This window comes from Rhodoferax sp. RT5P35 (assembly GCF_056521385.1).
Genome location: NZ_JBWMAX010000003.1, coordinates 1 through 114,000, shown reverse-complemented (window position 1 = coordinate 114,000; position 114,000 = coordinate 1). Strand labels below are relative to the sequence as shown.

Sequence of the window (114,000 nt, the reverse complement as noted above, 5' to 3'; positions counted from 1 at the left end):
CGCAAGCAAGCCACAGCGTCACGCTGTGGGCGCGCGATGCCGGGCAGGCCGCTGCCATGCAGGCCCAGCGCTGCAACCAGCGCTACCTGCCCGGCATTCCTTTTCCCGAAGCCTTAACCGTTTGCTCAATGGCACCCGAGGCCTTGGCCGCGCTGGTGGCAGGGCACGATCTGGTCATCATCGGCACCCCCATGTCGGGCTTGCGGCGCATGCTGCAAGACATTGCGGGCTGTGCTGCCCCGGTGGCGTGGCTGTGCAAGGGATTTGAATCTCCTGGTTCCAAGCCTTTTGGCCTGCTTGCGCACGAGGTATATGCACAAGTAGCTACTGAATCCATAGCAAATGAGGCCGCACGATACGGCGTGCTCAGCGGCCCCAGCTTTGCCCAGGAAGTCGCCCGTGGCCAGCCCACGGCCTTGGTGGCTGCCAGCAGCCGTGCCGAGGTGCGTGATGCCCTGGTCGAGGCCTTCCACAGCCCGGCGCTGCGGGTGTACGCCAGCGACGACGTGGTCGGCGTGGAAGTGGGCGGCGCGGTCAAGAACGTGCTGGCCATTGCCACCGGCCTGTGCGACGGCCTGGGCCTTGGCCTGAATGCGCGGGCGGCACTGGTCACCCGGGGCCTGGCGGAGATGACGCGCCTCGGGCTGGCCCTGGGGGCCAAGGCCGAGACCTTCATGGGCCTGTCGGGCCTGGGTGATCTGGTACTGACCTGCACCGGCGATTTGAGCCGCAACCGGCAGGTGGGTTTGTTGCTGGCCCAGGGCCAGACTTTGGAGCAGGCGGTGGCCTCGCTAGGCCATGTGGCCGAGGGCGTGTACAGCGCCCGCACCGTGGCACAGCGTGCGCACAGCCTGGGTGTGGACATGCCCATTACCCACAGCGTGGTGGCTTTGCTGGACGGGCGCATCCGCCCGGCTGACGCGGTAGCGTCTCTGATGGGGCGGGCCCCGGTGCCCGAGCTAGCGTAAGGTTTTGTGTCTGTTGTGTAAGGGAACTTCTTACACGGCCCGGTAAAAAACGGACCTGCGGTATGGGTGCCTCCCGACTTAATTTTTGATTGGTGGGTATTCACAATCCATTTCAACGGATCGGGAAAAAGCACATTGCGATAAGCGCGATGCAGCCTGAACCGGGCAGACCAAAGGACACACCATGAACACCGAACAGATCATTGCCGAAATCCGCGAGGCCAATCTGACGTACCTCATGCTGGCGCAAAGCCTGATCCGCCAGGACAAGGCCGAAGCCCTGTTCCGCCTGGGTATCAACGAAGAAGCCGCCGATATTCTGGGTGCCCTGTCGGCCGCACAAATTCTGAAATTGGCCTCGGGCAACATGCTGCTGTGCCACTTCCGCGTGGAAGACAGCCTGGTCTGGAGCCTGCTGACCAACCACGACATCAAAAAGGTGGGTAACCCCGCCACCAACACCTTGCATGCCAATATCCTGATGGCAGGCCGCGTGGCCGAAGTCTTGTAAGGAGCCGAGCATGACCACCGCTACCGCAGAAGTTACCAAAGCCCCGGCCAAGGCACCAGTGAAGGCCCCGAAGAGCGTCTTGCAAGACTCGCAGCAGATCGAGCGCGCCGCAGCCCTCATCCGTATGGGTGCCCGCATGCAGGTGCTGGAATCGGAAACCGATTTGTCCTACGAGCGCCTGCTGCGTCTGTACAAAGAGGTATCAGGCAAGTCCCCCAGCAAGGGCCAACTGCCGTTTTCGACCGACTGGTTCTTGTCGTGGCAAGAGAACATCCACTCGTCGCTGTTCCTGAACATCTACGAATACCTGTCCAAGAGCATGGACATGGACTCCATTGACATCCTGACCAAGGCCTACCGCCTGTATAGCGAGCAGATCGTGGCTGCCGAGGTGGACCCGCTGCTGTCGTTTACCCGCGCCTGGCGGCTGGTCAAGTTTGTCGATGCCAACATGCTGAACATGACGCAGTGCAGCAGTTGTGGCGGCAAATTTGTCACCGAGCTGTACGAAAACCCCCGCCAATATGTCTGCGGCCTGTGCAGCCCACCGGCCCGCGCCGGCAAATGCAAGGGCGAGCGGACCTTGATGCTGCACTGAGCCGAGTGTCAGACCGGTAGCTGGCGCAGGCTGGTTACCGTCTTCAAACAGGCTTGGGCCACTTCAGCGCCCTTGTGCACAAAGTGCTGGCTGAAGAACTGCTGGTGCTCGTCGTTTCCATGGAAGTGGTGCGGAGTCAGCACGGCAGAGAACACCGGCACACCGGTATCCAGCTGCACCGCCATCAGCCCCTGGACCACCGCATTGGCAACGAACTCGTGGCGGTAAATGCCGCCGTCCACCACCAGCGCGCAGGCCACGATGGCATCAAACTGGCCAGTCTGGGCCAGCTTCTTGGCGTGCAGCGGAATCTCGAAGGCACCGGGCAGCGAAAACAAGCTGATCGCGTCGCTGGGCACGCCGTGGCGGGCCATCTCGGCCAGAAAGCCGTCGCGGGCCTGGTTGACAATGTCGGCATGCCAGGTGGCCTGGATGAAGGCGATGCGGATGGGCGACGAAGGGGCGGTAAGGGTCGTGGTCATAAAGGGTGTTGGCAAAAAATGTTCCAACCCAGGACGCACGCGCGCAGACACTGGCCGCCCATGGCGGATGTGTACATCGCGCGTTCTCTTACATCCGGACTGTGACCGTCGGCTTCGGAATCGCACCGAAATCTGCTGACCCTGAGTATGGCGAACCATGCAAAGGCGCTCGCGGGCTTGTGCATCGCTGCCATGACCGCCGGTGGGGAGTTCCACCCCGCCCTGAGAACGCTGTTCTGCGCGGTCAAGCGCAGAGGCCCCAAGTGTAAGTGCACGCAAAAATCCTGTTTTATGAAGAAAATAGGCCTTTAGCCCATGTTCTATCTACGCTATTAGCTATAAAAATTATAGTAAAAAAATTAGTACTGTGACTGCACCGGTGCGCAACTCACCCGGTTGCGGCCCGCATTTTTAGACAGGTACAGCCCGGCATCGGCACGGGCCAGCAGGCTGTCCAGCGTGTCGTCGAGCACCAGGGTGCTGATGCCGAAGCTGGCGGTAGTGGTCAGTGTGGCGTTGCGGGGCGTGACCAGGGCCAGTGCGGCAATGGCGCTGCGCAGGCGTTCGGCCAGAGCAAAGGCGTTTTCGCTGTCGGTATCGGGCATCAGGATGCCGAATTCTTCGCCCCCCAGGCGCCCCACGAGGTCTTGCTGTCGCACCAGTGACCGGCAGGTGCGGGTCAGTACGCGCAGTACGCTGTCGCCCATGGCGTGGCCGTGGCGGTCGTTGATCTGCTTGAAGTGGTCTACGTCCAGCATCACCATCGACAGTGGGCGGCCATGGCGGCGCGCGCGGGCCAGCTCGGCCTCGGCATGGTCCATGAAGTGGCTGCGGCTGGCCATGCCTGTCAGGCTGTCGGTGGTGGCGATCTGGCGCAGCGCGTTTTCCATGGCCTTGCGTTCGGTGATGTCGATGATGGTGGACAGGGCGCAGGGTTGGCCGTCGTAGATGATGGGCACCATCGAGATCAGCGCCCAGATCTCCCGCCCCTGGGCAACTACCAAGCACATCTCGCAGTCGCGCAGCACGCCTTCGCGGCGGTACTGCTCCAGCATCTCGTCGCGGTCGGCGGGGCTGCGGTACATGCTGCGCGGCTCGCGGCCCAGCAGGGCAGCGGCGGGCATGCCGGCCAGCTCGGCGGCCCGCTCGTTGGCGTAGACGAAAACGTTGTCGGCCGTGCGTGTGACCGTCATCGGTAGCGGGGCGTTTTGCAGAATTGCCAGGGTGCGGCCCTCGCTCTCGCGCAGCTCGCGGGTGCGGTCGGCTACGCGCTGCTCCAGCGTGTCGGCCAGGCTGCGCAGCTCGCTCACCAGGCGGGCGTTGTCGATGGCATTGACCACGTTGCCCGACAACAGCTCCAAAAACACAATCCGCTCGGGCGAGAACGCCCCGCTGACGGCCTCGTTCTCCAGGTACAGCGCGCCCAGCACCCGGCCCTGGCGCACCAGCGGCATGCACAGCACCGAGCGGGTGCTGCGTTCGCGAAAGTAGGGTAGCCGCCGCCAGGCCGGGTCGTGGGCCGCGTCGTGCACCAGCACCGGGCTGGCGGTGCTGAGCACGGTGCGCAGCATCTCGCGCGGCAGGCGGGCAGCGGCTTCTTCCAGCGGCAGGCCTTCCATGACCTGGATGACGGCGGCCGGGCCGTCAATGCCGCTGTCGGCCTGCACCACCCACTGGCCTTGGTCGCGCAGCACGATGCTGGCGCGGCTGGCCCCGGCGCTCTCGCGCAGCACATGCACCAGGCGGACCAGCAGGGTGTCGAGGGTGGTCTCGCCGGTCACGGCCTGTACGCTTTTCATCAGGGTGGACAGGTCCAGCGCGCTGCCGGGCACGGCCACCACCGTATCCGCGTCGGCGTGCAGAACTGCCAGGGGCACGCGAGGGACGACGGGCGGGGTGGTGTGCTCCTCTAGGGCCATCGCGTCCACCAGCGCCCGGCTGCCCCAGCGTAGAAACAGGGCCCGGGCCTCGGCCCGCTCGGCGTTGGCCGCAGCGGCGTGCGGCGGCCCGGCCAGCACCAGTGCCTGGCTGCGGTAGCGGTGCACCAGGCCCTGCACCAGCAGGTTGTCGATGGCCTGCGCAGCCTGCTGCGCGGCATCGAACTCGGCCAGCATGGGCGCGGCACCCGCCGTATGCGGCAGCACACCGGCCAGCAGCATGCGGGCGCGCAGCAGGTGGTGCAAGGGCCGCACATCGGCACAGGTTTGCGCCCACAGCGCCAGCCGGTCAAGGGCGGTGGTGCAGCGCGTATGCAGGTCGGCATCGGCTGGGCTGCCTGCGGTCTGGTGGCAGTCCAGAGCGGCCATGGCGGTAAAAAACAGGCAAAACGGCACCATCACCATGCCGCGCCCGGCCGCGAACAGCAACTGCGCCGCATCGCCCGCGGCCACGGCGGCGTCGGGCTGGCCCGCCAGTGTGTGCAGCATGCAGCGCCAGGCCTGCAGGAACAGGGTGCCGGTCTGGTCGGCACGGGCGGCGTAGGTCTGCTCTAGTTGCTGGGCAGAAAACGCCTCGGTTTCCAGGGGTACGTCGGCAAAACGCGGCTGGCGCAGCCCGTGGATAGCGGCGCGCAGCGCACCCTGGTAGTCCTGCGCTACCGGCTGGCGGATGCGGCGCAGCGTGGCGGCGTGCAGGGCCAGCATGGCATCCAGCTCGGCCAGCGGGGTGCCGCTTAAAAAGGCGTGGTAGTCGTGCACGTACAGAGCCAGCCCGGCGTGGCGCAGGCTGCCATTTTCCAGGCCCTGCTGGTGCACCTCGCGCAGCGCGGGCAGGCCGCTGGCGAGGCCCTCGGTCCAGTGCCGCAAAAAGGCGTTGAACGAAAAGCCCGCATGCGCTTGCACGTGCCCCCAGCCGTGGCGCTCGATCAGCGCCATCGACATGCGGCCCAGCCGGGTGCCAAAGCGGTAGTCGCGCAGGAATTCGGCCACCATCAGCCCCATCACCGAATAGGCCGACAGCGCTGCCGGGGCGTGGCCGTGCACCACCATCAGCCGCACCTGCATCACCGTCAGCAGCGGCAGCAGTGCCGGGCGGGCAATGTAGGCGGCGGCGGTCATTTTGGCGATCACGCTGAGCTGCTGCAGGCACAGCGGGTCGGTCATGGCGGGCCGGGCGGCCAGGGTGTCCATGCCCAGGGTGTCGATTTCGGCGCGGACGGCGGCCACCAGCTGCACCGCCGCAGCGGGCGTGGCGGCCACCGGCGGCGCGGTACCCAGTAGGCGCAGTACGGACAGGCCCAGTTCCAGGGTTTCGTCCAGCCGCCCGGAAGCGTAGAAGGACTCGATGCGCACGTCCAGCAGGCGGGCGTGGGCGCTGGAGTCGGCCACACGGGGCAGCGCCGTGTCGATCAGCGCATCCATGGCCGCTGCGTCGCCCTTCAGCGCGGCCATGCGGGCAGCGTGCACCTGCAGGTCCAGCGCGGTGGCCGGGTCGTCTTGCCAATGCGTGGCTCCCCGCAGAGCGATGGCCTGGGCCGCATAGTCGGCGGCCAGGTCGAAGGAGGCGGCGGCGCAGGCCCACTGGCTGGCCTGGGCATTGAAGTCGGCCAGTTGGCGGCGTTCGGCGGCACCGTCCATCAGGGCCTGGCCCTGGTTCAGGTGGTTGACCACGGCAAAGTCGGGCGGCTGGCCGGGTGCGCCGTCGCGCAGCAGGCGGCCGATGCGCAGGTGCAGGGCCGGGCGCTCGGCCGGTGCGGCCAGCAGGTAGGCGGCTTCTTGCACCCGATCGTGCACAAAGGCCAGCTCCACCCGCAGGCCCTGGCTTTCATGCGCCTCCAGCATGGCCATCCATTGGTAGTGCGTGTCTTGGGGCGCCAGCAGCCCGGCGGCCAGTGCTGGGGCCAGGGCCCGCAGCACGCTGTGGTCAGGCCGCTGGCAGGCCGTGCTCAGCGTATCGAGGGTGAAGCGGCTGCCCAGGCAGGCGGCGGTGGTCAGCAGGCTGCCGGTATCGGGTGGCAGGCGGCGCAGTTGCTCCAGCATCAGGGCGACCACGTTGTCGGCAATGTGCTCGCTGCGGATGCGCGGCTCCGACCAGCACCAACGGGGCTGGCTGCGGTCTAGCCAGATGAGTTGGCGGCGGTGCAGGTCTTCCAGAAACTGGCCCAGAAAGAAGGGGTTGCCGCCGGTTTTTTCCAGGCACAGCTGGGCCAGTGTCTGCACCTGGGGCAGGGGTTGCTGCAGGGTGTCGGCCAGCAACCGGGCTACATCGTCGGCCTGCAGCGCGCCGACGTGCAGCGCCAGGCTACGCCCGCCGTTGCTGGCCAGCGCGGCCAGGTCCTGGTGCAGCGGGTGTTCGGGGGGAACTTCTTCGGCGCGGTAGGCGGCGATCAGCAAAATATGCTGCAAGCCATCGTCCAGCGCCAGTTCGCGCAGCAGGCGGCGCGAGACCCGGTCGGCCCACTGCAGGTCGTCGATAAACACCACCAACGGTGCATCGGCGCGGGCCAGTGCGGCAAAGCACTGCTGCATGCTGCGCAGAAAGCGGTTTTCGGCTTCGGTCGGGCTGAGTTCTACCACCGGTGGCAGGCTGTTGCCCAGCAGCATGCCCAGCTCGGGCAGGGCGGTGTGGGCCATGGCGGCATTCGGGCCGAGCAGACTGAGCAGCGCTTCGCGCCATACCGCCTGTTCGCCGGGCGGCAGCGCCAGCACCTGGCGGGCGCGCTGCTCCAATGCCTGTACAAAAGCCGCGCAGGGTGTGTGCTGGCCAAACTGGTTGAACTTGCCGCTGACCATGTGGCCACGGTGGCCCAACAGGCTGCGCTGCACCTCGCCTACCAGGGCGGTTTTGCCGATGCCCGACACCCCGGCGATGGTCACCGTCTGCGCCGTGCCGGTGGCGGCCGCCTCGAACACTTCCAGCATGCGGCGCACGCCATCGGCCCGGCCATACAGGCGGCCCGACACCTGGAAGCGCTCGGACAAATCCCCCTGCGCCAGCACCAGCGCGGCCAGCGCCTGCGGATCGTGCAGGTACTGCAAGATGTGCTGCAGGTCGCGGCGCAGCACCCGGTGGTTCTGGTAGCGGGCCTCGGGGTCTTTGGCCAGCAGCCGCGCCACCAGGCCCGATAGCACCTGCGGCACCTCCGGGCGCAGGCTGTGCGCGGGCTGCGGGGTGCGTGCCAAGTGGGCGTGTACGGCCTGCACCGGGTCGTGGGCGGGGCCAAACGGTGGGCTGCCGGTGAACAATTCAAACAGCGTGGCCCCCAGGGCGTAGAAGTCGGCCCGGTAGTCCAGGTCGCGGTGCATGCGGCCGGTTTGCTCAGGGGCCATGTAGGCCAGTGTGCCCTCCAGGTTGCGCAAACTGGTGGCGGGGGGCCGTTCGACCAACATGTCGGCGGCAATGCCGAAGTCGATCAGTTTGACGGTGCCGCAGGGCAGATCGGCAATGATGTTGCTGGGGGCAATGTCCTTGTGCAGGATGTTGTTCCCGTGGATGGCCTCCAGCGCATCCACTACCGCGATGGCAACGCGCAGGGCATCTGCCAGCGGAAACGGCCCGTCTTGCAGTTGGCTGCGCAGCGATACCGCGCCGTCGTCCGGCATGGCCAGAAACAGCACACCACCAAAACTGTCCAGTGTGTCGGCGCTGACCACGTGGGCGTGGCGCACCCGGCGCGACAGCTCGTATTCCCGCCGAAACCGGGCCACGTCGCCCGGCCCCAGCTGGGCCCGGCGCAAGAATTTGACCACCACCGGCAACCCGTCTTGCAGGCAGCGCACCACCACCGAACGCCGTCCCTCGTACAGCAGTTCCTGCACGGTGTAGGCACCAAAACGGCTGCCCGGCACCGCAAAAGCGGGTGGCGGCCCCACATCCTCTGGCCCGCCTGCTGTGGTGGCACCGGTGAGCGAATGGGAGGGCAAGCGCAGCGCAGTCATGGGCTTGCATGATAGTGGTTTGTATTTGTAGGGTAGGTCTGCCGGGGTATTTATTTTTTAAAAGAAAAAAGCCGCCAGCGCATGTTCCACCTGCGCTAGTAGCTATTAAAAGAATAGTGACCTACGCGTTGACCACCAGGCAACTCTCCAACCACCCCGCTTGGTACGCCAGCAGTCCGTCCGGGCGGTAGGCCGGTGCGGCCAGCAGGTGCTGGGAGGCTGTGGGCTGGCTCCAGCGGCCCAGCATCCAGGCACCGCGGGCTGTGCCCTCCATCGCGTCGATGCTGGCGTAGCAGGTGTGGCCCGGCAGCAGGGCTTGCAGCAGGCCCAAGAAAAGGCGGTTGTGGGCCAGTGGGCCTTCCACGACGATGGTGGATGCGGTAGAGCCCGGGCGCAGCTGCTGCACCAGCCAGGCGGTGACCTGGGCGCAGTACAGCGCGGCCAGGGCCGAGCGTTCGGCGGGGGCCAAGTCTTGCAACGCCATTGCCTGGCCTGCACGCCGCACTTCACCGCTGCGGTGCATGAACGGGCCACCTTGCGGGGCGAAGCTGGGTTCGGCGGTGGTGCTGCTGTGCAGCAGGGCTTGGGCATCCTCCAGCGTACCCAGGTCGGCAGGGGCGCCATCCAGCAGTGCGGCGAATTCACGGCCGCCCATGAAGCGGGCGGTGGGCGTGGCCTGGCCGCGCACATTGACGTTGCACAGCATGTCGCGTTGCGCATCCAGCGTGCTTGTGGGCGCATCGGGGGCCATTAGTACCGTCCAGGTGCCGGACGATACGACCGTCAGCTCGGCAGTGCTGGACAGGTAGCGGGCCAGGCAGGCGTTGCTGTCGTGCACGCCCACCAACACTTCGCAGTTGCGCGGCAGGCCCAGGGCATCGGCCAGTGCCGGGCGCACGCGGCCCAGCACCTGCCATGCCGGGGCCAGGGGGGCGAACTTTTCGGCCCAGCCCTGGGCTTTGGCCAGGGGCGAGAAATCTTGGCTGTCCGGTGCCCAGAGCTGGGTGTGGCAGCCCAGGGACGACACCTCGCTGGCGGCCACTCCGCTGAGCCACCAGGCCCAGTACTGCGGGTAGGGCAAAAGGGTTTGGGTGCGTGCCCAGGCTTCCGGGTGGGTGTGTTGTAGCCAGTAGAGCTGGCGGGCGGCGTTCAGGCCCACCGGCAGATCGGGCGAGTAGGTGGTCTCAAAACCATCGCGCTGGCGCTGGTAGGCGTGGTGCAGGGCGCTGGTTTGGTCGGCAAAGGTATCGCATTCATAATCCAGCGGCGGCCAAGCCAGGCCGTCGGCGGTGATGCCCACAAAGGCCGCGCCGTGGGTGCTGGTGACCACGCGGGCACAGCGGGGTGTGAGGGCGGATGCCGCCAGCGTGCTGCAGATCCAGTCGGTCAGCCCGGCGATGTCCAGCGCGCTGTAGCCCAGCGGGGCTTGAATGGGCGCGTTCTTGCGGCCATGCTGCTCCAGAACAAGGCCAAAGTCGTCTACCAGCAGCAGTTTGGCGTGGCTCTTGCCGATGTCGATGACCAGTGTGAGATCGCGCATCCGCGTCAGTCCAGATGGAACAGGCAGGGCAGCGGCTCGGCCACCGGGCTGCCGTCGGGGTGGGTGCGCATGAGGTCGCCCATGTGTGCCCACCAGCGCTGCATCACCGGGTGCTGCGGCAGGTCGTGCATTGTGTGGCCGGGTGGGCGGCGCAGCACCGCGAATAAAACATGGTGCTCTTCGTCCAGATAGATGCTGTAGTCGTTGACTCCGGCCGTCTTCAGCAGCTCCACCAGCTCGGGCCAGATTTCGTCGTGGCGCTTTTTGTATTCCGCCACGCAGCCTGGGTTCAGGAACATGCGAAAGGCGAATTTCTCATATGCGGATGCAGCCATGCTCAGCAAACCTGCACGCAGCGGATGTTCAGCAAAGCCGCCAGCTTGTGCAGCCGGTCGGCGATGTGGCCGACGCCGACGGCGCAGTGGTGCGCCGGGCCGTGGCTGTTCCATTGCTCGATGAAGCCGCGCGCACCGATGCTGAAGCGGTAGCGGCTGTTGGTGTTGCCGATTTCCAGGATCGGGCCGTCCACCGATTCGGCCTGGGCGCACAGCAGCATCAACGTGCCGCCCGCCTGCTCGACCACCGACAGCAGGGTCACCGGGCCTTGGCGCACCGACATTTCCACGCTCAGGCCCGAGCCCACTTTGCCATGGAATACCTGCAGCGGCCGCACCTTGGTTTTGCCCTGGGCAATGCGGCTGTGGCCGGGGCCGTCGTGGCCCATCAGCACCACGTCGTCGGCGAAGTCGGCGGCATAGTATTCGGTGAACGAACCGCCGGCGCCAAAGCTGTCCATGATCTTCATCGCCTGGGCGTTCTTGATCTCGTATTCGCCCGCAATCGGCGTGCCGCTGGCGGTGAGCAGCGAGGAGCCGAGGATGATGGAGCTGATGATGTCCTCATGCACATGGCCGGGCACGGATTCGTAGTAGTAGGCCATTGAGCCCAGCTGGTGCTTGTCCACCAGGCGGTCCAGCGCCACCGAGGTGCGGGCGGCCAGCGCTAGGTGGTGCGTGTCGCAGTCGGCCTGCACGTCAAATTCTTGGGCAAAGCGGTTCAGCCGCTGGTCGATGTCGGCGGGGGTGACGGCCTGGCTCAGCGCGGCCAGCTCGTCCATTTCCAGCACCTCAATGTGGCCGCCGAAAGTGGTGCATTGCAGGGTCATGTCGGTATAGATGTCGAGCATGCCGTTGTAGTAGCGGCCCATCACGCCCAGGCGGTTGTGCGCCATGCGGTAGGCGACGCGGGCCGCGTCCACCCAGCCGTCGACTTCGCGCCACACATGCGGGTCGCCGTGCAGTACGCCGGTGATCTGGTGGAAGGGGATATTGGCGCGCTTGAAGACGTTGGCGATCTCGGGTACCGGGCAGGCGGCACAGTAGGCCAGCCATTCACCCGTCATGCAGGTGCGGTCGCCCATGGCGTTCAGGGCTTTGTAGTCGATGGCGGCTTCGGGCTGCAGGTTCAGCACAATCACCGGCACTTTGGCGCGGGCCACCACCGGCAGCACCGTGCTGGACAGCGCATAGGTGGTGGCGTAGAGGAACACCAGGTCCACATCGGCGCAGCGCAGCGCGTGGCCGGCGTCGAAAGCCTTGTCTGCGGTGTCCACCATGCCGAGGTTCACTACCTCTACATCGGGCCGCGCCAGCTTGTCGGCGACCACAGTGATATAGCCTTCCAGGCGCTGCTGCAAGCCCGCAAACTGGGGCCAATAGGTGTCCAGGCCGATGCCGAACAAACCGATTTTGAGATGACTGGGGCGCATGGTGGTCTTCTTGTGTAAAAAAGGGCGCAATGGCCTACGCCACGCGCCCAAAAACTTCAATTTCAGTAGTTAAATTTGTCGATGTTGTCTTTGTCGAAGGTGGTGGGTGCGCCGAGGATGACCTCGCCTTTTTCACCGATGGTGTACTTGCCCAGCTTGCCCGCGGTGAAGGTTTCACCCTGTTTGCCGGTGATGTTGCCCGATGCCAACTGGCCTGCAGCGTAAGCCGCCAGATAGCCCAGGTCGGCCGGGTTCCACAGCTGGAAGGCCACCACGGTGCCGTTCTTGATGAACTCGCGCATCTGGTTCGGCGTGCCCAGGCCGGTGATCATGACCTTGCCCTTCATTGGCGAGGTGGACAGGTAGCGCGCTGCCGAAGAAATACCCACGGTGGTCGGCGAGATGATGCCCTTCAGGTCGGGGTAGGCCTGCAGCAGGCCCTGGGTTTCGACGAAAGACTTCTGGTCGTCGTCGTTGCCGTAGGCCACTTTTACCAGCTTCATGTCTTTGTATTCGGGCTTCTTCAGCTCGTCTTCCATCCACTTGATCCAGGTGTTCTGGTTGGTGGCATTGGGCGTGGCCGACAGGATGGCGAATTCGCCCTTGCCGCCGATCAGTTTGGACATCAGCTGCACCTGGGCGCGGCCAATGCCTTCGCTGTTGGCCTGGTTGATGAACATCGCGCGGCCTTCTTCACCCACGTCGGAATCCACGGCAACGATCTTGGTGCCTGCGGCAGCGGCTTTTTTCAGGTAGGGCAGCAGTGCGTTCGGGTCGTTGGCCGAGACGATGATGGCGTTCTGCTTTTGCGTGATCAGGGTGTTGATGTACGACACCTGCGAGGACGCACCCGCGTCCGACGGGCCGACCATCTTGCTGGTACCGCCGAGCGCCTTGACAGCCTCGTCGACACCGCCGCCGGTGATCACGTTGTAGGGGTTGTTGATCTGCTTGGGCAGGAAGGCTATGGTCAGGCCCTTCTTGATGTCTTGCGCGTGCACGGCAGCGGCGCTGATGGCCATCAAGGTAGCGATGCCCAGGGTGGACACGATGCGGTTGAAGTTGATTTTCATAGTTGTTGTCTCCGGATGGTTGAAAAATGGACCTGTCAGGTTGGACCTGCTTCTTGGTTTTTTAGGGAACTCTTTGCAGCGATGGCTGCATCGCCATCGCCGTTGCCATGACCGCGCGGCGCAGCTTGCGCACCCGCCAGCGCTCGGCCAGATTCGGCACCAGCACGGACGACAGCAGTAGCAGGCCGGTGACGATGGTCAAGATTTCGTTGGACACGTCAAACAGGGTCAGCGCGTTGTTGAATACGCCCATGACCAGCACGGCCAGCAGCACACCCACCAGGGTGCCGCGCCCGCCGAAGATGCTGACCCCACCAAACAGCACCGCCGCCACCACATTCAGCTCGAAGCCGGTGCCGTTGTCGGCCCGGGCGCTGGAAAACCGCAGTGTGTAGACAATGCCGGCCAGCGCGCTCATCAGGCCCGACACCACAAACAGCCAGACCTTGATGCGCGCCGCATCCACGCCCGAGAAGCGCACCGCCGTCTCATTCGCGCCCATGGCATAAATCAACCGCCCGATGCCGCTGAACTGCAGCAGCAGGATGAACACTAACGCCAGCGGGATCAGCAGGAACACATAGGTCAGCGGCAAAAATGTGCTGCCCAGCATGTCGAAGCCAAAGGCCGTGTAATGGGCCGGAAAACTGGCCACCGCCTCGTCGCCCAGCAGGATGTAGGTGATGCCGCGAAACAGCGCCATCGTGCCAATCGTCACAGCCAGCGAGGGCAGGCGCAGCTTGGTTACCAGCAGGCCGTTGAAGGCACCAGCCGCAGCGCCCATCGCCAGCACCAGCGTGATGGCCATCGGCATCGGCACACCGGCCTTGAACAGCACGCCCAGCAGGCCGCTGGCCATGCCCAGAATGGCGGCGATGGACAGGTCGATCTCGGCCGCCACCACCACCAGGGTCAGGCCCAGCGCCATCAGACCGATCTCGACCACGCTGGCCAGCAGGTTGCCAACGTTGTCGGTACCCAGGAAGTCCTGCGAGAAAGCCCGGCCGACGCACAGGCTGACCACCAGCAAGGCCACCAGCATCGCGTCCCAGGACCAGAAGGATTTGGACTTAGCCATGGTGTTCACGCTTCTTCAAAGACTGGGCGGCAATCGCCCTGGACAGCAAGGTGTCGGCCGCAATCGCCACCAAGATCAGGCAGCCCTGGATCGCCAGTTGCCAGAATGACGAGACGCGCAGAATCACCAGCGCACTGGCCATCACGCCCAGCAGCAGTGCGCCCAAGGTGGCCCCCAGCACGCTGCCCGCGCCACCGGCAATCGACACGCTGCCGACCACCGCCGCAGCCACCACCTGCAACTCGATGCCGCTGGCACTAGACGCGTTGACCGTGCCAAACCGCGCCAGCCACAGCACACCGGCCAGGCCGGCAATCGCACCGCACACCAAAAAGCCAGTGAACTCGCGCCGCACCACATCCACCCCGGCCAGGCGTGCGCCCTCGGGGTTCGAGCCGATGGCGTAGAACTCGCGGCCCCCGCGAAAGTTCTTCAGGTAATAGGACACTGCCACCAGCAGCACCCCGGCAATCACCGCCATATACGGCACGCCCATGAAGTCACCCGAGCCGAGGATGGTCATTTCGGGTGGCAGGGCGGTGGCGTTGATCTGTCGGCCGTGCACCCAGGCGTAGTCGATGCCGCGAAAGATGTACAGCGTGCTCAGCGTGGCCACCAGTGAGGGGACGCGGCCCCAGGTGACCAAAATTCCGTTCACCGCCCCTGCCAGCAGGCCGATCAGCAATCCGACCGCCACCGCCACAAGGATCGGCGTCTGCGGAAAGCGGGTGAACACATCGCCGACCAGAAACGCGCTGAGCCCGACCACCGAACTGATCGATAGGTCGATGTGGCGCATCAGCATCACCACCGTCAGCCCCACGGTCAGCAGCGCGATGATGGACACATTGAGCACCATGTCGCGCACGCTCTGGGCGCTGAGAAAGCGCGGATTCGCCAAGGCGGTGCACAGCACGGTGATGGCCAGTACCACGACCAGGCTGGTCTCGCGGTGGCCGGCAAACCACTGGCTCCAGTGTTTGCGCTCAGGCGCAGGGGATGGGCTGGTCATAAGCGGTAATACGGTGGTGTTCATGCCGCGACTCCTGTGCGCAGCGTGGGTTGCGTGCGCTGCTGGCCCAGCGCGGCGGCCATGATGTTTTCTTCGTTCATTTCACCGCGCAGCAGCTCGGCCGTCACGCGGCCTTCGTGGATCACCAGCACGCGGTCGGCCATGCCCAGCACCTCGGGCAGTTCGCTGGAGACCATCAGCACGGCCAGGCCATCTTCGACCAGTTGGGCCATGGTGCGGTAGACCTCGGCCTTGGCACCCACGTCGATGCCGCGGGTGGGCTCGTCGATGAACAGCACGCTGGGATTGGTCGCCAGCCATTTGCCGAGCACCACCTTTTGCTGGTTGCCGCCGGACAGCGTGGACACCGGGTTGTGCAGATCTCCCGCCTTGAGCTTGAGCTTTTGGCCCCAGTCGTCGGCCACCTGGGTTTCGGCCTGGCGTGGCATGAAGCCGAAACGGGTCAGCCGGTCGATGATGGTCAGCGTGGCGTTGCGGGCAATCGATGCCTCCATCACCAGGCCCTGGGCGCGCCGGTCTTCGGGCACCATGGCCAGGCCGGAGGCCACAGCCAGGGCCGGATTGCCCAGCGCCAGCGGCTTGCCATTGATGCGCACCTCGCCCGAGTCCACAGGGTCGATGCCGAAGATCGCGCGGATGACTTCGGAGCGGCCCGCGCCCACCAGTCCGGCCAGGGCCACGATCTCGCCGCGGCGTACTTGCAGATTGATCTTGTGGAACACGCCGGTGCGGCACAGGTCTTTGACCTCCAGCGCCACCGCCCCCAACACCGCATTCGGTCGTGGATAGTAGTCGCCCAGATCGCGGCCAACCATGTGGCGCACGATGGTCTCGGGCGTCATCTCGCTGGTGGGGCCAGAGAACACATGGGCACCGTCGCGCATGATGGTCACCTGCTGGGTCAGCGCAAACACTTCCTCCAGCCGGTGGGTGATGAACAGCACGGCCACGCCCTCGTCGCGCAGGCGGCGCACGATGGCGAACATCTGCTCCACTTCCAACTTGGACAGCGCGGCGGTCGGCTCGTCCATCACCAGCACCTTGGCGTTTTGCGACAGGGCTTTGGCGATCTCCACAATCTGCTGGTCGGCAATCGACAGGCCGCGCACCAGGCGCGCGGCGTCAAGTGCCACGCCCAGGCGCTGCAGCAGCGCGCTGACGGCATCCTGCATCTGCTTGTGCTGCAGGCGACCCCAGCGGTCCACCGGCTGGCGGCCCATGTAGATGTTTTCGGTGATGCTTAGGTCGCCGAACAGTGTGGGTTCCTGGTAGATCACGGCGATACCGGCTTTGCGTGCGTCGGACGGACGTAGGAACTGCACGGCCTGGTCGTTGACGCGGAACTCACCTCCGTCGGGTGCATGCACCCCGGCCAGGATTTTCACCAGCGTGGATTTGCCCGCGCCGTTTTCGCCCAGCAAGGCATGGACCTCGCCCGCGCGCAGGCTAAGCATGCCGTTGCGCAGGGCGGCCACGGGGCCGAAGGATTTACGTGACCCGACCAGCTCAACACAGGGGGGCGCGTGGGAAGGCGACTGCTGCACAGCTGCCGCCTTAAACGATGCCGCTGCTGGGGCCGCTGGCGGGGCGAATCGCCGCCATATCGGCACGGTAGCCTGAGGCGCGGTAGGTGGCGACCGGATCGACCGCGCCGCCCGCTTCCAGGCGAATCTTTTGCAGCAGCGGGGTCACGTCGGTGTGGAAAGCTGCCTTCAGGGTCTGCGCGGCCATCAGCACGTCATTGCTGTCTTGGTAGCCGGTGAGGGCCACGCGGTCCACCAGCAGGGCCTGGGCGTAGCAGCGCTGCACGGTGATGGCGCTGGTCATCAGGCTCTCGATGGGGTCGGTCACGTTGTGCGACTGGTCCAGCATGTAGGCCGGGTCGAACCCGGGGGCTTTGCTCTGCGCTGCGTCCACCAGTTCGTTAAACACCAGGAACAGCTGAAAGGGGTTGATGCTGCCGCTATCCAAGTCGTCGTCGCCGTATTTGCTGTCGTTGAAGTGGAAACCGGCCAGCTTTTGCGCATGCACCAGGCGCGCCACGATCATCTCGATATTGGTGTTGGGCGCGTGGTGGCCCAGGTCCACCAGGCAGCGGGCTTTTTCGCCCAGGGTCTGCGCGGCCAGCAGGCTGGAGCCCCAGTCCTGGATCACGGTGGCATAGAAGGCGGGTTCGAACATCTTGTGTTCCAAAAACATCTGCCAGCCGTCGGGCAGCGCGGCGTAGATCTGGCGGTTGCTGTCCAGGTAGCGGTCGAACTGGCGGCGGAAGTGGCTTTGGCCGGGGAAGTTGGCACCGTCGCCAATCCACACCGTCAGCGCCTTGCTGCCGATCTGTTTGCCGATCGCTATGCACTCTATGTTGTGCGCCACGGCCTGGGCGCGCACGCCGGCATCGGCATGGGTCAGGCTGCCGAACTTGTAAGACAGCGGCTGGTTCTTCTGGTCGGAGAATGTGTTGGAGTTCACCGCGTCAAATCCCAGGCCGAAGGACTCGGCGTGCTGGCGCAGTTCTTTGTAGTCGCTGACCTTGTCCCAGGGGAAGTGCGGCGACACGGTGGGCGTGCAGCGCACTAGCTGGTGGATCACGCCGCAGTCTTGCAGCTTGTCGAACACATTGCGCGGCTCGCCCTTGCCGGGGAAGCGGGCAAAGCGGGTGCCGCCGGTGCCCACGCCCCAGCTGGGCACGGCTACGGCGAACTTGGCCACCTCGGCCTTCAGCGTGTCGATATTCACGCCGCGGCGGGCCAGCTGCTCGCCCAGATGTTTGTAGTCAGAATCGACTCTGGCGCTGGCACTATGTGCGTGGTCAGCTATCAATTCAGGAGCAATCTTAGTCGTGGTCATGGTTGTCTCTTTTATTTGTTGAACCGTCGAATTAACGCGCCATCATCGCGCATTCATCGGGGAAAGGCTGCAAGATTTCCTGCATCTACGTTGATGATGTTGCCGGTCGATTTGGCGGCCAGGTCGCTGGCCAGGAAGTAGGTGGCTTCGGCAATGTCCTCGGGGAACACGCTGCGTTTCAGCATGGAGCGGTCGCGGTAGAAGGCTTCCAGTTCTTCCTCGCTGATCTTGTTGGCGGCGGCGCGCTCCTGGCTCCAGGCACCCGTCCAGATCTTGCTGCCGCGGATCACCGCGTCGGGGTTGACCACGTTGGAGCGGATGCCCAATGGTGCGCCTTCCAAGGCAAAGCTGCGCGATAGCTGGATCTCGGCTGCCTTGGCGGCGCAGTAGGCGCTGGCCTGGGCGCTGGCCACCATGCCGTTCTTGCTGGCGATGTAAACCATGGCACCGCCGATGGCCTGGGCCTTCATCAGGCGGAAGGCTTCGCGGCCCACCAGGAAGTAGCCGGTGGCCAGGATGTTTTGGTTGCGCATCCATAGCGCCAGGCTGGTGTCTTCGATGGGTGCGGCAGACGCGATGCCGGCGTTGGACACCAGAATGTCCACCCCGCCAAACTCCAGCGTGGCTTGCACGTAAGCGGCAATCACCGAGTCTTCAGAGGTGACATCGCAGACCATGCTGCGCACCACGTCCTTGCCGTAGCGCTTGGCCAGCTCGGCGCGGGTGCTCTCCAGCGCTTCCACGTCGATGTCCAGCAGTGCTACGCAGGCACCCTCGTTCAAGAAGCGTTCGACGATGGCCCGGCCAATGCCGCCTGCACCGCCGGTCACCAGGGCCACCTTGCCCACCAGGGGTTTGGCCTTGGGCATGCGTTGCAGCTTGGCTTCTTCGAGCAGCCAGTATTCGATGTCGAACGCCTCTTGCTCGGGCAGGCCCACATAGGTGTCGATGGCGTTGGCATCGCGCATCACGTTGATGGCGTTGACATAGAACTCACCGGCAATGCGCGCCGTGGCCTTGTCCTTAGCAATCGACACCATGCCGATGCCGGGCAGCAGGATGATCACCGGATTGGCATCGCGCAGGGCCGGGCTGTCGGGACGTTTGCAGCGGTGGTAGTAGGCGGCGTAGTCGGCGCGGTAGGCAACCAGTTTTTCTTCCAGCGCGGCGGCCAGGGCGGCACCTTCGAGCTGGTACACCGATGCTTGCAGGATCAGCGGGCGGATCTTGGTGCGCAGAAAGTGGTCGGGGCAGGAGGTGCCCATGGCCGCCAGCGGGGCCAGTTGCACGCTGTTCACAAATTCCATCACTGCGGGCTGGCGGTCTACGTGCAGCAGCTTGTGGCCGCTCTTCGATGCCAGGCCGCGCAGAACGGGAAGCACACGTGCCAGCGTCGCATCTTGGTCGGCGGTGGCCAGCGGCTCTTGCGCTACGCCACCAAAGGCCACGGCCTTGCGGGCCAGGCTTTCGCGGCCCAGCCAGTTTTGCGCATGGGCGATCACACCCACGGTGTTTTCATAGCAGCTCTTGGCAGTGTCGCCCCAGGTGAACAGGCCGTGGCCCGCCAGCACCAAACCGCGCTGGGTAGGGTGGGCGGCCTGGTAGCGCTGCAGCATCAGGCCCAGTTCGAAGCCGGGCTTGCGCCAGGGCAGCCAGCCCACGGTGCCTTCAAAAATCTTGGCGGTAAGCGCCTCGCTGTTGGCCATGGCGGCAATCGCAATCACCGCGTCGGGGTGCATGTGGTCCACATGGGCGAACGGCAGGTAGGCGTGCAGGGGCGTGTCGATGCTGGCGGCGCGCGGGTTCAGGTTGAAGGTGCAGTGCGGCAGGTAGGCCACCATCTCGTCTTCAAATTCGGGGCCGCGGTAGAGCTTTTGCAGCGCGTTCAGTTTGTCCATGTACAGCGTGCTGAAGCCGTCCAGCTTCATCGATCCCACGTCGCCGCCCGAGCCCTTGACCCACAGCACGGTGGCATCCTGGCCGGTCAGCAGGTCTTTTTGCACCAGCTTGGCCGAGGTGTTGCCGCCGCCGTAGTTGGTGATGCGCAGGTCGGAACCCAGCAGGTTCGAGCGGTACAGCAGCAGGCCGGACGCATCCAGCGTGGCCGCGTGGGCATCGTTCCAGGTAGGGAAGGGGGCGGTGGTGGTGTGGGGCATGGGGGTAGGCAAGTGGAGCGGCGGGTTGACTTGGTCGCAAGTCTAGAGAGGGGCGTACATATCCACAACCCATGCTTATTGATGGTTTGGCAAAGTTTTATTTATACTTGGGAGTTACCACGGCAAGGGTGTGCGCCTAGCGCCTCCGGGGCCAGAAATGCTGCGTTGCAGCTTAGGGAAACTCCCTGCAAACCCATTGCCACCCAGTCGATTTCACCCTCCGCCCAAAGCCCGCATTTCCGGTGTAACCCTGTACCACCCTGCCATGAAAAACACCACCCTGCGCCAGCTCCGTATCTTTGAAGCCGTGGCCACCACCCTGAGCTACTCGCGCGCCGCGGAACAACTGCACCTGACGCAACCGGCGGTGTCCATGCAGATCAGCCAGTTGCAGGAAGACGCTGGCCAGCCGCTGTTCAGCAAAACCGGCAAACGCCTGCTTCTGACCCCACCCGGCGAAGCCCTGCTGCGCCACACCCGCCGCATCCTCGACCAGGTGCGCATCGCAGACGAGGCCATGGCCGCCAGCCGCAGCGGCGAGGGCGGGCTGCTGCACCTGGGCGTGGTGCCCACGGCGCACTACTTTGCGCCCGCGCTGCTCATGGCCTTCAAGGCGCGCCACCCCGGCATCCGCTTCAAGCTCACGGTGGAGCGGCGCGACAAAATTTTGGCCATGCTGCAAGACCACCAGCTCGACGTGGCCATCGGCGGCTACCCGCCCAGCGAGGCCGATGTGGAGGCCGAAACCTTCGCCCGCAACCCCCACTGCATCGTCGCCCCGCCCAACCACCCGCTTGCCGCCAAGCGCAAGCTCAGCTGGGCGGACTTGCGCACCGAGGATTTCATCTTCCGCGAGCCCGGCTCCGCCACCCGCCAGTTTCTGGAGCACCTGCTGCAATCCCAGTCGCTGCAGGTGAACGTGTCGATGGAGTTATCGGGCAACGAGACCATCAAACAGGCCGTGATGGTCGGAATGGGCATCAGCTTCTTATCCGCCCACGTGTTCCAGGTTGAGCTGGCCGCAGGGATGCTGGCGGTGCTGGATTTGCAGGATATGCCGAAGATGCTGGACTGGTGTTTGCTGCACCGCCGCGATGCGGTTCCGTCGGATCTGGGGGCAGCGTTTCGGGACTTTGTGCTGGGGGACGGGGCGGGGTTTGCGGAGTGTCGGCTGAGCGCTAGGGGGTGAGGGTTGTGGATCAAAACAGCCCTCAGCGCTTATTCAATGGGCGGGAGAAGCTATGGATTTTGCAGTGATGACTGTGTGGCAGATAGTGAGCCTATCCCACCTTGTATGTTTGAAGGTAAACGTGGTTTTCCAAAGCATCGCCAAACGTGCGCATCAATCCAATGGTGTCGTTTGTGATTTCATCGAGGTTGTCGCGTGCCACGAAAGTATCTTCGCCATGCGCAATGGCATTTCGACGTTTTAGAAGCATTACGTCGATGAAGGTAGATTTGTCCGCGAAGTGCTGAACGGATACGCCGCACACCAGGCAGATATCGGTAAAAACCTCGAAGTTTAAATTTGCCTTTGTATTGATCAAGTCATCGTTTGCTCGTTTAAATCGAAGGTCGGACGAGTTCAGAATCTCGTTTACGAGGGCACAACGCTCAGCGACGCTAGTCTTTGACGTGGAAAGTGATGCAAGCCGCGGCAGAAAGTAGTTCTGAAAAAATTGACCGTCAAGCTCAGCATATTTGAACTGCCGCAGTGCGATGTGCTCCATGTATTTCTTTGCAGAAAACCTTACATAGCCTTCCCAGTGCGCGTAGCAAATTGCAACCAGTGCTCGTAGCAGGACCTTTTGCAGGCTTGTATCGCCTCGTCTCACCGCTATCTTGAGATCGGAAATTTCCTTAATGCGCCAGTTGCGGTCCTCAGTGATTTGTGAGGAAAAGTCAGCTTCCGTGTAGGGCTTACTCACGGTTGGAACCAAACTGCGCCGAAAGGTACGGTGCGCTGAATACGACTTGTGCCCCGCAGTCCAGGAGATGTGAAGTTGACACTTTGCGGCTGTGACCAGAAGCTCTCCATTTTCACCTTAACGAAACTTTTAGCCTCGACCGGTCCAAGGGCCAATATTGCATCGAGGTTCTTGGCTACTCCTACAGCAATACCCTCTAAGCCAACGAGCCCAGTCTTACCAACATGCTCACCATTTAGGAATCGTCGGAGAGCATTCTGTCCTGCGATTTCGTTCAATAGCTGGAATGTTTGGTTGATTTGATACACCGCGCGGACGTGATCCCCAGTCTGAGCCAGTTTGACGATGCCTTCATCTATGTACTCTTCAACATCAAGAAGGCCGTCGTACGGCTCGTTCGCATGTACTAAGAATCGCACTGCCATCTCTAGGTGCCTCTGTCGCTCGGCCTGATCGTCGGTTACCGATGTCACGGTTTTGAAAGACACCTGTTCCGCGGCAAGCTTAATGGCACGAAAGTATTCACCATTCACCATCAACATGACACAGTTCCGGAGTTCTTGGGCATTTGCCTGAGTACCTCCAGCGTTAAGTCGTTGAAACAGGTCGTACTTGGTTAAGTTGTCGCTGGGGCGCTTCAGAATCTCGACACCAAGCCGTCCGCGCCTGATGGCAAGCTGCTGTACCTTGTCGATTTGCTTCTGTTCAACTGTAGGAACATCGGGAATGAGGTCTGACACCTCCCAGACTGCGTTGTGTAGCGAGGGAAGGTATTTGGTCGCCTCTAGCACGGATGGTGGCTGTAGGCTGCCGTCTGAGCCGCGCAATAGACCCATAAATTCGAGGACTGTAGAGATACGCTGTAGGCCATCAATGAGTTCCCAGTTCCCGTCTTCTTTTTCGAACACAAAAATAGACGGCAAAGGAATGCCAAGAAGTAAGGATTCGATCAACTTTGATCTTTGGCCAATATTCCAACGGAAAAGCCGTTGGAATTCAGGATCGATGATGAATTCACGCTTGTCATACATGCTCACGATCTCGCCCAGCGACATTTGATAAGCGTCCGTTCGGACGAGGCGTTGGGCATTTGCAATTTCATCAGCAAGCATTTTTACTATTCCCTAGTGAGTTTTTAACCTGCGCAATGACATCTGGGTCCTGTCTTCCATGATGTGTAAAAGCGCGTTTCTTAAGGTTAACAGTGACGAGATAGCTGCGTGTAAGAGTTTTAGAGTCGGATGCTACGAGACGAAGTCCGATTTGGTTCAGAGTGGAGCATTTGCGATTGATCTATTTAGTGACAGCAAGAAGTAGTTAGCTCATGCATCTTCAAATGCAATCTGGGGTAGTCCATTTTTATGTTGGAAGCCCTTCGTTGTCTTCCGTCAAACGCCGCACCGTCAACCCACACCGCTGCTCCACCAATCCCACGATCTCCCCCAGCACTGCGTGCCCATTGCCTTGCAGCTCCATCCCCGCCAACGTGATCCGCGCTATGGCCGGCAATCTTTCGGCCATCTCCAGAATCCGCTTCCTGGCTTGGGCGGGGGATAGCCCGGAGCTTTCAGCAAACTGCATCCAGTGCCGGGCCAGCACTTCGCTGAACTTGTATTTGCTGCCGATCTTCATGGCCATCTTGTCGGTCAGGCGCGGGTAGACCGCCGTGCACAGCAGGTCGTACAGCGGGGCCAGCACCGTACCCTGCACGGTGTGCAGCAGCGAGAAGTTCTTGGCGTGCGCGTCGTGGTTGCCGACCAGGGCGTTGAACACCACGGCATCCAGCAGCTTTAGCACCTGCACGGCACTGGGGCGGGTGGTGGTGCGCCGCAGGGCAAAGGCATCGGGCAAGCCGGGGCCGCCTTCGTTTTGGTACTTGGTCTCGGGCGGTATGCCGAGCGCCTGGCAGAAGTCTTCCTGGTGCAAGCGCGTTGGCGTGCCGTCGGCACCGGTCGCCGATATGCGGTCATAGCGCGTGACCAGCAGGTAGGGGCGGACTGCGATGTGGCGCACGCTGGTGGGGGCTACGTCCAAACCCATGGCGCGGGCCAGCGCCATGCAAAAACCTTCGTTTTGCACGCTGCCGTCGATCCCGGGAATGGCGGGTTTGATGATGTGGGTGCTGGGCGTGCCCAGCAGCGGCAGGCCGATGCGCTTGCCGTCTGCAACCACCGGCAGTTTGTCTTGCGCACCTGCCAGCGACAGGCGCAGTCCGCCCACGCCCGCCAGCATGGGGCGCTGGGGCATTTCATCCAGCAGGCGCAGCAGTTGGGCACCGTCCAGCCATCGCACGGCGGGCGGGGTGTGGATTGCTGGCAAGACCTGTCCGGCCTCCAACAAGGTAACGGCCCCTGCGCATTCGCCGCCGATGCCGTCGAGCAAACCAAAGTCGTTCTGGCGGGACACCTGCAGCGCCTGGGCGATGAGTTTGCGTTTGTCGCCTTCGGGCAGCAGCCCGGCGAAGAAAGGGCGGGTGGCGCGGTCGTCGAACGGCGCGGTTTGCAGCGGCAGTGAGTGGGACAGCGCACGGGCACGGCTGTGGGCCAGCCAGTCGGGCGCGTAGCTGAAGTTGAGCCGTCCGTTCACTTGCGCCAGGTGGCCCACAAGGTGCTCGAACAGGTAGACGTCGAGTTGGCTTGGCATGCTATGCACCCTCCGAAGCGGATGGCAAACCTTCCACCGTTAGGCTACCTCCCAGCGCATGCAGCACCCGCAAAATATGCTCCAGCCGCAGCGTAGGTTTACCGGCCTCCATCTCCACCACAAAACGCACGCCTACACCGGACGCCAAGGCCAGTTGCGGCTGGGTCAGGCCGAGCTGTTTGCGGGCGGCACGGGTGGCGATACCGAGGGCGGCGGGGGAGGGGATGGCGGTCATGGCAATTTCCTGTTCGGGAAATTATGGGGTTAAAGCTGGTGAATTACAAGAAAATGTCCCGATGGGGAAATAGGAAGACAAAAGGCCAGCTTGCTTGCGGAAATGTCTTGTACGGGAAATTTAGACGCTCTTGTAATTCGTCTGAAGTCAGCAAAGCGCCTGGAATGTCTGGCAAGGTAGCCGCAATGCGGGTGCCATGTTGGTGGATAGGTCCGCACAACGCAATTGACGAGACTGGCATGCGCGTTCACCATTCCGGTGCGTGCAAGGAGGTTTCATGGCAGAGAGTGACAAGGTATTCGCGGGTCCCATCCCGAAGTTCTACGACACGCTGATGGTCCCGCTGATCTTTGGGGCGTTCGCTGCGGACCTGGCGCAGTTGGTTGCGGCCTTTTCGCCCGGCGCGGTGCTGGAGACGGCGGCCGGCAGCGGCGTGGTGACGCGGGCGCTGGCGCCCCGGCTGCGTGCCGACGCACGCTATGTAGTGACCGACCTGAACCAGCCCATGCTTGACTATGCCGCCGCCCGGCAGGGGGCCGACAGCCGTATTGCGTGGCGGCAGGCGGATGCACTGGCTCTGCCGTTCGAGGATGCGGCGTTCGATGTGGTGTGCTGCCAGTTCGGCGCGATGTTTTTCCCGAACCGGGTTGCGGGCTATGCCGAGGCGCGCCGTGTGCTGAGGCCCGGCGGGCGCTTTGTTTTCAACGTCTGGGACCGCATCGAAGAGAACGCCTTTGCCGACGACGTCACCAGGGCCGTCGCCATGGTGTTTCCCCAGGACCCGCCGCGCTTTCTTGCCCGCACGCCGCACGGCTACCACGATGTCGCGGTGATCCGCGAGGACTTGCGCCGTGCCGGGTTCACCGACATCGGGATCGAAACGCATGCGAAGCTGGGTTGCGCGGAATCGGCGCGCGATGCCGCCACCGCCTACTGCCTGGGCACACCGCTGCGCAATGAAATCGAGGCGCGCGACGCCAGCTTGCTGCAGCTGGCAACGGATCACGCAACGGAGGCCATCGCCAGTCGCCATGGCACAGGCCCGGTGGCAGGGAAAATCCAGGCGCATGTGATCGTTGCGGCGGGATAGCGGGTATCGGCTCAGGGGCTTAGGGGCTTAGGAGTAGGCCGATGTGCATAAGGTGGCTATCAAAATGGCAGTTCGTGCCGCTGAGCCAGTGCGCGGCAATCGCGTTTTTGCGTGGGGTCGCTAAATTGCCCAGCAGCCTTTCATCCAAAACCCTCCATGCCACGGGGCATCCCACTGCGGCTACCCTTCCATCCATTCAGTTTTTGACCTACACCCCACCAAGGAAACCATTGCATGACCGACACCACCGTCTACACGCCCCCCAAAGTCTGGACCTGGGACCAGGAAAACGGCGGCCAGTTTGCCAGCATCAACCGCCCCATTTCCGGCCCAACGCATGACAAGGTGCTGCCGGTAGGTAAGCATCCGCTGCAGCTGTATTCGCTGGCCACGCCCAATGGCGTGAAGGTGACGATCCTGCTGGAGGAGCTGCTGGCGCTGGGCCACACTGGCGCGGAATACGATGCCTGGCTGATCCGCATCAATACCGGCGACCAGTTCGGCAGCGGCTTTGTGGCGGTCAACCCCAATTCCAAGATTCCGGCGCTGCTGGACCGCAGCGGCGCCGAGCCGGTGCGGGTGTTCGAGTCGGGTGCGATCCTGCAGCACCTGGCGGAGAAGTTTGGCGCGTTTCTGCCCGCCAGCGGTGCGGCGCGGGCCGAGTGCCTGTCGTGGCTGTTCTGGCAGATGGGCAGTGCGCCGTTTCTGGGCGGTGGTTTTGGCCATTTTTATGCTTACGCACCGGCCAAGTTCGAGTACCCGATCAACCGCTACGCGATGGAGGTCAAGCGCCAGCTGGACGTGCTGGACTACCACCTGGCCGACCACACTTACCTGGCGGGCGATGACTACACCATCGCAGACATGGCGGTGTGGCCCTGGTACGGCGGCCTGGTGCTGGGCCAGCTGTACGGGGCGGCTGAGTTTCTGAGCGTGCAGGAATACACCCATGTCGTGCGCTGGGCCCAGCAGATCGCCGCACGCCCGGCGGTCCAGCGCGGGCGCATGGTGAACCGCGCATTTGGGGAGCCGTCCGAGCAACTGCACGAGCGCCATGCCGCCAGTGATTTCGACACGCAAACGCAAGACAAGCTGAACCCCAAGGTCTGAGCCAATTGCTATTAAAATAATAGCTACTAGCGTAGGTGGAGTATGCGCTGGTGGCATTAAATGGCCTCAACCAGCTCCCGCAGCCTATGATGAGCGGGCCATGCCAGCCGCCCGCCCCGTTCCCAAACCCGTAATCGACACCGCCCGCTGCACGGGTTGCGGCTGGTGCGTGCCCACCTGCCATTTGCATTTGCTGTCGCTGGAGCCGCAGGGTTGGAAGAAGTTTTCGGTGCTGGGCGATATCGGCGCCTGCACCGGCTGCCGCAAATGCGCCGTGCGCTGCCCGTTCGATGCCATCACCATGGTGGCCCCAGAGGGTTGAGGCGGTGGTTCAGGGCTGGAAGATGCGTTTGCCGGATGCGGTTTTTCGGGTTTGCAGGTGGGCTTAGCGCGGTGTGGCGCTGCGGGCTTAGGTGTACAGGTCGCATTCGACCAGGGCCTGCGTGCCTTCGCTGGTATCCAGCCAGCGGTCGATGGCTTGGCCGTCGTCAGTTTAGGCACCCATACCCGGGTGGGCATCCTCCTCATGGGGCATGGCCGCAGACGGTGGGGGATTTTTACCCAGCCACCACTTCGGGCAGCACCCAGGCATCGGTGATCCGCACCTGGTATTGGCCGCCGACAACGGGCTTGTCGGCCAATGGCAGCCGTACCGCCAGGACGCTGTGGTCACCGGCCAGGCAACGCCCTTCGACCAGATACGAGTCCCCCTGGAAGAACACGTAGTCCACCTGTATGCCTATTCCCATACCTATTTCCATGCCCAAACCATCTGCCGGGCCAGCCAAGGCAAAGGCACCGGGCTGGACCGACACCCAGGCAGCGGGCTGCGTGGGAGGGTGGTGGCAGCGGGCGGTGAAGGTGTAGCCGTTGAGCGCAAGCAACACCGTGCCTGCGGCCTCACTTCTGAGCACCTGCACCTGCAGGATGTTGCGGCCACCCACAAACGACGCCACCATGCGGGTGGTGGGCTCTTGCGACAGCACCAGTGGCGTGTCGAGCTGGTGGATTTTTCCGTCGGACAGCACCGCAACCCGGTCAGCCAGCGCCAGTGCTTCCTCCTGGTTATGGGTCACGTAGACGATGGCTGTCTGGGGGCTGCGGCTGCGGGCGATCAGGCGCTGCATGTCGCGGCGCAACTCCACATCCAGGCTGGCCAGTGGCTCGTCAAACAGAAGCACCTGCGGATGGCCGACCATGGCACGGGCCAGGGCCACGCGCTGCTTTTGCCCGCCGGATAGCTGGTCGGGGTAGCGCTGTGCCAGCGGCTCCAGGTCTACATTGGCCAGGGCATCCCGCACCTGCTGCTCTACCGCGGCACTGCGCTTGTGCGTGACCAGCAGCGGGAACATCACGTTCTCGGCCACAGTCATCTGCGGCCACAGGGCGTGGTTCTGGAACACCACGGCCACCCGCCTTTGCTCGGGCGGCAGATGGATATGCGGGCCGGACACGGTCACGCCGTCGATCTCGATGCTGCCGCTGTCCAGCGTTTCCAGCCCGGCGATGGCCCGCAGAATAGTGGTCTTGCCCGACCCGGAAGGCCCGAGCAGCGCCACGAAGCCGCCGTCCTCAATGTCCATCGACACATTCGACAAGGCGGTGTGCGCATGTGCGCCACTGCCGTACTGCTTGCTGATATTGCGGATACTTATGCGCGCCATGGCAGCACTCCAGAGGGAAGACGCCGCCCGGCCAGGCTGGCAACGCACATGACCAGCATGGTGCTGAGCACGGTAAGCACCGCCAGGGCAGAGGCCGCGGCGGACTCGCCCCCTTGCTCCAGGCTGAACACCGCCACGCCCAGGGTTTCGGTGCCAGTGGCCCAGAGCAGGGCGGACACGGTCAATTCGTTCATCGACAGCAGCACCACCAAAGTCGCCCCGGCCGTCAGCGAAGGCAGCAGCACCGGCAGCACAATCTTCAGGATGCGGGTACGGAAATTGGCGCCAAAAATCTCTGCGGCTTCCAGCATTTCGCGCGGGAACTGGCGGAACCCGCTGACCACCGGGCGCAGCTGTATCGTCAAAAAGCGCGCCAGGTAGGCCAGCAGCAGGATGGCCAGCGTGTTGTACAAGGACAGCGAGGTCAGCGGCAGCGGGCGAAGGTACAGCAGGATCATGGCCATGGCCAGCACCACGCCCGGAATCACATACGGCACTTCGATCAGCAGCCCCAGTTTGGACAAAGCGCGCACGCGCCGGTACTCCACCATGTATGCACAGAACAATGACACCACCGCCAGCAAAAAGGCGGTGGCCACGGCCAGCAGCGCACTGTTGAAAAATGCCCTGCCGGTGGCCTGGTTGCCGAGCACCACATAGGCATAGTGCGCCAGCGTGGCGCTGCGGGCGGTGAGCGGCACGCCCGGTGCCTGGGTCAGCGACTGCGCCAGCAGCGCCAATAAGGGCAGCACCAGCAGCAAGGTGACCAAGCCGCCGCTGAGCAGCTCGATCCACAGCCGGTGCTGCCGGAAGCTGAACGGCGCGTGGGGGCGGCGCGCGGCGCTGACGCGGTAGTGCTCGCCCTTGACGCACAGGTGCTGCACCAGCACACCCAGCCCCGCCAGCAGCGCCACGATGCCCGACAAAATGACCACGTTGGGAATCACACTCGGCCCATAGCCCGAGAGTTCGCGGTAGATCAGCGTGGGCAGCACCAGGTAATCGCCCGGAATGCCCAGCAACGCCGGAATGCCGAAGTTGCCGATGCACGACACAAACGCCAGCGCAGTGCCAGAAGCCAGGGCCGGCAGAACCAGCGGCCAGATGATGCGGGTGACCACTTTGCGCGGCGGCGAGCCGCAGACCCGTGCGGCTTCAATCACGTCGGGCGGCACGTTCAGCAGCGCCGCACGCACGGTCAAAAACACCAGCGGCGCATAGTGCACGCCCAGCAGAAAACCGATGCCCACGCCGCCTTGCAACGGGTTGCTCCAGCCCAGGGCAGCATCGACACCGGCACTGACCAGCAGGTCCCGCGCAGGAATCCACACCTGCAGCCAGGCCAGGGCAATCACCTGCGGCGGGATCATGGCCTGCGCCACAAAGCCAAACACCACAAACTGCCGGTGCCGCAAATCCCCCAGGGTGACCACACTGGCCATCAACAAGCCATAGACGGCCGCCAGTGCGCCGCCCGCCAGGCCCACTTGCAGCGAATGCAGGGTGGCCGTCCAGGCCGAACTAGAGCTGGCCGATGCCAGAACCGCACTGCGGTGCGGGCCCGCCAGCGCCGCCACCATCTCCAGCAGCAGCCGGGCGATCGGCAGGCCGCAGACCAGCAGCAGAAAGGCCAGCAAACCTGCTGTCACCAGCTTTTCGCTGCGCCACCAGGCAGGGGAAGGGTGGGCCGCAGCAGTCGCCCGCGCCAGTCCATCAGCCGCGGTCACCGCGTGTGCCGCCCAGGCGCTGTGCTGGGCGCTAGCGGCGCGATGGCTACTTTTTTGGATACGCAACAAGCTGCCATCAGCCGCCGAATACCTGGCCGAAGCGTTTCTTTTCTTCCTCGCCGGTTTTCACGATGTCGCTAGGCACGACCTTCATGAAGCGGTAGCTGGAGCCCGCCGGATAGCCCTTGGGGACCGCAATATTTTTCGCCAGCGGCATGTAACCGAGCTGGGTCGAGAATTCCTGGCCCTTGCCAGAGACCAGAAAGTTGACAAAGGCCTCCGCGGCGGGGATGTTCTTGGCGGTGTTCAGAATGGCCACCGGCTCGGTCACAAAGCTCAGTCCTTCCTTGGGGATGACGAATTCCACCGGTGAGCCTTTGGCTTTGGCATTCAGCGCCATAAAGTCCACCAGCACGCCCACCATTTTTTCGCCATTCGCCACCTGCTGCAGCACTGCGCCGTTACCGCGCACCGCGACGGCGTTGTTGGCCTTCAGGCCCTCGATGAATTTCCAGCCCAGATCTGGTGTGGCCGACCAGGAGCTGACGGTGATGGCAGCCGCGCCAGAATACAGCGGGCTGGGCATCACCACCTGGCCTTTAAGAGCCGGGTTTTGCAGGTCGGCCCAGGAGGTGGGTTTGAACTTGGACTGGATGTTGTAGACGATGCCGGTGGTGATCAGCTTGGTGCCAATATAGGTGCGCTGGGCGTCAAAAAATGCCGCCGGAATCGCCGACGTGTCGATGTTGCGCATGCGCAGCAACCGGCCTTCGAGCTTCAGCGTTTCCATCGACACCGCATCGGCAATCAGCAGCAGGTCGGGCCGGGGGGCGCCCGCAGCGATTTCGGTGCGCAGCCGGTTGATGACTTCGGTGGTGCCGGAGCGGAAAGTTTCTACCTTCACATCCGGGTACAGGGCGTTGAACGCGGTCAGGGTTTCCTTCAGGTCGCGTTCTGGCTGCGAGCTGTACAGCACCAGTGGGCCGGACACGCTTTTGTCTTGCGCCTGCGCAGCAAGCGGTGCGTACAGCGTGGCTGCCATGGCCGCAAGCGCAAGGACGAATCGACGGCCTACACGGGCGCAAAGTGGATCAATAAACATGGACTTCCTGGTTACTTGGAAAAACCCATAAGCATGGTCCGAAAACATGACAAAAAGGTGACAAAACCGCGACGGATGTGACAGGTATTTAAGTTGCGGATAAAAATGGCCTCTAGCGCATATTTTGTCTACATACATTGCTATGTTTAACGCAGCAATGCTTGCTCCAGCTCGGCCTTGTTCATCTTGGAGCGGCCCTTTACACCGCGTTGGCTGGCCTCGTTACGCAGTTGCCGCAGGGTGCGACCGCCCGCGCCCTTGTGCGAGCGCAGGCCGCCGCGTCGGCTGGCGGACATGTCGTTGAGCGAGGAGGCGCTGGCCTCCACCGACTCACCGTGCTGCGCCCGTTCCTTGTTGACCACGCGCGCGGCGATTTCTTCGGCCAGCGGCTCGGGCTTGCCGCGCTCGAGCAGGCTGGTTTTGATGTGCTCGTATTGGCGCTCGCGTTTGGCGCTCCAGGCTTTGGTAGGCATAGCTGCTGCTCCAAAAGGGTAAAAAGCGCCAGTGCCCAGGCTCCTAGCGGCCTTTCAAAGCCGCGTGCACGGCCTCGGTGAATTTTTCAAAACCAAACGACACATCGATCACCGCATCGTTGAGGAAAAAGCTGGGTGTGGCCCGCACGCCGCTGCGGTCGCCAGCGCGCCGGTGCTCCTGTACCCGCTGGGTGTAGATGCGGTCGTTCATCTCGCCGTGGTAGCGCAGCATGTCCAGGCCGATGGCTTCGGCGTGAGCCGCCAGAGCAGCGGCATCCAGGTGCTGCCTGGGGTTAAACAGCAGGTGGTGCATGGGCCAGAACTTACCTTGCGCAGCCGCAGCTTCGGCGGCTTCTGCTGCCAATTCAGCCTGCGGATGCACTTCAACCAGCGGATAGTGCCTAAATACAAAGCGCAGACGGTGCCCCTCGGTGTCTACCAGGTGCCGTACCAACGGCTCGGCCTGGATGCAGGCCGGGCATGCGTAGTCGCCGTATTCCACCAGCGTCAACTGGGCATCGGGGGAGCCCAGCACATGGTCCGCGGCGGACAGACCTGCTTCGGGGGCATCACCGGTGTCAACCCGATTCATGAAGCCGCTTTCAAGGTGGCGTGCAGGGTAATTTCTGGCACGCTGGCCAAGGCTTTGGACAGAGGGCAATCGCGTTTCGCGGCCAGCGCCAGGGCCTGGAACTGCGCTTCTTCCAGGCCAGGCACGCTGGCTTGCAAGGTCAACGCAATCCGGTCTATGCCAAATCCCTCGCCCTGCGGTGCCAGGCGCACCTGGGCCCGGGTGTCCACCGTAGTGGTGGCAAAGCCCGCCTTGTCGCAGGCAAACGAGAACGCCATGGCGAAGCAGGCCGCATGTGCTGCCCCCAAAATTTCTTCGGGGTTGCTGCCCTTGCGGTCGTCGCCAAACCGGCTGGCAAAGCCGTAGGGATAGGCCTTGAGCGCACCGGTTTCGGTGCTGATCTGTCCCTGGCCTTTTTTGCCGGGGCCTTCCCAATGGACGGTGGCGGTTTTCTCGGTCATGGTGGGTCCTTTCAACGCGGGTGGAAGAGGACGCTGGGGCCGGTTGCCGGTATTCCCTGCGTAAATATCCAACATGGTTGCAGCCCACGCCTCTGGGGTCTGTGCGGCAGCGCACACAGAGAGGTGGGCTGAGAGCCCCGCGCAGAAGTGTCAGCGCAGCCGCACTGTCTGCGGCTGGTCGGCGGATGCGCTGGGGCCTATTGCAGGCCCAGTACCTTGCGCAACTCCGCGCGGGCCGCTTCAAAGTCGGTGTTAAACGTGGGGCTGGCCAGCAAGGTGGCGGCCATCGCAGTGCCTGCGCGGCGGCCACCATCCAGGTCGCTCGGGTAGTGCATGCCACCGACCACACGGCTTTCTGCGTAGGCGTTGGCCCGTTCGAACAGAGCGGCCCGTTTCTCGGGCAGCATGCTGCTCAACACAATCGCCATCATGGTGGAGCGCGAGGTGTGGCCGGATGGGTAGGAGCCGCTTTTGGACGGCTTCACCAGGGGTTTGATGTCCGGGTTGTTCAGGAACGGACGGGTGCGGCCAAAGTAGGCCTTCACCGGGTCCACCACTGCGTCTTCGGTTTCGCCGATGCGTTCAAACATGGCGGTGAGCAAGGGCAGATTGGCGGGCTGGAAGCTGGCGGGCAGCACACTGGAGAACATGGCGTAAACGGTCTCTTCCGCGTCGCTGTTGGCCAGGGCAATGCGCTCCGGTGTGGCGGCTTTTTGGGCTGCAATCACCAGCATTTGCTGTGCGCGGTCTTCGGCGCTGCCGTTGGCCACGGGTGTCGGCAGAAATGGAATGATGTCCAGCTGCTTGTGGGTGAGGTAGGGGCTGGCTGCAGCGTAGGCGTTGTAGCTGAAGACCATTGCAAGCGCGACCAGCGCACGGCGTGTGAACATATCAATTTTCCCTGTAAATGGCGCATTGGACAGGGGAGATATTTCAGAAATGTGACGGGTTGGCGACGGGGTGGCTACGGCTTGTGCCCAGTGGCTGTGCAGTAAATTTATAAAAAATAGGGCTCCAGCGTAGATTCTGTCTACGCTGTATGCTATTAAATAAATAGCATTTCTGCGCGAATCCTTTGCTACTTTTGCACTAACCCAGATGCGCCGCAATCGCCGCGCCCATCTCCGCCGTTGATGCGCTGCCGCCCAAGTCTGGCGTGCACGGCCCGGTGACCAGCACTTTTTCGATGGCGGCCACGATGGCATCGTGCGCCGCACGGTGGCCCAAAAAGTCCAGCATCAGCGCGCCCGACCAGACCATGGCGACGGGGTTGGCGATGTTCTGGCCCGCGATGTCGGGGGCCGAACCGTGGACTGGCTCGAATAGCGACGGGAACGTGCGTTCGGGATTCAGGTTCGCCGAAGGTGCCAGGCCGATGGTGCCGGTGCAGGCCGGGCCCAGGTCGGACAGGATGTCGCCAAACAGGTTGCTGGCCACCACTACGTCGAAGCGGTTGGGCTGCAGCACGAAGCGGGCGCTGAGGATGTCGATGTGCTGCTTGTCCACTGCCACGTCCGGGTAGCCCTGTGCCACGGCATCGGCGCGGCTGTCCCACCAGGGCATGCTGATGGCGATGCCGTTGGATTTGGTGGCCACGGTCAGGTGCTTGCGCGGGCGGCTTTGGGCCAACTCAAACGCGTACTTCAGCACCCGGTCGGTGCCATGGCGCGAGAACACCGACTCCTGGATGACGATCTCGCGCTCGGTTCCGGCGTACATGGTGCCGCCCAGGTTGGTGTACTCGCCCTCGGTGTTTTCGCGCACCACAAAGAAGTCGATGTCGCCCGGCTTGCGCGCCTTGCCCTGTTTATCCACCAGCGGACATGGCACGCCCTCGAACAGGCGCACCGGGCGCAGGTTGATGTATTGGTCGAATTCGCGGCGGAACTTGAGCAGCGAACCCCACAGCGAGATGTGGTCTGGCACGGTGGCGGGCCAGCCCACGGCCCCGAAGTAGATCGCGTCCATGGGCTGCAGCTGGGCCTTCCAGTCGTCGGGCATCATCTGGCCGGTACGGGCGTAGTAGCCGCAGTGGGCCCAGTCGAAGGGGTGGAATTCCAGGGCGATGTCGAAGCGCCTGGCGGCGGCCTGCAGCACGCGCAGGCCTTCGGGCATGACTTCCTGGCCGATGCCGTCTCCGGCGATGACGGCGATTTTGTAGGTGAGGGACATGGGTGTGTCTTTCAGGTGGAGGGCCGCATGCTACCGCGTGGACTGATCACAATCGGACGATGCAATTTCAGGAGACACCATGGATTCGGTTGTGTGGGTGGTGGCGATAGGCGCGGTAGTGGCGGGCTTTGTGCAGGGCCTGTCGGGCTTTGCCTATGGGCTGGTGGCGATGTCGTTCTGGGCCTGGACGCTGGAGCCGCGGCTGGCGGCGGCGCTGGCGGTGTTTGGTTCGCTGACCGGCCAGGTGCTGGCGGCGGTGACGGTGCGCCGGGGCTTTGATATGAAGGCTTTGTTGCCGTTCGTGCTGGGCGGCTTGCTGGGTATTCCGCTGGGTGTGGCCTTGCTGCCGCGGCTGGACATGGACTGGTTTCGATTGGCGCTGGGCAGCCTGCTGGTGGTGTGGTGCCCGGCGATGCTGATGGCCCGGCACCTACCCCGCATCACCGCCGGGGGCCGCTGGGCCGACGGCGTGGTGGGCCTGACCGGGGGCGTGATGGGTGGTCTGGGCGGCTTCACCGGCGCGCTGCCCACGCTGTGGTGCACGCTGCGCGGGCTGGAAAAAGATGCCCAGCGCGCCATCGTGCAGAACTTCAACCTGTCGATGCTGCTGGTCACCATGGGCACTTACCTGGCCCGCGGCATCGTCACGCGCAGCATGCTGCCGATGTTTGGCGTGGTGGCCGTGGCCATGCTGCTGCCCACCCTGCTGGGCGCGCGGCTGTACATCGGCATCAGCGAAGCCGCGTTCCGCAAGATCGTACTGGGGCTGCTGACGGCCTCGGGGGTGGCGATGTTGGTGGCTTCGGTGCCCAAGCTGTTGGCGCGGTTTGCTATGTAAATAAGAGCTGCTTGTGCTTGCTGTATAAGCGCGGGTAGCCTTTTTTTATGTTGAATGCTTTTTAGGCAGATGGGCTCGGTGTGGGCTAAGTCTGCGCTTCTACGCTCTCTTCCACGCAAATATCTGCGTGTTTTGAGAGGACACCATGTACCGCTACAGCAAATTTTTCTTCCTGGCCACCGTGCTGGCCTCCGTGGGCAGCGTGGCCTACGCCACCAAAGACCACCAAAACGATGCCCTGCTGGCTGCACAGGCCCTGGCCCGGACCGGGGTGTCGCTGGCCGAGGCCGTAACCCAGGCCGAGCTGCATGCCCACGGGCGGGCGACACGGGCCGAATACATGCTGACGCAGCAGGGCGCCGTGTTTGATGTGGAAGTGGTCAGCGACGGCAAAGTGTTTGACGTGCGGGTCGATGCAGGTAAGGGCCAGGTGTTGTCTTCTGTACTGGACACCGCCGACCATGGCGACCAGGAAGACGGTGAAGACGGTGAAGAGAGCTGAAGCCCCAAGGCAGCGCCAAGGCCGTGCTAAGGCCGCGCTAAGTCGGACCAACCACAGTGGCACACCTTCTTTCTCTTCTTTGACCTTTGGACCCCCACCATGCCCAACCCATCTTCCCCTGGCCCCGCTGCAGCGTGGCACAACAAAGTGCCCGAGATCACCCTTGGCTTCTGGCTGATCAAGATCATGACCACCACGGTGGGCGAAACCATTGCCGACTACCTCACCGTCAACGCGGGCTTGGGCAAGGCCGCGACCCGCGTGGGCATGCTGGTGCTGCTGGTGCTGGCATTGGTGGCGCAAATGCGCGCCCGCCGCTGCCGCCCTGCGCTTTACTGGTGGTGCGTGGTGCTGGTCAGCGTGGTGGGCACGCAGATCACCGATGCGCTCACCGACGACATGGGCATCAGCCTGTACGCCAGCACCGGCGCATTCCTGGTCTTGCTGGTGCAGTGCTTTGTGCAGTGGTTTCGGCGCGAGCGCACCCTGGACATCCAGGCCATCAACACCCCGGCGCGGGAAGCCTACTACTGGCTGACGATTCTGTGCACCTTTGCCCTGGGCACTGCAGCGGGGGACCTGGCCACCGAGGCGCTGGGCCTGGGCTTCCAGGTCGGCGTGGGCGTGTTTGGCGGCTTGATTGCGGTGGTCGCCCTGGCGCGCCGCATGGGCGCACCGGCGGTACTGGCATTCTGGCTGGCCTACATTCTCACCCGTCCTCTGGGCGCGGCGCTGGGCGACTGGCTGTCGCAAGCCCGCGAATACGGCGGCCTGGGCTTTGGGGCCCAGTGGACCAGCGTGGTGTTTCTGTGCGCCATTGGCGTGCTGGTGGCCCGATCCCGGCACAACACCCCGGCACCGCAGGTGCTGCCCGCCCCTTGATAAAGCGTTTTCTTTTTTCCATCCCCACCCACCTATTGGAAGGCACCTATGTTGACTTTGAATTTCTCCTCACTCCGTCGTTTTGCCCGTTCCTGCAGTTTTGCGCTGCTGGCCATTGGTGCGGCTTTGGGCCTGCCCGCCACCGCAACGCAGCCCAGCGCCGCCATGTCGGTCAACCCCAGCAAGCTGGGCAACCTGGAGGTCTTTCGCAGTATCGCCGCCGATGTGGCCGCCCGGGTAGACAAGGGCGACCTGCCAGGTGCCAAAGCCCGCATCAAAGACCTGGAAGTGGCCTGGGATGCCGCCGAAGCGGGACTCAAACCCCGTGCCGCCGCCGATTGGCACCAGATCGACAAACGCCTGGACACCGCGCTGCAAGCATTGCGTGCCAAAGCCCCGCAAACTGCTGACTGCAAGACTGCCACCACCGATCTGGTCAAAATCATGGACCAGATGGCAGGCAGGCTGTAGCTCGAAAGGCTCCGTGATGCGGGTATTGTTGGTGGAAGACGACCGGATGATTGGCGAGGCCATCGCCCAGGCACTGCAAGACGCAGCCTACGCGGTGGACTGGGTGCGCGATGGCCAGTCGGCCCTCCACAGCTTTGCCAGCCAGGCCTATGGCGTGGTGCTGCTTGACCTAGGTCTGCCGCGGCGGGATGGCGTGGAGGTGCTGCGCAGCATCCGTGCGCCTGCCAATGCCCAGCGCAACGCGGTCCCCGTGTTGGTCATCACCGCCCGCGACGCACTGCAAGACCGCATCCAGGGCCTGGATGCCGGGGCCGACGACTACGTGCTCAAGCCCTTCCAGATGGCCGAGCTGTTGGCCCGCATGCGTGCGGTAGAGCGCCGCAAGGGCGGGGCGGCCAGCCCGGTGCTGGACAACGGGTGTCTGCGACTGGACCCCGCCACCCGCACTGCGCAGCCTCTGGGCGGGCCCGGACCCGGCTGCGCTGACGCGCTGCAGCTCTCCAACCGGGAATTTGCCCTGCTGCATGCGCTGATGTTGCGCCCCGGTGCCATCCTCTCGCGCAGTGAGCTGGAAGACCGCATCTACGGCTGGGGCCAGGAGGTCGAGAGCAATGCGGTGGAGTTTTTGATCCACGCGTTGCGCAAGAAGCTGGGCAGCAGTGCCATTAAAAATGTACGGGGGGTGGGATGGATGGTCTCCAAGACGAGCTGAAGGCCCAGGGTCCCTCGCTGCAACTGCGCCTATCGCTTTGGCTGGCGCTGGTGATTGGCGGTATTGCGCTGCTGGCGGGCGTGTTCTCGTTCGTGGCTGCTTTTGACGAAGCCAATGAACTGCAAGACGATATGCTGCGCCAAGTGGCCGCCTTGGTGGGTACTTCGCACCTTCCCGTGCCCACGCCCGCTTCCACCACCCAGGCGCATTCTGCGGCCAGCGAACTGGCTTCGGGGGAGTCGCGGGTCATCGTGCAGGCCTTGTCCGCTAGCGTGCCGCTGGTACTACCCAGCACCTTGCCGGACGGTTTGCAAACCACCACGGTGCAGCACACCACCTACCGTGTGGTGGTCAAGACGCTGGACTCGGGCGAGCGTTTCGCGGTGGCGCAGGACAGCCAGGTGCGGGACGAAGCCGCGCGCGACAGCGCGGTGCGCACCCTGATGCCGTTTCTGGTCTTGTTGCCGGTGTTGCTGGTGGTGGTGGCCCACCTGGTGCGCAAAATATTCCAGCCGATTGCGGCTTTGTCGCTGGAGATCGACCAGCGCAGCGAGCACGCGCTGCATCCCTTTGCCGCCCCGGCTTTGCCCCGCGAGGTACGGCCTTTTGTGGTGGCGATCAACCGCTTGCTGGGCCGCGTTGCCCAGGCCATGGAAGCCCAGCGCCGCTTTGTGGCCGATGCCGCCCACGAGCTGCGCTCGCCATTGACCGCCCTGTCGCTGCAGGCCGAGCGGCTGGACGACACCGCCATGCCCGACACCGCTCGCCAGCGGGTGGCCACCCTGCGCCAGGGCATAGACCGCAGCCGTATCCTGCTGGACCAGTTGCTGACCCTGGCGCGGGTGCAATCCCACCACCCCACGGGCCTGCAGCCGGGCTTGCACTCGGTACAGCAGATGTTTCGCCGCGTGCTGGAGGACTTGCTCCCCCTGGCAGAAGCAAAAAATATCGACATCGGGGTCGAAAACGGTCTGGACGCACAGGTGCTGGCCGACGAGTTTGATCTGGCCACGCTGCTCAAGAACCTGGTGGACAACGCCATCCGCTACATCCCGCCCGGTGGTCGCATTGACCTGGCTGTGCAGCCTGGCCCCGGCCCGGTCGTGGTGTGGGTCCGCGATAGCGGCCCCGGCATCCCGTTGGCAGAACAGGGCCGGGTTTTCGACCCGTTCTACCGCGTGCTGGGCCACGACAGTACCGGCTCCGGTCTGGGCTTGTCCATCGTGCAGGCCATTGCCGAGCGCATGGGTGCGCAGGTGCATCTGGACTATGCAGACAGTGCTGCCCAGACTGGGCTGGCCGTGCAGGTGGTGTTCCACCAGAAGCTATCAAAAAAATAGCTGCTGGTGCAGGTGGAACAAGCGCTGGCGGCTTATTTCTTAGGTATTGATGGTCTCCGCATGGTGGCAGGCCACCTCGCGGCCCAGCAGCGGGCGCAGCAAGGGTTCTTCGGCTGCGCAGCGGGGCGTGGCGTGCGGGCAGCGCTTGTGGAAGGCGCAGCCGCTGGGTGGGTTCAGCGGGCTGGGCAGCTCGCCGGTGATCTTGATCTTCACGCGGCGCTGGCTGCGGTCGATGGACGGGGTGGCCGACAGCAGGGCCTGGGTGTACGGGTGCAGCGGGCGTTCGAAGATCAGGCCCTTGGCACCCACCTCGACCGCGCGGCCCAGGTACATCACCATCAGGTCGTTGGCCACGTGCTCCACCACCGCCAGGTTGTGCGACACGAAGACGTAGGCGGTGTTGAACTCTTCTTGCAGGTCCATGAACAGGTTAAGCACCTGGGCCTGGATGGACACGTCCAGCGCCGACGTGGGCTCGTCGGCCACCAAGATCTTCGGCTGCAAAATCATCGCCCGGGCGATGGCGATGCGCTGGCGCTGGCCGCCCGAGAACATGTGCGGGTAGCGCTGCGCAAACTCGGGGCGCAGGCCGACGCGGCGCATGGTGTCATGGACCTTGGCGGTGCGCTCGGCGGCGGTCAGTTTCGTATTCAGCAACAGCGGCTCAGCCAGCTGGTCGGCTATTTTTTGGCGCGGATTCAGCGAGGCGTAGGGGTTCTGGAACACCATCTGCACCTTGCTGCGCATGGCTTTGCGCTGGGCGCCGCTGGCGGTGCTGAGCGCCTGGCCGTCCATCACCAGCGTGCCGGAGGTGGGGGCTTCGATCAGGGTCAACTGGCGGGCCAGCGTGCTTTTGCCGCAGCCGGATTCGCCCACCACGGCCAGGGTTTTACCGGCCTGCAGTTGGAACGAGATACCGTTGAGCGCCTTGACCTGCAGCTTGGGCTTGAAGGCTCCCTGGGCCACACCGTAGTAGCGGGTGAGGTTTTGGGCTTCTAAAACAACCGTGCTCATGCGGCTACCTCTTCAGCGGATGTGGTCAGGGGAAAGAAGCAGCGCACGCCAAAGCCATTGTGTTGGGTTAATGCGGGGCGCTCAGTGGTACAGCGGTCTTGCACGCGCGGGCAGCGCGGCGACAGCAGGCAGCCTTTGGGGCGGTCGTACTGGCCGGGGACCATGCCTTTGAGGGTGCTGAGGCGGCGCGCGCCATGGCTGCGCTCGGGCACGGCCTGCAGCAACGCGTCGGTGTAGGGGTGGGCGGGGTGGTCAAACAAATGGGCCACGCTGCCGGTTTCCACCACCTGGCCGGCGTACATCACGGCCACGCGGTGGGCCACTTCGGCCACCACGGCCAGGTCGTGGGTAATCATTACCAGGGCCATGTTGTGGGCTTTTTGCAGATTCACCAGCAGGTCCATGATTTGCGCCTGGATGGTCACGTCCAGGGCGGTGGTGGGTTCGTCGGCAATCAGCAGGCGCGGCTTGCAGGCGATGGCGATGGCGATCATCACCCGCTGGCTCATGCCGCCCGAGAGCTGGTGCGGGTACACATCCAGGCGGCTTTTGGCGGCGGGGATTTCCACCATCTCCATCAGCTCCACGGCGCGGGCCGTGGCCGCGGCGCCGCGCAGGCCCATGTGCTGCTTGAGCACCTCGATGATCTGGTAGCCCACGGTGAAGCTGGGGTTGAGCGAGGTCATCGGGTCCTGAAAGATCATCGCCATGTCTTTACCGAGCAGCTTGCGGCGCTGGGCGGGGGCGATTTTCAGCAGGTCCTGGCCGTCGAAGTTCAGGGTGTCGGCGGTGATGCGGCCCTGGCCGTCGAGCAGGCCCATCAAGGCCATCATGGTGACCGATTTGCCGGAGCCGGACTCGCCGACGATGCCGACGATTTCGCCTTGCGAGACGGTCAGGTCCAGCCCGTCCACGGCCCGGAAAGCCCGGCCCTGTGGGCCGAACTCGACCGAAAGATTTTTGATAGTAAGCAGTGCCATCGTGGTTCTTTGTAGTTTTATGCGGCGGTCTTGAGCTTGGGGTCCAGTGCGTCGCGCAAGCCGTCACCCATCAGGTTGATGGCCAGCACCGAGAACAGGATCGTCAGGCCGGGCAGGGTGACGACCCACCAGGCGCGCTCAATGTAGTCGCGGGCGGAGGCCAGCATGGTGCCCCATTCGGGCGCGGGCGGTTGCACGCCCATGCCCAGAAAGCCAAGGGCCGAGATTTCCAGAATCGCCGCCGAGAAGCCCATGGTGGCGTGCACGATCAGCGGGGCCATGCAGTTGGGCAGCACGGTGACGAACATGATGCGCAGCGTGCCTGCACCCGACAGGCGGGCGGCGGTGACGTAGTCGCGGTTCAGCTCGGTCATGGCGGAGGCGCGGGTGAGCCGCACGTAGGCGGGCAGCGACACCACGGCAATCGCCACCAGCGCATTGCCCAGCCCAGGGCCGAGGATGGCCACAATCGCCACCGCCAGCAGCAGGGCGGGCAAGGCCATCATGATGTCCATGATGCGCATGACGATGGAGTCCGGCGCCTTGCCAAAGGTGGCGGCTACCAGTCCCAGCACCACGCCCGGAATCAGCGCCAGCACCACCGACACCAAGCCCACAAACAGCGACAGCCGTGCGCCATGGATCAGGCGCGAGAGGATGTCGCGGCCCACCTCATCGGTGCCCAGCAGGAACTGCGACGACCCCCCGGCCACCCAGGCGGGCGGGGTGAGAAAGTGGTCGCGGAACTGCTCGATCGGGTCATACGGTGCCACCCAGGGCGCGAACAGCGCGGCCAGGAAGACGATGGCCATGAACACCAGGCCGGTAACCGCGCCCTTGTTTTTAGAAAAGCCGCGCCAGAACTCCAGCCAGCTGGAGGGCGGCGCACCGGGGGCGAGTTCCAGCTCGTCGGTGACGGAGGGGGTAGGTAGAGAGGTCTGCATGCTGTTTTACTTGTTATGCCGGATGCGTGGGTTGGCCACGCCATACAAAATATCGACCACAAAGTTGGTCACGATGACCAGGGTGGCCACCAGCAAAATGCCGCTTTGCACCACCGGGTAGTCGCGCCGCCCAATGGCGTCGATCAGCCATTTGCCGATGCCGGGCCAGGAAAAGATGGTCTCGGTCAGCACTGCGCCGCCCATCAGCGTGCCCACCTGCAGGCCAATCACGGTGAGCACCGGAATCAGCGCGTTGCGCAGGGTGTGGATGAACACCACGCGGGCAGGCGACAGGCCTTTGGCGCGGGCGGTGCGTACATAGTCTTCGCGCAGCACTTCCAGCATGCTGGAGCGCGTCATGCGGGCAATCACCGCCAGCGGAATGGTGCCCAGCACGATGGTCGGCAGGATCAGGTGCTTGGCCGCATCCCACAGCGCTCCGGCGTTCAGGCTGGGGTCGGCCCGCTGGGCGCGCCAGGCATCAATCAGCATGAAGCCGGTGTCGGGCGGAATGTCGAACATCAGGTCGATGCGGCCCGACACCGGGGTCCAGCCCAGGCCGCTGGAGAACAGCATGATCAGCATCAAACCCCACCAGAAGATGGGCATGGAGTAGCCGGTCAGCGCCAGGGTCATCACGCCGTGGTCTAAAAACGAGCCGCGTTTCACCGCCGCCGTCACCCCGGCCACCACGCCCACCACTAGCGCAAACAGCAGCGCCATGATGGCCAGCTCCAGCGTGGCGGGGAAAAGGATTTTGAATTCGGTCCATACCGGGCTCTGGGTCTTGAGCGAAGCGCCCAGGTCGCCGTGCAGCAACTGGCCCAGGTAGTGGAAATACTGCACCGGGAGCGGCTGGTCCAAGCCCAGCTGCTTGAGGGCGGCAGCGTGCATCACGGGGTCGATCGAGCGCTCGCCCATCATCACTTCGATGGGGTCGCCGGGGATCATACGGATCAGCGAAAAGGTCAGCAAGGTGATGCCGAAAAAGGTCGGCACCAGCACGGCGAGTCGTTTGAGGATGTAGAAGAACATAAGGCTGCTTAAAACGAAAAAGCAAGGTGGCGAAACATGTTCACCACCTTGCTTTCTTTACCGACACAAAAGACTTACTTGTTGCTCACACCGGCAAAGTCAAACACGGCAAACGGGCTGATCTTCAGACCGTCCACACCCTTGGCCATGGGCAGGCTGACGGTGGAGTGGGCGATGGTAGACCAGGGCAGGTCGCGCTTGAAGACTTCTTGCGCCTTCATGTACAGGGCTGTGCGTTCTTTGGGGTCCAGGCTGTTGCGCGCCTTCAGCACCATGCCGTCAAACTCTTTGCTGCAGTAGCGCGAGTAGTTGGAGCCGCCGACGGCTTCGCAGGTCAGCAACACGCCCAGGAAGTTGTCAGGGCTGGCGTAGTCGCCGCTCCAGCCGACCAGGCCGGCATCGTGCTCACCGGCCTTCATGCGCTTCAGGTACTCGCCCCATTCGTAGCTGACGATCTTGGCTTTGACGCCGATCTTGGCCCAGTCGGCCTGGATCATTTCGGCCATCAGCTTGGCGTTGGGGTTGTAGGGGCGCTGCACGGGCATGCTCCACAACGTGATTTCAAAACCATCGGGGTAACCGGCCTTTTTCAGCAGCGCCTTGGCTTTTTCGATGTCCATCGGCGGGTTCTTCAGCGCCGGGTTGTACGACCACAGCGACGAAGGGAAGGGGTTGCTGGCTTCCTGGCCCTGGCCTTGGTAGACCGCGTCGATGATGGCCTTGCGGTTAATGGCCATGTCGAGAGCCTGGCGCACTTCGAGCTTGCCAGTGGTGGGCTTTTCGGTGTTGTACGACAGATAGCCGATGTTGAAGCCGGGGGCGGTAATGACCTTCAGCTTGGGGTCGGCTTTCAGGCTGGCCAGGTCTTGGGGCTTGGGATAGGACATGGCCTGGCATTCACCGGCCTTGATTTTTTGCGCGCGCACCGCACCATCGGTGGTGATGGCAAAAATCAGGTTGTCCAGCTTCACGTCCTTGGGGTTCCAGTACTCTTTGTTGCCCGCGTAGCGGATTTGCGAGTCTTTCTGGTAGCGCTTGAGGATGTAGGGGCCGGTGCCTACGGGCTGCTGGTTGATCAGCGCGGGCGTACCGGCGGCCAGCAGCTTGTCGGCATGCTCGGCGGACAGGATGGAGAACACCGGCATGGCAATCTTGGACAGCAGGTCGGGATCGGGCTTTTTCAGCAGGAAGACGACCGTGTTGTCGTCGGTCTTGCGCACCGAGGCCACATTGCTGTCCAGGCCCGTGTCACCGGCGTAGGGATACTGCGCGGGGTAGGCCTTGGCGAATGCGTTGCCTTTGTCGAACATGCGCATGAACGTGAACACCACGTCATCGGCATTGAAGTTGCGACTGGGGGTGAAGAATTCGGTGGTGTGGAACTTCACACCTTTGCGCAGGTGAAAGGTGTATGTCAAGCCGTCGGGAGCGGTGTCATACGACTCGGCCAAGGCGGGGACCACCTTGGTGGTGCCGCGCTCGAATTCGACCAGGCGGTTGAACAAGGCCATGCCGGCGGCATCGAAGGTTTGGCCGGCGGTGTACTGGGCGGTGTCAAAGCCTTCAGGGCTGGCCTCGGAACAGTACACCATGGTGCCTGCGGCGTGGGATACCAAAGCGGCTGCGGACAGGCCCAAAGCCAATGCCAGTTTGCTCAAATTTTTCATGCTTTTCCAATGTGTACAAAAATATGCCAGGATGGGCGTGCACCAATATGGGTTGGGAATTATGGGGGTGCATTACACACCACCATGATCCGCACATACCCTCGTTGCTGTCGGGTTGGCGACCCTGCAGTCTATACAAGGTTACCAGGCCAGTTGGTCTAGCAGTATGTGTGCCATAGCAAGTCATTTGCTATATAAAAAATAGCTGTATGTGTAAGCTATACAAGCGCTAGAGACTCATTTCTTATAAATTACCCGACGTGGCCGTGGGGCTATGCCGCAGCAGCACATCGCACATGAATTCGGCCGCCGGTGTCAGTGGCAGGTCGGGTCGGCGTACCAAAACAATGGCCGGTGCCGGTAGCGACTCCTGGATCGGAATGATCTGCAGCGTATTGCGCGTCATCGGGAATTCACCCCACTGCACCGGCAACATGGCCAGCAGATCGCTGTGCGCCAGCGCCACCATGATGGACATCGCCGAGCGCGCGCGCAGCAGCACATGCGGTGCGGCCAAGCCGTGGCTGGCGAACAGCCGGGCCAGATCGTCTTCGGCGTCGTAGTCCACCGCGGTAATGGCCCAGTCGGCCTCAGCCAGGTCCTTTAGTGAGCGCTTGCCGGCCAGCAGATGGCCCTTGCGACACACCACAGCGCGCATGTTTTCAAACAGCCGCTGCACTGCCAGGCCGGGTGCCGGAGCGTTGCGCGGCGCAGCGCCCAGGTAGAAGTCGATCGCGCCTTCGCGCAGGCCGCTTTCCACGTCGGGAAACAGGCCCTCGATCAGCTGCAGCCGCACCTGTGGATAGCGCTGGCGGAAGGCCTTCAGCGAATACGGCAGCATGCCTACGTGCGGCATGATGGACAAGGCCAGCACTACCGAGCCGGTGTCTTCGCCGCTGTGCTGGGCAATCTCGTCCAGCGCCCGCCGGGCCTCGTGGATCATGGTGCTGGCGCGCACATGGAAGCGCCGGCCCATCTCGGTCAGCACCATGCCGGTGGTAGCGCGCAGAAACACCGCGCCGCCCAGTTCCTTCTCCAGCGCGCGGATGCTGCGTGTCAATGCTGGCTGCGGAATTTGCAGGCGCCGAGAGGCCGAGCGCAGGCTGCCGTGCTCGACGATGGCCACCAGATGCTGTAGCTGTTCCAGCTTCACCGCAAGCTGCGTCCAAGGGGATGCTGAAATCGAATCATGTTTTGGATTTTGCCATCTTTGATGGATCGGTTGGCCTGCCTACAGTGCAGTCAACAAGGCCTGAACCACAGAGCCGACAGGAGACTCACCATGCCATTTCAAGCACTTATCCCGTTACGCCGCAGCCCGAGCTGCACACACTTTCTTTTCCCTTCCGCGCCCTCCGTGGCCTAGAACCGCCGTCCTGCGGCAGTCCTTCCGTTTCCTTGTTTTCACAGCCCCTGCGCGACAGGGGCCGGGACTTTCTTTGCCTCTCACTTTTTGAAAGATCGCTATGACTGAACGTAAAAAAGCCCTGGTCACCGGCGGTGCCACCGGCATTGGCCGCAGCGCCGTGCTGGCCCTGGCGCGCGCCGGCTATGACGTGGCCATCAACTATGCCTCCAGCGCCCAGGCGGCCGAATTAGTGGCGGCCGAAGCCCAGGCGCTGGGGGCAGCGACGCTGCTGCTGCAGTGCGACGTGAGCGACGACACCGCGGTCCGCGCCATGTTGCAGAAGATCGACGCGGCCTGGGGCCGGCTGGACAGCCTGGTCAACAACGCTGGCACCACCGCCAAATGGAAGGTGAAAGACCTGGAAAGCCTGGACATGGCCGAGTGGGACCGTACTTTTGCCGTCAACGTGCGCGGCAATTTCCAGGTGACCCGCGCCGCCGTGCCGCTGCTGAAAAAGGGTGTTGAGCCAGCCATTGTCTTCACCGCCAGCATCGTCGGCCTGCGCCCCGGCCCGCAGCCGCTGCCGTATTCGGCCAGCAAGGCGGCCATCGTCAGCATGACCAAGATGCTGGCCTGGAACCTGGGCCCCGAAATCCGCGTGAACGCCGTCGCCCCCGGCTGGATGGAAGGCGAATGGATGGAACGCATGCTGGGCGACAAATACGACGACCTCATGGGCAAGCGCGCCAAGCAAACCCCGCTGCGCCGCTGCGTCACCGCCGACGACGTGGCCGAAACCATGCTGACCCTGCTCACCGCCAACCGCTTCGTCACCGGCGAGATCGTCGTCATCGACGGCGGCTTCACCAGCTCGACCTGAGGAGACCACGATGCTTGATGGATTCGTCCCTTTCCCTGCCGACTTCGCCCAGCGCTACCGGGCTCAAGGCTACTGGCGTGACCAGTCGTTGGCGCAGGAATTCGCCACGGTGTTCGACAAGTTCGCCAGCCGCACCGCGCTGGTCGACGGCGCGCGCCGCTACACCTACGCCGAGCTGGACTGGCAAAGTAGCAACCTGGCGCTGAACCTGCTGGAACTCGGCTTAAAGCCGCAGGACCGTGTCATCCCGACGCTGCCGAATGTGGCCGAATTTGTGGTGCTGTACTTAGCGCTGCAAAAGATAGGCTGCATCCCGATCGCCGCGCTGGTGACGCACCGCTTCACCGAGATCAGCCAGTTCACCCAGCTGTCGCAGGCCTGCTGCTGCGTGTACCCGGAGCAGCTAGGCGACTTCCGCTTTGGCCCGATGGTCGAGCGGGTGCAGGCCGAGCACCCGTGCCTGCAGCTGCGCATCGTGCTGGGCCAGGCCGGCCCCGGCGAGCATTCGCTGACCGAGCTGATCGAGCGCCCCGCAAAGCTGCCGCTGACGGCGCTGGCCGACATCGAGATTGAGCCGACGGCGCCCTGCATCTTTCAGCTGTCCGGTGGCACCACCGGCATCCCCAAGCTGATTCCGCGCACGAATAACGACTACGCCTACAACTCGAAAATAGCGGCCGAAGTGGCTGGCGTGCAGGGCGACTCGGTGCTGCTGCTGGTGCTGCCGATTGCCCACAACCTACCGCTGGCCTGCCCCGGCATCCAGGGCTTCTTGTTCAACGGCGCCACCGTGGTGCTGCACGCCAACACCAAGCCGGTGGAGATGTTTGCGCTCATCCAGCAGCACCGCGTAACGCACCTGAAAGTGGTGCCGGCGCTGCTGATCCGGCTGATCAACGATCCGAGCATCACCGACTTCGACCTGGCTTCGGTGCAGCAGATCCAGAGCGGCGGCCAGCGCATGCAGCCCGAGGTGCGCATCCGCACGCGCCAGCTGTTCGCCAACGCCTTTGTGCAAGAGAACTTTGGCATGAGCGAAGGCTTGCTGATGTTTGTCCGCAAGGGCGACCCGGAAGAGGTGCTGCTGGAAACCTGCGGCCGCCCGGTCTGCGCCGACGACGAAGTCAAGCTGATCGACGACGAGGGCAACACCGTAGCGCCTGGCGAGGTCGGCGAGCTGGCCTGCCGCGGCCCCTACACCTTGCGCGGCTACTACGGCGTGCCCGAGTACAACGCGCGCCAGTTCACACCCGACGGCTTCTACCGCTCCGGCGACCTGATGCGCCAGCACTCCTCGGGCAACTACATCGTCGAAGGCCGCAAAAAAGACTTGATCAACCGTGGCGGCGAAAAGATCAGCGCCGAGGAAGTCGAGAACCTGGTCCTGATGCACCCCGCCGTGCAAAACGTGGCCTGCGTGCCCATGCCCGATGCGGCGATGGGCGAAAAGATGTGCGCTTTTGTGGTGCTGAAGGTGGGCCAATCGCTGACCTTGCCCGCCCTGGTGGCCTTTTTGAATACTTTTGAAATCGCCAAGTTCAAGCTGCCCGAGCGGCTGGAAATCCTGCCGGACTTTCCGGTATCCACTTTCGGCAAGGTATCGAAGAAGGCCCTGGGCGAGATGGTGGCAGCCCAAATAAAAATAGAGCTTAGCGCAGCCACTGCCTAGGCTTGTAGCTATCAATTTAGGAATATATATGCGTATCATCGACCTGCACTGCTACCCCGGCACCCAAATCTGGATCGACGCCCAGGGCCCGTACCCCGAAGCCCTGGCCACCTACTGGAAGCGCGATTGGGTGGCCAAGAGCGAAGATGAAGTCATCCAGGAATTCACCACTGCCGGTGTCGACGCCTGCCTGGTGGCGCTGGACCTGGAAACCACCGTCGCCACGCCGCCTTGTACCAACGCATACGTGCACGGCATGTGGCAGCGCCACCCCGAGCGGGTGATTCAGTGCTGGGGCGCGGTGGAGCCGGCCAAAGGTGAGTTGGCTATCCGCCAGGCCACCAAGGCGGTGAAGGAACTCGGCTTTGTCGGCTTCCACTTCCATCCCATCATGCAGCACTTCGCGGTAAACGACCGGCGGCATTACGACCTGTTCGAAACCATCAACGCACTCGGCGCGGCGGTGATGATCGATGTCGGCACCACCGGCATGGGTGCGGGCATGCCCGGCGGCCACGGCGCACGCATCCGCCATGCGCACCCCGGTGCCATCGACGACCTGGCGGCAGACTTTCCGAACCTGAAGATCATCATGGCCCATCCCGGCTGGCCCTGGGTGGAAGAAACCACCGCCGTGGCCTTGCACAAAGGCAATGTGTTTTGGGAGATGTCTGGCTGGGCGCCCAAGCATTTTCCGGGCAACCTCAAGGTCGATATCCGCGGTCGCCTGCAAGACAAGATCATGTTCGGCAGCGACTATCCCAGCCTGCCCTACGAACGCATCCTGCGCGAGTGGAGCGAGCTGGGCTACAAAGACGAGGTGATGGAAAAGATCATGCACGGCAATGCCGAGCGGGTGCTCGGGCTGTGATGGCCCAGGCTTTTATCTGCGACGGCATTCGTACCCCCATCGGCCGCTATGGCGGTGCCTTGTCAAGCGTGCGCACCGACGACTTGGGCGCGCTGCCGCTGCAGGCACTGGTGGCGCGCCATCCGCGACTCGACTGGAACCGTTTGGAAGAGGTTTACTTCGGCTGCGTGAACCAGGCGGGGGAAGACAACCGCAACGTGGCCCGCATGAGCGCGCTGTTGGCGGGGTTGCCTGTGAGCGTGGCGGCTGCCACAGTTAATCGTTTATGTGGCTCCGGCCTGGAAGCGATTGCCAGCGCGGCTCGCGGCATTGGCGCTGGGCAGTTGGACCTGGCCATCGCCGGGGGCGTGGAGAGCATGAGCCGCGCGCCGTTGGTGATGCCCAAGGCCAGTAGTGCCTTCTCGCGCCAGGCGGAAATCTATGACTCGACCATTGGTTGGCGTTTCGTCAATCCGCGCATGCACGCCCTGCACGGCGTGGACGCGATGGGCGACACGGCGGAAAACGTGGCGCAGGAACACGGCATCTCGCGTGCCGACCAGGATGCGTTCGCAATGCGAAGCCAGCAGCGCTGTGCTCGGGCTCAGGCGGCTGGTTGGTTCGATGGCGAGGTCGTGCCGGTGAATGTGCCCGGTGCGCGCAAAGGTGAAACGTTGGTTGTGGGTCAAGACGAACACCCGCGTGCCGACACCACGCTGGAAAGCCTGGCGCGGCTGAAGCCGGCTTTCCGCGCTGGCGGCAGTGTGACGGCGGGCAATTCCTCGGGTGTCAACGACGGTGCCGCCGCCTTGCTGCTAGCCAGCGAAGCCGGAGCCACCCGTGCCGGTTTGGTGCCACGCGCCCGCGTGCTCGGCATCGCTACCGCGGGTGTGGCACCGCGCGTCATGGGCATGGGCCCGGTACCGGCGGTGCAGAAGCTGCTGGCGCAGACGGGGCTTGCCATCCGAGACTTCGACGTGGTTGAGCTGAACGAGGCCTTCGCCGCGCAAGGCCTGGCCGTGCTGCGCGCGCTGGGCCTGCCGGACGATGGCGAACACGTGAACCGGCACGGCGGTGCGATTGCGCTGGGCCATCCGCTGGGCATGTCCGGCATCCGCCTGGCGCTAACGGCGCTGCGCCAGCTGGAGGACAGCGGCGGCCAGCGCGCGCTGGTGACCATGTGCATTGGCGTGGGCCAGGGCATTGCATTGGCCATCGAACGTATTTGAAGGAAACAGCATGCACACCGACCCCATCCTCTTCGAGCAGCGCGGCCATACCGCCCTGCTGACCCTGAACCGACCCGACACCCGCAATGCCCTCAGCGGCGAAGCCATGTTCGCCGCGTTTGAAGATATCTTCGCCCGGCTGAATGCGGATATGCAGATCCGCGCCGCTGTGCTCACCGGCGCGGGCAGCGCGTTTTGCTCGGGCGGCAACGTGGCGGAGATGCGCGACCGCACCGGCATGTTCGCCGGCGCACCGGAGCAGATTGCCGCCAACTACCGCGCCGGCATCCAGCGCATTCCGCGGGCTTTCCAGGTGCTGCAGGTGCCCATCATTGCGGCGGTCAACGGCCCGGCTATCGGCGCGGGCAACGACCTGGCCTGTATGTGCGACATCCGCATCGCGTCCAGCACGGCCCGCTTCGCCGAAAGCTTTGTCAAGGTCGGCATCGTGCCGGGCGATGGCGGCTGCTGGCTTCTGCCGCGCGTGGTGGGTGGCTCCAAGGCGGCCGAACTGGCCTTCACCGGCGACACCATCGATGCCGACGAGGCGCTGCGCATCGGCTTGGTGTCACGCGTGGTGGCCCCGGAGGCCTTGCTGGACACCGCCCTGGCACTGGCCGACCGTATCGCCGCGAACCCGCCGCAGGTACTGCGCTGGACCAAGCAGCTGCTGCAGCAGGCCCGTACCCGCACGCTGGACGAGGCGCTGGACATCGCCGCCGACCTGCAAGGCCAGGCGCACCAGACGGCCGACCATGCCGAGGCGGTGTCGGCCTTTTTTGAAAAACGCGTGCCGGTGTTCGGTGGCTGAAGGATAGTTATGGACACCATTCTTCAGGAAGAACACCCCGCGCCCGGCGTGGTGCTGCTGCGCCTGCACCGCCCGGCGGTGCTGAACGCGCTGAACCTGGCACTGCGCCAGGCCCTGGCCGAGGCCTTTACCCGGCTGGATGCGGATGCCGCGGTGCGCGCCATCATCCTGGCGGGTAGCGAGCGCGCTTTCTGCGCGGGCGCCGACCTGCACGAGTACGTGGACGCCACGCCATCCGAGATCATCGCCCGGCAGATGGACCAACTCTGGGGTGCCATCAGCAACTGCCGCAAGCCGGTGATCGCCGCCGTGCGCGGCCATGCGTTGGGCGGCGGCTGCGAGCTGGCGATGCATGCCGATATTGTGCTGGCCGGGCAGGGCGCACGCTTCGGCCAGCCCGAGGTGTTGATTGGCCTAATGCCTGGCGGGGGCGCGACACAGCGGTTGACCCGCGTGGTGGGCAAGTTCCGCGCGATGCAGCTGCTGCTGACCGGCGCCGCCATCACCGCCGTCGACGCGCTGGCGATGGGCTTGGCCAGCGAGGTGCTGCCCGATGAGCAGGTTGAGGCCCGGGCACTGGCGTTGGCCCAGCAATTAGCGGCCGGACCACAGCAGGCGCTGCGCTTTATCAAAGAGGCCGTGCTGCAAGGCATGCAGCTGCCGCTGGAGCAGGGCCTGCAGTTCGAGCGCAAATCCTTCCAGCTGCTGTTTGCCACCGAGAACAAAACCGAGGGCATCCGCGCGCGGCTGGAGAAGCGGGCGGCGCAGTTCACCGAGCCGTAGCACTTGTGCATCGCGCCTTAGAGATTTCAGCTGGTGTAAAAACAATGACAGGAGACAAAAAATGAAAAATGTACGTAGTCCGTGGTGGATCGTGGTGGGCTCGGTACTGGGTCTGGTGGTGGGCAATGGGCCGGTGATGCAGTTCAGCTTTGGCGTGTTCGTGATGCCGGTGTCGCAGGCGCTGCATGCCGAGCGCGGCACCTTGTCGGCGGCGCTGATGGTCGGCCTGCTGATGACGGGGCTGGCCACGCCGCTGGCCGGGCGGCTGGTGGACCGCTTTGGCATCCGCGCGGTGGCGCTGCCAGCGATCACGCTGTTTGGGCTGGCCATGGCGGCCATTGGTTTGTTTGCGGAATCGAGCTGGGCTTTTGTGGCGCTGTACGGCGTGGCAGGCATCGTGGCGGCCGGGCAGACACCGCTGACCTATTGCAAGGCGGTGTCGTCGGCGTTCGATGCCAAGCGAGGTTTGGCGCTGGGTATCTCCATCGCCGGTGTGGGCCTGGGCACTGCCCTGGTGCCACTGTTCGCGCAGCAGGTGATGGCCCAGTTTGGCTGGCGCGCAGCCTATGTGGGTTTGGGGGCGGTCACGTTGGTCATTGCGCTGCCGGCCATGGCTTTCCTGGTGGCGCGGCGGGAGCCGTCTGCGGACGGCTTGCGTGCAGGTGCTGCGCCCGCATTGCCCGGCTTAGCGGCAGCAGCGGCGGTGTGCAGCCCGGCATTTTGGAAACTGGCACTGAGCTTCTTTTTGGTGGCATTGGCTGCCAGCGGCACGATTGCGCACATGGTGCCGCTGATGGTGGACCGGGGCATGGACCCCAAGAGTGCCACGGGCGCACTTAGCGCAGCGGGTCTGGCGTTGATCGGCGGGCGTTTACTGGCAGGCTATTTGCTGGACCGTTTGTTTGCACCCTATGTGGCGATGGCATTTTTTGCCATGCCGCTGGTAGGCATTGCCATGCTGCTGGGCAGCAGTGCCACGGCGTTGACGGTACCCGCAGCCATTTTGGTCGGGCTGGGGCTGGGTGCCGAGGTGGACCTGATTGCGTTTCTGCAGTCACGCTACTTGGGCTTGCGGGCCTTTGGCGAGATTTACGGCTACCTGTTTGCCGTCTTCATGCTGGGCTCGGCCATGGGCCCTTTTCTGATGGGCATGAGTTACCAGCATCTGCACGACTACGCCCCGGCCATGTGGCTGCTGGTGGCCGGTTTGCTGGTCGCCATCTTTCTGATGTTTCGCCTCGGCAGCTACCTGTTTGGTGCCGCGCCGCGCGCTCGAGGCCAACTTGCCCGCAGCGACGCGCACGCCGCCCACTAAAAGTGGCTTGCTATTGAATATATAGCTGGTGGCGTAGGTAGTGTTTGCGCTACAGGTCGATTTTTTACAAAATTGGCAGCGCGCGGCACTTTGCTGCTACCCAATAAAGGCAGGGCCAGTGGCGTCACAAAGCAGACGCTGAAGATGCAGGTATTCGCCATCGCCAGCGCTGTGCCGGAGCGCTGCGTACCGGCGCAGCTGGCCAGCTGCACATAGGCTACGCCATGCCAGGCAGAGACGCAGATGCCGCACAGGGCCAGCAGCACCAACAAGCTGCCACGCAGCAGCGGCTAGGCCCGCAACTGCCCGCCATCGGCCAGCGCGCTGAACAGTGCCAGCCCGGCAAACAGTGCAGCGCTGAGGACAGCATCACCGCCCGGCCGCTGGCACCGTTCACGCTGCCGCCCAGCAAGCCCAGCGGCGGAATCTGCCCGTGGGGTCCACCTGAGGGCGCGGCCCATAGTGCCATCGCTGCCAGTGCCAGCGCGGTGCTGGCCAGGCCGGTCAGCAGCACCGACCGGTCGCCCCAGCGGTCGGTTAGCAGGCTCCAGGGTAGCTCGCTGAGGGCAATGCCCAGGCCCATCAGGCCCAGCACCAAGCCCAGCACCAAACCCAGCGTGGCGTTGTCGAGCCGGTAGCTGTCGCGCATCAGCACCGCGGTCATCGGAATGCCGCTGAAGGCCACAGAAAAAGCCGCATTGGCAGCCATACCAGCGGCCAACACCTTCCAGCGGTGGCGTGGCGGCGGCGGGGCAAGGCGGGGGGTGGAAAGTGTGGCTTGGTGAGTCATGCGGCGGTTTGTGGGCGGCGCAGACTGTTTTGAAAATCAGAAAATAGTAGGCTAAAGGTTTTTAAAACCGGAATGGTTGTGTTGTGTGCACTGGCTCGCGGCGGCGTTATTCCTGATACAGAGAAAACCATGGCCCCATCTTCTTCGCTGACCCCTCTCTCGCCCCACGCCGATCGCATCCGGCACCGCAGACTATGGGGCGTGGCCTTTGTGTTTGTGTGGTTCTTCATCGGCGGTATCGCGCACTTTGTGGCCACCGACACCGAGATGCGCATCGTGCCGCCGTACATCCCCTGGCCGCGCATGGCGGTGTGGGTGAGCGGCGTGTTCGAGCTGCTGGGCGCCGCCGGGCTGCTGTGGCCGCGCACCCGGCGCGCAGCAGGATTGGGGCTGTTTGCGTTGACCATCGCCGTGACCCCGGCGCATATCTACATGCTGCAGCACGCCGAGCTGTTCCCGGTGCCGATGTGGGCGCTGGTGCTGCGGCTGCCGTTGCAGCTGGCCTTGCTGGCGTTGATCGCCTGGTGCACCGCCGCGCCATGGCGCTCCGAAAGCGCTTGAACCAAGGATATTTAAGGCAATGCTGAATAAGTCCCAAACTGGCGCGTGACTTGCATGCCAGTTTGCATCCCTCGCAAGGTGACAAAGATGAAGCAACAAACCCTGGCCATGGCCGCCGACCAAGAAGCGGGATTCGCCCAGCACCGCAAACCCACCCGGCGCGATGTGTTCCTGCAAACGATGGAATCCATCGTGCCCTGGGCGGCTCTGTGCGCAGTCATCGAGCCGCACTACCCCAAGGCAGGCAATGGCCGTCCCCCCATCGGGCTGGAGCGCATGCTGCGCATCCACTTCTTGCAACACTGGTTCAATTTGGCCGACCTGTCCTGCGAAGAAGCCCTGTACGACAGCGCCAGCCTGCGCCGCTTTGTCGGCATCGACTTGGGGCGCGAGCCCGTACCGGATGCCACCACCCTGCTCAAGTTCCGCCGACTCCTCAATGAGCACAAACTGGGCGAGGCCCTGTTTGCCCAGGTCGGACAAGAGCTGCAAGCCCGGGGCTTCAAAGTCAATACCGGCACCATCGTGGATGCCACCCTCATCAGTGCGCCCAGCTCCACCAAGAACGCAGACAAGGCACGCGACCCCGAGATGCACTCCACCCGTAAGGGCCAGCAGTGGTACTTTGGCATGAAGCTGCATATCGGCGTAGACAGCCAAAGCGGACTGGTGCACAGCGCTGTGGTTAGCGCTGCCAACATCCATGACAAGCACCCCTTACCCGATCTGCTGCACGGCCACGAGCGACGCGTGTATGGCGACTCGGCTTACGCCAGCCAGAAGACCTTGATCCGGAGCAAGGCACCCAAAGCCCAGGACTTCACCAACCAACGCAGCCGCCGCGGCGGTGTGGTCGATGAAGGCATCCGCAGCAAGAACCGCAACAAGTCCAAGATCCGCGCACGGGTGGAGCACGTCTTTGGCGTGGTCAAGCGGCTATGGGGTTTTGCCAAAGTGCGCTACCGGGGGCTGGAGAAGAACGCGACGAGAGCATTCACCGCACTGGCGCTGGCCAACATCTACCTGGGTCGTCAAGAGCTGATGGCACAGGTGCGTCCATAAGGGCGCAAAGTGGGCCAAATGGCCCGCACACCGAGCCCCAAGGGGCTGGGAGACAGGGAGGTTTGGCCGAATTCGACGGACTCTTGATACCAGCACCTCGAAAGCGGTTTTTGGACGGCCTTATTCAGCGTCGCCTTAACCAATGACCTTCGCCATGGGCCAGACCACCTACGACATCGACATGCTGCGCAGCTTTGCCACCGGTATCGCGCTGAACAGCTACGCCCGCGCGGCCGACCGGCTGGGCCGCTCCACCTCGGCCGTCAGCGCCCAGTTGAAGAAGCTGGGGTCGCAGTCCTGCACGGCTTTGCTGCGCAAGGCCGGCCTGTGGGGAGGGATTTGCGGCTGCTGGCGCAGGCTTAGGTTTTAGAAAGAGTTGCATTGCAGATGGCGCGGAGCTAATTCCCTGAGATTGAATCTACTCCGGTGCCGGGGTAGCATCGCTTCAACACATCCATCAGCCTTGAGAAGGTCAGCCATGCCGGGACAGTGGAACACGCGTAACCGCATGCAGCGCATGCCCGGCTTCAGCCAGCACGATTCGCAGGTGGACGTGCCAGCCCGCAAGATACGAACCGGTCGCTACCGTCTGAACCGAGCGCTGGGGCGCAGCCCTCGCCTAGTGGGCAGTCTGTGTGGTTGTATCCTGGTGCTGGTCATTGGATTGGCCATGATCGCCACCGATTTGGCACTCAAGGTACAAGAGCTGGACCGAGGCCACGCCGTGCTGTTCCATCGCATGGAAAACCGGCGCATCGAGGTAGGTGGGCTGCTGGACGAGTTGAACCGGTCCTACACACCGGAATGCACGCCTGAAAACCGCACCAAGCTGCTTAGCCTGTTGTTCAAACACCGGGCAGTGGGCGATATCGGCATCCTCGACACCCAGCGCCGGCTGGTCTGCACTACCACCCTGAACGACATCGACCCACCGCTTGCGCCCCATACCGGCGGTCTGCAAGGCCAGGCTGGCCGTTACTACCTGAAAGCCCCTCTGCCACTGGCTGGCGAAACCGTGTTGGTTACCGTGGTTGAGCGCGGGCGCTTCCAGGTGGCGTTGGACGACCGCATGACAGATGATGCCAAGTTGCTGCACAGCGACAGCCTATGGGCCGGTCTAGGGCCAGAGCGTAGCCAGGTGTTTCGCAGCGCACGAAGCCACCTGACCGACCCGCAGGTTACCGCCACCACGCCGCACCTGCGGCTTGACATCGACAAAGGGGTGTTCCTGGTCAGTAATGCCTTACCCGGCTTCACCCAGATGGCAGTGCAGTCGGTGCTGCAACCGAATGAGCTGTACGCGAATTACTGGCTCGTGTTCGCTGGCGCGTCCGGTCTGTGTCTATTGCTGGGTTTCTTGACCGCCGACGTCGTCACCCGGCGCTGTCGGCATTTCCAGTCCATGCACTACCGTATCCACCACCTGTGTGCCCCGGAGAATGTGGTGTGCCACTACCAGCCCATCGTGGAGCTGGCAAGCGGCCGCACCATCGGCTGCGAGGTGCTGACCCGGCTGCGCGACGGGCAAAAACTGATTTTTCCAGACGAATTCATCCCCGCACTGTTGCAGCAGAATCTGGGCTGGGCGTTCGACGCCGCCGTGAGCGCCTGCGCCCTGCGCGAACTGGGTGCGGCCTTGCCTGCGCAGACGGGCTTCAAGGTGGCGCTGAATTTCTTCCCCAGCAACCTGCAGCGCGACGCAGTCCACGCACATCTGAACGCCGTGGTGCAAGCCACAGGACGCAATGATCTGCAGGTAGAGCTCGAAGTGACCGAATACAACTTCTCGCCCAAGATCGTCCCCGAATTGCAGCGACTCAAGGCGGACGGCTACTACATCGCCATCGACGACTTCGGTACCGGCTATTCCAATCTGGCCATAGTCAAACGCGTGATGCCTGATTTCCTGAAAATCGACAAATCTTTTGTGTTCGAGATGGAAGACGCGAGCCTGCGCTCCAGCCTGATTCCGGAGATCATTGCAATCGCCAGGGCGGTGGACAGCCGCGTCGTGGCCGAAGGCATTGAAAACGCCGCCCAGGCCGCCCAGCTCAAGGCTCTGGGTGTGCAGTACGGCCAGGGCTATTACTTTGCCAAGCCTATGCCGCTGCAGGCCTTTCTGGACTATCTGGCCGCCAACGAACGCATACCACCCGTCGCCTGAAGGGTGCAGACACCGGCAGCATGGCCGCCAATACGTGGCTAGATTATCGGTAGCAAGCACTCAAGCAGTGCCCGCCTGTGCTATTGTAGTGCTATTAAAAAAATAGCTGATATCGCAGTACATACCTGCGCCAGGGCCCGATTTCCCTCAAACCCCTAATGCGTCCCAGCCGCACTCGCTCCCGGCATCGGCGCCAGCGGGCCCGGCACCATCCGACCCGGCGCAAACGCGCCTACCGTCATCGGCTGCACCGCAGGCGAGCTTTGCCGCAGTTTCGCCACCTGGCCAGGGGTGGCCGTACCACCATGGTTGCCCCAGCTGGTCTGGATGAAGCTGACCACTTCCGCGATGTCGGCATCGTTCAGCAGGGCGGCGTACGGTGCCATGGTCAGCGATGACGGGGCCTTCATCGTGCTGGGCACCGCGCTGCCGGACAGCACGATCTTGATACCGGATGTGGGGTCACTGGTTTGCAGCACGGCGTTGCCCGCTAGCGCCGGGAAGGCCTTGCCATTGCCCAGGCCGTCGGAGCGGTGGCAACCGGCGCAACGGTCCAGGTACACCTGCGCGCCACGGCCGTTGACCACACCGGCGTGCAGGTCCTGGCCGACCTGGGGGTCGGGCACGAAGGGCGGCGGCACGCTGGGGCCGTCGGGCAACGATTTCAAAAACAGCGCGATGCTGCCCAGGTCGGACTTGCTCAGGTACTGGGTGGAATGCGCCACCACGTCGTTCATGCCGCCAAAAGACGCGCTGCGCGGGTTGCGCCCGGTCTGCAGGAATTCAGCGATATCTTCCTTGCTCCATAGCGCTAAGCCGCCGCCGTGGGTGTTGCGCAGCGAGGGCACGGGCCAGCCGTCGATGGCGGCACCGCCTGCCAGGTAGGCCGCGCTGTCGCTGGCGGTCAAGGCCTTTTCCTGGAACGCCACGCCGCGCGCCGTGTGGCAGGCACCGCAGTGGCCCAGGCCCTGCACCAGGTAGGCACCGCGCAGCAGGCTGGGCTGGTTGTTGGCGGGCACTTCCGCAGCTGCTGGGGCGGGCGCAAAAGCCATGCGCCACAGGGCCAGCGGGAAGCGCATCGACAGCGGCCAGGGGATGTCGGCCTTTTTGTTGGGCGTGGGGGCTGGCAGCACGCCGTGCATGAAATAGGCGTACAGCGCGTGCAAATCGTCGTCGCCCAGGCGAGAGAAAGACGGGTAGGGCATGGCCGGGTAGACGGTGTAGCCCGCCTTGGTGACGCCCGTGCGCATCAGCCGGGCAAAATCTTCATAGCTCCAGTCGCCGATGCCAGCGGTCTTGTCGGGTGTGATATTGGTCGAATACACCGCGCCGATGGGCGTAGACATCGCCAGGCCGCCCGCGAACGGCTGGCCCTGAGGGGCAGTGTGGCAGGCCACGCAGTCGCCCGCGCGGGCCAAGTAGGCACCTTTGGCGACCAATTGCGCGTCTACCGGCGCATTGGCCGGGCCATCGGCCAGCGCGCTGCCAGCGCTGAACGCCAGTGCCAGCGCGGCGGAAAGGAGCAGGGTGGGGCGGACCATCATGCGTCCACCAGTGGGCGGGGGTCTTTCAGGTACTGCTCGCGGATCGCCTTGGCAGCCCAGTAGGTCAGTGCGGTGGCCAGGCCGGTCGGGTTGTAGCCTATGCCCACCGGAAACACGCCGGAGCCTACGGCAAACACGTTCGGCACGTCCCAGCTTTGCAGGTAGCGGTTCAGCACGCTGGTGCTGCGGTCTTCGCCCATGGCCACACCACCGGCCCAGTGGGTGGTTTGGTAGGACCGCAAGTCCAGATGGTCGCCAATGTTTTTTTGGCTGACCTTGATGGACTGCGGGTTCATGGCCTTGGCGACCTGCAGCATCTCGCCGGTGACGTAGCGGCTCATTTTGATGTCGTTATCTTTCCAGTCGAAAGTGAAGCGCATCAGCGCCTGGCCGTAGTGGTCGGTGTAGGTGGGATCCAGGTCGACATAGCAGTCGCGGTAAACCATGTTGGCACCGTGCACGTCGAAGGACACGGTGTTCAGGTAGTTGTCTTTCACGGCTTTCTTCCAACCGGCGCCCCAGTTGGGCGTGCCGGTAGGCACCGGAATGCCGCCTATGGGTTTCACGCCCGCCGGGTTGCACCAGGCGGGCGAGCCGCCCACAAATCCTAGCGGGCCGTGGTCGAAGTGGTCGCCGTTGTAGTCGTCCACCGCCACGCCGGTGCCGCCAGCGCCGATGAAGGGGTTGGTGTTGGTACCCGGCGGAAAGAACATCTGCACCGTGGACATCATCTGGTAGGCGATGTTGCGGCCTACCACGCCCGTGCCGCTCACCGGGTCGTAAGGCTTGCCGATGCCGGACAGCAAAAACAACCGGGCGTTGTTATAGGCAAAGGTGCTGGCGATCACCAGATCCGCCGGTTGCTCGAACTGCTTGCCCGCGCTGTCTACGTAGGTGACACCGGTGGCGCGCTTGCCGCTGGCATCCAGGTTGATGCGCAGCACGTTCGCGTCGGCACGCAGCTCGAAGTTCGCCACCAAACGCAGCGCCGGCATGATGTTCACGTTCGGCGAGGCCTTGGAATAGTTGTAGCAGGCAAAGCCGGAGCAAAAGCCGCAGAAGTTGCAAGGCCCCATCTGGCAGCCATAGGGGTTGGTGTACGGGCCGGAGGCGTTGGACGACGCGCTGATGAACGGATGCAGGCCCACCTCTTTCGCCGCCTTCATGAACAGGCTGGCGGTGTAGGGCACTTTTTGCGGCGGCAGCGGAAACGGGTCGGACCGGTCGGCCTCGAACACATTGCCTTCGCCCACCACCTGGCCCTTGACCTTGTAAGCCTGGCCTGAGGTGCCAAAGACTTTTTCGACAAAGTCGAAGTGCGGCTCCAGCTCGGCGTAGCTGACGCCGAAGTCCTGGATGGTCATGCCGTCGGGAATGAAGTTCTTGCCGTAGCGCTGGGTGTAATGGGTTTTGAGCTGCAGCTCTTCGGGCAGTATGCGCCAGTGCTGGCCTGACCAGTGCAGGCCCGCGCCGCCTACGCCTTCGCCGGGCTTGAAGGCGCCGATCTGCCGGTACGGCACGGCCACATCGGCCACGCCGTGGCGGAAGGTGAACGAGCTTTTCGCCATGTTCTGGAACAGCTTGCCACGCTGCACAAAGGTCAGCTCGTCCAGCGTGGTCGGGTAGATGCCATCGGGGTAGGTGTCGCGGTACGGGCCGCGTTCCAGGGCCACGACTTTCAGGCCGGCCTCGGTGAGTTCCTTCGCCATGATGGCACCGGTCCAGCCAAAGCCGACGATGACGACATCGACTGCGGGTTTTTTAACGCTATCGCTCATAGCGGCCTTCAGGAACTGGATACCGGTGGCAACGGGTACTTGGTGGCGTACTGGTCGACCCAGTCGATGTAGTCGCCGCGCGCCCCCGGAAAGCCGACCATCCTCCAGGCCGCCATGTCCTTGTTGCCGCCATGCTTGGGGTCGCAGAAGTAGCCCTCGCGCGTGTTGGTCAGCAGTTGCGAAAAAAACGCTTTGGGCGGCACCGCGCCTAAAGCCAGCTTGCCCGCTTCCAGCGCGGTCAGCACCGCATCCTGGTCGGCCGGGGCCAGCGCGGTAAACGGTTTGCTGTGCTGTTGCTGCACCGCCTGCGCCAGTGCGGCCAGCCCCTGGCGGTACAGCTCGCGCGGGCTTTGCGCCAGCTGGTAGCCAAACTCATCGGCGGCGGTCGGGACAAACGGTGCCTGCATGAACCACAGCGCACCATGGCCGTAGGGCTGGCCCATCTGCCGGTCAATAAACTCGGCGACACCGGCCTCGGTGGCACCCGGGCCTTGGCCGTCGGCCGGAATAAGCCGCTCCACCAGGGCCGAGAGCAAGGCCCATTCCGCGGCGTTGAAATAGCTGGGGCTGTAGGGGGTGGCGCTGCTGTCGGCTGCGCCAGAAGCCGCCAAGCCGAGCCCGCTGCCCAGCACCACCATGGCCGGGGCGGTCTTGGCTGCGCCGCGTAAAAAACTGCGGCGCGAGGGGGAAATACCAATCGTCTGCATACCGTCTCCTGGTGCGGTACAGGCGGGGTGATCCCTGCCTGTTATGTTCCACTGTAGGTTTGCCACTGACGGTCGGTCTGTGCGATAGCGTACACACGTGTGCAGCTTTACTTGCTATTAAAAAAATAGCTGTTTGTGCAGGTGAGATATGCGCTAGAAGCCTATTTTTCTTATATTGTTGACCCGCTGCACTAATTCGCCCGCAGTGCGATACTTATTCTCCGATTTACACAACGAGACACGCGCAATGCAATACCGCCCCCTTGGCCGTACCGGCTGGAACATATCAACCGTGAGCTTTGGCGCCTGGGCCATTGGTGGCACCTGGGGCGAGGTCAGCGATGCCGAATCCATGGGCGCACTGCACCGCGCGCTGGACCTGGGCGTGAACTTCTTTGACAGTGCCGACGTGTACGGCGACGGCCGCAGCGAACGCCTGCTGGCCCAGCTCAAGCGTGAACGCAGCGAACCCTTCTTTATTGCCACCAAGGCCGGTCGCCGCCTGAACCCGCACGTGGCGGGCGGCTACAACCGCGAGAACCTCACCGCCTTTGTCGAGCGCAGCCTGGTCAACCTGAACACCGACGCGCTCGACCTGCTGCAACTGCACTGCCCACCCACCGACGTGTACTACATGCCCGAAGTGTTTGGCGTGCTGGACGACCTGCAAAAAGCGGGCAAGCTGCGCCATTACGGCGTGAGCGTAGAGAAGGTGGAAGAGGCGCTGAAAGCCATCGCCTTCCCCGGCGTGCAAACGGTGCAGATCATCTACAACCTGTTCCGCCAGCGCCCTGCCGATTTGCTGTTTGAAGAAACCCAAAAGCGCGGCGTGGGTATCTTGGCGCGGCTGCCGCTGTCCAGCGGTTTGCTCAGCGGCAAGATGACAGCCGACAGCCACTTTGAAGTCGACGACCACCGCCTGTTCAACCGCGACGGCGCGGCCTTCGACAAGGGCGAAACCTTCTCCGGCCTGGACTACGCCGTGGGCCTGCAGGCCGTGGAAGCCATGCGCCCCCTGGTGCCCGAGGGCATGACCATGGCGCAGATGGCGCTGCGCTGGATCCAGATGCACCCGGCCGTTACCTGCAGCATCCCCGGCGGCAAGCGCGCCACCCAGGTGGCCGACAACGTGGCCGCCGCCGACCTGCCCGCCTTGAGCGACAGCACCATGCAGGCCCTGGCCGCGGTGTACGAGCGCTTTGCCAAGCCGCTGGTGCACCAGCGCTGGTAAGGGGACACACATGACCACCGAAAAAACCACTGAACACATCGGCTTCATCGGCCTGGGCCTGATGGGCCACGGCATGGCCAAGAACATCGTCGACAAAGGCTATCCGCTCACCGTCTACGCCCGCAGCGATTCCGATGCCGTGGCCGACCTGCTGCAGCGCGGCGCCACCCGGGCTGCATCGGTGCAGGCGCTGGGCGCACAGGCCACGGTGGTGTTTTTATGCGTCACCGGCTCCAAGGACGTGGAGGCGCTGGTGCGCGGCCCGAACGGCCTGGCCAGCAGCCTGCGCCCGGGTTCGTTGCTGGTCGATTGCTCCACCGCCGACCCCACCTCCACCGTGGCGCTGGCGGCAGAGCTGGCACCGCTGGGCATCACCCTGGTGGACGCGCCCCTGAGCCGCACGCCCAAGGAAGCCTGGGCCGGTACGCTGGACACCATGGTGGGTGCCGACGCAGCCACCTTCGCACGTATCCAGCCGATTCTGGCCACCTGGGCTGGCAAGGTGGTGCATATCGGCGGCCTGGGCGACGGGCACCGCATGAAGCTGGTGAACAACTTCATCTCGCTGGGCTACGCGGCTCTGTACGCGGAAGCCATGGCGGTGGCGCAGGCGGTGGGCATTACGCCGCAGCGCTTTGACTCGGTGATCCGCGGTGGCCGCATGGACTGCGGCTTCTACCAGACCTTCATGGGCTACACGCTGGACGGCAATAAAGAGGCGCACAAGTTCACGCTGCAAAACGCCTTCAAGGACCTGCGCTACCTGGAGTCCATGGCCGACGCGGCGGGCGTGGCGAATCCGTTGGGCAATGCGGTGAAGAATTCGTTTGCGCTGGCGGTGCATGGCGATGGTGGTGCTGGCGGGCAGGCGTATGTGCCCATGCTGGCAGAGACCATCGGCAAGCTCAGCGGTGTGGATTTGGCACCGAAAGCGGTTGACGGCAAGTAAGGCACCTGCTCCTAAATAAATAGCTGCTAGCGCAGGTAACTCCTGGGCTAGCAGCTTATTTTTTATAAATCATACGTTTCCGGGCCAGGGTCAAGATGGGCGGCCTTGCCCAGATCGTCGAGCCAGGCGGCAAACGCGGTATCGAAGTCGCGGCTGTCCATGCGCAGCAGGGCGGCCGGGTGCAGGGTGACCAGCACGCGCAGGCCGTCGTCGCGCTGCAGCCATTGGCCGCGTTCGCTGAGCACGGCGACGGGGCGGCCCAGCAGGGCGCGGGCGGCGGTGCTGCCCAGCGCCACGGCGGCAGCAGGCCGTACCAAAGCAATTTCATGTTCCAGCCAGTCCAGGCAAGCGGCGGCCTCTTGCTGCGCCGCAGTTTTGTGGATGCGCCGTTTGCCACGCGGTTCGAACTTGAAGTGCTTCACCGCGTTGGTCAGGTACAGCGCCGCCCGTGACAGGCCGAGCTGCGCCAGCGCCCGGTCCAGCAACTGGCCGGCCGGGCCGATAAAGGGGCGGCCACGCAGGTCCTCCTGGTCGCCGGGCTGCTCGCCCACCAACATCAGTGGTGCGCCCATCGGGCCTTCGCCGTGCACTGCCTGCGTGGCGTGCTGGCCGATGGGGCAGGCGCGGCAGCGTTCAGTGGCCTGGTGCAGCGCGGCCAGCGTGCCTGGGGCTTCCACTACTTCGGGGCGCTGGTCCAGCCGCAGGGCGATGGAAGCAGCGGGTCGGCGGTGCGCCGGTTCGCTGGCCGCTTGCTCCAGCATCTGGCCGCTGCGCTGGGCCGATAAGGCTGTGAGCGGTTGGATCAGCACCGCCTCGGGCAGGTTCTTCCAGTAGCGGCGCGGCATCTCCTTGTGCATCATGGCCAGTTTGAGCCGCGCCGGGTTGAAGATGTTTTCGTAATAAGTGAGCCACAGGCGCTCGTTGGCATCGGCCGGTGGTGCGTCTGATTTCTGCGCGCCAGGGCCGAAGGCCAGTTGCTGGCCGTTCCAGCGGGCGCTGCGCTCGGGCGTGAGAATGGCCCAGGGCATTTGCGCAAAGCGCCGCGCAAAAAAGGGCGCGGTGGCTTCGACGATGTGGTGTCCGGGCTCGAACCAGGCCACGTGGGTGACACCCCAGCCGTCGTCGGTGGGCGCGTCCAGCGGCCGAAAGCGCACAAACGCGGTCATCTTGTGCATGTCGCGCCGCACCACGCGGGCCATTTGCTCGGCCTGCATCCTGTCGGGGTCCAGCGGGTCGTAGCGCAAGCCCGGCTCGCGCAGCAGCCGCCAGGCCAGCCGGTAGAGCAGGCCAAAGCGGGCCGGGTCGGCGTGCAGCGCGGTGCGGTTGCATAGTGCGACGAAGAACGCGGGCAGCTTCAGCACTGCGCCGTCTGTGGCGGGGACATCGGGTGCGGGTTCTTCTGTCGCAAACAAATCCCCCTCGGCCGCGCCCGCCACATGCCAGCTGATCTGCCCGGGTTCTATGTTTTGCGCCAGCAAACGCCGCGCCGCCGCCCGAAAGCCCGGCACGTCGTCTTCGCCCGCCAGGTGGACCGACAGCGGCGCCGAGTTAGCCATGGGGCAAGGGCAGGTCGAACAATGAGCGCTGTACCGGCTGTGGCCGCAGCCGCGCCGCCAGGTTGGCATCGTCCAGCCCGTTACGCGCCGCGCCGGGCACGCTGATGAAGGGCAGCACGTTTTTCAGCGGCACCTTGAGGCGTGACAAATCATCGACCCGCAGCGTGCGGGTGCGGCGGGCGGTGAGCAGGCGCTTCACCGAGGTCACACCCAGGCCGGGCACGCGCAGCAGCATTTCGCGCGGGGCGCGGTTCAGGTCTACCGGAAAGCGTTCGCGGTGGGCCAGCGCCCAGGCCAGTTTGGGGTCGATGTCGAGGGCCAGCATGCCGTCGCTGGCCCCCACGATTTCATCGTGCGCAAAGCCGTAGAAGCGCATCAGCCAGTCGGCCTGGTAGAGCCGGTGTTCGCGCACCAGTGGCGGCGCGACCAGCGGCAGGCCGCGCGCGGCATCGGGGATGGGGCTGAAGGCCGAGTAGTACACGCGCCGGAGCTGGTACGCGCCGTACAGCGTGGCGCTGGCGGTCAGGATGCTGCGGTCGTCTGAGGCATCGGCACCGACGATCATTTGCGTGCTTTGCCCGGCCGGTGCAAAGCGTGGCGCCCGGGCCCGCTTGGGGGCCACGCGCGGCTGCGAGGTAGCCAGTGGCGGTGGGGCCGCGGCCTTGGCGTCGTCGATATGGATACGCAGCCGGGCCATCGAGCGGCGGATAGCCTGGCCGTCTTTTTCGGGGGCCAGTACCAGCAGGCTCTCGGTGGTGGGCAGCTCGACGTTGATGCTGAGCCGGTCGGCATAGCGGCCTGCGCGGGCCAGCAGTTCCTCGCTGGCTTCGGGGATGGTTTTGAGGTGGATGTAGCCGCGAAAGTCGTGCTCTTCGCGCAGCACGCGGGCTACTTCGACCACGCGCTCCATGGTGTAGTCGGGGCTGCGGATGATGCCGCAGCTGAGGAACAGGCCCTCAATGCAGTTGCGGCGGTAAAAGTCCAGCGTGAGCTGTACCACCTCGTCGATGCGAAAGCGGGCCCGGTCCACATTGCTGCTGACGCGGTTGACGCAGTACAGGCAGTCGTAGACGCAGTAGTTGGTGAGCAAAATCTTCAGCAGCGAGATGCAGCGGCCATCGGGCGCGTAACTGTGGCAGATGCCGGCGCCCTCGGTCGATCCTATGCCGCGCCCGCCAACGGAGTCGCGTTTTAGCGTGCCGCTGGACGCGCAGGAGGCATCGTATTTTGCGGCGTCGGCGAGGATGGCGAGCTTGCGGTTGAGGTCCATGGTGTGGTGTGTATTAACTGTTTAAATATACAGCAAAACACGGTGTGCCACCCACAGAAGCTGGCCGATTGTGGTTCAGGTATGCAGTATTTTTGCTACTGAATGAATAGCTTGAACCGTAAGTGGCATATGCGCACTAGGCACTTTTTGTTTAAACTTTTAAATGCAATGTGTCGCGCGTGCCGGGGTGTGGACTTTACAGAGAGTCCAACCGATCCGATCCAGGTGCGTGCTGCAACAGGGCCAGCACGGCTTTAAGCGCCATTGGCCGGGCCAGGTGGAAACCCTGGCCGTTGCTGCAGCCTAGGTGGGTCAACTGTTCGCACTGCGCTTGGGTTTCTATCCCCTCGGCGGTGGTCTCCATCTGCAGTGCGCTGGCCAGGGCGATCACCGAGCGCACGATGGCTTCTGACTCCGGGCTTTGGTGGATCGACATGATGAAAGACCGGTCGATCTTGAGTTTGTGGAATGGAAAGCTGCGCAGATAGGCCAACGATGAATAGCCGGTGCCGAAGTCGTCCAGCGCGATGCGGATGCCCGCCATGCGCAGCCGGTGCAGGGCGTTCAGCACGTCGTCGGTGTCTTTCAGAAATACCGATTCGGTGATCTCCAGCTCCAGCCGCTGCGGGCGCAGGCCGGTACGCTCCACCACGGTCAGAATCTTGTCGACCAGCAGGGCATCGTCAAACTGGCAGGCCGACAAATTGACCGCCATCACCAGATGGCCGGGTAGCGTGCCTGCCGCGGTGCAGGCGGTTTCCAGCACCCACAGTCCGATGTCGCGGATCAGCCCGGCCTCTTCCGCAATCGGAATGAACTCGGCCGGGGACAGGTTGCCAAACTGGGGGCTGGACCAGCGCAGCAAGGCCTCGACCCCGGTGGGCTGCTGGGTGGGCAGTGCGATCTGCGGCTGGTACACCAGGTGTAGCTCCTGCTGCTGCAGTGCCTGGCGCAGGGCATCTTCGATGGCAATGCGGCGGCGGGATTTTTCGTCCATCGCCAGCGAGAAGAACTGGGCCTGTCGACGCCCCCGGGCCTTGGCTTCGTACAGCGCCAGGTCGGCCCGGTGCAGGATGTCGTCGGCTTGCTTGCCATGGTGGGGCAGGCAGGCGATGCCAATGCTGATGTTGGGCGTGTAGGTAATGCCCGACAGCGTGCAGGGCTCTTCGATGGCGCGCATCAATCGGTCGGCAAACAGGCGCACTTCTTCCTCCTGGGACAGGCCGTCCAGCAGGATGGCGAACTCGTCCCCGCCCAGCCGCGCCACTAGGTCCCGGTCCCGGATTTCGCAGAGCATGCGCTGGGCGATGGTCTTGAGCAGCACGTCGCCATTGGCATGGCCGTAGGCATCGTTGACGCGCTTGAAGTTGTCCAGGTCGATGCACAGCAGCGCCGCCATGCCACCTTCTTGGGTGCACAACTGCTGCAGGCGGTGCTGGAAGTGGCGGCGGTTGGCCAGGCCGGTCAGCACATCGAAATGGGCCATTCGGTGCATTTCGTCTTCGGCCGTTTTGCGCTCGGTGATGTCGGCACCCACGCCGCGCCAGCCGGGCAGCGGCTGGCCAGGCTGCGCGACCTGCTTGCCTGTCAGCGCCCACCAGTGCAGCTTGCCTTCTAGAATGATGGGTACCACCAGGTCTCGAAAGGGCGCGCGCGCGAACAAGGCCTTTTGCAGGTTGTCGAGGTAGCTTTGGGCATCGGCAGGGGTGGCGGCTTGGGACTGGTGGGTGCGCGCGATAAGCGCCACCAGGCCTAAGGTGCTGTTGAATTGAAGGGCTTTGACCAGGCGGCTGGACGCGTGTATGACATGCCCCGTGGGCGAAATCTCCCACAGAAAGTCATTGGCATTTTCTTCAAAGTCACTTAGCAGCAGCCCGATAATCTGTTTCTGCTGGGCGGCATCGGCTTCCGCCACCAGCCGGGAACCGTAGAACTTGGCCATGGTGTGCACGGACGCTATCACCACCAGGCCATACACCGCCAGCAGGCACAACAGAATGTCTGTGCCCGGCAAGTGGGTGCGCAGCAGCCCGATGACGCAGCCCGTGGTGAGGCAGACCACGTAGACCATGGCGGCGGCTGGCACGGTAACCAATGCAAAGCCACCCGCACAAATCATCCCGCAGGACATGACCAATAGCATCTGCTGGTCTTGGAACAGCAGATGAGGTAGCAGCAAGGCGGGCAATACGCCCCACAGCGTGCCCAAGCCGGCGGCATGTTGCACGGCACGCCGCATGGCCCGGCGCGAGGCCGTGTGTTGCACCGTGTTCTGGCGTTTGTGCCGAAACCACGCGACCAGGCCTTGGACGACTGAAAACAGCAATGCCATCAGCCAGAGCCAAAGCCACCAGGCACCGGCTGCCATGCGGTACAGCACGAACGAGGCGTTGAACAGATTGACCAGCATCGATAGCGGTGTCATGCCCAGCAGGGTTTGCAACTGTTTGGCACGGAAGCTGGCCGCCAGAGGTTCCTCAGCAACATACGGAGTCCACAAACTTCGTATGCGTGCGAGCGGGCTGCTGGTCAGGGGTTCTGTCATTTGTGCCATCGGTTGGGATTTCTGCACATGGCTGGGGTGTTGCCAACCGCTTTGCCCTGCGAAGGGTCTGCCCATGGGCAGGCAGCGGGTGGTCTTGCGCAGGTTACGCCATTTTGCGTAAAACATGGGCATTGTGTGGCGGTGAAAGCCCCAAGGAGTCACTAGTACAAACCATAAAGGGGCACTACGGTATCCAAAACACGGTAAGACTCAGGTAAAGTCCGTCAAGAAAACGGTGCGCCCTGGCCGCCGAATGGATTTCACCTATGGATGCCAGCGAGATAAAAGCGCAATGACGCAGCAAGCAAGCATTTTTAGCGACCACGCCCCAGCCGGTCCACCCAACCTGGCGCTGCTGGCTACGGTGGCCGACACGCTGGACAGCTTAGGAATTGCAGCCTGTGTGTTCGACGATGCCGACAACACCTTGCTGTGGAACCGCAGCTTCCTCAAGTTCTTCCCAGAGCATGCCGCCCACGTCTACGCCGGGGAGCCCTACCGCGCCAACCTGCGCCGGTTCTACCAGGGGCGGCTGGCCGCGGAGGAGCTGGAAAAGATCGACCAATACATTGATAGCGGCGTGGCGCGCCACCGCACCCAGCAGCGGCCCTATGCCTTTGAACACCTGGGCGTGCGGCTGTGGGTGGCATCGCTACCCTTGCCCGGCATAGGCCGTATCCGCATCTGGCAGGCCCACACCTCGGCCACCGACCCGCAGGGGCCGACCATTCTGGCCACCACGGCCATCGACGGTGCTGCCTTGTTCGACCATGTACCCGACGGGGTGATGGTCACCGGGGCAGACGACCGCATCCTCTGGGCCAATGGGCCATTTATGCAGATGTACGGCCTGCCCAGCCGCACCGCGGCCATCGGTGCCCACCTGGAATGGGTGTACCGCACCGCCTGGCAGGGCCTGGAGCCGCACCACCAGGCCCTGTTCGACTCGGGCCTGTTGACCTTGTTGGAGCACTCCCGCTTCACGGGCGCGCCGTTCGAGGTGCCGCTGCCTGGGGACCGCTGGAGCCGGGTGATTGAGCAGCGCAGCCCGGATGGCAAAGGCTTTTTGGCCCACGTGGACATCACCGTGCTCAAGCGCCAGCAGCAGCAATTGCTGGAAGCCGAGCGCCGCGCCCGCGAAAGCGAGGCCATCCTGCAAGAAAAGTCGGCCCTGCTGGAGGCCACGCTGGCCAACATGGAGCAGGGCGTGATGATGGTCAACGCCGACCGCGTGGTGGTGGTGTGCAACCGGCGCGCACGGGAACTGCTGAACTTGCCCCAGAGCCTGGTAGACAGCCGCCCCACACTGGACACGCTGGCCGACTACCAACTGGCTGCCGGCGAGCTGGTCCACGTGCCTGACGAGGTGCTGTCCAAAGTGCGCTCCGGCGATATTTTCGACCGGCCCTACGCCTACGACCGCAAACGCCCGGATGGCCGGGTGGTGGAAATCCACAGCATGCCGATTGCGGGCGGTGGTGTGCTGCGCACCTACACCGACATCACCGACCGCAAGCGTGCCGATGATCGCATCCGCCATATGGCCCGCCATGATGGCCTGACCGCGCTGGTCAACCGCGAGGTGTTTTTGGAGAGCCTGGCGGCCGCCACCCGCGCTGCGGACCCTGCCACGTGTGGGTTTGCGGTGCACTTCATCGACATCGACCGCTTCAAACCCATCAACGACACCTACGGCCACGCCGTTGGCGACAAGGTGCTTGCGCTGATCGCCGATCGCATGCGCCTGGTAGCCCGCGATGGCGATGTGGTGGCCCGCATGGGCGGCGACGAATTTGCGGTGCTGCAGTGCCGCGTAGAACACACCGAGCAGGCGCTGGGCCTGGCCTACCGCCTGCTGGAGGGCATAGGGCAAGACATGGAAATCGAGTCGCACAGTTTGCAGGTCGGCGCGTCCATCGGCGTGGCCTTGCACCCAGGTGCCGGTAGCGATGCCGACACCCTGCTGCGCAACGCCGATGCCGCCATGTACGCCGCCAAGGCCCAGGGGCGTGACTGCGTGCGGGTGTTTGGCGACCACGACAATCCGGCGTCTACTTATTAACGGCTTGGCCGTGGCCTGAACCCCGTTTGGGTGCAGGATTTGGTAATTCCTGTTTTGATAGCGGCCAGCGTAGGTGATATATGCGCTGGAGCCACTTTTCTTCTATATTTTTGGAATATTTCCGTGCTGTGCCTGTTGCCGGTGGAGTTGCTGGTCAAAGCGGGCCAGTTCGGCGTGTTCCCGTGCCTGCCCGTGCACGCGGTCGGAAGCGTTGATGTCGCGCAGCAGGTGGCTACTGAGTTCGCCCAAAGGTACGGGAGCGGGCGGGCGGCTGCGGCTGCCGCGCTGCCACAACCGGGCCAGCAGCTGTTTCAAAGTAAGGGTCATAGAGGCCATGGCAGGGGGTTAAAAGTCATGCTGGTAAGCGTATCCGTCCAATGTCTCGGGTAAAAGCGCTCATTTCTGCCAAGCTTGGTTGCTTATACTTACCAGCATGCCCCGTATTCCCTTGCAAACCCTGCCCACCTTCCGTGCCGTGGCCACACTGTCCACCTTGCGTGCCGCGGGCGAGCAACTGCACCTCACGCACAGTGCGGTGAGCCAGCAAATCCGCTTGCTGGAGGAGCAACTGGGCTTTTTGCTGTTTGACCGGCGGGGCCGCCGCGTGGTGCTGAATGCCGCCGGGGCCGCGCTGCTGCAAGCGGTAGAGCCTGCGCTGGCCCAGATTGACGAGGGCATGCGCGCTGCCGCCGTGGCCTCCACCGGCACCGACCAGCGCTTGCGCATCACCGTCTCGCCCTCGTTTGCCCAGCACTGGCTGATGCCCCGCATGGCGCACTGGCGGGCCTTGCACCCCGGCATGGCGGTCGAGCTACACACCTCGCAGCAGGCCATGGACCTGCCCCGTGAAGGTTTCCACGCGGCGGTGCGCCAGGGCAAAGGGCCGTGGCGTGGCCTGGAAGGCAGCTGCCTGATCGACTCCCAGCAGGTGGTGGTGGCCAGCCCGGCCATGGCCGCGCGCCTGGCCGGCAGCGACCCGACCGCCTGGCTCCACGAACCCTTGCTAGGTACCAGCGAGTGCTGGGAGGCCTGGTTTGCGCTGGCGGGCCACCCCTGCCGTATCCAGCCGGTAGCGGTTTTCAACGACATGGGGCTGATGCTGCAGGCTGCCGAACAGGGCCTGGGTATCGCCCTGGGCCGGGAGCTGGTGGCGGCCGACGCGCTGCGGTCCGGGCGGCTGGTACAGCTGTCGCCCCTGGCCTTGGCGACCGAGGCCTACGACGCGTACTGGCTGGTCCACCCCCCAGAACACCGGGACTGGCCGCCGCTGCTGGCGTTTCGGGAATGGCTGCAGTCGGAGCTGCAGGTCGCCGCCAGCCTGTTGGCGCAAAGCCGGTTGCTTGCTATTTAATTAATAGCTAGCAGCGTAGGGTATACCTACGCTAGCGGCCTGTTTGGCTTAAATTTCAGGCGTGTAGGCTGCGCTGGTTCACGCCATCATCTCGGCCAATTGCGCCCGCAAGGCCGCGTTCTCAGCCGTCAGCTCGGCCACGGTTTGCTTCAGGCGGGCGATGGTGCCTTCGGGCGAATCGGGCTCGGTGCGCTCTACGGCCTTGGCGGCGCGCACCTGGCGGGCGGCCTGTTGCAGCTCTTTTTTGCCCCCGGCGGCGGCGGCCAACTGCGCTTCAGCGGGTAGCGAGGCCACGGTGGCCGCGGTGTTGATGGAGATGGTGCCGGACTTCACCGCCGCCACCAGTTCGGGCGTGGCCGACTTCTGGATCTTCTCGATCTGCGTGAAGGTGCTGTTGCTGATGCGCGCCGACTTGGCCAGCGCCTCGCGGGTCAGCGCGGGCTCTGCGGCGGGGGCCGCGGCGGCGGGTGTGGTGGATTCTTCCCACGGCGCGGTGTTGCTGGCCGGGGCTTCGGTTTTAGCGGGCTGTTCGCGCCCGGCCAGGATGTCTTTCTTGCGCAGTGCCAGCACACCGCGCTGGAAGTCCGACACGCTGCGCCGCCCCAGGTGCTGGTCGATCATCCACAGGTGCACATCGTCCAGCGTCTTGAACGCGGTGTTTTGCACGGTGTTGAACGGGATGTTGTGCGCGCTGCAAATGCCAAAACGGTTGTGCCCGTCCACCAGCACATCGCCCCACAGCACCAGCGCATCGCGGCAGCCCTCGGCCAGGATGCTGCGCTCCAACGCGGCGTGCTCGTCGGGGGTGAGCGGGTCAATGTAAGCCAGCAAGTCGTCGTTAACCGTAATGTTCATTTTGGGAGGAGGGGGAAAGTAGGCGAGGAAAGGGGCGCGATTGTAGAAGCCGCCAGAACGTGAAATTTGCCCAGGGTATTTGTTACTTTTGTGAAACAATTGCACCGCAGCCCAATCCGCATTGATGCAATTTGGCTGCCGCAGTCAGCGAGGCGGCTTCTTTGAAGCGAATCTGACAAGGGCAAACCTGGCGAAAGCTGGGGACGCAAAGCCACCGGGCTTCGGTGCTGCACACCAGCACCATGCTAGCGGGGTTACCGGACAGGGTTACGTCAAACTCTACTTTGTCCGCTGCCGCCCTTTGTGTTTTTGACATTGAAAGGTGACGACATGCTGGTATTTACTCCTTTTTCTCGTTCTGTTGCACGCACCACTGCGGGCAGCCTGTCGGTGCTAGCCCTGCTGGCGCTGAGCGCTTGCGGCGGCGGATCTTCTTCTGACGTGGCCGCCACATCACCGGCGCAAACACTGGACGCAGTCGCGCTGCTGGCCGATGTGCCGACCGAAGTTTTGCCCACCTTCCACATGGCACCGGTGGACATCAGCGACCCGTCGCTGGTGCCCAGCGATACCGATACGGTGCGCACCGAAGCGGTGTTGCCCGCCATGGAAGGTACGGCCACGGCCCGGCTGCTGCCCCAGACCGTGGCCACCGAGGCGGTGGAAGCTCGGCGTCTACTGGCCAGTACCCCCGCATCGCAAATGGGCGCGCGCGCTGCGTCGGTGGTGACGGTCTACACCCCAGCGCAGATCCGTGCCGCCTACAAATTGCCCGCTGTGTCGGCTGCGGGCGTGGTGTCTACCGCCGCCGCCCGTGCGGCCCTGGGTGCAGGCCAGACCATTTACCTGGTGGACGCGTACCACAACCCGAATGCCTTCGCCGACCTGAACAACTACAACGCCCGCCTGAACCTGCCCACCTGCACCAACGTGGCGATTGCGGCCACGGCGGCACTGCCCCTGGCCGCCGCCAGCGCCACGGCGGGTTGCACTTTCAGCGTGGTGTATGCCGCAGCTACCTCGGGCCGCACCTCGGTGGCACCGGCCTACAACGCGGGCTGGGCTGCCGAAATTGCGATGGATGTGGAGTCGGCCCACGCCATTGCGCCGCTGGCCCGCATTATTCTGGTCGAAGCCACGTCCGCCTCGCTGTCTGCCCTGGCCAACGCCATCACGGTCGCCAACAATATGGGCCCAGGCGTGGTCAGCATGAGTTTTGGCGCCAGTGAAGGCAGCTGGACCGCCTCGGTAGACAGCCTGTTCCAGGGCAAGGGCATGCAGTACACCGCGTCCACCGGCGACTCGGGCGCTGCGGTCAACTGGCCGGCCGTGTCCACCAAGGTGCTGGCCACCGGCGGCACCTCGCTGAGCTTCAACGGCAGCACCCGTACCGAAACCGTGTGGTCGGGTACCGGTGGCGGCACCAGCGCTTATACCGCCGTGCCCGCCTACCAGACCGCCTTGTCCAAAACCATCACCAAGCGCCGCGTGGCCGACGTGTCATCCGACTCCGACCCCTACACCGGCCAGTACGTGGGCATCACCGTGCCGGGCGGCGCGTTCGGCTTCATGTCCGGCGGCGGAACCAGCATTGCCGCACCCGAGTGGGCCGCCTTGCTGGCCATCGCCAGCGCCCAGCGCGCCATGGTCAACCTGCCGGTGCTGACCAGCGTGCACAACGCCCTGTACCTGAACGTGCTGCCCAACGCCAGTTCCTATTCGCAGGCCTTCCTGGACGTGACCGCCGGTGCCAACGGCAGCTGCGCCACCTGCAAGGCCACCGCAGGCTTTGATGCCAGCACCGGTCTGGGCACCCCGAATGGCGGCTCTTTGCTGGCTTTGTTGAGCACCATCAAACAGTAGATTCCCACTTCGGGAGAGCCCGCAGTGCTGGGGTGCTGCGGGCTTTTTTGCGACTGAACGCTAAAACACCTCATCCCCGGTCGGTTCAAAGTGCGGTACCGCGTTCATCTGGTGCCTCAGTTTGGACAGCTCGTAGTACATGCGCTTGCGGGCCCGGCTCTGGTTGCCCAGGGGGCGGTGCTCGGGGATGCTGTGCCAGGGGTTATAGGACAGGCGTTTGGCGAATTCCATTTGCGCAGGCGTGTTGAACTGCTGCTGCGGGATACGCAGGGTGGCGGCGGAGATGCGGGGGGACAGGCGCTCGGGCCAGAGCACGCTGGCGTTCTCGATGGGCATCAAATGCGGGTCGGTTTGTACCTGCAGGCGCACGTCCAGCTCCACGTCGCCCGCAGCCAAAGATGCGACCATGGCGTTGCGCAGGTAGTCGTCGGGCGGGCGCAGCGGCAGGCGGGGGATGGGGGTGCGGTGTTGGGTTTTGGGCCAGAACGAATACTGCATGGCCTGGCCTGCGCCCAGCAGGTAAGGCACGCAGCTGAAGTAAGGGGCTTCGAGCGGGCTGCTCTGGGTTTTGGTCCACAAGCCTTGCATGATGGCGTCCAGCACATGCGGGCGGTGCAGATTGAAAAAGTAGAAGATCTGCGCGTTCTTCAAGCTCTCTTTTTGCAGCTGGGCGTTGGCGATCACGTCGGGGGTGACGAAGGTGGGGGGCGACACGCCAAATAGGTCCTGGGTGAAGCGTTCCTCTTCCATCAGCTTGGGGCCAGGGACGTCCATCAGTTTGACGCTGATGCTCATGAAGCCCACGTCGTCGATGTCGGGCGTGACGTAGGGGCCGGGGCCGGAGAAGCGCACCCAGGCCGGGTAGCTGCGCGGTGTGGCGTAAATGCCGTGGCGCAGGTGGGCGGGCAGGTCGGGGTGGACGGTGAATTCGGCCCGCACGATGCCCTGGGTTTTGGTGTTGCCGCCGCGCTCGAAGCCGCCGGGTTTCCACAGCGCACGCATCTGCTCCTGGAAGCTTTGGATGATGGAGTCCACACAGGTTTCTTCGCCCGGCAGGATGCGCTCTTCGGCTATCTGCAAGCCCTCGTTGGGGCGCTGGGCGTTGATGAGTGCTGTCGTCAGGCGGGTCAGCGGCTCCAGCAGCATGGCCTCGAAGGCCGGGCGCAGAAACGGGTCGAAGCGGCGCTCCAGCTGGATGAGCGCCAGCGAAGTGTCTGACAGCCAATTGCGCACGGCGGAACCGGTGTTGGCCCGTGGCACCGGGCGGCTCGCATTGGAATTCATAGCGTTCCTAGGTAGCGCAGGGCGCGGATGCCGGGCAGAAAGAAATAGGCCCCGCCACGCACGGTGACGAACTGCGGCAGGCCACTGAGGCGGTGGTCTGGCCCGGTGGCTTGGGGGATGGAGAAGTCGCTCTGCGCGGGTTCGCGCGTGCCCACCAGCGGGTCGGTTTCGCCGTGTAACCCGGCAAACTGGGGCGCGTTGAGCCAGGCCGCCTGCACAAATTCAAACTGGCGGGCGATGTTGGCACCCAGGCAAATGAAATATAAGCCGGTGCCGTCGGCACCGGGTGACAGGCCGGAGTCCGCGCCACGGTACTCGCGCCCCCGGCGCAGCAGGCGGTGGAAGCGGCTGGAGGCCACACGGTCCTGGGCCAGTGCCGGCGCGTCGAAGCCCAGGGTGCGGGTCAGCCAGCCGATGAAGCCCGGCAGCTTGGGATTACCCGGCGGCAGGTCGGCGGTGCGTGGGTTGGCGCGGCGCACGTGGGCACCCAGTGGGCAGCGGGTGCCGCGCGGGTCGGCCGCGTAGGTGAAGGCGTTGGGGTCGCTGGGGGGGGCATCGGCCAGCGGCGTGCCACCCAGTGTGCGGCCCACCAGGGTAGCGGCCAGCTTTTCTCGGGCCACCGGGTTGTGTTGGGCTGCGCCGTCCAGCCACTGCCAGAAGCCGCGCACGTCTTGCGCCAACTGGCGTAGCACCAGGTAGCTGCCGTTGCGGCCCAGGTCGGCGCAGTCGGGGGCATCTTCGGCCGTTGGCAAAGCGGGGTGGGGTGGCAGCAGCGGGCGGTCGGTGTAGCCGCCGTACTCGTTGGGGTAGCCCAGCAGGGTTTCGCCCAGGCAACTGAGGTTGCCGTAGGTGGTGTGCTCGGCATCCACGGCGGGGCGGGTGCGGTCCCAATCCAGGGCGGGCTGGGAGATACCGTCTTTGAAGCCAAACGGTTCCACCTCGCCCAGGTCGGCGCAGGGCAGGCGGGCCAGGAGGGTGAAGCCCGGTGCCGTATCCGTTTCAATGTGCGCCTGCCACGCTGCCAGGTGGCCGGGCAGGGCGTAGAGCATTAGCAGCACATGCGGCAAGCGCGCCCCCGTGCCCCACTGCCACTGGCTGGGCGCATTGGCCCCCACATCGCCCAGGCGGCGAGCGCGGCAGGCATCGGTGCCCATGCCGCCCAGGAATTCGCTGGAAAAACCTTGCACCGTGTCTTCGTCCACGCCCAGCGCGCGCAGGCCCTCGCTGGTCAGGGCCAGTTGCAGCACGGTGGCGGGTGGTGGGTCGGCGGTGGCGGCACTGGTGACCGGGGCGTTGGCCAGCCAGTTGCAGGCAGCGGCCGGGTCTAGCACCCGCAGCAGCAGAAAACAGGCCTCGGTGTGGTGCTTGTAGCCAAAGCGGACGATGCCCTGGATGTCGTTGAGTTCTACCTTCATAGCAGCCTCAGCCAGTCTTGCAGCTCTGCGTCGGTGGGTGCGGGCTTGTCCAGCCCGGCGCGGATGCGCTGGTTGCGCTGCAGGTGGGCCAGGGTCAGGCCGGGGTAGGCCTTGTACCAAACCTGGGTGGGGATCTGATGGCGGCGCTGGTAGTATTTAAACGCTTGCTCGTGCCGCGCACCGCCCAAAATCAGCCAGTCGGTGCGCGGCCAGCCTATGCCGTTGCCAAACACCAGGTTCAGGCCCCAGGCCACTTTGTTGATGAAGTCGTCCATGTAGCCTTGGTGGCTGCCGTCGTAGTGGCTGGTGAAGACCACGCGGCTTTTGTCGTCCAGAAAGGCCCAGCGGGCGAAGTGGATGGTCTGTACCCGCGCCAGGTGGCCCCGGGTGAACACATGGCGGCAGGCGTAGTCGATCAGCACCAGCAGCACCGTGACCAGGCCGCGCCGGAACTGCCCTGGCTTGACCGGCCCGATCGCGGTGTACTGGTTGCTCACATCAAAGTCTTCGATGTCTTGCAGCTCCTGCACCGCCGCCGGGTCGGGGCGTGGGCAGAGCACGGGGTCGGTGGTTTCGCGGCGGCGCAGCGCGTAGATGAGCCAGGGCAGCAATACGATGAACAACGGCAGCAGTACCAGGCCGACCAGCGGCACGCCTATCAGGTGGACGAGGTTGCCTAACTGCCAGCCCAGCGGCGTGGCGGCGGGCGAGGTGAGGGTGAGGCGGCCTGCGGTGATTTCTGCATCCACAAAGCTGCGCAGGTCTTGGTGGGTACGCTGTGCATCGGCTCCCGCTGTGCGTGACACCCGGGCCGACAAAGCTTGCTGCAGGGCGCTTTCCTGGCGAATTTGCTGCACGCTGCGGCCCCGCCAGTGAACGTAGGTGGCCGCCAGTGGCCGGTCGTGCGCCAGCATCCAGGTAGTGAGGTCTTTGCCCTGGGCGAAGCCTTCGCAGTGGGCAAAGATGCGGCATAGCCCTTGGCCCGCACGCTGGGCCATCAGGTCCAAACACGCGTGCGCCGAACCGTCGCAGTCGCCCATGAAGGCCAGCACGGTGGGCAGGCGCGGGCGCGGCAGGCCCAGGGTGGTGAGGTCGGCTTGCAGGGCATCGTCCAGCAGCACGAAGCGCGCAAAGTGCAGTTGCGTGAACAGGCCAAACGGCAGCAGCGCATTGTGCGGGTTGGCCATGCCCGGCTGGGTATTCATGCTGGCCAGCAGCGTCCGCAGGTCCGCCTCGCGGCCCGCAGCAAGCGGGGCGACGACCATGAAATGTGACTGCGGAGTCATGGTTTTTAGGCCAATTTTCAGATGTTAAATAGGCTTGCAGCGTATATTTAATATGCGCTGGCAGCTATCAAAAGTCATATCAAAATCTGTAGCAAAACTAAAACTGCAAACAGAAATCGATCAAGCGGTCCTTCGCCCAGTACACCTTGCCCAGGTAGAAGCCGGGGCCGATCAGGCGGATTTCGTCGCGCACGTAATGCGCGATGACCGAGGTGTCGGAGTAGTCCAACACGATGCATTCCTTGCCGTCCAGCCAGCTGGCGTCTTTGTAGACCTTGGCCAGCACAGCCTCAAAGCCGAACACCAGCACCTTGTTTTTCAGCACGCCTTTTTGCGCGTCAAACACCTTGCCCTGCCAGCCAAACAGGTTGATCAGGTGGGCGATGCTTTGGGTGTATTGGGTGCCGGGCGCGATGATGGCCGTGCCCTCGGCGCTGCCGTTGGGGATATCGCCGGGCGGGCTGGCGCGGAACAGGTCGTCCAGCTCGGTTTGGCCCATTGCCAGCAGTTGGGTGACGTCATAGGCCATGGTTTTCTCCTTAAAGATCATGGGTTGAGGATTACGTCTGCCGCCTTTTCACCCACCATGTAGACGGCGGCGGCGATGAAGAAGCCGGGAATGCGCGGAAACACCGATGCGTCCACTACCCGCAGGCCGCGCGTGCCATGGACGCGGAAAGCGCTGTCGAGTACATCGCCAATGGGGCAGGAGCACGAGGCATGGTGGCCCCAGGCGGTGCTGCGCACGAAGTCGGCCAGTTCGGCATCGGTCTGTACCTCGGGGCCGGGCGTGCATTCCTCGGCGATCAAACCACTGGCCAGAAACGGAGCGGTGAGGCGGCGCACGGCGCGGATGGCCTGCACAACGGCCTGTAGATCGGCCCCGGCTGCATCGCTGCCTTCTTCAAAGTAGCGGAAGTTGACCAGCGGCGGCTCCAGCGGATTGGCCGAGCGCAGCGTGACCGTGCCGGCGCGGTTCAGCGTGTGGGCTTTCAGGATGGCCCAGGTCAGGCGGTCGCTGTGCTGGCGGATGCGCTCCGAAAAACCGGGTTCGTAACCCTCGAATGGGGCGGGCAGGGCCATGCAGAAGATGTCAGGCTCGGGCTGGTCGGGGCTGGACTTTTCAATCAGGCCCAGCATCGCCCCGCTGGCGGCGTACATGCCCGAGCACGCGGTCTTCCAGCGCTGCCACACCGGGTCGCCGCGTTCAAACCGTGCTTCTTTCAGCCCCTGCCAGGGCTGGCGCATGCGGTGGGTGAGGGCGACTTCGTAGCGGTCTTGCAGGTTGCGGCCCACGCCCGGTAGGTTTACCCGCACCGGGATGTTGTGGGCCTGCAGCGCAGCAGCGGGGCCGATGCCGGACAGCATCAGCAGCTGCGGGGTGTTGAAGGCGCCGCCGCACAGAATGACTTCGCCGCTAGATTGCACCTGCCGTAGCTGGCCCGCTGCTGCGTTGGGCACGGGGTGGGCGTGGTACAGGCGCTGGCCTTTCAAGTACTCGACACCGCAGGCCGCGCCCTCGGTATTGAACAGCACCCGGGTGGCCAGGGCGTGCAGCTCAATGTGAAGGCGGTCGGGGTGTTTGTCGCGCACCTGCAGCAGGCGCTCGCGCGCGCCCATGCGGCTGTGCCGGGCGGTGCTCATGGGCGTGTAGCACAGGCCCTCAAAGCTGCCGCGGCCCCAGGGTCGGGCGTTGGGGTCGCCGCGCACGCGCAGCCAGCGCAACAGGCTGCGCAGCGGGGTGGGCAGGCTGTGGGTGAAGTTGCGGGCGGTGCGGGCCAGCATGTCCACCAGTTGGGCATCGCCCAGGGCTTCGGGCGGCACCGAGCGCTCGGTGTGCAGCCAGCCGTGCCAGCCGTGGCCGCTGGGGTCCAGGCCCAGGCGCTGCAGGGCGCGCCACACCGGGCGGTGCTGGCAGGACTCCAGCCGGGCAAAGTAGCGCTGCATGTGCTTGGCGCGCCAGCTGGCATCGCCGGTGAGGTCGGCGATGTGGTCCCAGTCGGAGTCGTGCGGGCGCATGAAAATCATGGCGTTGTGGGCCGTGCAGCCACCCAGCCCGGCGGCGCGCGGGTACAGCACGCCTTGGCGGGCGGCGCTGTATTTGGGGTCGCGCGCCTGGCGGGCCTCGTCGGCGTAGTGGCGCACTTGGAAGTTCCAGGCCATGGCTTCGTTCTCACAGGCAAAGGCGTGGAAGCCGGGCACGTCGTAGTCGTCGGGCAGGCGCGGGCCTTTGTCCAGGCGCGGGTCCCCACCTGCCTCCAGCACACACACGCGCTGGCCCGCCTCTACCAGCCTGGCGGCCAGGGTGCCACCGCCTGCGCCGGTTCCCACGATGATGGTGTCCCATGGTTGGCCTTGGGTGATGGGCATGCGGCTAGAACGTCTTCAAGAAGGCGATCAGCGCGCGCTTGTCGGCATCGCTCAGCGCGGGCTCGGTGCCAAAGGCTTTTTCGTCGGCGCTCAGGCCTTCTTGCTGGTTGAACTCGGCCGTGCCGAAGTAGTGGCCGCGGTTGACCACGAAGTCGGGGCATTTGCTCAGGCGCAGCAGCGGGGCACGCAGGTTGGCAAACTTTTCGCGCAATTCCGAATCGTCAGCGTTGCGGGCTTTGAACAGGTCTACCGGCAGCTTGAGCAGTACCTCGGCCAGGTCGCGCTTGTGGGCCAGCGCATTGCCTTCTTCGGGCTGCAGCTTGAGGTTGGACAGCAGACTGACCGGCATGCCTTTGGGAATGGGACCCAGGGTGATGTCGCCACCCAGCGACGGCACCAGGCGGTGCAGCACCCTGCGCAGGGGTTGCAGCACCTCGGGCACAAAACCGGCGGGCACGGTGATTTCGCTGCGCTGGTCAGTGCGGTCGATGGTGCCAGGCACTCTGCTGCCCAGCACGCTGTCGCGCACCCTTTGCTCGGGCCACAGCATTTGGTTGATGGACGCGTCAAACACCGCCATGCGCCCGGCCACCGACGGGTCGCCGTTGAACGGCCCCACGGTGCTGTTCAGCAAAAACGGCGCGGTGGACCACAGGCTGACCAGGGACGGCACCCGGGTGTAGCCGCGCCCGCCCCCCGGCATGGCGTAAGGCACGTTGGCCCCGGTGAACGGGTCGCTCAGGGTGACGGTACCTACGCTGGGCAACTGCTTGTAGGCGGTGGAGGAGAAGTTGTCCCAGATATTGCCCGCCAGCGCATTGGTGGCCAGGGGGCTGCAGACGTTGGTGCGCAGCAGGGTGGCGGGGATGCGCGCCTCGGTGGACAGGTAGTTGCCCTTTAAAAAGTCGGGGGCCTGCACGATCTGGCGCATCAGTTTTTTGTAGCCATCTGTCTGGGTCCAGCCCCAGTAGGCTTTGAAGCAGCCCATGTAGCCGCCGCCCGCGCATTTTTGCGGCTCCAGGCCCAGCTCGGGCGGGGGCGTGGGGGCTTTGCTGGAGTGGCAGCGGGCGCAGGTGTCGGCAAACACTTGCTTGCCGTGGTCCAGCGTGGCGGTGTCGGCCTGTAGGTAGGCCGCGCCGCCGGGCGCGCTCTGCAGGTAGTCGGGCTGGGCGGCCTTGAGGAAGAACAGGGCTGTGTTGGGTGTGCCCGCCTCGGTGGCCTGCCAGTAGCCAGAGTTTTTTTGTGCCGTGGCGATGGGGATGGGCGTGATGGCCTTGCCCCCCACCACCGGGTTGAAGTGCAGCAGCCATTCTTCGCTGAACAGGCCGATGTTGAGGTAGACCCGGTTCAACGCCCCCAGCAGGCCCACCGAATCGGAGCCGTCTTTGAGCACATGGGGCACACGGGCGATGTGGGTGGCGGGGTCATAGAACTCGGTGAGCGGGCCGCTGGTGACAAAGTCGTTGAACTGTTTGTTGTCGCGCTCGCCGCCGTTCAAAGGCTCGTGCCAGAGCTGCTTGCCTTGGGCCATGCGCTCGGCAAAGCTGTACACCGCGTTCATGGTGCGCGGGTTGTTGATGCTGTCGGTGGAGATGAGTGAGGTGTCCATGGCCCCGGGCCGGAAGGTGTGGGCCAACTGGTACATGTAGTTCTTTTTGCCCACGGCTTGGTTGGCGTTGTGGATGAACAGCCGGTCTACCCACATGTACTGCGCGCCCACCGAGGAGCTGAGGTTGGCAAACGCGGGTGCGTTGGGGTTCTGCGGCGGGTTCACCGGACTGGGACCCACGTGGCAAAACCCGCAGGATATGCCGACTCGGTAAGGGCGGACCAGGTCTTGGCGGTTGTAGTATTTTTCGTCGGTGTAGTAGCGCTCGGCATCCCACACTTTGGCGGCTTTGGCATCGAAGGCCGGATTCGGGAACAGGCGCAGGCCCAGGATGCCGGTGGCCTCACCGTAGAACGAGCCGGTGGGTAGGGTGGTGCCGTCACCCAGTGGCTTACCCCGTGCGCCCACTGCCACGCCGGGGTATTTGACGGCGTTTTCAAACGGGTCGGGCGCGCAGCCTGGGGCGCGTTGGTCGAGCCACAGGCCTTTATGGGCGGAATCTGGGCCGGTTGCGTTGCCAAAGCAGGGTTCGTTGACCAGGCCCAGGTACTCCCAGCGGTTGGCCCGCGAATAACCCTGGCTGGGGTGGGAACTGATGGTTTTGAGCAGGTCGAACGCGCCAAAGGTGAAGTTGCCCATGCGGTCCCACAGGCGGTCGTTGCCGCCGGTCCAGACCAGCCACATATTGCGCCCGGCCACCTCTTGCGGGGTCAGCGCCGGGGCGCCGTCCATATCGTGGAAATAGTCCTCAGACGCATGGGTGAAGCTGCTGCCGTCGCGCCCGGCCTGTTTGGCTTCGTCCAGTACCTTGCCCGCTATGGACAGTGGTGCAGGGGCCTGGGCGCTGGTGGATAGGCCTGTCAACAGCATGCCGCCCAGAAACAGGAACGCTAGCGTTGTCCGATGCCAGTGTCTATGCCAGTGTCCATGTGCCATTGCCATCCCCCGGTTGATGGACCACGTTGCGCCTTCTCGCCAGAAAAGTAAAGCGCTGGTGAAGGTGCTGCCAGTCTAGGCCGCAGCCCCAGGGGATGCATCCTTCAAAGAGGGGATAAACCGGCCTGTGATAAGTTGGGAGATTTTATTTATATGCTATATTAAAAATAGCAGTAGGCGTATATTTTATATGCGCTAGAGGCTTATTTAATGCTTTATTTCGAAGCTATGGCTTCACCGTGTACGGCAGCAAGCGCGCCCTGGATGCCGACAGCAATGCCGTCATGGCGCTTGCTGCCGCATCCGGCTCGTGCGCCAGGATGTGGCGGTGCACGGCGGCGTGCAGGTCCAGGTCTTCGCTGGGGCGGGTGGCGTGGCGCAGCAGCATTTCGGACGACACCCGCAGGGCCGCCTTGATGCCGTTGCCGATGGTGATGAACATGCCGTTGCGCGACACTTCGATGATGGTCATGTGGAAGGCCAGGTCGGCTTCGGCGGCGGCGCGCACCTCGTTGCTAGTGTAGGCGGCGGCCAGCGCGTGGTAGCGGCTATCCAGTAGCTGCATATCGGCGGCGTTGCCGGCCTGGGCAGCCAGAAAGCAGGCGCGCGGCTCAAAGCACAGGCGCATCTCGTAGATGTCCTCGATGATCTTGGTGTCGAACTGGGCGTGCAGCCGCCAGGCCAGCACGTCGCGGTCCAGCAGGTTCCAGTCGGCAAAAGGCAGCACCCGCGTGCCGATTTTGGGCGACACGTCGATCAGCCGCTTGCTTGACAGCTGCTTGATGGCCTCGCGCACCGTAGTGCGGCTGACCCCGTAGGCGCTGCACAGATCGCTTTCCACCGGCAGCGCGTCGCCCGGCAAAAACTCACCGCCCACGACGCGCATGCCGATGATTTTGGCCACCTGGGCGGTCATGGTGCCGACCAGCGGTTCACGTTCAAACATGCGGGTTCCTTTTGGGGCATCGCGTGCCCCCTTTTTTATTTACGGCCTGTTGCCGTTGTCACGATCACGTTCCACGATCCGGGCTTGAGTTCGGCCAGGATGGTTTCGCCATCTACCTGCACGTGGGGGTTATTTTCGGGCACAACGGTGTTGGGCGCGTCCTTGGTGTTGGTGGCCTTCATGTTGCTGTGGTGCAGGGCTAGCGCATGGTCCAGCGTGCGGGTGGTGCCCAGGCCGCGCAGTTCGATGCGCAGTTGCATGCTCTCGGTGAGGTGGCGGTTCAGCGCAAACACCGTGGTGGTGCCGGTGGCCTCGTCGTCCACTACGCAGGCGCAGAGGTAGGGGATTTCCGGGTGGCTTTTGGCCTCGTAGCTGGGCGAGTCGATCACCGGGCGCAGCACCTTGCCGTGGGCAAAGCGGGTGGCCTGGGCAAACGGGTAGAAGATGGTTTGCCGCCAGGCCGGGCCACCGGGTTCGGTCATGATGGGGCCGATCACGTTGACCAGTTGCGCCAGGCAGGCGACCTTGACGCGGTCGGCGTTGTTCATCATCACGATGAGCGCGCCACCTACCACCAGGGCATCTTCGGTGTTGTAGATTTCTTCTAGCAGGCGCGGCGCTTGCGGCCAGCCGGGCTGGCGCAGGTCGTTGATGGAGCGGGCCTTGTACCAGACGTTCCACTCGTCAAACGACAGCATGATGCGTTTGGCCGAGTGCTTGCGCGCCGCCACTCCGTCGGCCACAGCGACGATTTCCTTGATCGACTGGTCCATCTGTTCGATGCAGCCAAAAAACTCGGGCGTAGAGTCGCCGCGGTTTTCAAAATAGGTGTGCAGCGAGATGAAGTCCACGTCGTCAAAGCAGTGCTCCAGCACCGTGTCTTCCCACTGGCCGTAGGTGGGCATGTTGTGCGCCGACGAGCCGCAGGCGGCGAGCTGGATGGTCGGGTCCACCAGGCGCATGAGCTTGGCGGTTTCATGGGCGATGCGGCCGTATTCGTCGGCGGTTTTGGAGCAGATCTGCCAGGGGCCGTCCATCTCGTTGCCCAGGCACCAGAACTTGATGTCGTGCGGGGCCTCTACGCCGTGCGATTTGCGCAGATCAGACAGGGCGGTGCCGCCGGGGTGGTTGCAGTATTCGATGAATGCACGGGCTTCATTGGGGCCCCGCGTGCCCAGGTTGACAGCCCACATGGGTTCGATGTCGGTAGCTTCGCACCATTCCATGAATTCATTGGTGCCAAACTGGTTGGTCTCGGTGGAGGCCCAGGCCAGGTCCAGGCGCACCGGGCGGTCGGCGGCAGGGCCGACACCGTCCTCCCAGTCGTAGCCCGATACAAAGTTGCCACCGGGGTAGCGCACGATGGTGGGACCCAGTTCGCGGGTCAACTCCATCACGTCGCCGCGAAAGCCGCGCGCGTCGGCGGTGGGGTGGCCGGGCTCATAGATGCCGGTGTAGACCGCGCGGCCCAGGTGTTCAACAAAGGTGCCGAAGATGCGCCGGTCAAGTTCGGAGACGGCGAAGTCGCGGTCTACGACCAGGCGGGTGGAGATCATGGTGTGCTTCCTGTGAAAAAAAGGGTTGGGGCCGCCATCGCGGCCCCGGGGTAGGTAGATGGATGGATAGGTTTAACGGACGGTAGACAGCAGCTTGTTGACGCGTTCTTCGGCCGACTTTTGCACTGCGTCGATAGGCTTCTTGGTCAGCAGCATGTTGACCATTTCTTCGCCGACGATGGCCTCGACGGCGCGTTGGCGCGGCACATTGCTGGGAACCGACACGCCGATGCTGCTGATCTCCAGAATGTTGCTGCGGAAAGGCAGTTTCTTGAAGTCGTCGCGGGCGGTGGCGGTGGTGTTGGCGGGCAGGTGGCCGGTGCGAGCCCACTCGTAGTCGCGGTCCCACAGGAACTTCATGAAGCTCAGTGCGGCCTGGCGGGTCTTGTCGTCTTTGGCACCGCCCTTGAGCATCACCCAGCTGTGGCCGTCGGCAAACGCGGCCTTCTTGGCATAGATCTTGGCAAATGGCACCACCGAGTAGCCACCATGCAGGGGAGAGTCGGCTTTTTCGGCGGCGTCGACAAAGTCGCCAATCGTCCAGGTGCCGACGATGTGCACACCCACGTCGCCGTTGATAAACGCCTGGTTGCCTGCGCCGTAGTCCAGGTTGGGTTTGATCAGGCCTTCGGAGTAGAGTGTGTTGGCTAGTTCCAGGGCATTGCGCACGGGCTTGGAGTGCATGTCGATCTGCTTGCCGTTGGCCGCGAACAGTGTGCCGTTTTGCTGCGCCACCAGGGTGACCAGGCTGCGGAAGTTGCCTGCCACGTCGGCGGCAGGCCAGCTCAGGTAGGGCTTGCCAGTGGCGGCTTTGAACTTGCGTGCCTGGGCCAGCAACTCCTCGGGGCTTTGCGGCAGGACGGGCGAGCCGTCAGCGTTGGTGAGCCCGGCCTTTTTCATCAGGTTGCCGTTGATGTGCCATAGCCACGACCAAGTGTCAAAGGGCAGGGCGTAGGTTTTGCCACCGATCTGCGTGCCGCGCTTGGCCTGCTCGCTGAACTGGTCGGTGCTGATGCCGACGGCCTTGAAGCCTTCGTCCAGTGGCTCCACCAGCTTGCGGGCCACGTAATCGCCGAGTACGGACTCGTGCATCACGGTGATGGTGGGCACGTCTTTGGCCACGATGCGGGCGCTGAGCTGGTCGTAATACGGATTCCACTCGGCAATTTGCGGTTTGACCACAATACCGTCTTTGTTGGTGGCGTTGAATTCATTGATCAGCGTGGTGATGATGCCGCACTCGCCACGGGCCTTGCTGGCATCCACGGCCTTGCCGTAGTCGGCATCGCAGGCGCCGAAGAAGCGGGCCACCGTGATCTCGGTCTTGGCCTGCGCCGCGCACAGGGCGCTGCCGGTGGCCAGGGTGATGGCCACCAGGCTGGCGGCAATGGTTTTCAGTCTCATGCTTGTCTCCTCTTTGTCAGGCCGTAGCCATTTTTTGGATGTGCAGCGGATCGGCGCTGCCCCGTTGGAACCTTTGGAACATGCTTCAGCGCACCGCCGTGCCTGCCACGGCGGTGACGATGTATTTCTGGAAAAACAGGTACAGGATGAACAGCGGCAGCCCGGCAAACACGGCCTGCGACATCAGGTAGCCAATGCCCTCGCTTTGGGCAAAGTTCGACTGGCTGGAGGCCAGCCCCAGGGTGATGGTGTACATCTCGGACTTGGAGGCCGACACCAGCGGCCAGAGATAGTCGTTCCAGGCATTCAGAAAGGTGAAGATGCCCAGCGTCGCCTGCGCCGGCACCGACAGTGGCAGGATGATGCGCCAGAAGATTTTCAGCCGCGAGGCGTTGTCCAGCAGCGCGGCTTCTTCTAGCTCCACCGGAATGCCCCGAAAATACTGCGCCATCAGGAACACGCCAAACGGTGCGGCCAGCTTGGGCAGAATCAGTGCGCTGTAGGTGTTGTGCATGTCCAGGTCGGCAAACAGGCGGTGCAGCGGCACCAGAATGGCCTGCTCGGGCACGGCCAGCCCGGCCAGCACGCAGGCAAACAAAATGCGCCGCCCGGGGAAGCTGGTGCGCGCAAAGCCGTAGCCCGCCAGCGAGGCAATCACCAGGGTCAAAAAGGTCTGCCCCAGCGAGACGATGGCGCTGTTGAGCAGCCAGCGAAACACCTGCGAGGTGCCCAGGATGTCGGTGTAGTTCTTCAGCGTGAAAGGTGGTGCAAACAGCACGTCGGTGCGCGCCATCAACGCTGCATTGGGCTTGAACGACAGCATGAAAATCCAGAACAGCGGAGCCACCCAGACGCAGGCCAGGGCAATGGCTGCAGCCAGGATCAGCCGGTCGCCCCAGCCGGTTTTCAACATACGGCTCATGATTTGTCTCCCCGTGCATCGTCTGCACTGCGCTGGCGGCCCAGCCAGGCTTGCACGCTCACGCCGATCAGCATCAAACCAAACAGCACTTGGGCAGAGGCGGCCGAATAGCCCAGTGCCCACTGGGTAAATCCGGTCTCGTAAATGAACTGCACGATGGGCCGCGAGCTGTTGTTGGGCCCGCCCGCCGTCATCAGGTACGACTGGCCGAACAGCTGGAATTGCTGGATCACCTCGATCACCGCCACCAGCACCACGGTGCGCTTGATCGACGGCAGGGTGATGGACACAAAAGTGCGCCAGCGGCCCGCGTTGTCCAGCGCGGCAGCCTCGTACATCTCTTGCGGAATCTGTTGCAGCGCCGCCAGAAACAGCATCATCGGCAGGCCAATGATCCACCACACGGTGACCAGCGCCACCGACGGCAGGGCCAGTGATTCGGTGACCAGCGGAGCCAGCGGCTGCAGCCCCGCGCCTACCATCAGATTCGACAGCAAGCCCTTGTCAGGCATCAGCACCAACCGCCACACCAGGGTGACGATGGTGACCGACAGCACCGACGAGCCGAAAAAGATGGCGCGCAGCACCGCCCCGGTGCGCCCGGGCCGGTTCAAGGCCAGTGCCAGCGCCAGGCCGAGGGCGACGAACACCGGCGTGGTCATGCCGACAAAGTAGAAGGTGTTGCGCACCGCGCCCAGAAAGATGTCGTCGTGCAGCAGGTCGGCGTAGTTCTTCAGGCCGATGAAGTCGCTGGTGTCGGCCAGCATGTCCACGTCGCGCAGGCTCAGCCACCAGCCCAGTACCAGCGGCAGCACCAGCAGCAGAACGTAGACCACCAGGTAAGGCAGAACGAACAGGCCATTCAGCCAATGTTTGGGTTGTTTGCGTGCCATGGCTGCTTACTGCGGTGCGTGGTGGGCCAGGCCCGCCGCGTCGAACACATGCAGGCGCGCGCTGTCGATGCGCAGAGCCACCGCTTCACCGGGGGCCACGCCGCTGTCGCGGTGCGCCTCGGCCACCACATTGCTGCCATCGGCCAGGCCCACGTGCACCAGGGTGTGGTCGCCCAGGCGCTCCACCACGTCCACTCGGCCCGTTAGCTCGCCTTGCGGGTCCAGGGTGATGGATTCGGCGCGGATGCCCAGCGTCAGCGGGCCTGCCGGTACATCCGCATCCCGCAGCGCGGTCTGAAACACGCTGCCATGGGCGATGCGTAGGCACAGCCGCCCGTCTTGTGGGGCCGCGCGCTCGGCGTCCAAAAAGTTCATCGCAGGCTGGCCGATAAAGCCTGCCACAAAGCGGGTGGCCGGGCGGCGGTAGATGTCCATGGGCGCGCCGATCTGCTCGATGCGGCCCTTGTTCATCACCACGATGCGGGTGGCCAGCGTCATGGCCTCGACCTGGTCGTGGGTGACGAAGACCATGGTGGACTGCAGGCGCTGGTGCAGCCGCGCCAGCTCGACCCGGGTGCGGGTGCGCAGGGAGGCATCCAGGTTGGACAACGGCTCGTCAAACAAAAACGCGCTGGGATTTTTCACAATCGACCGGCCAATCGCCACCCGCTGGCGCTGCCCGCCCGATAGCTGGCCGGGCTTGCGCTGCAGCAGGGCGTCCAGCTCCAGCATGCGGGCGGCATCGGTGATGCGAGTGGTGATTTCTGCCTCGGCCAGGCCAATGTTGCGCATGCCGAAAGCCATGTTGTCGTACACCGTCATGTGCGGGTACAGCGCGTAGTGCTGGAACACCATGGCCACGCCGCGCTGGCCGGGGGGCAGGTCGGTCACGTCTTTATCCGCAATGGTGATGCTGCCACTGGTCACCGGCTCCAGCCCCGCCATCATCCGCAGCAGGGTGGACTTGCCGCAGCCGGATGGGCCGAGGAACACCAGGAACTCGCCCTGCGCGATGTCCAGCGAAAGGTCGCTCATCACCACCACGTTGCCGTAATGTTTGCTTACCCGGTTCAGTTGAATGCCTGCCACGTCTTGTCTCCAGTCCAAAGTGTCTTTGGTATTATGAAAGACGATTCTAGAGGGTCTTAAACGGGGCTGTCAACAAAGTTCGATGCTGCGGTGCAGCAGATGTAAGGATGCATTGGCAACCGTACATCTCTAGCGGGCAGGCAAAACGGCACCTTCCAGAAACACCGCAGAACTGGCTACGCCAGGCTGCTGGTGTTGCCCCCTGCAAGGGGGTTGGCGAAAGATGCGCAGCACTGTAGCCTGGGGGTGGGCATAATTCCAGGCATAAAAAAAGCAGCTAGCGCAGGGGAAATCTGCGCTAGCTGCTATAGTTTTTAGCTTAAAAAGTGTAGCGCCTATGCGCCCAAAGTCTCCGCCCAGGCTAGGGCTTGCAGGTGCGCCCAATTGACTTGTTTATTGGACAAATGCAAAGCTTCGGCGGTGCGGGCAAAAACTTCGTCGTTGCCGCTTTCGCAGGCTTCGGTCAGCGCCAGGAATGGGGCCAGCACGCCGGTGCGGTGCAGCAGGGCATCCAGCACGGGCTGGGGTAGGGCGACGGATTCCAGGGCTTTGGCCAGCGGCACGCCCAGCATCACGTCAAGCATCGAAAACACGCCGACCACAAAGGCGTTGTCGCAGTCTTCGGGGGACAGCATTTCAGCCGCCAGCAGTTCCATCAGCTTACCGCGCACCACGGCTGTCTGGCCGACCGCCGGGCCGGGGCCATCTTTGTCGCTGCGCGAGGTGGTCATCAACAGGGCGGCCCAGCGGAACAGTTTGTTCAGCCCCAAAATCATTACCGCGTGGCGGAACGAGGTGATTTCGCAGTTCAACCCGAAGCCGGACGAATTGATGAAGCGCAGCAGGTTGAACGACAGGGTCGGGTCGCGCTTGAGCAACTCTTCGATCTCGGCGGTACTGCCTTGTTTGCGTACCAGATTGATCAGTTGCAGGATGGTGGCCTGCGAGGGGCGCACGGTTTGGGCCTTGACCAGCGCCGGTTTGGCAAACCAGTAGCCCTGGAACAGCTTGATGCCGTAACTGGTAAGCAATTGGTGCTGTTCCGCGGTTTCCACCTTTTCGGCAATCACTTGGGCGGTGGTGTTGGCAATGGCGAATTTGACAAACGGCTGCACCAGCTCGGGCTTGAGCGCCATCAAGTCCAGCTTCACAAACGAGGCCAGGGCGCGCCAGGATGCGTAGCCGCGGGTCAGCACCGTGTGGTTAAAGGCAAACCGGAAACCGCGTTTGCGCAGGTCTTCGAGTACCACGGCGTGGCTGGCGATATCTTCCGGGTCGTTGCCTGGCACCGGTGGAACCTCCAGCACCACTTTGTCGGGGTGGACCAGCTCCAGGTGACCGCCCGCCAAGCTGGCCAGCGTGCAGTTGATGAAGACCAGTTTTTTACCCACCAGGGTTTCGATGTCAGTGAACGACAAGGCGTTCACCAGCAGCGCGGCATCGCTGTCTGCGGTGTAATTTTGGCCGGGGCTGGAGCGGTCAAACAGTTCGTAGCCAAATACGGCGCGATGCTCGTCCACGATGGCCTGGCGGGCAATCAGTACCTGGCTGTCAGGGGTGGCATCGGGTTCCAGGGGGTGCCTTAGGCTGTGGAGTTGATCGGGTATGGTGGACATGGCTTGGTAAGTTCTACGGGCCACGGGGGCAGCTGATTTCCATTCTAGAGAATAACGGCCTTGAAAGGGATGGGCGGGGCAGGGTATTTACCAGATGTTGCTTCTTGCCGCCCCTCCTACATGGTCAGAGTGTCGGCCCAGACCAGGGCCTCCATGTGGGCCATATTGATGTGGTGGCTGCTGAACTGCAAAGCGTTGGCAGCGGTGCTGAAGGCGCTGTCGTCGTCGCTTTCGCATGCCTTGGTCAGGGCCAGCATGGGGCCGTAGATGCCTGTGCCATGCTGCAGCGCCTCGGCTACCGCCGGGGGCAGCGATAACAGGGCCAGCGCCTGGTCCAGTGGCATGCCCAGCATCACGTCGAGTAGCGAGAAAATCCCCACCACGAAGGCTCCGTCGCATTCTTCGGGTGTCAGCGTGCCGGTGGCCAGCAGCTCCATCATGCGGCCGCGCACCACGGCCATGGTGCCCACCGCCGCGGGTGTGCCGTTGGCCTTGGACGCGGTGAGCAGCAGGGCCGCCCAGCGGAACAGCTTTTTCAGGCCCATCAGCATGACGGCCTGGCGGAACGAGGTGATCTCGCGGTCCAAGCCAAACCCGGCAGAGTTGATCAGCCGCATCAGGTTGAAGCCCAGCACGGCGTCTTTTTTCAGCACGGCCTCAATCTCGTCGGTGCTGGCCTGGTTGCGCACCAGGTTGATGAGCTGCAGCACATGGGCCTGGCCGGGGCTGATGACCTTGGTTTTGATCACGTCCGGACGGGCAAACCAGTAGCCCTGGAACAACGTCGCGCCATAAGACAGGAGGGCGCTGAACTGCTCTACAGTCTCGACTTTTTCGGCCACCACGGCGGCCTGGGTGCGCGCCTTCACGGCCGCCACAATCACCTGCAGCTGCTCGGGTTTAAGCGCCATTAAATCCAGCTTGACGTAGTCGGCCAGCGGCTGCCACGAGGCGTAGACCGGGGCCAGTACGGTATGGTTGAACGCCAGCCGAAAGCCGCGTGCGCGCAGGTCTTGCAGGGTTTGCTGGCGTGCCGCGATGTCGGCGGGCGCGTGGCCCGGAACGGGGCCGACTTCCAGGACTACCTTGTCGGGCTGGATCAGGTCCAGGTGGCCGCCCGACAGGCTCTCGTGCGTGCAGTTCACGAAGATGGTCAGCTTGCCCACCAGCGACTCGTTGCCAGTGTGGGTCATGGCGTTGAACACCAGAGCCACATCGCTGGCCGCGTTGTGCGACGCGGTAGAGCGGTCAAACAGCTCGTAGGCCACCACCTCGCGTTGGGCATCCATGATGGGCTGGCGAGCGATCACGACCGTGCCGGAGTCGGTGGGCAAAGCAGTTGCGGCAGAGGCGTCGGATGGAGGCATGGGAGGTGTCGGATTGTTCCGTATCGTAATTTGTAAGGGGCTGGGGTGGGCTGCGGTGGGGCATTTGAGCGCGACCCGACTATGCCAGCAAAATCGCCAGCTCCTCGTCGGTGAACCCGGCCTGCAAACGCGCTCGGGTATTGAACGGCGGCTTGGGCGTGGGCGCGTCATAGCGCTGGGCCAGCACACGGTAGTGCGCCACCGGGTCCAGCCCATCACGTTGGCACAGCCAACGGTACCAGTGGTTGCCAATGGCCACGTGACCAACCTCGTCGTTCAAAATAATCTCCAGAATTTCCACCGCCCGCAGCGCCTGCGGTGTGGCCACCCGGCGCAGCTTGGCCTGGATCAGCGGCGTGGCATCCAGGCCGCGGGCCTCCAGCGTGCGGGGCACCAGGGCCATGCGTGCCACGACATCGGCGCCAGTGGCTGCGCACACCGTCCACAGACCGTCGTGGGCCGGAAAGTCGCCGTAGTCCCACTTCTGTGCACCGTCGGCCAGGCTTTGCAAATGGGTGCGCAGCAGGCTGAAGTGGTGCGCCTCCTCGCTGGCCACGCGCACCCAGTCCCGGTAGAAGGCATCGGGCATGCCGTCAAAGCGCCAGGCCGTATCCAGGGCCAGGTTGATGGCGTTGAATTCGATGTGTGCCACCGTGTGTAGCAGCGTGGCCAGGCCGTCGGGCGTGAAAGGCGAGCGCTGCGGCTTGACCACGCGCTCTACCAGTACCGGCCGGGCCGGGCGGCCGGGTGGATCACCAAAAGGCTCAAAATCAGACTTTGCTATTGAAAGCGTAGCTGCTTGCGCATGCAGCAATTGCGCTGAGGCCACTTTTTGTGCTGGATCGGTGAGGCACAGGGTTTGCAAGGCGCGGGTTCGGAGTTCCATCCCTACAATTGTAAAAGTTGAAAAAGGACCAGTATGGCTCTGTATGGATTGGAGGGGGTGGCGCCGCAGTTGGCGGCCACGGCCTGGGTGGCAGACAGCGCCGAAGTCATGGGCGATGTGGTACTGGGCGAGGACAGCAGCGTCTGGTTTGGCGTGGTGGTGCGGGGCGACAACCACCGCATCACCATCGGCCGGGGCTCTAACGTGCAGGACCTGAGCGTGCTGCACACCGACCACGGCGTGCCGCTGACGATTGGCGACAATGTCACCATTGGCCACCAGGTGGTGCTGCACGGCTGCACCGTGGGCGACGGCTCGCTGATTGGCATTGGCGCGGTGGTGCTCAACGGAGCCCGGATCGGTAAACACTGCCTGGTCGGCGCGGGCGCGCTGGTCACCGAGGGCAAAGAATTTCCCGACGGTAGCCTCATCATCGGCAGCCCGGCCAAGGTGGCGCGGATGCTGACCCCAGCGCAAATCGAAGGCTTGCAGCGCAGCGCCCAGGCCTATGTCGCCAACGCCCGGCGCTTCAAGAATGGCTTGCAAAAGCTGGCTTGAACCCCATATCGGCCTGTACCAAGTTAGGAACTCCCTGTGTCTGAACTCCATAAATTTTTATTCGACGGCCTGCCCGTTCGCGGCTGCATCGTGCGCCTGACCGATGCCTGGCAAGAAATTTTGCGCCGCCGCGCCTCCAACACCACCACCGGGGCCTACCCCGCGCCCGTGGCCGAGCTGCTGGGCGAAATGACCGCCGCGGGCGTGCTGATGCAGTCCAACATCAAGTTCAACGGCGCGGTGGTGCTGCAGATTTTTGGCGACGGCCCGGTCAAGCTGGCCGTGGTGGAAGTGCAGCCCGACTTCAGCCTGCGCACCACTGCCAGCGTGATGGGCGAGGTGCCTGCAGATGCCATGCTGAGCCAGATGGTCAACCTGAATAACGAAGGCCGTTGCGCCATCACCCTGGACCCGAAGGATAAGTTTCCCGGCCAGCAGCCCTACCAGGGCGTGGTGCCCCTGTTTGGCGACCAGCATGAGAAATTGGAGAAGCTCAGCGACGTGCTGCAGCACTACATGCTGCAAAGCGAGCAGCTCGACACCTTGCTGGTGCTGGCCGCCGACGAGAACGTGGCTGCCGGGCTGCTGATCCAGCGCCTGCCCATTCAGGGCGAAAAAAACCTGGCGGGCAGTGTGACCAGCGAGGCCAATGAGGACGAGATTGGCCTCAACGAGCACTACAACCGCATTGCCACCCTGGCCAGCACCCTGAAGCGCGAAGAGCTGCTGACACTGGACGTGGACACTATTCTGCGCCGCCTGTTCTGGGAAGAGCAGGTGCTGATGTTCAGCCCGCACATCGGCCCCACCGCGCCGAAGTTTGCCTGCACCTGCAGCCGCGAGCGCGTGGGCGCGATGATCCGCAGCCTGGGCACCGACGAGGTGGAAGGCATCCTGGCCGAGCGCAATGACGTGGAGGTGGCCTGCGAGTTCTGCGGCAAGCAATACCGCTTTGACGCAGTGGACGCGGCCCAGTTGTTCACCACGCCGGATGCGAGTTTGCCCGGCCCCTCAGCGGTGCAGTAGGCCGGTAAACAGCCGGTGCTCGCACTCCGGGTCGCTGCACTTTTCGCAGTTCCAGGTCCAATGGCTGTTTTTTGAAGTAAATTGACCGCTAGCGCTTTTTCTATCTGCGTGAGTAGCTATTGATTCAATAGCGTTCAGCGCATTGCGGGTGCGGGCTAGATCTTTGCCGTAGACCACCTGGTAAGGCACGCCGCCCCGCGCCAACGCGGAGCGCAGGGCGGCATCTACGGGTCCGCGGCTTTGCGGGCCGTCGCGTTGCGGGTCGGCGGCCCAGGGCAGGTCCAGTCCCATGACCAAGGTCAGATCGAAATGCCGTTGTTGCAGCAGTGCGGCGGGGTACAAGCTGTCGTCACCAAACAGCAGATCGCTATAGACAGCGGTCATCAGCGCGGTGGTGTCGGCGATTAAATACGTGGCGGGCGGCGCTTGGGCGATGCGTTCGGTGTGCGTTTGGGCAATCGCTAATTGCTCATCGGCACGCGGTGTGCGACCTGCGGCATCGCACCACTGGCGTAATGTCTCAGAGATGGTAGAGACGCTATGGCCTTGGCTGCGCAGGGTTGCAGTGATGGCTGCAGCCAGCTGGGTCTTGCCGGTGCTTTCGGCACCCAGCAAAGCTATTCTGATCAACTTATTTTGGGGAGATGTGCACGAAGATTTCGTTGGACTTGACCATGCCCAGCTCGAAGCGAGCACGTTCTTCGACCATTTCGAGGCCTTCTTTGAGGTCGCGGACCTCGGCGCTCAGTTGGTCGTTGGCCTGCTGTTCTTGCAGGTTGTGGACCCGGAGCGTCTCCAGCTTTTGCTGCAGGCGCGTCACCTCCGAGATGCTGCCGCGCCCAAACCAGAGCTGCCCGTGCAGTATCGCCAGCAGAGCCAGCAAGACAATGGGGACTACGCGAGATGCCATGATTTGGTGCTTTATTAAACCCAAGGGCTTGTACGCCACCGACGGTGTGTTGAACGCCAGTGTCCCCTCCAGAAACACCGTGGAGTCGGCTTTGCCGGGCCACTGGTGTTGCCCCCTGCAAGGGGGGAGGAGGCCACCTGCGTCCTCGGCTTTACAAGCCGATTCCGGGGCAGTGGGCAAGCCTGGGGATGTTAAATATTACTTCAGGTTGTAGAACGCTTTGCGGCCGGGGTAGGTGGCCACGTCGCCCAGGTCTTCTTCGATGCGCAACAGCTGGTTGTACTTGGCCATGCGGTCCGAGCGGCTGAGCGACCCGGTTTTGATCTGGCCCGCATTGGTGCCCACGGCGATATCGGCGATGGTCGAGTCTTCGGTTTCGCCCGAGCGGTGGCTGATCACGGCGGTGTAACCGGCGCGCTTGGCCATCTCGATGGCGGCGAAGGTTTCGGTCAGGGTACCGATCTGGTTGATCTTGATCAGGATCGAATTGGCGATACCCTTGTCGATGCCTTCTTGCAAAATCTTGGTGTTGGTGACGAAAAGGTCATCGCCCACGATTTGCACGGTTTTGCCCAGGCGGTCGGTCAAGATCTTCCAGCCATCCCAGTCGCCTTCGGCCATGCCGTCTTCGATGCTGATGATGGGGTATTTGTCGACCCAGGTGGCCATGATGTCGGTCCACTCCTGGCTGGTCAGCGACCAGCCTTCACCGGCCAGCTCGTACTTGCCGTTCTTGTAGAACTCGGAAGCAGCGCAGTCCAGACCCAGGGCGATTTGCTCGCCGGGTACGTAGCCTGCGTCGGTGATGGCTTGCAGAATCATCTGAATGGCAGCTTCGTGGCTGGGCACATTGGGGGCAAAGCCACCTTCGTCGCCGACCGCAATGCTCATGCCCTTGTCGTGCAGGATTTTCTTCAAGGCGTGGAATACCTCGGCACCGTAGCGCAGCGCTTCACGGAACGATGGCGCACCCACGGGGATGATCATCAGCTCTTGCAGGTCGAGGTTATTGTTGGCGTGCGCGCCGCCGTTGACCACGTTCATCATGGGCACGGGCATTTGCATGCCGCCCATGCCGCCGAAGTAGCGGTACAGGGGCAGGCCGGATTCTTCGGCAGCGGCGCGGGCCACGGCCATCGACACGGCCAGCATGGCGTTGGCACCCAGGCGGGATTTGTTTTCGGTGCCGTCCAGATCAATCAGGGTCTTGTCCAGGAAGGCTTGCTCGGAAGCGTCTAGGCCCAGGATGGCTTCGGAAATTTCGGTGTTGATGTGCTCGACGGCCTTCAGCACGCCCTTGCCCAGGTAGCGCTTTTTGTCGCCATCGCGCAGCTCAATGGCTTCGCGCGAACCGGTGGACGCACCGGACGGCACGGCGGCACGGCCCATGGTGCCGGATTCCAGCAGCACATCGCATTCGACAGTGGGGTTGCCCCGGCTGTCCAGAATTTCGCGGGCGACGATGTCAACAATTGCACTCATTTTTTGTCTTCCTTGGATGGTTAAAAGTTGGGTTGGCGGCAAGCCCGTTGGCAAGCTCGTTAAGCAGCCCCGAATTCTTGCATGGCTTTGGTGTCGCGCACGCGTCAAGGCACTGATTGTTCGCGGGTTGTAACTGTTGCAGATACGTAGTTACGCGGAAAAGCTGTTTTCCAGGTAACCGTTTTTCTTGGTCACGCGGTCCAGGGCCACCAGGGTTTCGAGCAGGGCGCGCATGTGCTTCAGGGGCACGGCGTTGGGACCGTCACTCATGGCTTTGCTGGGGTCGGGGTGGGTTTCCATGAAGACACCGGCCACGCCTACCGCTACTGCTGCACGGGCCAGCACCGGAACCATCTCACGCATGCCGCCGCTGCTGGTGCCGTTGCCGCCGGGCAGTTGCACCGAGTGGGTGGCATCGAACACCACCGGGGCCAGGGTCTCGCGCATGATGGCCAGACTGCGCATGTCGCTGACCAGGTTGTTGTAGCCAAAGCTGGCACCGCGTTCGCAGGCCATGAAGTTGTCGGTTTCCAGGCCCGCCTCTTTGGCAGCAGCGCGGGCCTTGTCGATCACGTTCTTCATGTCGCCTGGAGCCAGGAACTGGCCCTTTTTGATGTTCACCGGTTTGCCGCTTTGTGCCACGGCGCGGATGAAATCGGTCTGGCGGCACAGAAAGGCCGGGGTTTGCAGCACATCGACCACGCTGCAGACCTGGGCAATTTGCGATTCGTCATGGATGTCGGTCAGCACCGGCACACCCAACTCGCGTTTCACCTTGGCCAGAATCTCCAGCCCCTTGTCGATGCCGGGGCCGCGAAAGGTGCTGCCGCTGCTGCGGTTGGCCTTGTCGAAGCTGCTCTTGAAGATGAACGGAATACCTAAAGCGCTGGTGATTTCCTTCAAGGTGCCCGCGGTGTCCATCTGCAACTGCTCGGACTCGATGACGCAGGGGCCTGCAATGAGGAAGAAGGGCTGGTCGAGGCCGATGGTGAAGTTACAGAGTTGCATGGTTTTTATCGTGATTTAGGAGGTGGCTACAGACTGTCAAACACATCCGCCGCCGCTAAGGTGATGCCGTGGATCCCTGTCGCGTGCGGCAAGGCGCTGGCGGCGCTGGCGCGCGTAGGGGCTTGCCATTGCTCGTCGCGCCGAAAGACCTCAATGGTGCGCAATGCAGGACTGATCAGCACATAGGTTTGCAAGCTGGGCATTTGCTGGTAGCGGGCAAATTTGTCGTGCCGGTCAAAGCCTTCGGTTGTGCTGGAAAGCACTTCGACCACCAGGCATGCATCGCCGACTTCCATGGTGTCACCTGGAAGCTTGGGGCCGCAACGCAGAGATACATCGGGGTAAAAGTAGGCCGAATTCTCATGGGGGCGGATGCGCGTGTCTGAGTTCAGAACCTGGCATTCGCTTCCACCCAATTGGCGGTGCAGCGCCAGGGTGACGTTCAACACCACCTGGTTGTGGTCCATGGAAGCACCCGCCATGCCCCGCACTGTCTGGCCTTGCCAGGCGTAAATCACACCGTCCAGGTACTCGTGCTTTTCCTTGGAAAATTCTTCCAGGCGCAGGTAGTCTTCAGGTTCGATATAGGCGAGGCTTTTCTGTGCGAATCCCATGGCGGTGCTCCGGGGTGCTTACTTGGCGGATTTGGTCTTTTGGGCCGCAGGCGTGTGTTCCAACGCCGCCTTCACAAACGCATTGAACAGCGGGTGCCCGTCCCACGGCGTGGACTTGAACTCGGGGTGGAACTGCACGCCGACAAACCAGGGGTGGACGCTTTGTGGCAGTTCCACCATTTCGGTGAGTTGCTCGCGCTGCGTCAGGGCCGAGATCACCAGCCCGGCGTTGCGCAGACGGTCCAGGTAGTGCACATTGGCTTCAAAACGGTGGCGGTGGCGTTCTGTGACCACGTCGCCATAGATGCTGTGCGCCAGGGTGCCGGGGGCCACGTCGGAGCTTTGCGCGCCCAGGCGCATGGTGCCGCCAAGGTCGGAGTTTTCGTCGCGGGTCTTGATGCTCCCGTCGGTGTCTTTCCATTCGGTGATCAGCGCGATCACCGGGTGCGGGGTCAGTGGCTCGAATTCGGTGCTGTTGGCATTTGCCAGGCCCGCCACGTGGCGCGCAAATTCGATGGTGGCCACTTGCATGCCCAGACAGATGCCCAGATAAGGCACCTTGTGCTCGCGGGCAAATTGGGCGGCGCAGATCTTGCCCTCAATGCCGCGTTTGCCAAAGCCGCCGGGTACCAGGATGGCATCGAACGCCGCCAGCGTGCCCACGGTGTCGGGGACGATGGTTTCGGAGTCGATGTAGCTGATCTTCACCCGCACATGGTTCTTCATGCCAGCGTGGCGCAGGGCTTCGTTCAGCGATTTGTAGCTGTCGCTCAGGTCCACGTACTTGCCGACCATGGCGATGTTGACATCGCCGCGCGGGTTGGCGGTTTCATACACCAGGTCGTCCCAGCGCTTCAGGTTGGCGGGCGGGGTGTTCAGGCGCAGCTTGTCGCAGATCAGGCCGTCCAGGCCTTGCTCGTGCAGCATGCGCGGCACTTTGTAGATGGTGTCCACGTCCCACATGGAGATCACGCCCCACTCGGGTACGTTGGAAAACAGCGAAATCTTGGAGCGCTCTTCTTGCGGAATTGGGCGGTCGGCACGGCACAGCAACACGTCGGCCTGGATGCCGATTTCGCGCAGTTGCTTGGCGGTGTGCTGGGTGGGCTTGGTTTTGAGTTCGCCCGCGGCGGCGATCCAGGGCACGTAGCTCAGGTGCACAAAGGCGGTGTTATTCGGGCCCATTTTCAGGCTCATCTGGCGCACGGCTTCCAGGAAGGGAAGCGATTCGATGTCGCCCACGGTACCGCCCACCTCCACCAGCGCCACGTCCACCGCGTCGGGTTCGCCAAAACGGGCACCGCGCTTGATGAATTCCTGGATTTCGTTGGTTACGTGCGGAATCACCTGTACGGTCTTGCCCAGGTAGTCGCCACGGCGCTCTTTGTCGAGCACGCTTTTGTAGATCTGGCCGGTGGTGAAGTTGTTGGACTTGCGCATGCGCGTTTCAACAAAGCGCTCGTAGTGGCCGAGGTCGAGGTCGGTTTCTGCGCCGTCGTCGGTCACAAATACTTCGCCATGCTGCAGCGGCGACATGGTGCCGGGGTCTACGTTGAGGTAGGGGTCCAGCTTGATCAGGGTGACCTTGAGGCCGCGCGATTCGAGGAGTGCTGCAAGAGAGGCTGAGGCGATTCCCTTGCCCAGGGAGGACACGACACCGCCGGTGACGAAGACAAATTTGGTCATCTCAAAGTCGGGACGTAATCCCGAGGAGGTGGAAACGGTGATTATAAGGGTGTGATAAAGGTGTTCATGGGGCTGTTCTGCTCTGCTACATTGCCCGCCATGAACCCCAACATACCCTCCTTGGCAGATGGCGACCTCGCAGGCAAGCACGTCGTGCTGGGCCTGACCGGCGGCATTGCCTGCTACAAATCGGCCGAGCTGTGCCGCTTGCTGGTCAAGGCTGGGGCCACCGTGCAGGTGGTGATGACCGAGGCGGCCACGCAGTTCATCACCCCGGTGACGATGCAGGCACTGAGCAACCGGCCCGTGTACGGCTCGCAGTGGGATGCACGCGAGCCCAACAACATGCCGCACATCAACCTCAGCCGCGAGGCAGATCTGATCTTGATTGCCCCATGCAGCGCCGACTTCATTGCCCGGCTGGTGCAGGGCCGCACCGACGAGCTGCTGAGCCTGCTGTGCCTGGCGCGCCCGATGCAGTCGGTGCCGCTGCTGGTCGCCCCCGCCATGAACCGCGAGATGTGGGTACACCCCGCCACCCAGCGCAACATGGCGCAATTGCAGGCCGACGGCGCGGTGATTCTGGGCGTGGGCACCGGCGCGCAGGCCTGCGGCGAGACGGGAGACGGCCGCATGCTGGAGCCCACCGAGTTGCTGGAGGATGTGGTGGCCTTCTTCCAGCCCAAAACCCTGGCCGGGCAACGGGTGCTGGTGACTGCCGGACCCACTTATGAAGCGATCGACCCGGTGCGTGGCATCACCAACCTGAGCAGCGGCAAGATGGGTTTTGCCATTGCCCGCGCCGCCCGCGAGGCCGGAGCCGAAGTCACGTTGGTGGCCGGGCCGGTGGCGTTGGCCACCCCGCGCGGCGTTTTGCGGGTGAACGTGAAGTCTGCACAAAACATGCTCTCTGCGGTGGTACAACATGCACAAGAAGCTACTATTTTTATAGCAACCGCCGCCGTGGCCGACTGGCGGCCTGCGGTTGCGGCAGACCATAAAATTAAGAAAGACGGAACCGGCGCCACGCCCCAACTGCAGTTTGTCGAGAACACCGACATCCTGGCCACGGTGGCCCAATCGGCCCGCGCACTCAGCGGTGCCTTGTTTTGCGTAGGTTTCGCCGCCGAAAGCCAGGACCTGCTGGCCAATGCCCAGGCCAAGCGGGCCCGCAAAGGCGTGCCGCTGCTGGTGGGTAACATTGGCCCCGCCACTTTTGGCCAAGACCACAACGCGCTGCTGCTGGTCGATGCGCACCGGGCCATCGAACTGCCGCACGCCTCCAAACTGACCCTCGCGCGCCAACTGGTCGCCGAGATCGCCCACCGTATTTCCTAGTTTTGCCCCCATGATCATCGACATCAAAATCATCGACTCCCGCATGGCGGATCAACTGCCCGCCTACGCCACCCCCGGCAGCGCCGGCCTGGACCTGCGCGCCTGCCTAGACGAGCCCCTGGTGCTGGCCGCCAACGCCTGGCAACTGGTGCCCACCGGCATCGCCATCCACCTGGCCGACCCCGGCTTCGCCGCCATGATCCTGCCGCGCTCCGGCCTGGGCCACAAGCACGGCATCGTGTTGGGCAACCTGGTGGGGCTGATCGACAGCGACTACCAGGGCCAGCTGATGGTCAGCGCCTGGAACCGCAGCAGCGTGGCCTTCACCATCGAACCCATGGAGCGTCTGGCCCAACTGGTCATCGTGCCGGTGGTGCAGGCGCAATTCAACGTAGTCACCGAATTCCCCGCCTCTGTGCGCGGCGAAGGCGGGTACGGGTCTACCGGCAAGGTTTAAGGGTTTGCTACTGTTTATGTAGCTGCCTGCGCAGGTGATATATGCGCTAGGGCCACTTTTTATATGAAAATAGGATTAGGCTGCCTGCAAGGCCCACTCCGCCGCGCTAATGGCGTGGATGGCCGTGGTGTCAAATAGCGGCACGCTGCAGTCCGTTGCGTCTACCAATAGCGAAATCTCTGTACAGCCCAGGATGATGGCTTGTGCGCCCTGGGCCACCAACCCGGCCAGGATGTCCCGGTAGGCATCGCGGGAGGCGGGCAGGGTCTGGCCCAGGCACAACTCTTCGTAAATGGTGCGGTGCACGGTGTCGCGGTCTTGCGCATTGGGCACCAGCACCTTGAGGCCGTGGCGGGTTTGCAGCCGGGCGCGGTAGAAATCCTGCTCCATGGTGAAGCGCGTGCCCAGCAGGCCGATGGTGGTGAATCCCGCCCGTTGGATGGCCCTGGCGGTGGGGTCGGCGATGTGCAGCAGCGGAATGCTGACGGCGGACTCGATAGCGGCGGCCACCTTGTGCATGGTGTTGGTGCATAGCACCACGCAGTCGGCCCCGGCCCGGGCCAGGGCGCGGGCGGCATCGGCCAATAGGGCCCCAGCAGCATCCCAGTCGCCGGCGTGCTGCAGGCGCTCAATCTCAAAGAAGTCGACGCTGACGAGAATGACCTTGGCCGAGTGCAGGCCGCCCAGCTGTTGTTTGACGGTTTCGTTGATCTGGCGGTAGTAGGGGATGGTCGATTCCCAGCTCATGCCGCCGATGAGGCCGATGGTTTTCATGGATTCCCTGTCATTTAGTTTGCTGGCGCATAGTTGGCTTACGCAAGATGCTACCAAATGCATAGCGCTAGGCTTGCCTGGCTCAGTTGCCCGCAAATGCCACCGGAATCGCCAAGGTCCGGAGGCCCGGTTCCAGCGTAAATGCCTGCCCCGCGGCGATGCTGCCGGGCTGCACCACCGCCAGATAAAACCCGCAGGTGCCGCTGCGCACCATGTCGCGCGCGGCACCTGGGTAGCCCATCACCGCGTTGAATTTGAAGCAGGGTTGGCGTGGCTCGGTGACGCGCAGGCTGCAGTCGGGGAAATGCAGGGTATCGCCCACCCACACTTGTGGCTCCAACAAGCACTGCAGCGTCAGGTTTTCGCCCACAAAGCCGGGCGGCAGGTCTTCGTCAAACAGGCTCACGCCCTGGGCCTGCCGCTGCGCTTGCCAGAAGGTGTAATGCTCGGCGGGGTAGGCGTAGACGGCCTTGTCCAGCCCGCCGTGCACCCGCAGGTCAGCCTGTTCGTCTCCCGCCAGCCCCAGGGGGCCCACGGCGACCGGCCCGGCCACAGCATGCTTGCCAATCCCCGACAGCACGCGCCGCCCACCGGCCAGGAGCGGGCGGGCGGTGCCGGTGTTGACGCTGGTTAGTTGCACAGATCAGCAGCGCTCAAAAATCGCCGCAATGCCTTGGCCGCCGCCAATGCACATCGTCACCAGCGCGTAGCGGCCCTGGATGCGTTGCAGCTCGTACAGGGCTTTGACGGTGATCAGCGCGCCGGTGGCACCGATGGGGTGGCCCAGCGAGATGCCCGAGCCGTTGGGGTTCACCTTGGCCGGGTCCAGGCCCAGGTCGCGGCTCACGGCGCAGGCCTGGGCGGCAAAGGCCTCGTTGGCCTCGATCACGTCCAGGTCTTGCACCGACAGCCCGGCTTTTTGCAGCGCCAGGCGGGTGGCAGGCACCGGGCCGATGCCCATGTACTGCGGGTCCACTCCGGCGTGTGCGTAGGCCACCAGGCGGGCCAGCGGCTGCAGGCCACGGGCTTTGGCGGTGCCCGCGTCCATCAGCACCACGGCGGCGGCGGCATCGTTGATGCCCGAGGCGTTGCCGGCGGTGACAGTGCCGTTTTCCTTGGCGAAGGCGGGCTTGAGCTTGGCCATGTCGGCCATCGTCACACCGGTGCGGAAGTGCTCGTCGCTGGCAAATTGGGTGTCGCCCTTTTTGCTTTTCAGCACCACCGGCGTGATCTGGCTGGTGAAGTGACCGGCGGCGGTGGCGCGTTCGGCGCGGTGGTGGCTTTCCACCGCCAGTGCGTCCTGGTCTTCGCGGCTGATGCCCCATTTCTTGGCGATGTTTTCGGCCGTTACCCCCATGTGGATGTTGTGGAAGGGGTCGTGCAATGCGCCGATCATCATGTCGGTCAGCTTGGCGTCGCCCATGCGCTGGCCCCAGCGGGCGCTGAGGGCCGCGTAGGGCGCGCGGGTCATGTTCTCAGCCCCACCGCCAATGGCGATGTCGGCATCGCCCAGCAAAATGCTTTGGGCCGCGTTGACGATGGCCTGCAGGCCCGAGCCGCACAGGCGGTTCACGTTGTAGGCGGGCGTGCCCTCGCCACAGCCGCCCAGCACAGCGGCCGCACGCGACAAATACATGTCGCGTGGCTCGGTGTTCACCACATGGCCAAACACCACATGGCCTACGTCGGCCCCCTCGGTCTGGGCGCGCAGCAGCGACTCGCGCACCACCTGGGCCGCCAGGTCGATGGGCGGTATGTCCTTCAGGCTCCCGCCAAAGGTTCCGATCGCGGTACGTACGGCGCTAACAATAACAACTTCGCGGGCCATGGAGATTCCTTGAGATAAGTGAAAGGGAAGGTGAAGGGGGGGTGGAGGGGTGGTAGGTGGGGCTGCAAGCGTCAGTTTCCAGCCAGTTCTGCATTCATAATTATGAATGCAAATTCAAACAAACCGGAGACAAATATGCAGGCCTATGCAGACTTTTACCAACGCTCCCTTACCGAGCGCGACGCGTTTTGGGGCGAGCAGGCCAAGCTGATCGACTGGCAAACTCCGCCCCAGCAGGTGTGCGACTACAGCCACCCGCCGTTTGCGAAATGGTTTGTCGGCGGCACCACCAACCTGTGCCACAACGCGGTGGACCGACACCTCATAGACCGGGCCGACCAGCGGGCGCTGATTTTTGTCTCCACTGAAACAGGCGAAGAAACGGTTTATAGCTTTCGCCAGTTACACGCCGAAGTGCAACGCATGGCCGCTGTGCTGCTGGGCCTGGGCGTGGCAAAGGGCGACCGGGTGCTGGTCTACATGCCCATGGTGGCCGAGGCCGCGTTTGCCATGCTGGCCTGCGCCCGGATCGGGGCCATCCATTCTGTGGTGTTTGGCGGCTTTGCCTCGGGCGCGCTGGCCTCGCGCATCGACGATGCCGAGCCGGTGGTGGTCATCAGCGCCGATGCCGGTTCGCGCGGCGGCAAAGCCGTGGCCTACAAGCCGCTGCTGGACGAAGCCATCCGCTTGTCAGCCCACAAACCCGCGCCGTGCTGCTGGTAGACCGGGGACTGGTGGCTATGGAGTTGGTAGCGGGTCGCGACCATCTGTGGGACACAGAGCGGCTCAAACACTTGGAAACCCTAGTCCCTTGCGCCTGGGTCGATGCCACGCACACCAGCTACACCCTGTACACCAGTGGCACCACCGGCAAGCCCAAGGGCGTGCAGCGCGACACCGGCGGCTACGCGGTGGCACTGGCCGCCAGCCTGCCGCACATCTACGGCGGCAAACCCGGCGAAACCTTTTTTTGCACCAGCGACATCGGCTGGGTGGTGGGCCACAGCTACATCATCTATGGCCCGCTGATCGGCGGCATGGCCACCATTTTGTACGAGGGCCTGCCGACCCGGCCCGACGGCGGCATCTGGTGGAGCCTGGTGGAGAAGTACCAGGTGACGGTGATGTTCAGCGCGCCCACCGCCGTGCGGGTGCTCAAGAAGCAAGACCCGGCGCTGATGGCGAAGTACGACCTGTCCAGCCTGCGCGCCTTGTTTCTGGCCGGGGAGCCGCTGGACGAACCCACCGCCACCTGGATCCACCAGGCCCTGGGCAAGCCCGTCATCGACAACTACTGGCAAACCGAAACCGGCTGGCCTATCCTGGCGCTGTGCAATGGCGTGGAGTCGTCCCCCACCAAGTTCGGCTCGCCCGGCAAGGCGGTGTACGGCTACAACGTCAAGCTGCTGGACGATGCCACCGGCGAGGAACTCACCGGCCCGAACCAGAAGGGCGTGGTCGCAATCGAAGGCCCGTTGCCCCCCGGTTGCCTGCAAACCGTGTGGCGCGACGATGCCCGCTTTGTGCAAACCTACTGGTCCAGCGTGCCCGGCAAAATGCTCTACAGCACCTTCGACTGGGGCGTGCGCGATGCGGACGGCTACTTCTTCATCCTGGGCCGCACCGACGATGTGATCAACGTGGCCGGTCACCGCCTGGGCACCCGCGAGATCGAGGAAAGCATTGCCGCCCACCCCAACATCTCCGAGGTGGCCGTGGTCGGTGTGGCCGACGCGCTCAAGGGCCAGGTGGCGATGGCGTTTGCGGTGCTTAAAGACCCCAGCGTTTTGGGAAGCGAAGCCGCCCGCGCCCAGCTCGAAGCCGAGGTGATGCGCATGGTCGATAAAGACCTGGGGGCCGTGGCCCGGCCCGCCCGCGTCACGTTTGTGAACCTGTTGCCTAAAACCCGCAGTGGCAAACTGCTGCGCCGCGCCGTGCAAGCCGTGTGCGAGGGCCGCGACCCTGGCGATCTGACGACCATGGACGACCCGGCGGCGCTGCAACAGATCAAGGAGCTGGTTGCGGGCCAATAGGGGCTGGAATATACTGGATATTTATCCAGTTAACTATTCTATGGTATTCCATAAAATGCTATTGAAAAAATAGCGTTTAGTGCAGGTGGAATATGCGCCAGAGGCCCATTTTGTTTAAATTCCCCCTTTTGTTCAGGTGGCAGGCGTGACAGACGCTGTGGTCCCCATCACCGCCATCAAAGGCCGGGGCACGGCCACGTACCTGGCGCACCGCTTCAGCAGCGAGGATCGGGCCGCGTTCGACGACGGCTGGGGCACGCTGGAAGGTGCCGAGCCGCGCCTGCCCCTGGCCACACAGGTGATTTTTGAAGACGCGCACAGCGCCATCACCCGCAACGATTCGCCCGACATCTACTTCGACTACGGCCTGAACCCGTACCGGGGCTGCGAGCACGGCTGCATTTATTGCTACGCCCGGCCCACGCACAGCTACCTGAACATGTCGCCAGGGCTGGACTTTGAAACCAAGATCATCGCCAAGCGCAACCTGGCCGAGGTGCTGGCCCGCGAACTGGCCGCCCCCCGCTATGTGCCGCAGATGCTGGCCCTGGGCACGGTGACCGACGGCTACCAACCCATCGAGCGTGAGTTGCGCCTGACCCGCAGCGCGATTGCCGTGGCGCACCGCTGCCACCACCCGCTGGCGCTGGTGACCAAGGGCAGCGGGGTGGAGCGTGATTTAGACCTGCTGGCCCCCATGGCGGAGCGGAATCTGGCGGCGGTGTATGTGACCATCACCACGCTGGATGCCACCCTGGCCCGCACGCTGGAGCCGCGCGCTGCCGCACCGTACCGCCGCCTGCGCAGTATCCGCGCTCTGGCCGACGCAGGCGTGCCGGTGGGCGTGAGCGTGGGGCCGCAGATTCCGTTCATCAACGACGACATGGAACAGGTGCTGGCCGCCGCCTATGCAGCCGGTGCCCGCACCGCCTTCTACACCGTGCTGCGCCTGCCCTGGGAGGTGGCCCCGCTGTTTCGCCAGTGGCTGGAGCTGCACTACCCGCAGCGCGCCGACCGGGTGATGGCCCGCATCCAGGACATGCGCGGTGGCAAAGACTACAACGCCGACTTCGCCACCCGCATGAAAGGCAGCGGGCTGTGGGCCGACCTGCTGCGCCAGCGCTTCCACACAAGCTGCGCCAAGCTGGGGCTGAACCGCGAGCGGGTGGCGCTGGATGTGGGGCAGTTCCGCCCGGGGCTGCTGTCGGGGCAGGAGAGCTTGTTTTAGGGTGGCAGCTTGATTTCTACGTAAAAATAGCTGCTAGCGCATAGTGTGTATGCGTGAGCAGCTCTTTTTTATATAGCGAAATGCCTGGGGTTATGGGGCGCCCGTGCAGACCTTGAAAATATCCAGCGCGGGTTGGTAGACGCTGGTTTTCACCCCCAGCAGGCCCAGCACTGAGTGAAAGTAGTTGTCGTGGCTGATGCGCAGGTCTTGCTGCTTTTGCAGACAGGTGGTGGCCACATGGCTGCGCTGTTCGAAGGCGGGCGACAGCCAGGTGATCCATGGCACGCGCTTTTGCACATCGGGGGCTATGTCGTAGGGCAAGCCATGCAGGTAGATGTTGTTTTCACCCAGCGATTCACCGTGGTCGGCCACGTAGACCATGGCTGGGGTGTTGGTGGCTTCCTTGTTTTTCAGCCACTGGATGGCGCTGGCCAACACATGGTCGGTATAGACGATGGTGTTGTCGTAGGCGTTCACCAGCAGGGCCTGGCTGCAGTCTTGCAGGTTGTTGCTGGTGCATTCGGGCATGAACTTCTTGAAGGCGGCCGGGGTGCGCTTGTAATAAGCCGGGCCGTGGCCACCCATCTGGTGCAGCAGCACGACTACGCCCTTGGCACGGCGCTCCGTGGGCAATTCCGCAATACGGGCATCCATCTGGCTCAGCATGATTTCGTCAAAGCATTCGCCGTCGGTGCAGAGGTCTTTGTTTTTGAGCTGGGCGGTGCTGGTGTTGGGTACGCGGTCGCACACGCCTTTGCAACCGGCCTGGTTGTCGATCCACACCACGCCCAGACCGCTGCGTTGGAGCACGTCCAGCAGGCCCTCGTAGTTGGCGGTGCGGCCTTCATAGGCCTGCTTGCCCAGGTGCGAGAACATGCAGGGCACGGAAGCCGCGGTGTTGGTGCCACAGGACCAGGCGTTGCGGTAGCTGGCAATGTGCTCTTTGGCTAGCTCCGGGGTGGTGGGGCGGGGGTAACCGTTCAGGGCAAACTGGCCTGCACGGCCGGTTTCACCCACCACCAGCAATAGCAGGGGCGGCTTGCCGGGTGCTGCAGTTAACTGCGCATCCAGGCCAATCGGCAAAATCGTGCGCTCGTCGCGCTTGAAGGGTTTGGCGGCAATGTAGGCCAGCGCATAAAACGAGTTCAGCGGGTTGATCAGGTAGCGCTGCTCGGTGTGGTTGCGCATCAACGACGAAAAGTCCTGGTAAATCAGCAGCAGGCTGCCCACCAGCACCCCCAGGGCCAGCACGGCGGTCAGCAAGTTGCCGCCGATCTGGCGCAGGGCCGAGCGGCGCGGCGTGCGCTGCCGCCACAGCCAAATGCAGGGCAGTACGGCCATGGCAAGCACCGTGACCAGCATTTGTGTGTTGACCAGATCCCGGGTTTCGCGCATGTCGGTTTCCAGCGCGTTGACAAGCATGGTGGTGTCGATCACCACCCCATACGACAGCATGAAATGCGCCCCAAACGCGGCTGCAAACAGCGACAGCGTGATGGCGGGTTTGAGGGTCAGGCGCCAGTTCAGCAGACTGAACAGCAGCACCATGGCCGCCGCAATCGTGATGGAAAAGCCTATGCCTACCGCCAGGCCGCGCAGGTTCTGCAGCTCGGGCATGCGGCTCCATTCGCGCCACAAGGGGATGTTGCAAACCGTGGCAATCCACAGGCTATAAATCAGCACCAGCCAGTTGGGGTGGCGGGTGCGACCCGTGCGGGCGCTGTCATACAAGGGCATCAGATCATCAGTTGAGTAGAGTCAGGGCGCGACTGTAATGGCTGGCTGTAAAGCCACGCTTTATGCTGCGTTTGCGTCCGGGGCCTCGGGTTCGCCACTGGGGTGCAGCGCAAGCCCAAGAGCGCTTGCATGGTGTGCCATGTGGTCGGCCATGAAGCTGCTGATGAAATAGTAGCCGTGGTCGTAGCCGGTATGGCGGCGCAGCCGCAGAGGTTGGCCTACGGCCTGGCAGGCGGCTTCAAAAATATGCGGGTGGAGCTGCGGGGCCAAAAACTTGTCGGCCAGGCCCTGGTCGATCAAGATGCCCTGGGGGTAGGGTGCAACGGTTTGGGCAGCCATCAAAAATACGGCATCGTGCGCGGGCCAGGACGCGTTGTCGGCCCCCAGGTAGCCGGTAAATGCCTTTTGCCCCCAGGCGCACTGTGTAGGCGCGCAGATCGGCGCAAAGGCCGACACAGACTTGAACAGGCCGGGGTATTTCAGTGCCAGTGTCAGCGCGCCGTGCCCGCCCATCGAATGGCCGAAGATGCCGATGCGTTCGGGGTCTATATCCAGCGCCTCCACCAGCAGAGGCAGCAGCTCCTTGACGAGGTAGCTTTCCATGCGGTAGTGGGTAGACCACGGTGCCTCGGTGGCATCGATGTAGAAGCTGGCAGCCAGGCCAAAGTCCCAGCTATCGGTCTCGCCCGGCACATGGGCTCCGCGCGGCCCGGTGTCGGGTGCGATCAAGGCAAGGCCCAACTGCGCGGCGTACTGCTGCGCCCCGGCCTTGGTCGTGAAGGTCTCTTCGTTGCAGGTCAGACCGGCCAGGTAGAGCAGGGCTGGCACCGGGCCAGAGGTGTTCGGCGGCATGTACACCGCGAAGCGCATGGGCAGACCGATCTCGGTCGAGTCGTGTTGGTAAAAGGTTTGGATGCCGTCAAAGCAGGCGTGCTCTGAGAGGGTAGTGAGCTTGGCCATCAGAACAGCACCACGCCGCGGATAGATTCACCACGCTTCATCAACTCAAACCCCTTGTTGATATCTTCCAGCGGCATGGTGTGGGTGATCAGCGGGTCGATGCTGATCTTGCCCTCCA

At 63.7% G+C, this 114,000-nt stretch carries 97 protein-coding genes, 3 pseudogenes and 2 riboswitches (1 of these 102 only partly in view); of the genes and pseudogenes, 35 read left to right on the top strand and 65 right to left on the bottom strand.

Annotated elements, in window-relative coordinates; all coding sequences use genetic code 11:
- The 3 genes from AC097L_RS04875 to flhC all read left to right on the top strand — a co-directional run.
- A protein-coding gene (locus AC097L_RS04875) for an NAD(P)H-dependent glycerol-3-phosphate dehydrogenase (RefSeq protein ID WP_479585047.1) crosses the window boundary here: on the top strand, nt 1–968 show its 3' portion. 67 nt of this gene lie to the left of the window's left edge; only the last 968 of its 1,035 coding nucleotides appear in the window; its start codon lies off the left edge, out of view; it ends in the stop codon at nt 966–968.
- A gap of 184 nt (nt 969–1,152) precedes the next feature.
- Nucleotides 1,153–1,479, top strand: coding sequence for a flagellar transcriptional regulator FlhD (gene flhD / locus AC097L_RS04870; RefSeq protein ID WP_315246203.1), 327 nt, complete (start codon nt 1,153–1,155; stop codon nt 1,477–1,479).
- 10 nt (nt 1,480–1,489) lie between these two features.
- Nucleotides 1,490–2,077 (top strand): flagellar transcriptional regulator FlhC, encoded by a 588-nt coding sequence (gene flhC, locus AC097L_RS04865; protein WP_479585046.1) that lies wholly within the window; start codon nt 1,490–1,492, stop codon nt 2,075–2,077.
- Nucleotides 2,078–2,085: 8 nt separating this feature from the next.
- On the opposite strand, the gene AC097L_RS04860 is transcribed toward flhC, so the two are convergent.
- The 11 genes from AC097L_RS04860 to AC097L_RS04810 all read right to left on the bottom strand — a co-directional run bounded on the left by AC097L_RS04860 (nt 2,086) and on the right by AC097L_RS04810 (nt 19,930).
- Nucleotides 2,086–2,559, bottom strand: a complete 474-nt coding sequence (locus AC097L_RS04860; RefSeq protein ID WP_479585045.1) for a 6,7-dimethyl-8-ribityllumazine synthase — start codon at nt 2,557–2,559, stop codon at nt 2,086–2,088.
- 78 nt (nt 2,560–2,637) lie between these two features.
- A riboswitch (FMN riboswitch) is annotated at nt 2,638–2,793 on the bottom strand.
- A gap of 125 nt (nt 2,794–2,918) precedes the next feature.
- Entirely contained in the window at nt 2,919–8,435 is a 5,517-nt protein-coding gene (locus AC097L_RS04855; protein WP_479585044.1) for a diguanylate cyclase, read from the bottom strand.
- A gap of 121 nt (nt 8,436–8,556) precedes the next feature.
- A complete protein-coding gene (locus AC097L_RS04850) occupies nt 8,557–9,975 on the bottom strand; it encodes an FGGY-family carbohydrate kinase (RefSeq protein WP_479585043.1) in 1,419 nt (472 codons plus the stop codon).
- Nucleotides 9,976–9,980: 5 nt separating this feature from the next.
- Nucleotides 9,981–10,310: an L-rhamnose mutarotase gene (gene rhaM / locus AC097L_RS04845; RefSeq protein WP_479585042.1), complete on the bottom strand. Its 330-nt coding sequence runs from the start codon at nt 10,308–10,310 to the stop codon at nt 9,981–9,983.
- Between the two features lie 2 nt (nt 10,311–10,312).
- The gene (locus AC097L_RS04840; protein ID WP_479585041.1) at nt 10,313–11,743 is read right to left on the bottom strand and encodes a hypothetical protein; all 1,431 of its coding nucleotides are present in this window, start codon (nt 11,741–11,743) and stop codon (nt 10,313–10,315) included.
- Nucleotides 11,744–11,805: 62 nt separating this feature from the next.
- Nucleotides 11,806–12,816 (bottom strand): rhamnose ABC transporter substrate-binding protein, encoded by a 1,011-nt coding sequence (rhaS, locus tag AC097L_RS04835; protein ID WP_479585040.1) that lies wholly within the window; start codon nt 12,814–12,816, stop codon nt 11,806–11,808.
- Nucleotides 12,817–12,877: 61 nt separating this feature from the next.
- Entirely contained in the window at nt 12,878–13,894 is a 1,017-nt protein-coding gene (locus AC097L_RS04830) for an ABC transporter permease (RefSeq protein ID WP_479585039.1), read from the bottom strand.
- Nucleotides 13,887–14,906, bottom strand: coding sequence for an ABC transporter permease (locus AC097L_RS04825; protein ID WP_479585467.1), 1,020 nt, complete (start codon nt 14,904–14,906; stop codon nt 13,887–13,889). Before AC097L_RS04825 ends, AC097L_RS04830 begins: the two co-directional genes overlap by 8 nt.
- Before the next feature lie 20 nt (nt 14,907–14,926).
- Nucleotides 14,927–16,471, bottom strand: a complete 1,545-nt coding sequence (locus AC097L_RS04820) for a sugar ABC transporter ATP-binding protein (protein WP_479585038.1) — start codon at nt 16,469–16,471, stop codon at nt 14,927–14,929.
- A 10-nt stretch (nt 16,472–16,481) separates the two neighbouring features.
- Complete coding sequence (gene rhaI, locus AC097L_RS04815; protein WP_479585037.1) at nt 16,482–17,774, bottom strand: L-rhamnose catabolism isomerase; 1,293 nt, start codon at nt 17,772–17,774, stop codon at nt 16,482–16,484.
- 53 nt (nt 17,775–17,827) lie between these two features.
- Nucleotides 17,828–19,930 carry a bifunctional rhamnulose-1-phosphate aldolase/short-chain dehydrogenase gene (locus tag AC097L_RS04810; RefSeq protein ID WP_479585036.1) on the bottom strand — a complete coding sequence of 701 codons (2,103 nt, stop codon included), beginning with the start codon at nt 19,928–19,930 and terminating at the stop codon, nt 17,828–17,830.
- Between the two features lie 265 nt (nt 19,931–20,195).
- Between AC097L_RS04810 and AC097L_RS04805 the strand changes: the two genes are divergently transcribed.
- Nucleotides 20,196–21,119 (top strand): LysR substrate-binding domain-containing protein, encoded by a 924-nt coding sequence (locus AC097L_RS04805; protein WP_479585035.1) that lies wholly within the window; start codon nt 20,196–20,198, stop codon nt 21,117–21,119.
- Nucleotides 21,120–21,210: 91 nt separating this feature from the next.
- Here AC097L_RS04805 and AC097L_RS04800 read toward each other — a convergent pair whose 3' ends face one another.
- The 4 genes from AC097L_RS04800 to AC097L_RS04785 all read right to left on the bottom strand — a co-directional run bounded on the left by AC097L_RS04800 (nt 21,211) and on the right by AC097L_RS04785 (nt 24,736).
- Nucleotides 21,211–21,858: an MAE_28990/MAE_18760 family HEPN-like nuclease gene (locus AC097L_RS04800; RefSeq protein ID WP_479585034.1), complete on the bottom strand. Its 648-nt coding sequence runs from the start codon at nt 21,856–21,858 to the stop codon at nt 21,211–21,213.
- Nucleotides 21,855–22,970, bottom strand: coding sequence for a GmrSD restriction endonuclease domain-containing protein (locus tag AC097L_RS04795; RefSeq protein WP_479585033.1), 1,116 nt, complete (start codon nt 22,968–22,970; stop codon nt 21,855–21,857). Before AC097L_RS04795 ends, AC097L_RS04800 begins: the two co-directional genes overlap by 4 nt.
- Before the next feature lie 247 nt (nt 22,971–23,217).
- Nucleotides 23,218–24,501 (bottom strand): HipA domain-containing protein, encoded by a 1,284-nt coding sequence (locus AC097L_RS04790; protein WP_479585032.1) that lies wholly within the window; start codon nt 24,499–24,501, stop codon nt 23,218–23,220.
- A 1-nt stretch (nt 24,502) separates the two neighbouring features.
- Nucleotides 24,503–24,736: a helix-turn-helix transcriptional regulator gene (locus AC097L_RS04785; protein ID WP_479585031.1), complete on the bottom strand. Its 234-nt coding sequence runs from the start codon at nt 24,734–24,736 to the stop codon at nt 24,503–24,505.
- 277 nt (nt 24,737–25,013) lie between these two features.
- On the opposite strand from AC097L_RS04785, the gene AC097L_RS04780 reads away from it, so the two are divergent.
- From AC097L_RS04780 to AC097L_RS04770, 3 genes are all read left to right on the top strand, one after another.
- Nucleotides 25,014–25,826, top strand: coding sequence for a class I SAM-dependent methyltransferase (locus AC097L_RS04780; protein WP_479585030.1), 813 nt, complete (start codon nt 25,014–25,016; stop codon nt 25,824–25,826).
- A 234-nt stretch (nt 25,827–26,060) separates the two neighbouring features.
- On the top strand, nt 26,061–26,936 hold the full coding sequence (gene yghU, locus AC097L_RS04775) for a glutathione-dependent disulfide-bond oxidoreductase (RefSeq protein ID WP_479585029.1): 876 nt from the start codon (nt 26,061–26,063) through the stop codon (nt 26,934–26,936).
- Nucleotides 26,937–27,036: 100 nt separating this feature from the next.
- The gene (locus AC097L_RS04770; protein ID WP_479585028.1) at nt 27,037–27,258 is read left to right on the top strand and encodes an ATP-binding protein; all 222 of its coding nucleotides are present in this window, start codon (nt 27,037–27,039) and stop codon (nt 27,256–27,258) included.
- A gap of 235 nt (nt 27,259–27,493) precedes the next feature.
- On the opposite strand, the gene AC097L_RS04765 is transcribed toward AC097L_RS04770, so the two are convergent.
- From AC097L_RS04765 to AC097L_RS04730, 8 genes are all read right to left on the bottom strand, one after another.
- Entirely contained in the window at nt 27,494–28,600 is a 1,107-nt protein-coding gene (locus AC097L_RS04765) for an ABC transporter ATP-binding protein (protein WP_479585027.1), read from the bottom strand.
- Nucleotides 28,588–30,393: an ABC transporter permease gene (locus AC097L_RS04760; RefSeq protein ID WP_479585026.1), complete on the bottom strand. Its 1,806-nt coding sequence runs from the start codon at nt 30,391–30,393 to the stop codon at nt 28,588–28,590. The genes AC097L_RS04765 and AC097L_RS04760 overlap by 13 nt, the downstream gene beginning before the upstream one ends.
- Nucleotides 30,394–30,403: 10 nt before the next feature.
- Nucleotides 30,404–31,369 (bottom strand): ABC transporter substrate-binding protein, encoded by a 966-nt coding sequence (locus tag AC097L_RS04755; RefSeq protein ID WP_479585025.1) that lies wholly within the window; start codon nt 31,367–31,369, stop codon nt 30,404–30,406.
- A 206-nt stretch (nt 31,370–31,575) separates the two neighbouring features.
- Complete coding sequence (locus AC097L_RS04750) at nt 31,576–31,902, bottom strand: plasmid stabilization protein (protein WP_479585024.1); 327 nt, start codon at nt 31,900–31,902, stop codon at nt 31,576–31,578.
- A gap of 43 nt (nt 31,903–31,945) precedes the next feature.
- Nucleotides 31,946–32,494, bottom strand: coding sequence for a DsbA family protein (locus tag AC097L_RS04745; RefSeq protein WP_479585023.1), 549 nt, complete (start codon nt 32,492–32,494; stop codon nt 31,946–31,948).
- Complete coding sequence (locus tag AC097L_RS04740; protein WP_479585022.1) at nt 32,491–32,934, bottom strand: OsmC family peroxiredoxin; 444 nt, start codon at nt 32,932–32,934, stop codon at nt 32,491–32,493. The genes AC097L_RS04745 and AC097L_RS04740 overlap by 4 nt, the downstream gene beginning before the upstream one ends.
- Before the next feature lie 197 nt (nt 32,935–33,131).
- A complete protein-coding gene (locus tag AC097L_RS04735; RefSeq protein WP_479585021.1) occupies nt 33,132–33,824 on the bottom strand; it encodes an acid phosphatase in 693 nt (230 codons plus the stop codon).
- 199 nt (nt 33,825–34,023) lie between these two features.
- Nucleotides 34,024–35,106: a tartrate dehydrogenase gene (locus tag AC097L_RS04730; protein ID WP_479585020.1), complete on the bottom strand. Its 1,083-nt coding sequence runs from the start codon at nt 35,104–35,106 to the stop codon at nt 34,024–34,026.
- A 79-nt stretch (nt 35,107–35,185) separates the two neighbouring features.
- Here AC097L_RS04730 and AC097L_RS04725 point away from each other — a divergent pair, with 79 nt between their 5' ends.
- From AC097L_RS04725 to AC097L_RS04700, 6 genes are all read left to right on the top strand, one after another.
- A complete protein-coding gene (locus AC097L_RS04725) occupies nt 35,186–35,944 on the top strand; it encodes a sulfite exporter TauE/SafE family protein (protein ID WP_479585019.1) in 759 nt (252 codons plus the stop codon).
- A gap of 145 nt (nt 35,945–36,089) precedes the next feature.
- Nucleotides 36,090–36,446, top strand: a complete 357-nt coding sequence (locus tag AC097L_RS04720) for a PepSY domain-containing protein (RefSeq protein ID WP_479585018.1) — start codon at nt 36,090–36,092, stop codon at nt 36,444–36,446.
- 99 nt (nt 36,447–36,545) lie between these two features.
- Nucleotides 36,546–37,328, top strand: coding sequence for a COG4705 family protein (locus tag AC097L_RS04715; protein ID WP_479585017.1), 783 nt, complete (start codon nt 36,546–36,548; stop codon nt 37,326–37,328).
- Nucleotides 37,329–37,376: 48 nt separating this feature from the next.
- Nucleotides 37,377–37,799: a histidine kinase gene (locus AC097L_RS04710; RefSeq protein ID WP_479585016.1), complete on the top strand. Its 423-nt coding sequence runs from the start codon at nt 37,377–37,379 to the stop codon at nt 37,797–37,799.
- Between the two features lie 16 nt (nt 37,800–37,815).
- Entirely contained in the window at nt 37,816–38,511 is a 696-nt protein-coding gene (locus tag AC097L_RS04705; protein ID WP_479585015.1) for a response regulator transcription factor, read from the top strand.
- Nucleotides 38,487–39,851, top strand: a complete 1,365-nt coding sequence (locus AC097L_RS04700) for a sensor histidine kinase (RefSeq protein ID WP_479585014.1) — start codon at nt 38,487–38,489, stop codon at nt 39,849–39,851. The genes AC097L_RS04705 and AC097L_RS04700 overlap by 25 nt, the downstream gene beginning before the upstream one ends.
- 39 nt (nt 39,852–39,890) lie before the next feature.
- On the opposite strand, the gene AC097L_RS04695 is transcribed toward AC097L_RS04700, so the two are convergent.
- The 6 genes from AC097L_RS04695 to AC097L_RS04670 form a co-directional block, all read right to left on the bottom strand.
- Nucleotides 39,891–40,865, bottom strand: coding sequence for a peptide ABC transporter ATP-binding protein (locus AC097L_RS04695; RefSeq protein WP_479585013.1), 975 nt, complete (start codon nt 40,863–40,865; stop codon nt 39,891–39,893).
- The gene (locus tag AC097L_RS04690; protein WP_479585012.1) at nt 40,862–41,845 is read right to left on the bottom strand and encodes an ABC transporter ATP-binding protein; all 984 of its coding nucleotides are present in this window, start codon (nt 41,843–41,845) and stop codon (nt 40,862–40,864) included. The genes AC097L_RS04695 and AC097L_RS04690 overlap by 4 nt, the downstream gene beginning before the upstream one ends.
- A 17-nt stretch (nt 41,846–41,862) precedes the next feature.
- Nucleotides 41,863–42,789: an ABC transporter permease subunit gene (locus AC097L_RS04685; RefSeq protein WP_479585011.1), complete on the bottom strand. Its 927-nt coding sequence runs from the start codon at nt 42,787–42,789 to the stop codon at nt 41,863–41,865.
- 6 nt (nt 42,790–42,795) lie between these two features.
- Nucleotides 42,796–43,824: an ABC transporter permease subunit gene (locus AC097L_RS04680; protein ID WP_479585010.1), complete on the bottom strand. Its 1,029-nt coding sequence runs from the start codon at nt 43,822–43,824 to the stop codon at nt 42,796–42,798.
- A 74-nt stretch (nt 43,825–43,898) separates the two neighbouring features.
- Nucleotides 43,899–45,491, bottom strand: a complete 1,593-nt coding sequence (locus tag AC097L_RS04675; RefSeq protein ID WP_479585009.1) for an ABC transporter substrate-binding protein — start codon at nt 45,489–45,491, stop codon at nt 43,899–43,901.
- A 244-nt stretch (nt 45,492–45,735) separates the two neighbouring features.
- Entirely contained in the window at nt 45,736–46,644 is a 909-nt protein-coding gene (locus tag AC097L_RS04670; RefSeq protein ID WP_479585008.1) for a LysR substrate-binding domain-containing protein, read from the bottom strand.
- A gap of 313 nt (nt 46,645–46,957) precedes the next feature.
- Here AC097L_RS04670 and AC097L_RS04665 point away from each other — a divergent pair, with 313 nt between their 5' ends.
- From AC097L_RS04665 to AC097L_RS04635, 7 genes are all read left to right on the top strand, one after another.
- Entirely contained in the window at nt 46,958–47,719 is a 762-nt protein-coding gene (locus AC097L_RS04665; protein ID WP_479585007.1) for an SDR family NAD(P)-dependent oxidoreductase, read from the top strand.
- A 10-nt stretch (nt 47,720–47,729) separates the two neighbouring features.
- Entirely contained in the window at nt 47,730–49,388 is a 1,659-nt protein-coding gene (locus AC097L_RS04660; RefSeq protein WP_479585006.1) for a (2,3-dihydroxybenzoyl)adenylate synthase, read from the top strand.
- Between the two features lie 28 nt (nt 49,389–49,416).
- Nucleotides 49,417–50,259, top strand: coding sequence for an amidohydrolase family protein (locus AC097L_RS04655; protein WP_479585005.1), 843 nt, complete (start codon nt 49,417–49,419; stop codon nt 50,257–50,259).
- The gene (gene pcaF / locus AC097L_RS04650) at nt 50,256–51,467 is read left to right on the top strand and encodes a 3-oxoadipyl-CoA thiolase (protein WP_479585004.1); all 1,212 of its coding nucleotides are present in this window, start codon (nt 50,256–50,258) and stop codon (nt 51,465–51,467) included. Before AC097L_RS04655 ends, pcaF begins: the two co-directional genes overlap by 4 nt.
- A 10-nt stretch (nt 51,468–51,477) precedes the next feature.
- Nucleotides 51,478–52,278 (top strand): crotonase/enoyl-CoA hydratase family protein, encoded by an 801-nt coding sequence (locus tag AC097L_RS04645; protein WP_479585003.1) that lies wholly within the window; start codon nt 51,478–51,480, stop codon nt 52,276–52,278.
- Nucleotides 52,279–52,287: 9 nt separating this feature from the next.
- Nucleotides 52,288–53,061, top strand: coding sequence for an enoyl-CoA hydratase-related protein (locus AC097L_RS04640; protein ID WP_479585002.1), 774 nt, complete (start codon nt 52,288–52,290; stop codon nt 53,059–53,061).
- Nucleotides 53,062–53,122: 61 nt separating this feature from the next.
- Nucleotides 53,123–54,376, top strand: coding sequence for an MFS transporter (locus AC097L_RS04635; RefSeq protein WP_479585001.1), 1,254 nt, complete (start codon nt 53,123–53,125; stop codon nt 54,374–54,376).
- Between the two features lie 217 nt (nt 54,377–54,593).
- On the opposite strand, the gene AC097L_RS04630 is transcribed toward AC097L_RS04635, so the two are convergent.
- Nucleotides 54,594–55,166: an MFS transporter gene (locus AC097L_RS04630; RefSeq protein WP_479585000.1), complete on the bottom strand. Its 573-nt coding sequence runs from the start codon at nt 55,164–55,166 to the stop codon at nt 54,594–54,596.
- 129 nt (nt 55,167–55,295) lie between these two features.
- Between AC097L_RS04630 and AC097L_RS04625 the strand changes: the two genes are divergently transcribed.
- The 4 genes and pseudogenes from AC097L_RS04625 (at nt 55,296) to AC097L_RS04610 (ending at nt 58,953) form a co-directional block, all read left to right on the top strand.
- Nucleotides 55,296–55,727 (top strand): DoxX family protein, encoded by a 432-nt coding sequence (locus tag AC097L_RS04625; protein WP_479584999.1) that lies wholly within the window; start codon nt 55,296–55,298, stop codon nt 55,725–55,727.
- Nucleotides 55,728–55,814: 87 nt separating this feature from the next.
- Complete coding sequence (locus AC097L_RS04620) at nt 55,815–56,789, top strand: IS5 family transposase (protein WP_479584998.1); 975 nt, start codon at nt 55,815–55,817, stop codon at nt 56,787–56,789.
- A gap of 154 nt (nt 56,790–56,943) precedes the next feature.
- Nucleotides 56,944–57,114: pseudogene (locus AC097L_RS04615) on the top strand (LysR family transcriptional regulator); the annotation flags it as partial.
- Between the two features lie 153 nt (nt 57,115–57,267).
- Entirely contained in the window at nt 57,268–58,953 is a 1,686-nt protein-coding gene (locus AC097L_RS04610) for an EAL domain-containing protein (RefSeq protein WP_479584997.1), read from the top strand.
- 155 nt (nt 58,954–59,108) lie between these two features.
- Here the strand turns inward: AC097L_RS04610 and AC097L_RS04605 are convergent, their stop codons facing one another.
- From AC097L_RS04605 to AC097L_RS04595, 3 genes are read right to left on the bottom strand one after another with little or no spacing between them, the layout of a single operon-like run.
- Nucleotides 59,109–60,497, bottom strand: a complete 1,389-nt coding sequence (locus AC097L_RS04605) for a c-type cytochrome (RefSeq protein ID WP_479584996.1) — start codon at nt 60,495–60,497, stop codon at nt 59,109–59,111.
- Nucleotides 60,494–62,275 (bottom strand): GMC family oxidoreductase, encoded by a 1,782-nt coding sequence (locus tag AC097L_RS04600; protein ID WP_479584995.1) that lies wholly within the window; start codon nt 62,273–62,275, stop codon nt 60,494–60,496. Before AC097L_RS04600 ends, AC097L_RS04605 begins: the two co-directional genes overlap by 4 nt.
- Before the next feature lie 8 nt (nt 62,276–62,283).
- Complete coding sequence (locus AC097L_RS04595; protein ID WP_479584994.1) at nt 62,284–62,982, bottom strand: gluconate 2-dehydrogenase subunit 3 family protein; 699 nt, start codon at nt 62,980–62,982, stop codon at nt 62,284–62,286.
- A 247-nt stretch (nt 62,983–63,229) separates the two neighbouring features.
- Between AC097L_RS04595 and AC097L_RS04590 the strand changes: the two genes are divergently transcribed.
- Together AC097L_RS04590 and AC097L_RS04585 are read left to right on the top strand one after the other, a co-directional pair.
- Nucleotides 63,230–64,213 carry an aldo/keto reductase gene (locus AC097L_RS04590; RefSeq protein ID WP_479584993.1) on the top strand — a complete coding sequence of 328 codons (984 nt, stop codon included), beginning with the start codon at nt 63,230–63,232 and terminating at the stop codon, nt 64,211–64,213.
- Between the two features lie 10 nt (nt 64,214–64,223).
- Nucleotides 64,224–65,162 carry an NAD(P)-dependent oxidoreductase gene (locus AC097L_RS04585; protein ID WP_479584992.1) on the top strand — a complete coding sequence of 313 codons (939 nt, stop codon included), beginning with the start codon at nt 64,224–64,226 and terminating at the stop codon, nt 65,160–65,162.
- A 62-nt stretch (nt 65,163–65,224) separates the two neighbouring features.
- On the opposite strand, the gene AC097L_RS04580 is transcribed toward AC097L_RS04585, so the two are convergent.
- From AC097L_RS04580 to AC097L_RS04570, 3 genes are all read right to left on the bottom strand, one after another.
- The gene (locus AC097L_RS04580; protein ID WP_479584991.1) at nt 65,225–66,718 is read right to left on the bottom strand and encodes a UdgX family uracil-DNA binding protein; all 1,494 of its coding nucleotides are present in this window, start codon (nt 66,716–66,718) and stop codon (nt 65,225–65,227) included.
- Nucleotides 66,711–67,988: a putative DNA modification/repair radical SAM protein gene (locus AC097L_RS04575; protein ID WP_479584990.1), complete on the bottom strand. Its 1,278-nt coding sequence runs from the start codon at nt 67,986–67,988 to the stop codon at nt 66,711–66,713. The genes AC097L_RS04580 and AC097L_RS04575 overlap by 8 nt, the downstream gene beginning before the upstream one ends.
- A 196-nt stretch (nt 67,989–68,184) precedes the next feature.
- The gene (locus tag AC097L_RS04570; RefSeq protein WP_479584989.1) at nt 68,185–70,533 is read right to left on the bottom strand and encodes a putative bifunctional diguanylate cyclase/phosphodiesterase; all 2,349 of its coding nucleotides are present in this window, start codon (nt 70,531–70,533) and stop codon (nt 68,185–68,187) included.
- A gap of 292 nt (nt 70,534–70,825) precedes the next feature.
- Here AC097L_RS04570 and AC097L_RS04565 point away from each other — a divergent pair, with 292 nt between their 5' ends.
- On the top strand, nt 70,826–72,595 hold the full coding sequence (locus AC097L_RS04565) for a PAS-domain containing protein (protein ID WP_479584988.1): 1,770 nt from the start codon (nt 70,826–70,828) through the stop codon (nt 72,593–72,595).
- A gap of 102 nt (nt 72,596–72,697) precedes the next feature.
- Here the strand turns inward: AC097L_RS04565 and AC097L_RS04560 are convergent, their stop codons facing one another.
- Complete coding sequence (locus tag AC097L_RS04560; protein WP_479584987.1) at nt 72,698–72,931, bottom strand: hypothetical protein; 234 nt, start codon at nt 72,929–72,931, stop codon at nt 72,698–72,700.
- Nucleotides 72,932–73,016: 85 nt separating this feature from the next.
- Here AC097L_RS04560 and AC097L_RS04555 point away from each other — a divergent pair, with 85 nt between their 5' ends.
- On the top strand, nt 73,017–73,946 hold the full coding sequence (locus tag AC097L_RS04555; protein WP_479585466.1) for a LysR substrate-binding domain-containing protein: 930 nt from the start codon (nt 73,017–73,019) through the stop codon (nt 73,944–73,946).
- A gap of 78 nt (nt 73,947–74,024) precedes the next feature.
- Here AC097L_RS04555 and AC097L_RS04550 read toward each other — a convergent pair whose 3' ends face one another.
- The gene (locus tag AC097L_RS04550) at nt 74,025–74,801 is read right to left on the bottom strand and encodes a ParB N-terminal domain-containing protein (RefSeq protein ID WP_479584986.1); all 777 of its coding nucleotides are present in this window, start codon (nt 74,799–74,801) and stop codon (nt 74,025–74,027) included.
- Between the two features lie 170 nt (nt 74,802–74,971).
- Nucleotides 74,972–75,063: riboswitch (cyclic di-GMP riboswitch) on the top strand.
- Between the two features lie 68 nt (nt 75,064–75,131).
- Here AC097L_RS04550 and AC097L_RS04545 point away from each other — a divergent pair.
- On the top strand, nt 75,132–76,664 hold the full coding sequence (locus AC097L_RS04545; protein WP_479584985.1) for a S53 family peptidase: 1,533 nt from the start codon (nt 75,132–75,134) through the stop codon (nt 76,662–76,664).
- Nucleotides 76,665–76,724: 60 nt separating this feature from the next.
- On the opposite strand, the gene AC097L_RS04540 is transcribed toward AC097L_RS04545, so the two are convergent.
- The 15 genes from AC097L_RS04540 to AC097L_RS04470 form a co-directional block, all read right to left on the bottom strand.
- The gene (locus AC097L_RS04540; protein ID WP_479584984.1) at nt 76,725–77,948 is read right to left on the bottom strand and encodes a catalase family protein; all 1,224 of its coding nucleotides are present in this window, start codon (nt 77,946–77,948) and stop codon (nt 76,725–76,727) included.
- The gene (locus tag AC097L_RS04535; protein WP_479584983.1) at nt 77,945–79,363 is read right to left on the bottom strand and encodes a Dyp-type peroxidase; all 1,419 of its coding nucleotides are present in this window, start codon (nt 79,361–79,363) and stop codon (nt 77,945–77,947) included. Before AC097L_RS04535 ends, AC097L_RS04540 begins: the two co-directional genes overlap by 4 nt.
- Nucleotides 79,360–80,649 carry a hypothetical protein gene (locus tag AC097L_RS04530; protein WP_479584982.1) on the bottom strand — a complete coding sequence of 430 codons (1,290 nt, stop codon included), beginning with the start codon at nt 80,647–80,649 and terminating at the stop codon, nt 79,360–79,362. Before AC097L_RS04530 ends, AC097L_RS04535 begins: the two co-directional genes overlap by 4 nt.
- Nucleotides 80,650–80,746: 97 nt before the next feature.
- Nucleotides 80,747–81,178, bottom strand: a complete 432-nt coding sequence (locus tag AC097L_RS04525; protein WP_479584981.1) for a hypothetical protein — start codon at nt 81,176–81,178, stop codon at nt 80,747–80,749.
- 17 nt (nt 81,179–81,195) lie between these two features.
- Nucleotides 81,196–83,019, bottom strand: a complete 1,824-nt coding sequence (locus AC097L_RS04520; RefSeq protein WP_479584980.1) for a GMC family oxidoreductase — start codon at nt 83,017–83,019, stop codon at nt 81,196–81,198.
- 4 nt (nt 83,020–83,023) lie between these two features.
- Nucleotides 83,024–85,492 (bottom strand): hypothetical protein, encoded by a 2,469-nt coding sequence (locus AC097L_RS04515; RefSeq protein ID WP_479584979.1) that lies wholly within the window; start codon nt 85,490–85,492, stop codon nt 83,024–83,026.
- 298 nt (nt 85,493–85,790) lie between these two features.
- Complete coding sequence (locus tag AC097L_RS04510; protein WP_479584978.1) at nt 85,791–86,510, bottom strand: FadR/GntR family transcriptional regulator; 720 nt, start codon at nt 86,508–86,510, stop codon at nt 85,791–85,793.
- 35 nt (nt 86,511–86,545) lie between these two features.
- Nucleotides 86,546–88,066, bottom strand: a complete 1,521-nt coding sequence (gene arfA / locus AC097L_RS04505; protein WP_479584977.1) for an arabinosylfuranosidase ArfA — start codon at nt 88,064–88,066, stop codon at nt 86,546–86,548.
- A gap of 72 nt (nt 88,067–88,138) precedes the next feature.
- Nucleotides 88,139–89,470 carry an extracellular solute-binding protein gene (locus tag AC097L_RS04500; RefSeq protein WP_479584976.1) on the bottom strand — a complete coding sequence of 444 codons (1,332 nt, stop codon included), beginning with the start codon at nt 89,468–89,470 and terminating at the stop codon, nt 88,139–88,141.
- 85 nt (nt 89,471–89,555) lie between these two features.
- On the bottom strand, nt 89,556–90,392 hold the full coding sequence (locus AC097L_RS04495) for a carbohydrate ABC transporter permease (protein ID WP_479584975.1): 837 nt from the start codon (nt 90,390–90,392) through the stop codon (nt 89,556–89,558).
- Nucleotides 90,389–91,285, bottom strand: a complete 897-nt coding sequence (locus tag AC097L_RS04490) for a carbohydrate ABC transporter permease (protein ID WP_479584974.1) — start codon at nt 91,283–91,285, stop codon at nt 90,389–90,391. Before AC097L_RS04490 ends, AC097L_RS04495 begins: the two co-directional genes overlap by 4 nt.
- Before the next feature lie 6 nt (nt 91,286–91,291).
- Nucleotides 91,292–92,392 (bottom strand): ABC transporter ATP-binding protein, encoded by a 1,101-nt coding sequence (locus AC097L_RS04485; RefSeq protein WP_479584973.1) that lies wholly within the window; start codon nt 92,390–92,392, stop codon nt 91,292–91,294.
- Nucleotides 92,393–92,709: 317 nt separating this feature from the next.
- Entirely contained in the window at nt 92,710–93,990 is a 1,281-nt protein-coding gene (locus AC097L_RS04480) for an EAL and HDOD domain-containing protein (protein ID WP_479584972.1), read from the bottom strand.
- A 116-nt stretch (nt 93,991–94,106) separates the two neighbouring features.
- Nucleotides 94,107–95,357 (bottom strand): EAL and HDOD domain-containing protein, encoded by a 1,251-nt coding sequence (locus AC097L_RS04475; protein WP_479584971.1) that lies wholly within the window; start codon nt 95,355–95,357, stop codon nt 94,107–94,109.
- Nucleotides 95,358–95,436: 79 nt separating this feature from the next.
- On the bottom strand, nt 95,437–96,243 hold the full coding sequence (locus AC097L_RS04470) for a ferritin-like domain-containing protein (protein WP_479584970.1): 807 nt from the start codon (nt 96,241–96,243) through the stop codon (nt 95,437–95,439).
- 33 nt (nt 96,244–96,276) lie between these two features.
- Between AC097L_RS04470 and AC097L_RS04465 the strand changes: the two genes are divergently transcribed.
- Nucleotides 96,277–96,801, top strand: a complete 525-nt coding sequence (locus tag AC097L_RS04465; protein WP_479584969.1) for a gamma carbonic anhydrase family protein — start codon at nt 96,277–96,279, stop codon at nt 96,799–96,801.
- A 36-nt stretch (nt 96,802–96,837) separates the two neighbouring features.
- Nucleotides 96,838–97,827: an Hsp33 family molecular chaperone HslO gene (gene hslO / locus AC097L_RS04460; protein WP_479584968.1), complete on the top strand. Its 990-nt coding sequence runs from the start codon at nt 96,838–96,840 to the stop codon at nt 97,825–97,827.
- Here the strand turns inward: hslO and AC097L_RS04455 are convergent.
- From AC097L_RS04455 to AC097L_RS04430, 6 genes are all read right to left on the bottom strand, one after another.
- Complete coding sequence (locus AC097L_RS04455) at nt 97,813–98,457, bottom strand: AAA family ATPase (RefSeq protein WP_479584967.1); 645 nt, start codon at nt 98,455–98,457, stop codon at nt 97,813–97,815. The two genes, hslO and AC097L_RS04455, sit on opposite strands and share 15 nt — an antisense overlap.
- Nucleotide 98,458: 1 nt before the next feature.
- The gene (locus AC097L_RS04450; RefSeq protein ID WP_479584966.1) at nt 98,459–98,737 is read right to left on the bottom strand and encodes a septum formation initiator family protein; all 279 of its coding nucleotides are present in this window, start codon (nt 98,735–98,737) and stop codon (nt 98,459–98,461) included.
- Nucleotides 98,738–98,935: 198 nt separating this feature from the next.
- The gene (gene eno / locus AC097L_RS04445; RefSeq protein ID WP_295951542.1) at nt 98,936–100,219 is read right to left on the bottom strand and encodes a phosphopyruvate hydratase; all 1,284 of its coding nucleotides are present in this window, start codon (nt 100,217–100,219) and stop codon (nt 98,936–98,938) included.
- 150 nt (nt 100,220–100,369) lie between these two features.
- Entirely contained in the window at nt 100,370–101,227 is an 858-nt protein-coding gene (gene kdsA, locus AC097L_RS04440) for a 3-deoxy-8-phosphooctulonate synthase (RefSeq protein ID WP_479584965.1), read from the bottom strand.
- A gap of 26 nt (nt 101,228–101,253) precedes the next feature.
- Entirely contained in the window at nt 101,254–101,841 is a 588-nt protein-coding gene (locus AC097L_RS04435; protein ID WP_479584964.1) for a Uma2 family endonuclease, read from the bottom strand.
- An 18-nt stretch (nt 101,842–101,859) separates the two neighbouring features.
- On the bottom strand, nt 101,860–103,527 hold the full coding sequence (locus tag AC097L_RS04430; protein ID WP_479584963.1) for a CTP synthase: 1,668 nt from the start codon (nt 103,525–103,527) through the stop codon (nt 101,860–101,862).
- A 99-nt stretch (nt 103,528–103,626) separates the two neighbouring features.
- Here AC097L_RS04430 and coaBC point away from each other — a divergent pair, with 99 nt between their 5' ends.
- Nucleotides 103,627–104,865, top strand: coding sequence for a bifunctional phosphopantothenoylcysteine decarboxylase/phosphopantothenate--cysteine ligase CoaBC (coaBC, locus tag AC097L_RS04425; RefSeq protein ID WP_479584962.1), 1,239 nt, complete (start codon nt 103,627–103,629; stop codon nt 104,863–104,865).
- A gap of 10 nt (nt 104,866–104,875) precedes the next feature.
- Nucleotides 104,876–105,322: a dUTP diphosphatase gene (gene dut, locus AC097L_RS04420; RefSeq protein ID WP_479584961.1), complete on the top strand. Its 447-nt coding sequence runs from the start codon at nt 104,876–104,878 to the stop codon at nt 105,320–105,322.
- 75 nt (nt 105,323–105,397) lie between these two features.
- Here dut and AC097L_RS04415 read toward each other — a convergent pair whose 3' ends face one another.
- From AC097L_RS04415 to bktB, 3 genes are all read right to left on the bottom strand, one after another.
- On the bottom strand, nt 105,398–106,096 hold the full coding sequence (locus tag AC097L_RS04415) for an aspartate/glutamate racemase family protein (protein ID WP_479584960.1): 699 nt from the start codon (nt 106,094–106,096) through the stop codon (nt 105,398–105,400).
- 82 nt (nt 106,097–106,178) lie between these two features.
- Nucleotides 106,179–106,736, bottom strand: coding sequence for an MOSC domain-containing protein (locus AC097L_RS04410; RefSeq protein WP_479584959.1), 558 nt, complete (start codon nt 106,734–106,736; stop codon nt 106,179–106,181).
- 3 nt (nt 106,737–106,739) lie between these two features.
- Nucleotides 106,740–107,924 carry a beta-ketothiolase BktB gene (gene bktB, locus AC097L_RS04405; protein ID WP_479584958.1) on the bottom strand — a complete coding sequence of 395 codons (1,185 nt, stop codon included), beginning with the start codon at nt 107,922–107,924 and terminating at the stop codon, nt 106,740–106,742.
- A 135-nt stretch (nt 107,925–108,059) separates the two neighbouring features.
- On the opposite strand from bktB, the pseudogene AC097L_RS04400 reads away from it, so the two are divergent.
- Both AC097L_RS04400 and AC097L_RS04395 read left to right on the top strand, forming a co-directional pair.
- Nucleotides 108,060–109,957: pseudogene (locus tag AC097L_RS04400) on the top strand (propionate--CoA ligase).
- A 145-nt stretch (nt 109,958–110,102) separates the two neighbouring features.
- Nucleotides 110,103–111,185 carry a PA0069 family radical SAM protein gene (locus AC097L_RS04395; RefSeq protein ID WP_479584957.1) on the top strand — a complete coding sequence of 361 codons (1,083 nt, stop codon included), beginning with the start codon at nt 110,103–110,105 and terminating at the stop codon, nt 111,183–111,185.
- A gap of 90 nt (nt 111,186–111,275) precedes the next feature.
- Here the strand turns inward: AC097L_RS04395 and AC097L_RS04390 are convergent, their stop codons facing one another.
- From AC097L_RS04390 to AC097L_RS04380, 3 genes and pseudogenes are all read right to left on the bottom strand, one after another.
- The gene (locus tag AC097L_RS04390) at nt 111,276–112,922 is read right to left on the bottom strand and encodes a phosphoethanolamine transferase (protein WP_479584956.1); all 1,647 of its coding nucleotides are present in this window, start codon (nt 112,920–112,922) and stop codon (nt 111,276–111,278) included.
- A 60-nt stretch (nt 112,923–112,982) separates the two neighbouring features.
- A complete protein-coding gene (gene fghA, locus AC097L_RS04385; protein WP_479584955.1) occupies nt 112,983–113,882 on the bottom strand; it encodes an S-formylglutathione hydrolase in 900 nt (299 codons plus the stop codon).
- Nucleotides 113,882–114,000: pseudogene (locus AC097L_RS04380) on the bottom strand (S-(hydroxymethyl)glutathione dehydrogenase); the annotation flags it as partial. The pseudogene AC097L_RS04380 and the gene fghA, both read right to left, overlap by 1 nt.

Bases quoted from the DNA above. Each gene is read 5' to 3' on its own strand.
- AC097L_RS04630 (WP_479585000.1), bottom strand. From the start codon at position 55,166: ATGACTCACCAAGCCACACTTTCCACCCCCCGCCTTGCCCCGCCGCCG.
- AC097L_RS04705 (WP_479585015.1), top strand. From the start codon at position 37,816: ATGCGGGTATTGTTGGTGGAAGACGACCGGATGATTGGCGAGGCCATC.
- AC097L_RS04550 (WP_479584986.1), bottom strand. From the start codon at position 74,801: ATGAACATTACGGTTAACGACGACTTGCTGGCTTACATTGACCCGCTC.
- AC097L_RS04770 (WP_479585028.1), top strand. From the start codon at position 27,037: ATGCCAGCCGCCCGCCCCGTTCCCAAACCCGTAATCGACACCGCCCGC.
- AC097L_RS04415 (WP_479584960.1), bottom strand. From the start codon at position 106,096: ATGAAAACCATCGGCCTCATCGGCGGCATGAGCTGGGAATCGACCATC.
- AC097L_RS04575 (WP_479584990.1), bottom strand. From the start codon at position 67,988: ATGGACCTCAACCGCAAGCTCGCCATCCTCGCCGACGCCGCAAAATAC.
- AC097L_RS04635 (WP_479585001.1), top strand. From the start codon at position 53,123: ATGAAAAATGTACGTAGTCCGTGGTGGATCGTGGTGGGCTCGGTACTG.
- AC097L_RS04530 (WP_479584982.1), bottom strand. From the start codon at position 80,649: ATGACTCCGCAGTCACATTTCATGGTCGTCGCCCCGCTTGCTGCGGGC.
- AC097L_RS04655 (WP_479585005.1), top strand. From the start codon at position 49,417: ATGCGTATCATCGACCTGCACTGCTACCCCGGCACCCAAATCTGGATC.
- AC097L_RS04710 (WP_479585016.1), top strand. From the start codon at position 37,377: ATGTTGACTTTGAATTTCTCCTCACTCCGTCGTTTTGCCCGTTCCTGC.
- AC097L_RS04805 (WP_479585035.1), top strand. From the start codon at position 20,196: ATGAAAAACACCACCCTGCGCCAGCTCCGTATCTTTGAAGCCGTGGCC.
- yghU (WP_479585029.1), top strand. From the start codon at position 26,061: ATGACCGACACCACCGTCTACACGCCCCCCAAAGTCTGGACCTGGGAC.
- AC097L_RS04525 (WP_479584981.1), bottom strand. From the start codon at position 81,178: ATGGCCTATGACGTCACCCAACTGCTGGCAATGGGCCAAACCGAGCTG.
- rhaM (WP_479585042.1), bottom strand. From the start codon at position 10,310: ATGGCTGCATCCGCATATGAGAAATTCGCCTTTCGCATGTTCCTGAAC.
- AC097L_RS04540 (WP_479584984.1), bottom strand. From the start codon at position 77,948: ATGAATTCCAATGCGAGCCGCCCGGTGCCACGGGCCAACACCGGTTCC.
- arfA (WP_479584977.1), bottom strand. From the start codon at position 88,066: ATGATCTCCACCCGCCTGGTCGTAGACCGCGACTTCGCCGTCTCCGAA.
- rhaS (WP_479585040.1), bottom strand. From the start codon at position 12,816: ATGAAAATCAACTTCAACCGCATCGTGTCCACCCTGGGCATCGCTACC.
- AC097L_RS04725 (WP_479585019.1), top strand. From the start codon at position 35,186: ATGGATTCGGTTGTGTGGGTGGTGGCGATAGGCGCGGTAGTGGCGGGC.
- flhC (WP_479585046.1), top strand. From the start codon at position 1,490: ATGACCACCGCTACCGCAGAAGTTACCAAAGCCCCGGCCAAGGCACCA.
- AC097L_RS04570 (WP_479584989.1), bottom strand. From the start codon at position 70,533: ATGACAGAACCCCTGACCAGCAGCCCGCTCGCACGCATACGAAGTTTG.
- AC097L_RS04545 (WP_479584985.1), top strand. From the start codon at position 75,132: ATGCTGGTATTTACTCCTTTTTCTCGTTCTGTTGCACGCACCACTGCG.
- AC097L_RS04490 (WP_479584974.1), bottom strand. From the start codon at position 91,285: ATGGCACGCAAACAACCCAAACATTGGCTGAATGGCCTGTTCGTTCTG.
- AC097L_RS04645 (WP_479585003.1), top strand. From the start codon at position 51,478: ATGCACACCGACCCCATCCTCTTCGAGCAGCGCGGCCATACCGCCCTG.
- AC097L_RS04795 (WP_479585033.1), bottom strand. From the start codon at position 22,970: ATGCTTGCTGATGAAATTGCAAATGCCCAACGCCTCGTCCGAACGGAC.
- AC097L_RS04560 (WP_479584987.1), bottom strand. From the start codon at position 72,931: ATGGCCTCTATGACCCTTACTTTGAAACAGCTGCTGGCCCGGTTGTGG.
- AC097L_RS04390 (WP_479584956.1), bottom strand. From the start codon at position 112,922: ATGCCCTTGTATGACAGCGCCCGCACGGGTCGCACCCGCCACCCCAAC.
- AC097L_RS04700 (WP_479585014.1), top strand. From the start codon at position 38,487: ATGGATGGTCTCCAAGACGAGCTGAAGGCCCAGGGTCCCTCGCTGCAA.
- AC097L_RS04535 (WP_479584983.1), bottom strand. From the start codon at position 79,363: ATGAAGGTAGAACTCAACGACATCCAGGGCATCGTCCGCTTTGGCTAC.
- AC097L_RS04495 (WP_479584975.1), bottom strand. From the start codon at position 90,392: ATGAGCCGTATGTTGAAAACCGGCTGGGGCGACCGGCTGATCCTGGCT.
- coaBC (WP_479584962.1), top strand. From the start codon at position 103,627: ATGAACCCCAACATACCCTCCTTGGCAGATGGCGACCTCGCAGGCAAG.
- AC097L_RS04675 (WP_479585009.1), bottom strand. From the start codon at position 45,491: ATGAAAAATTTGAGCAAACTGGCATTGGCTTTGGGCCTGTCCGCAGCC.
- flhD (WP_315246203.1), top strand. From the start codon at position 1,153: ATGAACACCGAACAGATCATTGCCGAAATCCGCGAGGCCAATCTGACG.
- AC097L_RS04660 (WP_479585006.1), top strand. From the start codon at position 47,730: ATGCTTGATGGATTCGTCCCTTTCCCTGCCGACTTCGCCCAGCGCTAC.
- AC097L_RS04500 (WP_479584976.1), bottom strand. From the start codon at position 89,470: ATGAGACTGAAAACCATTGCCGCCAGCCTGGTGGCCATCACCCTGGCC.
- fghA (WP_479584955.1), bottom strand. From the start codon at position 113,882: ATGGCCAAGCTCACTACCCTCTCAGAGCACGCCTGCTTTGACGGCATC.
- AC097L_RS04610 (WP_479584997.1), top strand. From the start codon at position 57,268: ATGCCGGGACAGTGGAACACGCGTAACCGCATGCAGCGCATGCCCGGC.
- bktB (WP_479584958.1), bottom strand. From the start codon at position 107,924: ATGGCCCGCGAAGTTGTTATTGTTAGCGCCGTACGTACCGCGATCGGA.
- AC097L_RS04600 (WP_479584995.1), bottom strand. From the start codon at position 62,275: ATGAGCGATAGCGTTAAAAAACCCGCAGTCGATGTCGTCATCGTCGGC.
- AC097L_RS04765 (WP_479585027.1), bottom strand. From the start codon at position 28,600: ATGGCGCGCATAAGTATCCGCAATATCAGCAAGCAGTACGGCAGTGGC.
- AC097L_RS04750 (WP_479585024.1), bottom strand. From the start codon at position 31,902: ATGCCTACCAAAGCCTGGAGCGCCAAACGCGAGCGCCAATACGAGCAC.
- AC097L_RS04680 (WP_479585010.1), bottom strand. From the start codon at position 43,824: ATGTTCTTCTACATCCTCAAACGACTCGCCGTGCTGGTGCCGACCTTT.
- AC097L_RS04475 (WP_479584971.1), bottom strand. From the start codon at position 95,357: ATGCCTCCATCCGACGCCTCTGCCGCAACTGCTTTGCCCACCGACTCC.
- kdsA (WP_479584965.1), bottom strand. From the start codon at position 101,227: ATGCAACTCTGTAACTTCACCATCGGCCTCGACCAGCCCTTCTTCCTC.
- AC097L_RS04470 (WP_479584970.1), bottom strand. From the start codon at position 96,243: ATGGAACTCCGAACCCGCGCCTTGCAAACCCTGTGCCTCACCGATCCA.
- AC097L_RS04855 (WP_479585044.1), bottom strand. From the start codon at position 8,435: ATGACTGCGCTGCGCTTGCCCTCCCATTCGCTCACCGGTGCCACCACA.
- AC097L_RS04790 (WP_479585032.1), bottom strand. From the start codon at position 24,501: ATGCCAAGCCAACTCGACGTCTACCTGTTCGAGCACCTTGTGGGCCAC.
- AC097L_RS04780 (WP_479585030.1), top strand. From the start codon at position 25,014: ATGGCAGAGAGTGACAAGGTATTCGCGGGTCCCATCCCGAAGTTCTAC.
- AC097L_RS04605 (WP_479584996.1), bottom strand. From the start codon at position 60,497: ATGATGGTCCGCCCCACCCTGCTCCTTTCCGCCGCGCTGGCACTGGCG.
- AC097L_RS04585 (WP_479584992.1), top strand. From the start codon at position 64,224: ATGACCACCGAAAAAACCACTGAACACATCGGCTTCATCGGCCTGGGC.
- AC097L_RS04730 (WP_479585020.1), bottom strand. From the start codon at position 35,106: ATGTCCCTCACCTACAAAATCGCCGTCATCGCCGGAGACGGCATCGGC.
- AC097L_RS04450 (WP_479584966.1), bottom strand. From the start codon at position 98,737: ATGGCATCTCGCGTAGTCCCCATTGTCTTGCTGGCTCTGCTGGCGATA.
- AC097L_RS04580 (WP_479584991.1), bottom strand. From the start codon at position 66,718: ATGGCTAACTCGGCGCCGCTGTCGGTCCACCTGGCGGGCGAAGACGAC.
- AC097L_RS04625 (WP_479584999.1), top strand. From the start codon at position 55,296: ATGGCCCCATCTTCTTCGCTGACCCCTCTCTCGCCCCACGCCGATCGC.
- AC097L_RS04685 (WP_479585011.1), bottom strand. From the start codon at position 42,789: ATGCAGACCTCTCTACCTACCCCCTCCGTCACCGACGAGCTGGAACTC.
- AC097L_RS04520 (WP_479584980.1), bottom strand. From the start codon at position 83,019: ATGCCCATCACCCAAGGCCAACCATGGGACACCATCATCGTGGGAACC.
- AC097L_RS04480 (WP_479584972.1), bottom strand. From the start codon at position 93,990: ATGTCCACCATACCCGATCAACTCCACAGCCTAAGGCACCCCCTGGAA.
- AC097L_RS04745 (WP_479585023.1), bottom strand. From the start codon at position 32,494: ATGAATCGGGTTGACACCGGTGATGCCCCCGAAGCAGGTCTGTCCGCC.
- AC097L_RS04595 (WP_479584994.1), bottom strand. From the start codon at position 62,982: ATGCAGACGATTGGTATTTCCCCCTCGCGCCGCAGTTTTTTACGCGGC.
- AC097L_RS04565 (WP_479584988.1), top strand. From the start codon at position 70,826: ATGACGCAGCAAGCAAGCATTTTTAGCGACCACGCCCCAGCCGGTCCA.
- AC097L_RS04690 (WP_479585012.1), bottom strand. From the start codon at position 41,845: ATGGCACTGCTTACTATCAAAAATCTTTCGGTCGAGTTCGGCCCACAG.
- eno (WP_295951542.1), bottom strand. From the start codon at position 100,219: ATGAGTGCAATTGTTGACATCGTCGCCCGCGAAATTCTGGACAGCCGG.
- AC097L_RS04840 (WP_479585041.1), bottom strand. From the start codon at position 11,743: ATGCGCCCCAGTCATCTCAAAATCGGTTTGTTCGGCATCGGCCTGGAC.
- AC097L_RS04620 (WP_479584998.1), top strand. From the start codon at position 55,815: ATGAAGCAACAAACCCTGGCCATGGCCGCCGACCAAGAAGCGGGATTC.
- AC097L_RS04740 (WP_479585022.1), bottom strand. From the start codon at position 32,934: ATGACCGAGAAAACCGCCACCGTCCATTGGGAAGGCCCCGGCAAAAAA.
- AC097L_RS04810 (WP_479585036.1), bottom strand. From the start codon at position 19,930: ATGCCCCACACCACCACCGCCCCCTTCCCTACCTGGAACGATGCCCAC.
- AC097L_RS04720 (WP_479585018.1), top strand. From the start codon at position 36,090: ATGTACCGCTACAGCAAATTTTTCTTCCTGGCCACCGTGCTGGCCTCC.
- AC097L_RS04465 (WP_479584969.1), top strand. From the start codon at position 96,277: ATGGCTCTGTATGGATTGGAGGGGGTGGCGCCGCAGTTGGCGGCCACG.
- AC097L_RS04430 (WP_479584963.1), bottom strand. From the start codon at position 103,527: ATGACCAAATTTGTCTTCGTCACCGGCGGTGTCGTGTCCTCCCTGGGC.
- AC097L_RS04785 (WP_479585031.1), bottom strand. From the start codon at position 24,736: ATGACCGCCATCCCCTCCCCCGCCGCCCTCGGTATCGCCACCCGTGCC.
- AC097L_RS04860 (WP_479585045.1), bottom strand. From the start codon at position 2,559: ATGACCACGACCCTTACCGCCCCTTCGTCGCCCATCCGCATCGCCTTC.
- AC097L_RS04850 (WP_479585043.1), bottom strand. From the start codon at position 9,975: ATGCGCGATCTCACACTGGTCATCGACATCGGCAAGAGCCACGCCAAA.
- AC097L_RS04695 (WP_479585013.1), bottom strand. From the start codon at position 40,865: ATGAGCACGGTTGTTTTAGAAGCCCAAAACCTCACCCGCTACTACGGT.
- AC097L_RS04735 (WP_479585021.1), bottom strand. From the start codon at position 33,824: ATGTTCACACGCCGTGCGCTGGTCGCGCTTGCAATGGTCTTCAGCTAC.
- dut (WP_479584961.1), top strand. From the start codon at position 104,876: ATGATCATCGACATCAAAATCATCGACTCCCGCATGGCGGATCAACTG.
- AC097L_RS04830 (WP_479585039.1), bottom strand. From the start codon at position 13,894: ATGGCTAAGTCCAAATCCTTCTGGTCCTGGGACGCGATGCTGGTGGCC.
- AC097L_RS04435 (WP_479584964.1), bottom strand. From the start codon at position 101,841: ATGGGATTCGCACAGAAAAGCCTCGCCTATATCGAACCTGAAGACTAC.
- AC097L_RS04665 (WP_479585007.1), top strand. From the start codon at position 46,958: ATGACTGAACGTAAAAAAGCCCTGGTCACCGGCGGTGCCACCGGCATT.
- AC097L_RS04590 (WP_479584993.1), top strand. From the start codon at position 63,230: ATGCAATACCGCCCCCTTGGCCGTACCGGCTGGAACATATCAACCGTG.
- AC097L_RS04715 (WP_479585017.1), top strand. From the start codon at position 36,546: ATGCCCAACCCATCTTCCCCTGGCCCCGCTGCAGCGTGGCACAACAAA.
- AC097L_RS04640 (WP_479585002.1), top strand. From the start codon at position 52,288: ATGGACACCATTCTTCAGGAAGAACACCCCGCGCCCGGCGTGGTGCTG.
- AC097L_RS04755 (WP_479585025.1), bottom strand. From the start codon at position 31,369: ATGGCAGCCACGCTGTACGCACCGCTTGCTGCGCAGGCGCAAGACAAA.
- rhaI (WP_479585037.1), bottom strand. From the start codon at position 17,774: ATGACCACGACTAAGATTGCTCCTGAATTGATAGCTGACCACGCACAT.
- AC097L_RS04510 (WP_479584978.1), bottom strand. From the start codon at position 86,510: ATGTTTGAACGTGAACCGCTGGTCGGCACCATGACCGCCCAGGTGGCC.
- AC097L_RS04825 (WP_479585467.1), bottom strand. From the start codon at position 14,906: ATGACCAGCCCATCCCCTGCGCCTGAGCGCAAACACTGGAGCCAGTGG.